Origin of the sequence: Promicromonospora sp. NPDC050262 (genome assembly GCF_040655935.1) — a bacterium.
Classification (GTDB): domain Bacteria; phylum Actinomycetota; class Actinomycetes; order Actinomycetales; family Cellulomonadaceae; genus Promicromonospora.
Window position 1 is genome coordinate 1 of sequence record NZ_JBFAKX010000003.1, and the last position, 112597, is coordinate 112597.

Genomic DNA, 112597 nt, shown 5'->3' on the forward strand with positions numbered 1-112597 from the left:
CTTCGCTGAGCGCTCGGCAGTTGGCATCGAGATCGGCACAGGCCTGTGCCGATCTCGATGCCAACTGCCGAGCCTGCGGGGCAAACTGCCGACTTCCGAGCCCGGCGTCAGGAGGCTGCCGACCTCGCAGCACCTTGACGGACGCCGCGGGGTCAGCCCTCTTCCGAGTTCCAGGGAAGGGCGTCCTCGAACGACTGCCAGAGCGAGTCGGTCACGTCCTCGGTCGTGTCCTGGACGCCCTGTTCGAGGTCGTCCTGGATCTGCTCGCGCTGCTCCTGCAACGAGTCGCGGGCGTCCTGCGTGACCTGCTGCGCGTAGCCGACCACGCCCTGCACCGCGATCACGATGACCCACACGACGACGACCAGCCAGAACGGCCACGTGCGGCCGCCGCGGCGCGAGCGCACCGCGCGCACGAGGTTGACGAGGGCGGCCGCGATGATGCCGAGCAGCGGGATCGACAGCTCCGCCATGCGCGGCGCCCATTCCGGGTCGAGGCCCAGCGTCGCCACCGTGATGTCGCCGAGCGCGGCGAACAGGGGCAGCTCGGCCGCGCTGGGCATCGCGTCGAAGCCCGGGATCAGGCGCACGAGCTGGTAGAGCGCGATGAGGAGCAGGACGCGCGGGATCCAGCCGAGGATCACCGCGACGGCGCGCAGGCCGCCGTCGGAGCTCCGGTCCCGGTCGGCGCGGGCGTCCCGTTCGTCACGGGCGTCCCGCCGCGAGAGCCCCGCCGCGGGCCCGGCCGGCTGCACCGGTCCCGTCGGCTGGACCGGCCGGGCGGGCTGCACCGGCCCCGTCGGCTGCTGCACAGGCGGCTGGGGCTGCACCGGCCCGGTCGGCCGCTGCACGGGCTGCGTGCCGGTCGTCCCGGGCTGCTGTGCCGGCGACGGCGCCGTCCGCGCGCCCGTCGCCGCAGACCCCGGGCGGAACGAGGGGGCAACCTGCGTGGCCTGCTGGTGGGCGGCCGGCGCCACCCGCGGCGCGCTGCTGGTGTGCCGGCGGGGCGTGGTCGCGCCGGGTGCGCCGGGCAGCGGCAGGCCGTGGCGCTGCCGGTAGGCCGCCCAGCCCTCGAACGTGTCGGAGTAGCCCTCGGGCGTGAACGCCGGTGCCCACCGCATCGCGGCCCACAGGTAGTCCTTGATCGCGGCGGGCGCGCGCCCGCCGGCCCGCTGCGGCCCGACGGCGGCCAGGTACGTCGAGATGACCTCCTCGGCCGCGCCGTCGAACCCGTCGCCGTGCACCTGGTGCAGGCGGCCCATGAGCTGCTGGTCGTAGACCAGGTTGGTCATGGGTTCGCCCGGCTGCACGGGGTTGCTCGCGAGCACGCTGGTGGGCGCCACGGTGGCCGCCGCCGCGCTGCCCGTGAGCACCTCGGTGACCAGGCCGCGCTCGATCGTGGTGGCGCCCGCCGCGGCGAGCAGCGCGGGGTCGAGCCGGGCGCTGTCGGTGGCGAGCTGGGCCACGGTGCGCGACAGGTTGTGCAGCGGCGGGCGGTCCTCGGGCCGGTGCCGCGTCATGGCCAGGATCAGGGGCAGCAGCCGCTGGTCCACGGGCCCGACGTCGGCCGCCGTCAGATCGCGCCCCGCGAAGTTGAGGTCGTTGGGAAGCTGGCCCGTGGCGAGGAAGATCAGCAGGAGGCCCAGGCTGTACACGTCGGAGCGGGCGTGCGGCTTGCGCACGAACAGCTCGGGCGCCATGTACGAGATGGTGCCCGCCGCATGCGTCGACGTGGTGGTGCCGTGTCCCTTGGCGATGCCGAGGTCGATGAGCACGTACCGGTCGGGCGCGGCGATGATGTTGGCCGGCTTCACGTCCCGGTGCAGGAAGTGCTCCTCCTGCAGCACGGCGAGGGCGTCGAGCACGTCGTCCGCCACGCGCAGCACCTCGTGCACCGGCAGGGGGCCCTCCGCGGCCAGGCGCTGGGACAGCGTGGGACCCGGCACGAGCTCCATCGCGAACCACGGCGTGGGGGAGTCCAGGCCTGCCGCGACGAGCTGCGGGAACCCGCGTCCGGCGAGCCGCTCCAGCAGGGCCGCCTCGCCGACGAACCGGTCCAGCGAACCCGACTCGGTGTTGGTCAGCACCTTGAGCGCCACCTCGCCGCCCTGGCCCGTGGCCCGGTACACGTGGGCGAACCCGCCGTGGCCGAGCGAGTCACCGAGCTGGAACGGCCCGAGCACCTCGCCCGTCGCAGGGATCCGCGGCACGCCTCCGGGCACCCCGGAGCCGGTGTACCCGCCACCGGTGTACCCGGCTCCCTGCCCGACGGCGCCCCCAGGTCCGGCCACGCTCGTGGGCGCCACGTTCGCGGGCACACCGTTCGCCGTCCCGGACGGCCCGGTGGGCAGCACCACCCGCGTGGGCGCGGTGGGCGGCGGGACGGTCCGCGTGGGCGCGGGCAGCGGCGGCACCGCCCGCGTGGGCGGCGTCGGCACGACGGCGGTCTGGTCGCCACCCCCGACCGGCTGTCCGGCAGGGCGTGCGGCCGTCATGCGGGTGGTCTCGTCGGACAAGCAAGGACTCCTCAGCAGCGCACCGGAACTACCGGTTGGACGTGAGAAACGCTATCAGCGTCCTGCCCCTGACCGCGGTCGAAGTGCCCGACCCGTGACCTGGCCCGCTCAGCCGTTCCCGCCGGGCAGCGCGTCCTCGAGCTGGTCGTTGATGCTTTCCTCGACGCTCTCGGTCGCGTTCTGCCGGGCGTCCTCGACGCCCTTGTCGATCTCCTGCTGCACCGAGTCCTTCGCGTCCTGCTTGGCGTCCTCGATCTCCTGGTCCACCGTGTCCTGGACGTTCTGCTTCACGTTCTCCGTGGCGTCCTGGGCGTAGCCGACGATGCCGCCGACGGCGAACACGACGATCCAGGCGACGATCGCCAGCCCGTACGGCCAGATCGCCAGCGACGTGTTCAGCGACCGGATCGTGTTGAACAGGCCCGCGAGCGCGATGCCGAGCACCGGGATGGTCATGTTCGCGGCCTGGTCCGACCACTCGGGGTTGAGGTTGAGCATGCCGAGCACGCCGTCGCCGATCCCGCGGAACAAGGGGAACTGCGAGACGTCGGGCATGACGTCGAACCCGGGGATCAGCCGGATCAGCTGGTACACGCTCAGCGCGAGCAGGATCCGCGGGATCCACGCCAGGACGGCGCCCGCCGTCGAGCCGCCCCCGCGGGAGTCGTCGTCCCGGTCGCGACGCTGCGGCGTCGGGTGGCCGGACTGCGGGCCGAAACCCTGCTCGAACGGGTTGGGCGGGCCCACCTGCTGGCCCTGCTGCTGCCCCGGCTGGGGGTAGCCGGCCTGCTGCCCGTAACCCTGGCCGTAGCCCTGCTGTCCGTAACCCTGCTGCCCGGCCTGGCCCGGCTGACCGTACGCCGCGGTCTGGCCGTAACCCTGCTGACCCTGCTGGCCGTACCCCTGCTGACCCTGCTGACCCGGCTGCCCGTAGCCGGCCTGCTGGCCGTACCCCTGCTGGCCCTGCCCGTAGCCGGGCTCCCCGGGAAAGGCGCCGGGGGCCTGGACCTGCGTGGGCTGCTCGGTCTCGTAGGGCCGGTACGGCCGCGCGGGCGGCGGCGTCGCCGACCGGTAGTCCCGCTGCGTGCCCGCCGGAGGCAGGAGCTGGGTGGACTCGTCGACGGCGGAGGCGCCGCGCGGCGGGGGCATCACCTGGGTCGACTCGTCGACGGGCGAGCCGCCGCGGGGCGGCGGCATCAGCTGCGTGGACTCATCGACGGGGGAGGCGCCGCGGGGTGGCGGCATGAGCTGCGTGGACTCATCGACCGGGGAGCCGCCCTGGTTCCCCGGGACCCGCTGTCCGGCGCCACCACCCGGTGCGAATGCGCTCATCCGCTGGGTCGCGTCATACGATGACGGGGCTCCCGGCTGCCCCGGACGAGCCGGTGGTCGCTGGATCTGCGTCGGGTCGGCCGCCGGAGGAATTCGGCGGGTGGGCTCGTCGGACACGCAAGGGCTCCTCGGTTGTGGTCCCGGTTTCGACACCTGTTTGCGCGAGAACCTACCAGGTGGGGTGAATGCCCCGTTGGGGTGGCCAGCGGGCCGATCATGGCCGACGCTTGCTCTCGGGGGCGAACCCACGCTATGCCGCCTGCCCAGGAACTTCGGAGGAAACGCATGAGCTCTGACACCGTGCCACGCTGGCCTCGGATCGACGCGATCGTCCGCGAGGACGGTTCCGGCGAGGTGACGATCGACGGGATGTTCCACCCGATCGCCGCCGGCAGCCTGGAAGAGGCACGGGTGGAGGTCCTGCGCCGGGTCACGGAGAACGCCGTGCAGATCGGCAGGCCCGTGCGGGCCTCCGCGACCGGCCCGGAGGGGCTCTGGAACCTGATCGTGCACCCGGACGGGACCGTGGTGCCGGAGGAGGACGAGCTCGCGCCGCCGTCGTCGCCGACGCCGCAGGCGCCGCCGGCCTCCCCGCTTCCCGAGCCGCAGCCGGAGCCCCTGCCCGAGCCGCTGCCTCAGCCCGGAGCGGGTCCGGGGACGTTCCCGGCCCCCGCGTTCGAGGGCGTGCCGGTCGCGGACCTGGCCCCGGGCGGCGACACCGCCGCCCCCGAGGCGACCGAGCCGATCGACACCGACACGGTGCGCCGCGCCCCGCGCGCGCCCGAGGGGTCGAACGGCGCCGGCACGCCGTCCGCCCCGGAAGGCGGCCCTGCGTTCGCGCCGGAAGCCCCGGCGTTCGCGCCCGACCCCGCGGAGAACCTGCCCGCCCCCGGCGTCGCGCCCACCATTCCTCTCCCGTCCGACGGCGCGCCCGCGGTCGGCGACCAGGGCGTCGCCGACTGGGTCCGCGAGAACGCGGCGCAGGACCTCCCGGGCAGCGTCCCGGGCGGGATCCACGGCGGCCTCGCGGGCCCCGTGCCCACGAACGGGGTACCCATGGCCGACCACGCCGGTCCGGACGGCGGACTCTCCACGCCGCCGTCGGGCCCCACGCGAGCGGTCGAGGGTGACACGCCGCGCTCGCGCCGCGAGGCGCGGCAGTCGTTCCTCACGCACCAGCAGGACGAGGACCCGGCCACGCAGGGCTTCCGCGGGATGCTGACCCGCATGGGCATCCGCGTGGGCCCGAGCGAGTCGGAACGGCTCGAGCGCGCCGACGAGCGCGCCGTGAGCCAGCACTGGCCCGGCCCGCGCACCATCTCGATGGTGAACGGCAAGGGCGGCGCGGGCAAGACGCCGTCGACGGTGCTGCTCGCGGCGGTCTTCGCGCAGTTCGGCGGCGCGGGCGTGGTCACGTGGGACAACAACCAGACCCGCGGCACCCTGGGCTGGCGCACCGAGCAGGGCCCGCACGAGTCCACCCTGCTGGACCTGCTGCCGCAGACCGACCGGCTCCTGGGCCCGTCGGCGCAGGCCGCCGACCTCGCGCGGTACGTGCACCACCAGACGCGCGACCGGTTCGACGTGCTGCGCTCCAAGCCGATCGCCATGGCCAACGAACAGCGGATCGAGCCGCAGGACGTCGACGCGATCCACTCCGTGCTCTCGAAGTACTACCGGATGATCCTCATCGACTCCGGCAACGACGAGTCCGACCCGATGTGGCAGCGGATGATCGACCTGACCGACCAGCTCGTGGTCGCCACCACGACGCGCGACGACCACGCGGAGGCCGGGGCCCTGCTGCTCGAGGCGCTCGGCACCCGCGACGGCCGGTCGGCGTACCTGGCGCAGCAGGCGGTCGTGGTCGTCAGCCAGGCCGACCCCAAGGAGTCCTCGGGCGAGCTGGAGAAGGTCGCCGACGGGTACCGGTCGCTGGCCCGTGAGGTCGTCACCATCCCGTTCGACCCGGCCATGGTCGACGGGCACCTGCGGTACGGCGCCCTGCGCCCGGAGACCCGGCGTGCCTGGCTCGCCGCCGGCGCTGCCGTGGCCGGCGGCCTCTGAACGAGGGTCGAGCGACGTCCGGCCCCCGCCCGGCAGCGGGCGGGGGCCGGACGACGTCGTCGTGCCGGGCGGCTCAGCCCGGGAAGAGCCCGAGGAACTGGTACCAGACCGCCATCGTGTCGTAGCCCATCTCGTTCAGCAGCGCCCACACGATGCCGACGACGGCGTACAGCGACACGGGGATGAGAAAGATCCACTCCCGGACCGACCCGGCGTCGCCCAGGATCGGCAGCGACAGGTTGCCGCCCGACCGCCAGATCATGTCGAGCTCCAGGCCGCGCCCGTCGCGCATCCAGCGAGGGCTGCGGAACTTCAGCGGCCAGAGCAGCGGCACGCCGTTGGTGGTGATCATGTCGCCCAGGATGTGCACGGTGCAGCCCAGCGCCACGCTGAACGGCATCCAGAACCATTCCTCGGGCGCGAAGATCGCGATGAGCACCGCCAGCGTGATCGACGTGGTCCAGGGCAACAGCTTGGTGTCGCGCGTGATCTTGAGCGCCTTGAGGGCGAACGCGACCAGCAGCACGCACATGATGCCCGGGCCGATCAGGATCGAGCCGAACTGCTCGTTGCCCGTGTCGATGCTCAGGAAGCTGAGGCCCCAGGCGATCGCCGTGAACACCGCGACGCCGAGGATCGAGTGAGTGCCCTTGCGGTGCCCGCCCGAGACGGCCTCGATGCCCTTGACCACGACGTTCGAGACCGGCTTGAGCGAGTTCGCGATGGTGCCCGAATGATGGTCGGCGTCCGGCAGGAGCGCGGCTCCCGCGCAGACGAGGGCTCCCGCGACGACGCCCGTGTCGGTCACCCCCGGATACCAGCCGAACGCGATCGGCGTCGACGCCGTGACCGCTACCCAGGCCGCGGCTCCCGTCGCGGCGTGGTTGCCTCCCATCATGGTGGTGTGCGCTCCAGTTCCCGGGGTCTCCCCGAATCGGCAGTTTGGCCTTCTGACCAGGTCCGTTCCTGGCCGGGGCACACCCTAGCGCGGGCTACCGACACAGAGCTGGAGGAGCACGCCGCGCGTCCTGCGACGCGGTCGGGTCAGGCGCCCGTCACGTACGCGTAGTGGTGGAAGTTCTGGTCGCGCACGAAGCCCTCGGACTCGTACAGCCCCTGTGCGGCGAGGTTGTCCCACGCGGTCGCCAGCGAGACCCGGATGGCGCCGGCCTCCTTGGCCAGGCGGCAGGTCTCCTGCACCAGGGCGCGCGCAGCGCCCGTCCCGCGCGATCCCGGGGCGACGAAGAGGTCGTTCAGCACCCACGACCGGCTCAGGCTCACCGACGACCAGGTCGGATAGCTCTGCGTGAACCCGACGATCCGGGCGTCCTCCGTGGGGTCCGCGCCCTCGACGGCCACCTCCGCGACGAGCAGCACGCTGTCGCCCGCGTCGCGACGGGCGGTCAGGTAGGCCCGCGCCTCGGCGTCGGGCACCTCCTGGTCGTAGAACCTCAGGTACTGGCGGAACAGGTCGACCACGGAGTCGACGTCTTCGTCGGTCGCGGGGCGCACATCAACAGACACGCACGTGATCATGTCAGGCCGACCGGGGTGGGCGCCATGACCTCCCGCGATACCGAAACCGGTACAGAACTGGTAAAGGGCGGCGGCCGAGGAACACGCCGGACCCCGCGACGGTTGACCAAGGCGATGAACACCCAGCCACGCTTGTCCGTCCTTGACCTCGTGCCCGTCCGCTCGGGCCAGACCAGCGCCCAGGCCCTGTCGGCCTCGCTCGACCTGGCGGCGCTCGCCGACCGGCTCGGCTACGAGCGCTACTGGTTCGCGGAGCACCACAACATGGCAGCGGTCGCGGCGTCGTCGCCGCCCGTGATGATCGCCGCCGCCGCGGCGCGGACCTCCCGCATCCGGGTGGGGTCGGGCGGCGTGATGCTGCCGAACCACGCCCCCCTCGTGGTCGCGGAGCAGTTCGCGGCACTGGAGGCCGTGGCCCCCGGCCGCATCGACCTCGGCATCGGCCGCGCCCCGGGCAGCGACCCCGTGGTCACCTCCCTGCTGCGCGCCACGGGTCCGACGGCGGACGTGGACCGCTTTCCGCAGCACGTCACCGACATCCTGAGCCTGATGGGGCCTGACGGCGCCCGGCTACGCCTGGTCTCGGGCGACATCTACGACGTGCGGGCCACCCCGGCCGCCGGCAGCGTGCCGACCGTGTGGCTGCTCGGCTCCAGCGACTACTCCGCGCGCCTGGCCGCCGAGCTCGGGCTGCCGTACGTGTTCGCGAACCACTTCTCCGGGCAGGGCATGGACCAGATCCTCGCCCTGTACCGGGACGGCTACCGGCCCTCGCCGGAGCACCCCGAGCCGCGCACGTTCGTGACCGTCAACGCGGTGGCCGCGCCGACGGCGGACGAGGCCCACGACCGCGCCCTGCCGCAGCTGCGGCAGATGGCCCGGCTGCGCTCCGGCCAGAAGCTGGGCCCGCTGGAGACCGTCGAGGAGGCGCTGCGCGCCACGGCCGACGAGCCCGCCGACGGCATGATCGCCCAGTCCATCGAGGCGATGCGGGCGCGCTGGCTGATCGGCGACGCCGAGCACGTCGCGGCCGAGGTGCGCGGCCTGGCCGATCGGCACGGCGTCGAGGAGGTCATGCTCGTGCCGGTGGCCGGCTCGCGCGACGACGAGCCGCTGGACGCGACGTTCGGGCGCTCGCAGACGCTGGAGCTGGTGGCGGGCGCGCTGAGCGACTGAGCGCCGCGACCGCGTCGCGCGGCACGGCCGCGACCGGCACGGCGGGCACCGCCGCGAACACGGGGTACCGGATCTGACCAGATCCGGTACCCCGTCGTCGTGCGCGGGGGTTGTGCGTGGGAGGCGCCGGGTGCATGTGGGGGTGCCAACCAACTTGTTGGTTGGCCACATCGAATCCCGTCAGAGGAGCGCCCATGTACACCGTCCCCGATCAGACCGGCCGCACCGTCGTCGTCACCGGTGCCAACAGCGGCACCGGCCGCGAGGCCGCCAAGCGCCTCGCCGCCGCCGGCGCTCACGTGGTCCTCGCCGTCCGCAACCCGGACAAGGGGGCGGACGCCCTCGCGGAGGTCCTCGCGACCCGGCCCGACGCGCGGGCGGAGGTGCGGCTCCTGGACCTCGCCGACCTGGCGTCGGTCCGCGCCTTCGCCGATGGGCTCGGGCGCGACCTCGACCGGCTCGACACCCTGGTGAACAACGCGGGCGTGATGGTCCCGCCGCAGCGGTACGAGACCGCCGACGGCCACGAGCTGCAGTGGGGCACCAACTTTCTCGGCCCGTTCGCCCTGACCAACCGGCTCCTGCCGATGCTGCTGGCGGCGCCCGCGCCACGCGTCGCCACCATGAGCTCCGGCGTGGCCAACCGGGGGCGGATCGACTTCGACGACCTCGACTGGGAGCGGCGCCCGTACCGGGCCTGGGCCGCGTACGGGCAGTCCAAGCTCGCCGACCTGCACCTGGCCCGGCACCTCGCGCACCTGGCCGCACGCCGCGGCTGGGCCCTGGTGAGCACGGCGGCACACCCCGGGTTCACCCGGACGAACCTCCAGATCACGGGACCGACCATGGGCCGGGAACGGCGGAACGGTTGGACCCCGCGGTCACCGCTGCCTTCCATGGCGCCGCCGGAGGGCGCCGGCTCGATCCTGCTCGCCGCCGCCGACCCCGGTGCGCCGTCCGGCGCCTACTACGGGCCCCGGTTCATGCTGGTGGGCGAACCCGTCCCGGCGCGGCTCAACCGGCGCATGCGCGACGACGCCACGGCAGCCCGCCTCTGGTCCGTCGCCGAGGAGACCACCTCGACCGCGGTGCCCGCGGGCTAGGCTGAGCCACATGCCCATCCCCGCCGCTGCCGACGTCGGACGCGCCTCGACACCCGAGCGCATCCTGGAGGCCGCGACCGAGGAGTTCGCGCGGTACGGGCTCGCCGGCGCGCGCGTGGACCGGATCGCCGAGGGCGCCTCGGCCAACAAGCAGCGCATCTACGCGTACTTCGGCGGCAAGGAGGCGCTGTTCGACCAGGTGGTGAGCGCGCGGATCCTCGACCTGCTCGACGCCGTGCCCTTCACCGCGGACGACCTGCCCGGCTACGCCGTGCGCCTGTTCGACTTCACGGTGGGCCACCCCGAGCTGGTGCGGCTCCTGCTCTGGCACACGCTGGAGCGGCCGGGCGTGCTCGGCGCCCTGGAGCGGTCGGTGACGTCGAGCGCGGCCAAGGTCGAGGCGCTGCGTGACGTCCAGGCGCGGCACCCGGAGCGGATCGACGCCACGGTGCCGGCCGACCGGCTGCTCGGCCAGGTGCTCGCCGTCGTGCACGGCTCGGTGCTCACCGTGGGCGGGATCCTCGCCGCCCCGGAGGGCACGGAGGCGGCGGACGACGTGCGCGCCGACGTCCGCCGCGCCGTCACCCGGATCGTCGCCCCGGCCGCCTCCGTGTGACCTCCCGGCCGGCGCGGCGTCAGAAGCCCCGGGCGAGCGCCGCGCCCGCGGCGAGCCACGCCCGGCGGGTCTGCGGGCGCAGGGCGCGGTAGACGAGCTGGCCGTCGACCATGGCGGGGTCGAACGGGACGGTGACCACCTCGCGCGCCAGCGACCGGTACCCCTGGGCGACGCGGCGCAGGTCGGCCGGCGTCGCCTTCGGGTCGGACTGGCTCACCACGACGACGGCCTTGCGGGCCAGGTCCGCCATGTGCTCCCCGCGGTTCGCCAGCGCCTCCAGCAGCAGCGCGCCCGCCTCGGCGTGGTCGTCGCGGGTGCTGGTGGCGACCACGAGCTGGTCGGTGTGGTCGATCATCCGTAGCCACATCGGGTCGGACTCGTCGTTGCCCGAGTCGATGAAGATCATCCGGTAGTACTTGGCCAGCACCGCGTGGATCGCGTCGACGTCCTCCGACGAGATGCGCTGCTCGTGCGCGAGCGCCATCGGCTTGGACCGCAGCACGTCGAACCGGTCGCGCGACTGGTGGTGCACGAACCAGGCGAGGTCGGCGAGCTGCGCCGTCGGGCCCAGGAAGTGCTCGGTCTGCGGGATCAGGTCGAGCAGGGTCGCCTCGTGCGGGCCCTGCTCGGTGCGCCAGCCCAGCGTGCCGCGCGTCTGGTTGTTGTCCCACGCGACGACGCCGGAGCCGCCGTGCGAGGAGAAGACCGCCGACAGCAGCACCGTGGCCGGCGTCTTGCCGGCACCGCCCTTGCCGTTCACGATCGAGATGGTGCGGGGGCCGGGCCAGTGCTGGCTCACCACCTGCTCGTCGGCGCGCTCGGCCCGCTCGGTCTCGCCGGGGCGCACCCGCAGCCCGACCCGCGCCAGCACGCCGCGCACACCCTGCGTGGCCGGCTCGTCGAGGCGGTCCTGCACGAGGAAGGAGCGGCGGTTGTCGCGGCGTCCGCCGTCGTGCCCGGGCCTGAACGGCGACTCGGTCTCGGGTGCCTGGGCACCGAACGAGGCGCCCGGACGCTGCGGGGCCCGGTCCTGCTGCGGCACGTTCTGCTGGGGCATGCCCTGCGGCGCGGGGCCCTGCGGGTCACGCGGGTCACGCGGGTCCTGCGGGGGAGCCTCCGGCGGGAGGCCGGGCTGGCCGACGCCGTGCGGGCTCACCCCGTGCTGCCCGACGCCGTTGGGAGCGGCGGCGTGCTGGCCGGCGCCCGGCTGGTCGGCATGGCCCATGACGCTCGTCCGCTGCGGCACCGCGGCCCCGGCGCCCGGAACGGCCGGCGGGGGCCCGGCGTGCGCGGGCCCGGCGTGCGCCGGCTGGGCGGGGGCGACGGGCTGGGCGAGGCTCTGGGGCAGGGCGGCCTGGGCCGCCTGCGCGGCCCCCGCGCCGCCGTCCTGCACCACCCTGCCGTCGGGGTGGACGGTCAGGCCGGTGGGTCCCTCGGGGCCCAGGGCCTGGACCTCCACCGCCAGCCCGACGCTCGCCGAGAACTCCATGACCAGGCGCATGACCTCGCTGCGGGCCTCGCCCAGGCTGTTCCGGTAGACGGGCACCGTCTGGCCGTTGATCGTCACCTGCCCTGAGCCGTCGTCACGCACGATCACATCGGCGCGCGGCCACCCCGCGGTTTCGACGCTCACTCGGGTGCTCCCCTTCTCCGGTCGCCGGACTTCGTCGTGGCGAGGTTCATGAACGCGCACAGAGTACCGGTGGCTTTCACCCGTCATGTTTCGGCGCCGAACCACCGGCGAACCTGGTCGAGCAGGTCCTGCTGGTCCGCGCCCACCCAGGCCACGTGGCCGTCCGGCCGCAGCAGGACGGCGGGCACGTCCAGCGCGGCGTCGGCGTCGACCACGTGGTCGACCCGGTCGGCCCATCCGTCCACCGTGAGCCGGCCGGTGCGGTCCAGCAGCAGGCCGCGGCCGGTGCGCAGGAGCTCGTAGAGCCGGCCCTGCCGCAGGCCGACGTCGGGCAGCCGCCGCCCGACCAGCTCGTGCTCCGCGCCGAGGTCGTAGCGGATGCCGGTCGCGGTGAGCTTCTCCACCAGGTGCCGGCGCACGTCCTCGAGGTCCATGAGCTCGGACAGCAGGCGGCGCACGGCCTGCGGGCCCGGCTCGGGGGAGAGCAGCACGTTCTGCGCGCGCGTGTTGTCCAGCACGTCGGCGGCCACGGGGCGGCGCTCGGCCGCGTAGGTGTCCAGCAGCCCGTCCGGGGCCTGGCCGGTGACCTCGGCGGCCAGCTTCCAGCCCAGGTTGAACGCGTCCTGGACCCCGAGGTTGAGGCCCTGCCCGCCGTACGGCGGGTGGATGTGCGCGGCGTCCCCGGCCAGCAGTACGCGGCCGGCGCGGTAGCGGTCGGCCAGCCGGGTGGCGTCGCCGAAGCGGGAGAGCCAGCGCGGCGAGTGCGCGCCGAAGTCGGTCCCCGCGAGCTTGCGCACCTGCCGGCGCAGCTCGTCCAGGGTGGGCGGGACGGCGCGGTCCTCGGCCACGCCGTCGGCGGGGGCGCCGAGCCGGTACAGGCCGTCGCCGAGCGGCATGGCGCCGAAGTTGTTGTGGGTCTTGCGTACCTCGGCCACCACCGCGTCGATCGTCTCGGCGGGCGCGGTCAGCTCCACCTCGCCCAGCAGGGTCTCCTGCGTGCTGGGCTCGCCGGGAAAGCCGATGCCGAGCAGCTTGCGCACGGTGCTGCGGCCGCCGTCGCACCCCGCGAGGTAGCGCGAGCGCAGCAGTGTGCCGTCGGCCAGTTCCGCGGTCACGCCGCCGTCGTCCTGGCGCAGCCCCGCCACCTCGTGGCCGTAGCGGATCTCGACGCCGAGCTCGGCGGCGCGCTCGCGCAGCAGACCCTCCGTCACGGGCTGCGGGATGCCGAGGACGTACGGGTACGTGGTGTCCAGCCCCGCGGGCGCCGGCTTGCTGATGCCCGCGAAGCCGCCGACGGGGTACTGCCTGCCCAGCGGCAGAAACCGGTCCAGCAGGCCGCGCTGGTCCAGGATCTCCAGGGTGCGTGCGTGCAGGCCGAGGCCGCGAACGACCTTGGTCGGCTCGGCGTCCTTCTCCAGCACGAGCACCCGCACGCCGCGCAGCCGCAGCTCGCAGGCCAGCATCACGCCGGTGGGCCCGCCCCCGGCCACGATCACGTCGGTCGTGTTCACGTCGGTCGCGTTCACCTCGGTCAAGAGAACCCCGTTTCGTCAGGCGCCGAAACCTGCGACGGCCAACGATTCTGCGCCCCCACGGGCCCCTTGCCGCAAGCCCCCCACTGCGTTATACGTTGAAACTGGCAGGAAGTGCGGCCCCCGCTCCCATCCTCACCGCGGAGACCCCAGGCTCTGGCCCCGGGCGGCCGCCGGCAAGTGAACGGTAAAAGGTCAGGTGATCGGCAACTCGAGTTGCCGATCACCTGACCTTTTACCGATCACCCTGCTCGAACCTGCTCGGCTCAGGCAGCGCGGGCCGCTCTGTGCCGGATGGCGCGGGCGTAGTCCGCGCGTGGGACGTGCGGCGTCACGTGGAGCACCATGCCGGCCTCGGCCGGGGTGCGGTCCGCCTTGTGCGAGTTGCACTCGTAGCAGGCGGCCACGAGGTTCATCCACGTCGAGGGCCCGCCGCGGGACCGCGGCAGGATGTGGTCCACGGTCTCGGCGGGGCCGCCGCAGTAGGCGCACAGGCCGTCGCGCCGCTTGACGCCCAGCTTGGTGCACGCGGGCGCCCCGCCCGACTTGTAGAGCCACCGCATCGTCACGTACCGGACCAGCCGCAGCACGCGCGGTAAGGGGAACGGCCCGAAGGAGCGGCCGTCGACCGCCTCCTCCACGACCGCGACCTCGCGCACGAGCATGTGGATGGCGTGCCGGACCGATACCCGGTGCAGCGGCTCGTAGCCGGCATTGAGGACTAGGACGTCGGCCACGGGCCTGCTCCTTCCGGTGAGCTTGTCGTCTCGGTTCTTGTCTTTCGAGTGGTACTGGCTGTGCTGCTGTTCAGCCCCGGGACGACAAGAGCCGCCCGGGAACAAGATGTCCCGAGGCGGCTCACGTTCACTGGTCCGGCCATTACCGGATCAGGAGCGTATGGCGCCCCGGATGGCCTCGCGGCCGTCCCAGAGGTGCTGCGCGGTGGTCGGGTAGGACGACTCGGTGGCAGCACTGGCCTTGCCCAGGCCTGCGGCCTGGTGCGCGATGCGGGTGCGAACCATCGTGTGTCTCGTCCTTTCCGGTGGTCTCGGATACGGCTGTCGGTCGTGCCGGCGTCGTGGAACAGGCGGTCACAGACACACAACCTGCCGCCACGGCACCAGTCCGTGTGTGAAGAAAGGTACAACGAGGACTTGGTAGCGTCTATGGCTTTTCCGGAACTGCAACCCAAGGATGCATCAAGTGCTCGGCGTGGCGCGGTCCCGCGGCGTGTCGCGCCGCGGGCAGGCTCAGGGGGCCGGCACCGTCTCGGGTTCCGCTGCGGCGGCCAGGCTCACCTGCGGGGCCGGCGACCCGGCGTCCACCAGCCCGTCTACCAGCTCACGGGCTCCCGGATGATCGGGCAGGTCATGCAGTGCCCGCCGCCGCGCCCGCGGCCCAGCTCGCCGCCCGCGATCTCGATCACGTCGATCCCGGCCTTGCGCAGCAGGTCGTTGGTGGTGGTGTTGCGGTCGTAGGTGAACACGACGCCCGGCTCGACGGCCACGGAGTTGTTGCCGCTGTCCCACTGCTGGCGCTCCGACTCGTAGACGTCGCCGCCGGTCTCGATGACCCGCAGCTGGCCCAGCCCGGAGACCTGCCCCACCACGTCGAGGAAGGACGAGCGGCCGGCGTCGGTCACCGAGACGCCGAGCGGACCGGAGTCGGGGCGCAGCACGAACGGGTGCACACGGTCCACGATCCGCGGGTAGACGGTGACGGTGTCGACGTCGACGAACGTCATGATCGTGTCCAGGTGCATGGCCGCACGCAGCCGCGGCATGCCCGCCACCACGATCTGCTCGGCCGCGCCCGCCTGGAACAGCGAGGCAGCGACCTGCGTGATCGCCTGGCGCGACGTGCGCTCGCTCATGCCCATCAGCACGGTCCCGTTGCCGATCGGCATGATGTCGCCGCCCTCGAAGGTGGCCTCGCCGTGGCTGCTCTCCGGGTCGCCCCACCACACGCGGCTGCCCACGAAGTCGGGGTGGTACGAGTAGATCGCCTTCATGAGCAGCGTCTCGTCCCGGCGCGCCTGCCAGTACAGCGGGTTCAGCGTGAGGCCGCCGTAGATCCAGCAGGTCGTGTCGCGCGTGAACAGCGTGTTCGGCAGTGGCGGCATGAGGTACTCGCGCGCGTCCGGGCTGAGGTCCGCCAGCGCGCGGAAGCCCGGCGGCAGCTCGGGCACGTCGGCCACGGCGAGGCCGCCGATCAGGTACCGGGCCAGCTCGTGCTCCGGCAGGGACTCCAGGTACTCGCGCGTCGCCTCGACCAGGCCGTTGCCCACGATCTCGGGCACGATCTTGCGGTCGAGGAGCCAGTCGCGCGCCCCCGGCACGCGGAGCGTCTCGGCGAGCAGGGCGTGCAGCTCGACGACGTCGACGTCGCGCTCGCGCAGCTCCGCCACGAAGTCGGCGTGGTCCTGCTGGGCACGCTCGACCCACAGGACGTCGTCGAACAGGAGGTCGGCGGAGTTGGACGGGGTGAGGCGCTGGTGGGCCAGCCCGGGGGCGCAGACCAGGACCTTGCGCAGGCGGCCCACCTCGGAGTGGACGCCGTACGCCGACGAGGGTGTGCCGGCCGGGGGCGGTGTGCTGTCGATGGTGTTCATCGGGCGATAACGGTACTCACCCGACCGCCGTCGTGCCGAGCAGGGAGCCGATCGCGAAGGTCGCGCCGAGCGCGAGCGCCCCGCCGACGACGACGCGCGCCGTGGCGCGCACCCGCGGCGCGCCGCCGATCCAGGCCGCGACCCAGCCGGTCCCGGCGAGCGCCGCCAGCACGACGACGAACGTGACGCCGACCCGCCAGGGCTCGGGGATCAGGAGCACGGCCGCGAGCGGCAGGACGGCGCCGAGCGTGAACGCGACGGCGGACGCGAGCGCGGCGTGCCAGGGACTGACGACGCCGTCCTCGTCGATGTTGAGCTCGGCCTCCAGGTGGGCGGCGAGCGCGTCGTGCTCCGTGAGCTCGACGGCGACCTGGCGGGCGGTGGCGGGGGACAGGCCCTTGCCCTCGTAGAGCTCGGCCAGCTCCGCGAGCTCCTCCTGCGGCATCGTGGCCAGCTCGGCCTTCTCCTTGGCGATGAGCGCCCGCTGGGTGTCGGACTGGCTGGAGACCGACACGTACTCGCCCAGCGCCATCGAGATCGCGCCGCCGACGAGGGCGGCGAGGCCGGCGGTGAGGATCGGTCCGGTCTGCGACGTCGCCGCCGCGACGCCGACGGCGACCGCGGCGACCGAGACGATGCCGTCGTTCGCGCCGAGCACGCCGGCGCGCAGCCAGTTCAGGCGCTCGGCGAGCCCGTTGGTGTGGGGTTCGTCGGGGTGGCCGACGGCGGCGCGGCCGGTGTCCGGCCGTTCCGCGCCGGACGGTGGTGTGGTCATGGGCTCAGGCAACCAGGACTCGGCGCGGAGGGCCAATGTCGGGGCCGAGGTTGGGCAGCCTCACCTTGCCGTGATGCCGCTCCGCTTCGAGGCCGGGGTTTCTCCGCTTTCAGCCGCCCCAAAGCGAAGAAACCCCGGTCTCGAAGGGGGCAGGACGATCGCAGACGGCTCGCGGCGGCGCGAAGGCTGACCACATGGCGCTCCCAACCGTTGCGTATACGCACTGATCTACCCCATTCCCTGCGAAGCGACGTCTTTCTTGGCACAGTCAGCCCATCAAGAGTGCTTGTCGGGGCTCAACGGCGTGGAGTGCTCATAACACGTGCATTATGGTGGAGGCATGGATGTGGAACGTCGTCCTGCTCGAGGAAGTTGATGCGTGGTTCCTCGACCTAGTCCGGGCGGAGGACCCGGTGGCAGAGCATGTCGCCGCCGCGATCGAGCTGCTCGCCCGGACCGGCCCGTCCCTCGGGAGACCCGCGGTCGACTCGATCAAGGGGTCGACGGTGCACAACCTGAAAGAGCTTCGCGCGACCACGGTCCGTGTCCTGTTCGCCTTCGACCCGGCCAGGAGAGCGGTGCTGCTGGTGGCGGGGGACAAGGCGGGACGATGGGACGAGTGGTACCGGGTGAACGTCCCAGTGGCCGAGCGTCGGTACGAGCGGTGGCTCAGCGGTGAGTACGACGAGGAGGTGTGACAGATGGCTCGTTCATGGAACGAAGTGAAGGCCGACGCGGTCGCGACCGGTCTGGACGAGGCGCGGACAGCCGAGATCATGGCCGAGATGCGCGAGCAGGTACGCGCATACAAGCTCGCTGACATCCGTCGGTCCCAGCACATGACCCAGGCCGTTCTGGCGCAGGGGATGGGCGTGGCGCAGCCCCGAGTGTCCGCGATCGAGCACGGCCGGCTCGACTCGACCGAGCTGGGCACGCTGCGGTCCTATGTCGAGGCGCTCGGCGGCCGGCTGCGTGTGATCGCGGACTTCGGCGACGAGTTCGTCGTGGTGCAGGGCTGACCGGCCCCTAGTACTGCGGGGTGCGTTCGCCCACCGGGACCTCGACCGCCAGCGTGTTGCCCTCCTGGGCGAGCGGGCACGTCCACGCCGGGTCGTAGGCGCAGGACGGGTTGTAGGCGAAGTTGAGGTCGAGCACCAGGTCGCCGACGCCGAAGTCGTCGGGACCGCCGCCCTCGCCGCCGTCGGACCCGCCGGTGTGCCCGAGCCAGGAGCCCTTGATCGTGTCGATGAGGTAGCGGCCACCGCCGTAGGTGCCGCCGGGCGGGCCGGCCAGCGCGTCCTTGATGGGCACAAACAGCCCGCCGCCGTAGGAGGCGAGGCGCCAGACGTCGAGGGTGCCGAGGTCGCCCAGGGCGTCGGACCCCAGGGCGACCGTGCCGAGCAGCTCGAACGGCACCACGCCGTCGGTCCCGGTGGGGACGTCGAGGCGGCGTGGCGCGCCGTCGGGGCCGGGCTCGGCGGGCACGATCGGGGCGCTCAGGCGCCAGGCCGGGTCGTAGGGGGTGACGGTCAGCCCGGTGAAGCCGGGCCGCTCCTCCGGGAGGATCGGGGAGACCGGGTGGGTCGCGAAGAGCTCGTCCCGGGCGGCGATCCAGCCCGCGTGCGCGGCGGCCGGGTTCACGACCGCGCGGGTGCGGGCCTCGGCGTACAACGCGAAGACGCGCCGCCGCCAGTCCGCGGTCTGGAGTGCTGTGGTGGCCGGGGAGGTGGTGGCGGCGTGCGTCATGCGTCCGACACTACCCACCGTGGGTGACAGCCGCGGGCGGTCGGACCAGTGGTCGCGCGGGCACCCGCGGCGTCGCGCCGCCCCGCCGGGTGGCTGGGGGTCAGCGACGTTCGAACAGCTCGTAGACCCGCTCCAGGCGGGCATAGGCCTCGTCGAACCACTCGTCGGACACGGGCACGGCGGTGGTCACGTCCGTCAGCAGGCCCATCCTGTCGCGGACCGTGACGACGAGGGCTTCGTCGTCCTCCCAGCGGACGTGTACCTCGGGGGCCCGCAGGTTCTCCCGCCAGGCGACGTCCTGCCCCAGGTCCAGCGCGTCGAGGACCTCCCGCCAGGCATCCAGGTCCACGTCGCCGACGAACGTCGGCTGTACGCCCTTGACACCGCGCCCGGCCGCGACGTCCCCGCAGTCGATCTCGATCGTGCCGCGCGCCTGACTCGCGCTCCCGTCGGGTCGGCGATCCAGCGAGTCGATGCGGAGCGCCACGACGTTCCCGTCGCCCCCGAAGCGGAAGAGCTCGCACGGCAGCCCTGCGGGTCGGCCCGCATCCTGTGATGTCACGGGCGCGAGTCAACCACGACCCACCGACACGAGGGTTCAGGCCTTCGGCGTCAGCCGGACGACGGGGATCTCCCGGTCCGTCGTCTGCTCGTACCGGCGGAAGTTCGCCGCCTCGGCGGTGATCTGCCGCCACGCCTCGGCACGTTCCTCCCCGTGCAGCTGCTCCGCGGTCACCGCGACCTTGCGCCCGCCCTGCTCGACGGTCACCTGGTCCGGGTGGGCGGCGAGGTTGAGGTACCACGCCGGGTTGGCGGGAGCCCCGCCGGCGGAGGCGACGATCAGCCAGCTCCCGTCGGGGCCGGGGAACCAGGCCAGCGGGTTCGAGCGGGGCTGTCCGCTCTTGCGCCCGACGGTGGTCAGGACCAGCAGGTTCATGCCCATCGTCGGGGTCTCGGCGCGCCGGGCGCGCCGCATGAGGAGCCGGTTCATCCAGCGGAAGCCGCGGCCGGGCTGCTTCGCACCGCGCGTGCCGGTGGGGTAGGTGAAGGTCACGTCAGTCCTTGGGCGTCAGGTGGATGACCGGGATCTCCCGGTCGGTGGTCTGCTCGTACTTGCGGAAGCCCGGGGCCTCGTCGGTGATCTGCTTCCAGACCTGCTCGCGCTCCGTGCCGTGCAGCTCGCGTGCGGTCACGGCGACCTTACGGCCCGCCAGCTCGACGGTCACCTGGTCCGGGTGCGCCGCGAGGTTGAGGTACCAGGCGGGGTTGGCCTGCGCCCCGGCCGCCGACGCCGCGATGAACCAGCCGCCGTCGGGCGCCGCGAAGTAGCCGACCGGGTTCTCGCGGGCCTGCCCGCTCTTGCGGCCGACGGTGGTCAGTACCAGCAGCGACATGCCCATCGTCTTGCCGTCCGCGCGCCGGGCGCGCCGCGCGATCAGCTTGTTGAAGAAGCGGGTGGACCGGCCCGGCTGCCGCGCACCGTGGGTGCCGGTCGGATGGGTGAAGCTCATGGTGCTGCCTTCCGGTCGGACGTCCGAGGAAAAGGTTCGTACTGTTGACTATACATGGCATGAACCATATTGGCTGTGTACCTTTGACGAGTGATGCCCGACGAGATCCCCGACGCCTCGCTGGGCTGCGCCGCACACGGCATCGGGGGCATGCCCGAGCTCGTGGAGCTCGCCGTGGTGCTGACCGCCACCGTCGCCCGCGTCGCCGAGGAGCACGAGCTCACGCCCATGCAGGGCCGTCTGCTCTGCGGTCTCGGCGACCAGCCCCAGCGCATGGTCGACCTGGCGCAGCTCCTGGGGATCGAGAAGGCGGCGCTCACCGGCCTCGTCGACCGGGCCGAGCGGCGCGGGCTGCTGGAGCGCGGCCCGGTCCCGGGCGACCGTCGGGCGGTCCAGGTGTCGCTGACCGACGCAGGGACCCAGGCGGTGGCCGCCTTCGAGGCCGGCGTCACGAGCGCGCTCGACGGCCTGCTGGCCACGCTGCCGGTGGAGGACCGGCCGGAGTTCCGGCGGCTGGCGTCGGCCGTCGTCGTGGCGGCCCGGGGTGCGCGCGCGGCCTAGGATCACGGGGTGCTGCGACTCTCCGACGTCACCTACCTCGTCCGCGACCACGACGAGGCGATCACCTTCTTCGTCGACGCCCTCGGGTTCGCCCTGCGGGAGGACGAGACCAACGCGGCCGGCCGCCGGCGCGTCGTCGTCGGCCCCGCGGACGGCGGCACCGGCCTCGTGCTCGCGCTGAGCGGGGCCGACGACGTCGTCGGGCGGCAGGCGGGCGGGAAGGTCGCGTTCTTCCTCGAGACCGACGACTTCGCCGCGCAGCACGCGCGGATGGTCGCGGCGGGCGTGCGGTTCCGGGAGGAGCCGCGGTACGAGGTCTACGGGACGGTCGCCGTCTTCGAGGACCTGTACGGCATGCCGTGGGACCTGATCGAGCCGCCGTCGGGCGCCTGAGGCTCAGGCCGCGACCGAAGGCCCCCGAGGCGTACCTCGGGGGCCTTCGGTGTGGCGGAGCGGGCGTCAGCCGCAGTGCTCGAACGGGCTGGTGTAGCTGGTGGAGCCCACCGAGCCGCCCCACTTGACGCAGGTGCCGGGTGCGGACCGCTTGACCGGGCCCGCGTAGTAGCCGTAGCTGCCGGAGTCGGTGGTGCGCGACGCGCCCTGCGGCTCCAGGAAGGCCGAGACGGCGGTCGGCGTGCCGAGGTTGGTCGACTTCAGGGTGACCACGCAGTTGTTGCCGGTGCCGGAGTTGTACAGCAGGTAGGTGCGGCCCACCGTGCCGAGCGCCGCCTGGTCGACCACCGTGAAGCCGCTGCCGCAGACCTCCGCCGGCGTGTACGGGTTGCTCGACCCGCAGGCGTTGGTGCTGGTGACGGCCTTCTTCTGGCCCACGGAGACGGTCACGCCGTCGACGGTCGGCGAGGTGTCCACGACGCCGGAGGAGCTGCGCTGCTCGTAGTGCAGGTGTGGTGCCTCGGAGCCGCCGGTGGAGCCGACGGTCCCGATGACGGTGCCCTGGCTGACCGACATGGTCTGGCCGGGGTTTCGCACCATCGTGGCCAGGTGGGCGTAGCGGGTCCGGGTGCCGTCGCTGTGCACGATCTGCACCCACTTGCCGTAGCTGGTGCTGCCCTCGTCGTCGAAGGTGGCGGTGCCGCCGGCCGTGGCCCGGACCGTCTCGCCGTTGATGGCGTCGCCGCCGTAGGTCTGCCAGTCGATGGAGCCGTTGGGGCTGTGGCCCCCGCTCCAGTTGTTGGCGTAGAACGTCTTGGAGCAGCTGAACGGCGACTTGTGGGAGATGGCCAGCACGCCGGCGCCGTCCGACGCGGTGGCCGAGGACGCCGTGGCCGACGCCGCGGGTGTGGCGACCAGGGCGAGTGCGGCCAGGGCCGCGAGCGCCCACTGCCTGGCGGTTCTTCTGCGGAACGGGGAGTTGACTGTCATTGGTGCTCTCCATCCTGAGGTCTGACTCTTGGCCTGACGCAGGAAGGCTGGCACGGGACCCCGGCCGGTGCCCATGGGGAGGACTGCCCGTGGACGGCTCGCGGGCTGGTCGGGTTCGGCTCGCCGGCCGGTCAGCCGGTGACCCGCCCGGCGCCGCCGTCGACGGTGACGGTCGCGCCGTCGCTCAGCGTGGTCGTCGCGCCGGGGACGGCGAGCACCGCGGGGATGCCGTGCTCGCGGGCCACGATCGCGGCGTGCGACAGGACGCCGCCGGTCTCGGTGACCACGGCGGACACCAGGCCGAACAGGGCGGTCCAGGCCGGCTCGGTGAAGCGGCAGACGAGCACGTCGCCGGGGCTCACGAGCATGAAGTCGTCCGGTCCGTGCACCACGCGCACGGGCCCGGACGCGAGGCCTGGGCTGCCGGGGATCCCGGCCAGCTCGACGACGGATCCGTCCGACATGATTTCTCCTTCGGCGACCTGTTCGCGTTGACACTCTCCACCGGACGATGCACGGTGCACCATGACCTCTGTCCCGGTGCCCGGCCGATCCTCTCAGCCGGAGCTGCTCGTGCTCCACTCCGTACGCATCCAGGGCATGGCCGACGACGACGCCGTCGCCGCGCGGTTCGGCCTCGATCCGGCGGACACCCGCGAGACGCTGCTCGACGACGAGGCGTACGGCTGGGTCCGGCGTGCGGCGTTCGGGAGTACGGCGGGCTGGTCGCTCACGGAGCGGGGCCGCGCCGAGGACGACCGGCTCCTCGCCCTGGAGCTGGCCGAGTCGGGGGCGCGGGCCGTCGTCGAGGAGGCGCACGAGGTCTTCGCGCCCCTGAACGCCCGCCTGCTGCAGGCGTGCACCGACTGGCAGCTGCTCCCCGCCGAGGACGACCGGCTCGCTCCCAACACGCACACCGACGTGGACTGGGACGCGCGCGTGCTGGACGAGCTCGCCGCGCTGGGCCTCGAGCTGACGCCGCTGGTCGCCTCGCTCGCCGGCGTGCTGGCCCGGTTCGACGGGTACGACACGCGGTTCGCCCGGGCGCTGGACCGGGCGCGGGCCGGGGAGGGCGAGTGGGTCGCGGGCACCGGCATCGGCTCGTGCCACGTGGTGTGGATGGAGCTGCACGAGGACCTGCTCTCGACCCTGGGGATCCCGCGCGGCGCGTAGCAGGCCGTCCGGTGCATAGCGCGCGGTCCGGCCGCTAGGTTCGTCGCATGGCGACCAGACACCTGTACCTGGCACGGCACGGAGCGGCGGACGCGTTCGGCGAGCTGACCGATGTCGGACGGCGGCAGGCGGACCTGCTGGGCGCCCGGCTCGCCGGGCTGCCGGTCGACGCGGTGTGGCACTCGCCCCTCCCGCGCGCGGTGGCGAGCGCGCGCGTGGTCGGCGAGCACCTGCCGGGGGTCCCGGTCGCGGAGGCGCCCGAGCTGATCGACCACGTGCCGTACGTGCCCGCGGCGCCGGACCTGCCGCCGGCCTGGGCCGGCTTCTTCGACGGGTTCGACGACGCCGAGCGCGCCCCGGGCGAACGCCTCGCGGCGGCGCTGGTCGACCGGTTCGCGCGGCCCGCCGACGCCGAGACGCACGAGGTGCTGGTCACCCACGCGTTCCAGGTCGCGTGGCTGCTGCGCCACGCGCTCGACGCGCCTCCGGCCCGCTGGCTCGGCCTGAACAGCGGGAACGCGGCGCTGACCGTGATCGAGTACCGCGACGGCCTGCCGCCCACGGTCGTGCTGTTCAACGACATGGGCCACCTGGCCGCCGACCTGCGCTGGACGGGCTTCCCGCCGTCGGCGCGGCCCTGACGGGCCTCGGCCTGCCCGTGCTCTAGGGGATCAGGCCCGCCCAGCGGCGGGACAGGTCCACCAGCGCGACCCGGTTCAGCGCGTCGATCTCCTCGGCGGTGTGCCACGCCACGCCGTCGGTGGAGCCGTCCTCCTCGACGCGCAGCTCGCCGCCGGTGATGTGCGCGCGGTAGACGATCCGGAGCGCCTGGCCCGGCCGGTCCGCCGCGTGCACGCGCTCGGCCGCCGGGAACACGATGCTGTCGACGCCGAGCAGCCCGTCCAGCTCCACGTGGTAGCCGGTCTCCTCGAGCACCTCCCGGACGGCGGCGTCGGCCGGATGCTCGCCCGGGTCGATGCCGCCGCCGGGCATCGTCCAGCCGTGGTGCCTGCCCTCGGACCAGTGGGGCAGGAGCATCCGGCCCGCCTCGTCGGTGATGACCGCGTACGCGGAGACCCGCAGGTCCATGGTGCCGTCGTCGCTGATGAACATGGTGCCCATGATGGCGGCAGCAGCGCGCAGGAGGCACCCGTGCACCGCGGACACACCTCGGTCCCCGTCAGCTGAAGAGCGCCGCCAGCTCCGCGGCCTGGGCGCGCCCCACCGCGCGTCCCGCGGCGGCCGACGGCGCCCGCGTCGCGGGGGAGAGCGGGTTGATGCCGAACGCTTCGATCGACGCGTCGTCCGCGCCGATCATGAGCACCTTCGCCGGCGCCAGGGCCGCGACCTGCTCGCTCGCGGAGGGGCCGAACGCCGACGGCGAACCCGGTCGCTGCGGTGTGACGACCAGCACGTGGTCGGCGCCCGCGGCCAGGTCGACGTTCGCCACGGACCGGATGCCGCCGTCCACGTAGCGCCGGTCGCTGATGGTCACCGGTGGCCACACACCGGGCACCGCGCAGCTCGCGGCGATGGCGTCCAGGAGTCGCACGCCCGAGTCGCGGCGGAAGACCCGCAGCTCGCCCGACTCGGCGTCGACCGCGGGGATGGTGAGGTCGGTGTCGGGCCATTCCGTGCTGAGCAGGTCCGCCTCGTGCTCCTTGAGCCGGGTCGCCTCGTCGGTGGTCGGGGCGGCGAGCGCCATCGCGCCGATGCGGCGCCGGATCACGAGCGGGTCGGGCGGGGAGCCGTCGGCCGACGGCTCCAGGGCGGCGACCCAGCCCGCGAGCATGGCCGGCCCGTCGAACTCGACCACGAAGTCGAGGCCGTCGTCGACGAGCTGCGCCTCGTACAGCTCCTCCAGCGGCGTGCCGCTCGTGACCTGCGCGGCCACGGCAGCCCCGGCGGACGTCCCGACCACCCGGCCGGCACTCACGAGACGGGCCGCGAGCGCCCGGTCCTTGTCGGCGATGCCCTGCAGCACGCCCAGCTCCCAGGCGACGCCGGCCACGCCGCCACCTCCGAGCACGAGTGCGTCAGTCATGCCTCGCACACTACGACCGGGCCTCGGGCCTGGCGCGGTCACGCCCGGGTGATCACGGGGTGATCGCGGGCCGTTCCCGCGGCCGCAGGACGGCCGTCGTGGGGCGGTCGGGAGCGGCAGTCCCGACCAGCCGGTCGACCGCGTCCTCCAGCGCATCCAGCACCTTCGGCAGGGCGGCGGCGACGTCGTCGGGGTCGGCGTCGGGCCGGTCGTAGGTGGACCCGATCAGGTGTTCGGCGGCGTCCAAGATCACCCGCTGGCGTCCGGGGTCGGCCAGGCCGATCAGCACCGAACCGGACATCACGGTCTGGAAGGCCGTGACGATCTCGGCGGTCGGGGTGTCGTGCACCAGTCCGTGCGCCTGCATGATCGAGATGATCCGGTGCAGCGCCGGGCCGGGGAAGTCGTCCGAGCCGGCCGGGCCGCCCGGCTCTCCCAGCCGCTGCGTCGCGAGCCCCGGGAAGTCCAGCACGGCGGCGATCTCGCGGCGCACGACGTGCGCGATCGTCAGGGGAGTGGTCCCGGCGCGCAGCTCGTCCGCGAGCGAGGTCAGGAGCCCGGCCGCCTCGAGCTGCAGCACGGCGTCGTGCAGCCGGGCCTTGGTGGGCCAGTAGAGGAAGACCGTGCCCTTGCCGACGCCTGCGCGTGCTGCGACGGAATCGACCGTCGTGCGCTCCGCGCCGTCCAGGAGGAACTGCTCCCGGGCCGCGGCCAGGATCGCCTCCGCGCGGTCCTGCACCGGACGTGCCATCGTCACCCCTTCCTCGCGCCCCGTTCATCCTAGTCGCGAGTTCTTGACTCACTAACGATTGTGAGTCAATAATCGAGTCACGTCATCCGGACGAGGAGAGGGAACGGCATGAGCAAGCCGCGCGCACTGGTGGTCGGGACGGGGATCGGGGGTCTGGCGACGGCCCTTCGTCTGCACGACGTGGGCTGGGAGTCGGTGCTGGTCGAGCGGGCGTCCGAGCGCCGCGGTGCCGGGTACTTCGTGGGGATGTTCGGCACCGGGCAGTCGGCCGCGGCTCGGCTCGGGGTGCTGGACGCCATCGGCAACCGCACCGACCCCGCGACGATCACGTACGACGTCGAGCGCGACGGCCGCCGTCGGCCTGGCATGGGCTACGGCGACCTGCCCGGCATGCCGCAGCTCGTGCTGCGCGGCGACATCGAGGGCGCCCTGTACGACGCCGTCGCCCAGCTCGCGCCGATCCGGTTCGGCACCACGCCGGTGGCCGTCGAGCAGACGGTGGACGGCGTGGATGTCACGCTGCGCGGTGCCGACGGCGCCGATACCACCGAGCGGTTCGACCTCGTGGTGGGCGCCGACGGCCTGCGCTCGACCGTGCGCCGGCTGGCCTTCGGCCCGGACGCCGACTACCTGCGGCCGTTCGACCACATCATCGGCGTCTCGGTGCTGAAGGAGGCCGTGCCCGGCTTCCGGCCGACCGACGGGATCGTCCTGGCGGAGCCGGGCCGCTCGGCGTGGGTGTTCCCGTTCACCGACCACGAGCCGACCGTGCTGTTCAGCTACCGCACGGACGACGAGGACGCGCAGTTCCGGCGTCCGCCCGCCGAGTCGCTGCGCCGGGCCTTCGGCCCGGAGCCCGCCGGACCCGTGCTGGGCAACCTCCTGGACCAGTTCGAGGCGGCCGACGACGTCCTGTTCGACTCCGTGCACCAGGTGGTGATGCCGAGCTGGCACACCGGCCGCGTGGTGCTGCTCGGCGACTCCGCCTGGTGCGTGACGCTCTACTCCGGCATGGGCGCCTCCAGCGCGATGGCCGGCGCGGACCTGCTCGGCACCGTGCTGCAGCGCAATCCCGGCAACCCCGCCCGGGCCCTGCGCGAGTGGGAGCTGCGCATGCGCCCGTTCATCGCGACCCACCAGCGCAACGGCCGCCGGGACCTGGTGATGTTCGTGCCGCAGACCCGCCAGGACAAGCGGGCGCGCACCCTCACGCAGACCCTGCTGGGCAACCCCACGGGCAAGCGCGTGATGCAGAGGGTCTTCGCCCCGCGCTTCGCGGAGAAGTCGCTGGACGTGGCGGCCGCCTGACCGGCCCGGTCAGCCGATCCGTTCGCCGGCCGTCGCCCGGGCGGCCAGGCGGTCGTCCTCGCTCGCCTCCCAGACCTCGTGGGCGGCGTGGACGGCCAGGAGGATGATGACGCAGCCCAGGACCAGGTCGGGCCAGCCGGAGCCCGTCCATGCGGTGAGCAGGCCCATGGCGATGATCGCGACGTTCACGAGCACGTCGTTGCGGGCCGACAGGAACGCCGCCCGGCCCAGCGCCCCGCCGTGGTGGTGGGTCCGGGCGAGCAGCCACGCACTGACCCCGTTGACGACGATCGCACCGAGCGAGGCGACGACCAGCGGGACGACGTCGGGCGCCGTCGGCCCGGCGAACCGGCCCACGGCCTGCCAGGCCGCCACCGCCGCGGGCCCCAGGATGATCAGGGCCATGACCTTGCCCATGACCGCCCGCCGGGCGAGCGGCCAGCTCAGCGCGACGAGGATCAGCACGTTGATCGCCGTGTCCTCGAGGAAGTCGACGCTGTCGGCGAGCAGCGCGACCGAGCCGGCGGCGAGCGCCACGGTGAGCTCGACGAAGAAGTAGGCGAGGTTGAGGGCCGCGACGACCAGCACGATCCGGCGCAGGGCTGCGGTGCGGTCGTCCGGTGTCGTGGGCACGGGGTCATTGTGCCGCGCGGGGCGGGTCCGGGTTGGCCCGATCCGCTTCGAGGCCCGAGTTTCTCCGCTTTGAGCGGCGTCAAAGCGGAGAAACTCGGGCCTCGAAGGAGATCCGGCAGCCGGGACGACGGCGGTCAGTCGGCCGAGCGGATCATGGCCCGGACCCCCACCGTGAGGCCCACGGCCGCCGTGACCACCGCCGCCACCCAGCCCCATGCGACGGCCGAGGAGGCCAGGTCGCCCGCGAAGGCGGCGCGGCCCGAGTCGACGACGTAGCGCAGCGGGTTGACCGTGGAGATGGCGCGCATCCACGCCGGCCCGGTCTCCAGCGGCAGCAGCATGCCCGAGAGCAGCATGACCGGGAACAGCACGGTCTGCTGCACCACCCAGAACATCCACTCCTGCTTGCGCACCGCGAGCGCCAGCGAGTACGACAGGGCGCCGACGCCGATGCCCAGCACGGCGAGCTGCAGCAGCGTGAGCACCGCGCCGAGCGGGTTCGGGCGCAGGCCGAACGGCAGCATCACGAGCAGCACCACCGCGGACTGGGCCAGGACCGGCACCATCTCCTTCAGGGCGCGGCCCACGAGCTGCGCCGGCCGGGACAGCGGGGTCACCAGCATCCGCTCGTGCACCCCGGAGGAGATGTCGAGCTGCAGGTTGGAGCCGGTCACCGAGCTGCCGAACAGCGTGGTCATCGCCAGCACGGCGGGTACGAACCACAGCCAGACGTCGGCGCCGAGGGTCGCGCCGGCCGAGCCGACCAGCAGCGGGCCGAACAGCCCGAGGAACACGAGCGGCTGGATGAGCCCGAACAGGAGCGAGAACGGGTCGCGCGCCACCGGGCGCAGCTCGCGGAGCAGCACGATCCGGGTGTCGCGCACGAAGCTGCGGTGCGCGAGCGGGCGCTCCGTGGAGGCCTGCGGGGCGGGGGTCAGGGTCGCGGCGCTCATGCCGGGACCTCCTTCTTGGTCGTCGCGGAGGTGGGGGCGTTCGTGGGCTCGTCCGGGTCGGGTGCGGCGCCGTCGACGCCGGTCTCCCGCAGGCTGCGGCCGGTGAGGCCGAGGAAGACGTCGTCGAGCGTGGGTCGCGCGACGTCGACGCGGCGCACGTCGACGCCGGCCGCGTCGGCGGCGCGCAGCAGGCCCGGCGCGGCGCCGGGCCCGTCCGCGGTGCGGATCTCGACGGTCTGCTCGACGCCGGGCGTGCGCCCGGCCGCCTGGGCTCGCACCCCGCCGTCGGCCACGCGGACCGACCGGGTGCCGGGCGCGCGCTCGGCGATCGTCGCGAGGGCCGCCGCGTGCTCGGCGGGGACCCGCAGGGTCACCAGGTCGCCCGCCAGCTCGGCCTTCAGGGCGTCGGCGGTGTCGTCGGCGATGACCTGCCCGTGGTCCACGACGATGACGCGCTCGGCGAACGTGTCCGCCTCGTCGAGGTAGTGGGTGGTCAGGACGATGGTCATCGGCTCGGGCGCCGCGGTGCGCATCCGCAGGATGTGGTCCCAGAGGTTGGCGCGGTTGTGCGGGTCCAGCCCGGTCGACGGCTCGTCGAGGAACAGCAGCGGCGGCCGGTGGACCAGGCCGACGGCCACGTCGAGGCGGCGCTTCTGCCCGCCCGAGAGGCTCTCGACCTTGCGGTCGGCCTGCTCGGTCAGGTCCAGGGCCTCCAGCAGCTCGGCCGCGCGGACCCGGGCCCTGCGGCGGTCCAGGCCGTAGATCTCGCCCTGCGTGACGAGCTCGTCGCGGACGTGCTGGGCGGCGCCGCCCGCGCCGCCCTGGCCCACGTAGCCGATGGCCGCGCGGACCCGGCCAGGGCGGTCGGTGACGTCGTACCCGGCGACCTCGGCGGTGCCGGACGTGGGCTGGATGAGGGTGGTCAGCATGCGCAGCGTCGTGGTCTTGCCGGCTCCGTTGGGGCCGAGCACGGCCACCAGCTCGCCCGGCTCGACGTCCAGCGAGATGCCACGCACGGCGTGGACGGTGCGGGTGCGGCTCACCACGAAGTCCTTGGTGAGTGCTCGGGTGCGGATCACGATGTCTCCTTCTTGCGGTCCGTGCGTTCGGTCGGTCCTGCTCTGCGGTACCCCCTCAGCCTTCCCGAGGTAGAGGTCAGATCCTGGCCTCTACCGCATGCGATCCTGGATTCGTGCTCGAGACCTCCGGACGCCTCCTCGCCCTCCTGTCGCTGCTCCAGGCCCGCCGGGACTGGCCCGGCGCGCTCCTCGCCGAGCGGCTGGGCGTCAGCCCGCGCACGGTGCGGCGCGACGTCGACCGGCTGCGCGAGCTGGGCTATCCCGTCAACGCCACCAAGGGGCCCGACGGCGGCTACCGCCTCGACGCCGGGGCCGAGCTGCCCCCGCTGCTGTTCGACGACGAGCAGGCGGTCGCCGTCGCCGTCGCGCTGCGCACCGGGGCCATCCCCGGGGCCGAGGAGGGTGCCCTGCGGGCGCTGGCGACCATCCGCCAGGTCATGCCGGCTCGCCTGCGTGCGCGCCTGGACGCGCTCGAGGTGACCACCGTGCGGCGCCGGCCGGGGCCCGAGGAACCGGCCGTGGACCCGGACCTGCTGCTGGCGCTCGGCTCGGCCTGCCAGGCCCGCGAGGTGGTGCGGTTCGACTACGCGGGCGGCACCATGGCCACCGTCGGGGAGGGCGACGCCGCGTTCCGGCCGCCGCGCCGCGTCGAGCCGCACCACCTCGTGACGTCGGAGGGTCGCTGGTACCTCGTCGCGTTCGACCTCGACCGCGACGACTGGCGGCTGTTCCGGGTGGACCGGGTGACGCTCCGATCCGGCACCGGGCCGCGGTTCGCGCCGCGGGAGGTGCCCGGCGGCGACGTGGCCGCGTTCGTCGGGCCGCGGATCACCGGGTCCCGCTCGCCGGTGCGCGGCGAGGTGGTGCTGCACGCGCGGGCCGCCGACATCGCGCCGTGGATCGGCGGCCACGGGCTGTGCGAGCCCCTGCCCGACGTGGACGGCGAGCCCCGGTGCCGCGCGGTGCTCGGCTCGTGGTCCTGGGCCGGCCTGGCCGGGCGGCTCAGCGTCTACGGCGTGCCGTTCGAGGTGGTGGGGCCGCCCGAGCTCGTGGCGGCGACCCGGGAGCTGGCGGGCCGGTACGCGGCGGCGGTGCGGGACTGAGGTGCCGCCCGGCGTGGGCCGGCCCCGCGGCTCGGCGCGGGGCCTGACCTGCGAGAAGGGGGCGCGCGGCACGGGAACCGCACAGTATGTTGATGCGTTGCCCGAGGACTCGACCCCAACAGAGAGCGTGCGCATGACGAACCTGTCCGACTTCAGTGACAACGAGCTCGCCCAGATCCTGGACGCGCCGGGTGCCGTGCTGAAGGGCGCGACCCTCGCCGACGGCCAGCCGGGGGCGATCCAGTTCTTCAAGGAGATGGCGTCGGGGGCCAAGGTGTTCCGGGAGGCGCAGGAGCACGAGAACGACTTCGTCCGCGAGGTGGCGGTCGCGATGCGCGCCCGCCTGGGGGAGCAGGACGCGGCCGAGGCGGAAGCCGCCCGGAACCCCGCGTCGCAGGTCGGGGTCGCCGCCGCTGCCGCCGCCACCGAGCGCGCGGCCACGGAGGGCACGCGCCCCGATCCCGAGGGCGAGACGGCCCGCGCGGTCGAGCTGACCGGTGCCTCCGTCAAGGTGCTCCGCGAGCGCGCCGACGCCGCCGACGTCGAGGCCTACGCCGACTGGATCCTGCGGATCGCGGAGGAGGTCGCCGAGGCCGCGGGCACCAAGGAGGGGGGCTTCTTCAGCAAGCGCGTGCTGGTCTCCGCCGGTGAGCGCGACTTCATCGACCGCCTCACGGCCGCCGTCGGGCGCTGACCTTCTCAGTCACCTTTGAGGCCCCGGGTTTCTCCGCTTTGACGCCCGTCAAAGCGGAGAAACCCGGGGCCTCAAAGGGAATCGGCACGCAGGCGCGCGTACTCCAGCTCCGGCCGCCCCCGGGTCCCGTACCGGGGCGCGCGGCTGGCGACGCCGCGGTCCGCGAGGAACTCCAGGTACCGGCGGGCCGTGATCCGTGCCAGGTGCAGCTCGTCGGCCACCTCGCTCGCCGACAGCGGGCCCGGCGCCCGGGCGAGCAGGTCGGACACCGCGTCCAACGTGTCCTGGGACAGCCCCTTGGGCAGCCCGGCGGCGTTCGACGTGCGCAGCGCCGCGAACGCGGTGTCCACCTCACGCTGGCTCATCGTCGAGACGGGCGAGCGCATCTGCTCGAAGTACTTGCGGTACGCCCCGAGCTTCTCGGCGAACAGCCCGAACGCGAACGGCTTAATGAGGTACTGCACCACGCCGACGGCCACCGCCTCGCGCACCACCTCCAGCTCGCGCGCCGCCGTCACGGCGATCACGTCCACCACCAGGCCCGCCGCGCGCAGCTGGCGGCACAGCACCAGACCGTGCCGGTCGGGCAGGTTCATGTCCAGCAGGAGCAGGTGCACCTCCTGCCCCGCGGCTTGCGCGTCGCGCAGCGCCCGGACGGTCTCGCCCGCCGTGTGCACCACCCCGGCCAGCTCGAACCCGTCCACGCGGCGCACGTACTCGCCGTGCGCGTCGGCGGTGCGGTGGTCGTCCTCCACGACCAGGACCCGGATCACCCGCGGCCGCCCGTGACAGGCGGCCCGGCGGGTCCAGCGCGTCCGGCCAGGGCGGGCGGTACGACGGCGGCGCCGTCGTCCGGCAGGCCGCCCGGCGCGGCCCCCTCGGGGCGGGGGAGCGTGACCGTGAAGACCGCGCCGGTGCCCGCGCCGCGGGTCAGCTCGATGTCGCCGCCGAGGCTCTCGACCACCTGGCGCACCAGCGCCAGGCCGTAGCCGCGCCCGCCCGCCGCGGCGTCCTTGGTGCTCCAGCCCTGGTCGAAGATGTGACCGAGGTCGTCGTCGGCGATGCCGGCCCCGCTGTCGGAGACCTGGAAGACGAGCGAGCCGTCGTCGCCGTTGGCGAGGTAGGTCTCGACCCACGCCTCGTCCGCCCCGTCGAGCGCGCGGGCCGCCGCGGCGTCGATCGCGTTGTCGATCAGGTTGCCCAGGATCGTCACCACGTCCACCGGCTCCAGCCAGTGCGTCCCCGGCGTCAGGTGCGTCTCGAAGTGCATCTCGACGGCGCGCTCGCGGGCCTGGGCGGCCTTGCCCAGCACGAGCGCGGCGATGACGGGCTCCTCGATCGCCTGGACCACGCGGTCGGTGAGCCGCTGGCCCAGGTCCTTCTCGCCGGCGATGAACCGCAGCGCCTCGTCGCTGCGGCCCAGCTCGATGAGGGTCGCGATGGTGTGCAGGCGGTTGCTGAAGTCGTGGGTCTGGGCGCGCAGCGCCTCCGAGATGGTGCGCACCGACGACAGCTCGCCGGTGACGCGTTGCAGCTCGGTGCGGTCGCGCAGGGACACGACCTCGCCGACGTTGCGCCCCGCGGCCGCCGCGGTGTCGCGGCCCACGAGCAGCACGCGGTCGCCCACGCGGACCGGGCCCTCCGGCGCGGTGCCGACCAGCACGTCGTGCACGGCGGGGGACAGGCGCGGATCGTCGACGGCGAACGGCGCCGTCAGGTCCGGGACGTCGAGCAGCCGCAGCGCCTCGTCGTTGGCCAGCACCACGGCGCCGTCCTCGACCAGCAGCATGCCCTCCTCGACGGAGTGCAGCACCGCCTCGTGCGCGGTGAACAGGTGCGCCAGCTCGTCCGGGCCCTTGCTCTCCGTGATCCGGTCCAGCCGGCGGGCCAGGATCGTCGCGGCGACGGCGCCCGTGCCGAACGCCAGGAGCGTGCCGACGCCGACCACCACCAGTCGCGGCACGATGCTGTCCCACAGCCGGTCGAGCGTGACCCCCGCGGAGACCATGCCCACCACCTCGCCGTCGTCCGTCACGACCGGAACCACCGCGCGCACCGACGGACCGAGGGTGCCGTCGTAGACCTCGGTGAACGTCTCGCCGCGCAGGGCCGGTGCGGTGGTGCCGACGAACGGGCGGCCGATCTGCCACGTGTTGCGGTGCGTGTAGCGGGTCCGGTCGGCGTCCATGACGGTCAGGTAGTCGATGTCGGTGGTGGCCATGACCCGCTCGGCGTACGGCTGCAGCAGTCCGGAGGCCTCGGCGACGGCGCCCGCGCGGTCCGTCCCCAGCGTCTCGTGCGCCCGCGCCACGGTGTCGATCACGAGCGACTCCGCCGCGACCGTGGCCGCCAGGTCGGTGCTCTCCTTCGCGGCGTGCGTCTCGGCCGAGGACCGGGCGTCCAGCGCCAGCAGCCCGAACACGATGACCGCCCCGGCGAACAGCAGCGCCGTGTGTACGGCGAGGAACCACCTCGCGATACTCGCACCCCGTCGCTGCGCCACGGGGTCCATTGTGGACCGCCCGCGCCGCTGCTCCGACCGCCGCGAGAACACTATGTACGCAATGGTGGGGTTCGCCGCCCTGGCCAGCACTCTTGTCGCTGACCACACAGCGTTGTGAGAGGAACACACCATGGCGGTAACGCAGCCCGCCGGCGCCGGGACCACCCCGCGCCGCCGGCTCGACAAGAGTCACTACCTGTACATCGCGGTGATCGTCGCCGTCGTCGCCGGCGTCATCGTGGGCCTGGCCTCCCCGGAGACTGGAGTGGCGCTGAAGCCGCTCGGCACCGGGTTCGTCGCCCTGATCAAGATGATGATCTCGCCCGTCATCTTCTGCACCATCGTGCTGGGCATCGGTTCGATCGCGAAGGCCGCCACCGTGGGCCGGGTGGGCGGTCTGGCGCTGCTCTACTTCCTTGTGATGTCCACGTTCGCGCTGTTCATCGGCCTGGTCGTCGGCAACGTGCTGCACCCGGGTGAGGGCCTCAACATCGCGGACGCGAGCTACGAGGCGGAGGGCGAGGCCGCCGGCCTGGTCGACTTCGTGCTCGGCATCATCCCCACCACGCTCGTCTCTCCGCTGACCGGTGAGTCCGTGCTGCAGACGCTGTTCGTGGCGCTGCTCGTCGGCTTCGCCATCCAGCAGCTCGGCGCCCGCGGCAAGCCCGCGCTCGACGCCGTCCGCATGGTCCAGGCGATCGTGTTCCGCGTGCTGACGATGATCCTGTGGGTGGCCCCCGTGGGCGCGTTCGGCGCCATCGCCGGCGTCGTCGGCGAGACCGGCTGGGGCGCCGTCGTCGCCCTGGGCACCCTGATGCTCGGCTTCTACCTGACCTGCATCGTGTTCATCGCGGTGGTGCTGGGCGCCGTGCTCTGGTTCGTGGCCCGCGTGAACATCTTCTCGCTCATGAAGTACCTGGCGCGGGAGTACCTGCTGATCGTCAGCACGTCGTCGTCCGAGGCGGCCCTGCCGCGCCTCATCGCCAAGATGGAGCACCTGGGCGTGTCCAAGCCGGTCGTCGGCATCACGGTGCCGACCGGGTACTCGTTCAACCTGGACGGCACGGCCATCTACCTGACCATGGCGTCGCTCTTCATCGCCTCCGCCATGGGCACGCCGCTGTCCGTGCCCGAGCAGATCGGCATGCTCGCCTTCATGATCATCGCCTCGAAGGGCGCCGCCGGGGTCACCGGCGCCGGCCTGGCGACGCTCGCGGGCGGCCTGCAGACCTACCGCCCCGACCTGGTCGACGGCGTGGGCATCGTGGTGGGTATCGACCGCTTCATGTCCGAGGCGCGGGCCCTGACCAACTTCACGGGCAACGCCGTGGCCACCGTCGTCATCGGCACCTGGACCAAGGAGATCGACCGCGACCGCGTGACCCAGGTGCTGTCCGGCTCGCTCCCGTTCGACGAGAGCGCGGCGGACGACCTGCACGCGCCGGACGACGCCCCGTCCGAGGCGTCGGAGACGGACGCCGGCGACGACGCCGACCGCACGGGCGGCTCGCGCCCGCGGGTGCCGGAGCCGACGGGCGTCTGAGGGCGCCCGACCAAGGACCGACGACGGCCGGGGAACTCTGGGGGTACCCCGGCCGCCGTCCGACCAGGTCCGCCTCCAGCAGGCGATCAGGCATGTTCTCCGACCTCGGAGCATGCGGGATCGCCAGCTGGAGGCGGACCTCTTGCCGTTCGCTCCGGGACCGGTGTGCGGGAATATATGGACGGCGCGTGCACTTCTGTGTTTATATGGACGCACAGTCCACATCGAGACCAGGGAGCACCCCATGAGCACCAGTACCGAGACCAGCAGCACCGGCACCACGCGTGTCGCGCTCGTCACCGGCGGGTCCGGCGGCATCGGCCGCGCCGTCGTCGGACGGCTCGCGGCGGACGGCTACGCCGTCGCCGTGCACTACGCGGGCAACCAGGCCCGGGCGGACGAGGTCGTCGCCGAGGTCCAGGCCGCCGGCGGCCAGGCCATCGCCGTCGGCGGGGACGTCGCGGACGAGGTCGCGATGGCCGCCGCGTTCGACGCGACCGAGGCGGCGTTCGGCGGCGTCGACGTCGTGGTCAACACGGCCGGCATCATGCTGCTCGGCCCGGTCGCGAGCTTCGACCTGGCCGACCTCGACCGCATGCACCGCACCAACATCCGCGGCACGTTCGTCGTGGCCCAGCTCGCCGCGAACCGGCTGCGCGCAGGCGGCGCCCTGATCAACTTCTCGACGTCGGTGGTGCGGGCCCAGTTCCCGGCCTACGCCGCGTACGTGGCCAGCAAGGCCGCCGTCGAGGGCATGACGCTGATCCTGGCCCGCGAGCTGCGCGGCAAGGACATCACGGTCAACGTGGTGGCGCCCGGCCCCACGGCCACCCCGCTCTTCCTGGACGGCAAGGACGAGCAGACCATCCAGAACCTGGCGAACGCCGTGCCCCTCGAGCGCCTCGGCCAGCCCGAGGACATCGCCGAGACGGTCGCCTTCCTGGCCGGCCCCGCACGGTGGGTCAACGGACAGGTCATCTACACCAACGGAGGCCTGGCATGAGCGCCGTCGTCGTCATCACCGGAGCGTCGAGCGGGTTCGGAGCCCTCACGGCGCGGGCCCTGGCCGCCGCGGGCCACACCGTCTACGCGGGCATGCGGCAGACCGAGGGGCGCAACGCGCCGCAGGTCGACGCCGCGCGGGAGTGGGCGGCCGCGCACGGGGCGGACCTGCGGCCGGTCGAGCTCGACGTGAGCTCGCAGGAGTCGGTCGACCGCGCGGTCGAGCAGATCGAGGCCGAGCACGGGCAGGTGGACGTGCTGATCCACAACGCCGGGCACATGGTCGTCGGCCCGGCCGAGGCGTTCACCCCGGAGCAGCTCGCGCAGCTCTACGACGTCAACGTGCTGTCCACCCAGCGCGTGAACCGGGCGGTCCTGCCCGGCATGCGCCGCCGCGGCGCGGGGCTCGTGATCTGGGTCTCCAGCTCCAGCGTCAAGGGCGGCACCCCGCCGTACCTGGCGCCCTACTTCGCGGCCAAGGCGGGCATGGACTCCCTCGCGGTGTCGTACGCCGCGGAGCTGGCCCGCTGGGGCGTGGAGACGTCGATCGTGGTGCCGGGCTCGTTCACGAGCGGCACCAACCACTTCGCGCACGCGGGCCACCCGGCCGACACCGCGGTGGAGGCCGACTACGAGACCCGGTACGCCGGGCTGATGGGTCAGGTCGCGGAGAAGCTCGCGGCCCTGGCGCCCGACGCCGACGTGTCGCTGGTCTCCGACGAGATCGCCCGCATCGTGGCCCTGCCCGCCGGGCAGCGGCCGTACCGGGTGCACATCGACCCGGCCGACGACGGCTCCGAGGCGGTCTCGGACCTCGCCGACCGGACCCGCCGCGAGTTCCTCGACCGGGTCGGCCTGCCGGACCTGCTCACGGTGCGGGGCGGGGACGGGGCTGAGCAGGGTGATCGGTAGCAGAGCAGGTCAGGTGATCGGCAGTCCGAGCTGCCGATCACCCGACACCCTGCCGATCGAGCAGGTCGGCGACGCGAGGCCACCTAGACTCGCGGGAGCTCAGGAGGAGGGGACATGACGAACCAGGCGACGGCGTCCGCCGCCGAGCGGCCCGAGGCGCGCAGCCGGGGGCGTGGGCGGCGGCCGGCCGACGAGGTGCGCGCCGACGTGCTGCGGGCCGTCGGCGAGGTGCTGCTGGCCGACGGCATCGCCGACCTGACGTTCGAGCGGGTCGCGCGCCTGTCCGGCGTCAGCAAGACGACGCTCTACAAGTGGTGGCCCTCCAGGGGGGCGCTCGCCCTGGACGGCTACTTCCACGCGGTGGAGCACACGCTCGCCTTCCCCGACACGGGTGACATCCGCACCGACCTGCGCGACCAGCTCCGCGCGTTCGTGCACCTGATGACCACCACGCCCGCGGGCCGGCTCCTCACGGAGCTGATCGGGCAGTCCCAGACCGACCAGGACCTTGCCGTGGCCTACCGGACGCTGTACTCCTCCGAGCGGCGGCGCCTCGCGGGGGACCGGCTGCGCGCGGCGCAGGAGCTGGGGCAGATCCGGGACGACGTCGACGTGCAGGTGGTGGTCGACCAGCTCTGGGGCGCCGTCTACCACCGGCTGCTGGTGCCCGACGAACCGGTCACCGAGGCCTTCGCCGACGCGCTGGTGGGCAACCTGCTGGGTGGGATCACCCGGGGCTGAATCCGGGCGATCCGTCTCGTAAGGTGTCCTGCGGCGAGAGAGAGCGCTCGCGGCTCCGGGGAGAGGCAGATCATGGGATCACCGTCCGAGCAGGACACGGCACCGACCCGTACCGAGGTGCGGTGGAGCATCGTGTTCGTGCCGATCCTGCTCGCGGGGATGATCGGCTTCGCCGTCATCCTGGTCACGGCCGTCGCTGCGGCCGGCGGGCCGTGGGACACGGTCGGTATCGCGCGCCCGTCGCCCCTCTGGGCTCTGGTCGTCGGAGTCTGCCTTGCCGAGGCGGTGATGTTCGGGGGCCTCCGTCAGCAGTTCTCGACCTTCTCGCGCGCGCGGCGGTTCGGCGTCCGGGACGATCGCAGGCCCCGCCGACGCCGGTCGTAGAACCTGCGTCGTCAGCCCAGCAGCACCGTGATCACCAGCGACACCGGCAGCGCCAGCAGCATGCTCACCAGCGTGATGTCGCGGACCGACGTCGTCGCCAGGCGGAAGTGACCCGCGAACAGGAACACGTTCTGCGCCGTGGGCAGCGCCGCCATCAGCACGACCCCCAGCAGGTCCAGGCCGTCCAGACCGAACAGGAACCGGCCGACCCCCCACGCGAGCGCCGGCATGGCCAGGGTCTTGAGCACGGTGCCCAGCACCACCTCGGCCCGCGCCTCGCGGCCCAGCGGCCGCTGCCCCCGCAGCGACATGCCGAACAGCAGCAGGAGCAGCGGCACCGAGGCGTGGCCGAGCATCTCGACCGGCTGCCCGAGTACCGCGGGCAGGTCCAGGGAGAACGCCGCGGCCAGCAGCCCGAGCCCCGTCGCGACCGTCACCGGGTTGGCGAGCGACCGGGCGAGGGTGGCGCCGAGCGAGCGGGCCTCGCCGGCGCTCTCGACGTCGGCGGCCTCGACCGCACCCGCGTCGCCCGCGCCGTCGGGGTCGACGAACCGGCCCGCCCGCCCCGCCCGGTGCCGGCACCACGCGAACACCGACAGGTACACCGGCGCGACCACGAGGAGCTGTGCGATGAGCACCGACACCACCGGGGCGGCGGTGCCCACCGCGTACAGCGCGATCGGCACGCCGATGTTGCCCGCGTTCACGTACGAGCTCGCCATCGCACCGGCCGCGACCGGCCCGGCGGGCCGCCGCAGCAGCCCGCCCGCGACCACCGCGTACAGCAGCCCCGTGGCCGCGGCGGTGATCAGCGCGATCGGCGTGTAGGTACGCAGCACGGCGCCCAGGTCGGCGTCGGACATGAGCAGGAACATCAGCGCCGGGTTGGTGATGTAGTACACCAGCGGTGCGATGCCGCGCTGCATGGCGCGCGCCTCGCCGGGCAGCGCCCAGGCGGCCACGAACCCCACACCCACCAGCACGAGCACGATCGCGAACCCGAGCAGCACCCCGCTCATCGCCGACCCCGTGGAGCACTCAGCGGACGAGGCACGGGCGCTTCGGGTCGAACGTCCAGTCCGGGATCAGGTACTGCATCGCCAGGGCGTCGTCGCGGGCGCCCAGCCCGTGCTTCAGGTACAGCTCGTGCGCGGCGGCCAGGCGCTCGCGGTCCAGCTCGACGCCGAGCCCCGGCGTCGTCGGCACCTGGATCGCGCCGCCTTCGATCCGCGGCGGGGCCGTGGTCAGGCCCTGTCCGTCCTGCCAGATCCAGTGCGTGTCGAGCGCCGTGATCTCCCCGGGGGCCGCCGCGCCGACGTGCGTGAACATGGCCAGCGAGATGTCGAAGTGGTTGTTGGAGTGCGATCCCCAGGTGAGCCCGAACTCGTGGCAGAGCTGGGCCACCCGCACGGAGCCGGCCATGGTCCAGAAGTGCGGGTCGGCCAGCGGGATGTCGACGGCGCCCGCGCGCACCGCGTGCGCCATCTCCCGCCAGTCGGTGGCGATCATGTTGGTCGCCGTCGGGAGCCCGGTGGCGCGCTTGAACTCGGCCATGACCTCGCGGCCGGAGAACCGGCCCTCCGCGCCACAGGGGTCCTCGGCGTAGGCGACCACGCCGCGCATCCGCCGGCCGAGCCGGATCGCGTCGTCCAGCAGCCAGCCGCCGTTGGGGTCGAGCGTGATCCGCGCGTCGGGGAAGCGCTCCTTGAGCGCGACGACGGTGTCGACCTCCAGGTCGCCGGCCTGTACGCCGCCCTTGAGCTTGAAGTCGGTGAAGCCGTACCGCTCGGCGGCGGCCTCGGCCAGCCGCACGACGGCGTCGGGCGTCATGGCCTCCTCGCGGCGCAGCCGCCCCCACGCGTCGGGCTCGTCGTCCCCGCGCAGGTACGGCAGGTCGGTCGCGTCCGGGTCGCCCACGTAGAAGAGGTAGCCGAGCATCGGCACGGCGTCGCGCTGGACGCCGTCGCCGAGGAGCTCCGCCACGGGCACACCCAGGTCCTGGCCGTGCAGGTCCAGCAGCGCGGACTCCAGGGCCGTGACCGCGTGCACCGCGGTGCGCAGGTCGAAGGTCTGCAGCCCGCGCCCGCCCGCGTCGCGGTCGGCGAAGGCCCGCGCGACGTCGCGCAGCAGGGAGCGGTACCGCGCCACCGGCTGCCCGACGACGATCGCGCCGGCCTCCTCGATCGTGGCCCGGATCTTCTCCCCACCGGGAACCTCGCCCAGCCCGGTGCGGCCGTCGGAGTCGGTGACGATCGCGACGTTGCGCGTGAAGAACGGGGCGTGCGCGCCGGACAGGTTCAGGAGCATCGAGTCGTGGCCCGCGACGGGCACGACCTCGACGCGGGCGATCGTGGGGTGCGCGCTCACCGGGCGGCCTCCGCGACGTCGGCGTCCGTGACGTCGCGGTCCGTGGCACCGAGGACGACGTCGAGCACGCCGTCCACCCGCCGCGTCAGGTGCCACGGGTTGTCCGACCGGATCGGCTCGGGCAGCAGGTACTCCGGCAGGTTCTGGTAGGCCACGGGCCGCAGGAACCGCTCGATCGCGAGCGTGCCCACCGAGGTGGTGCGCCCGTCCGACGTCGCGGGGAACGGGCCGCCGTGCACCATCGCGTGCCCCACCTCGACGCCGGTGGGCCAGCCGTTGGCCAGGATGCGACCGGCCTTGCGCTCCAGCACGGGCAGCAGGGCGGCAGCGGTCTCGCGGTCGTCCTCGGTCAGGTGCAGCGTCACGGTGAGCTGCCCCTCGAGGCGCTCGACGGCGGACAGCAGCTCGGCGGCGTCGGCGTACCGGACCACGAGCGAGGCCGCGCCGAAGATCTCGGCCTGCAGCACGGGGTTGCTCAGCAGGGTCGGCACCGCGCTGGCGAACACCGCGGGCGCGGGGGCGTTCCGTGTCGCGCCCGGCGATCCGGCCCCCACGAGCGAGACGCCGTCCTGCGCGGCCAGCGCGTCGACGCCGTCCTGCCACGCCTGCGCGATGCCGTCGGTGAGCATGGTCTGGCCGGCGGCCGCCGCGGCGGCGCGCCCGGCGGCGGCCACGAACGCGTCGCCGCGCTCGCCGTCCGGCACGAACACGAGGCCCGGGGCGGTGCAGAGCTGGCCCGACGAGCCGGTCACCGACGTGAGGTACGCGGCGGCCAGGGCGTCGACGTCGCCCGCGAGGGCGCCGTCGAGCAGTATCGTGGGGTTGATCGAGCTCATCTCGGCGTAGACGGGGATCGGCACGGGCCGGGCCGCGGCGGCCGCGACGAGCGCGAGGCCGCCGCCGCGGGAGCCGGTGAACCCGACGGCCTGGATCGCGGGGTCGGACACGAGGGTCTGGCCCACGACCTTGCCCGGCCCGTAGACCAGCGAGAACACGCCGGGGTGCAGGCCGGACGAGGCGACGGCGTCCGCCACCGCGCGGCCCACCAGCTCGGCCGTGCCGGGGTGCGCGTTGTGCGCCTTGACCACCACGGGGCAGCCCGCGGCCAGAGCGGAGGCGGTGTCGCCGCCCGCGGTGGAGAAGGCGAGGGGGAAGTTGCTGGCGCCGAACACGGCCACCGGACCGACGGGCACCTTGCGCTGCCGGATGTCGGCGCGCGGCAGGGGAGTGCGGTCGGGCAGCGCGGGGTCGATCCGCACGCCGCGGTGGTCACCCTGCCGCACGACCTGCGCGAACAGGCGGAGCTGGTTCGTGGTCCGGGCCACCTCGCCCGTCAGGCGGGCCGCCGGGAGGCCGGTCTCGCGCATGGCCCGTGCGACGACGTCGGGCGCGATCGCCTCGATGTTGGCCGCGACCTGCTCCAGGAAGCGGGCGTGCGGCTCGGGCGCGAGCGCGGAGAAGGAGGCGAACGCCTCCTGCGCGGCCGCGGTCGCCTGCGCGACCTGCGCCTCGTCGAGCAGGGAGTAGGCGGGTTTGAGCGCCTGGGCCGTGGCCGGGTCCTGCCCGGCGAAGGTGCCGGCGGTGCCCGCAAGGGGCGTGCCGGCGACGATCGAGTGGCCGGTGAGCTGGGTCATCGCATGTCTCCTTGGTGCGTTCGGGTCAGCCGGCCAGGGTGTCGACGGCGGCGTCGGCCGCGGCGGGGCGCACCCCGGCGGCGTCGATCAGGGCGGAGAGGTCGGCGAGGTCCTGGGCGGTGAGGTCCTGGAGGGGCGCGCGCACGCTGCCCATGTCGCGGCCGACGGCCTTCATGCCGCCCTTGACGATGGAGACGCCGTACCCCTTGGTGCGGTCGCGGATGTCGAGGTAGGGCAGCACGAACCGGCGCAGCTTCTCGGTGACCGACGCGTGGTCCAGGTTGCGGACGTCGCGGTAGAACTCGAGGGCGAACTCGGGCACGAAGTTGTACATGGCCGACGAGTAGGTGCTCATGCCGAGCTGCAGCAGCGGCAGGGCGTAGGTCTCGGCGGTGGGCAGGCCGCCCAGGTAGAAGAGCCGGTCGCCGTTGGTGGCGTAGACGCGCGTGAGGTGCTCGATGTCGCCGATCGCGTCCTTGAACCCGATGAAGTTGGGGTGGCGCTCGGCCAGCCGGGCGACCGTGGTCGCGGAGTAGATCGCGTTGCCGCGGTTGTAGACGATCACGCCGAGGTCGGTGGCGGCGCACACCGCCGAGGCGTGCTCCAGCAGCCCGTCCTGGTCGGCCTCGGTCAGGTACGGGGGCAGCAGCAGGAGGCCCTCGGCGCCGGCGTCCTGCGCGGCGCGGGCGTTGTCGATCGCCTGCGCGGTGTTGCCGCCCGCGCTGCCGAGCACCGGGGTGCGGCCCGCGGCGGTCTCGACGGCGAGGCGCACCACGCGGGCCGACTCCTGCGGCGTCAGGCTGAAGCCCTCGCCCGTACCGCCCGCGGCGAAGAGGCCGCCGATCCGGAAGCTCGACTGCCAGTCGATGTGGTCGCGGTACCGCTGCTCGTCGATCGCGCCGTCCGCGGTGAACGGCGTGACGGGGAACGACAGCAGCCCGTCCTTGAGGGCGACGGCGAGCTCCTGCGGTGCATACGTGGCCAAGGTGGCCCCCTCCTGTGACAGACGTCGACGATGGCGACTGGTCGGGCTAGGTCTCGGCGCCACGGTAGGAACGGTCCACGATGCCTGTCCAAGCCCAAAACGGCATCGACTCATGCTGGCCCTGCATCACACCTTCGTTGAGTGCTGGATTTTCGCCCTCTCGAACCGGTTCGACAGGGCGAAAATCCAGCACTCAACGGGAGGGATGGAGGAAGCGGAGGAACTCGTGGAGGGCCGGGTTCTTCGAGTCCCGGTTCCAGATGGCGTGCAGCTCGACGACGCCGTGCGGCACGTCCAGCTCCACGAACGTCACGCCCGGCAGCCCGAGCAGCCGGGCCGACTCCGGGACGAACGCCACGCCGCGGCCCGCGGCCACGAGCGAGCACATCGTCAGGATCTGGCTGACGACGTGCACCACGTTGTTGTGCTCGACGGCGATGTACCGCACGACCATGTCGTAGAAGTACCGGGCCTTGGTGGGGTGGTGCCCCACGACGGGCTGGTCGCGCAGGTCGGCGGCGGTCACGGGGCGGTCCAGCCGGGTCAGCGGGTGCGCGGGCGGCACGGCCAGCACCAGGTCCTCCGACAGCAGGAGCCGGGAGTCGAAGCTCTCCTGGTCGAACGGCGGCCGGCCGAGCGCCAGGTCGAGCTCGCCGCGACGGATCGCCTCGATCTGCTCGATCGTGACGAGCTCCTGGAGGTCGAGGTCGACGTCGGGCATGAACTCGGCGATCTCCTGCACGAGCGTGCCCAGCAGGCTGAACCCGGAGGCGGCGGTGAAGCCGAGACGCAGCACGCCGGCCCGGCCCGCGGCGATCTTCCGGGCGAGCGCGGGGGCGGCGTCGGCGGCGGTCAGGAGGCGGCGGGCCTCCTCGAGGAACACCGCGCCCGCCGTCGTCAGCTCGACGTGCCGGTTGTCGCGCTCCAGCAGGGGGACGCCGACGGCACGTTCCAGCTTCTGGACCTGCCGGCTCAGCGGCGGCTGGGTCATGTTGAGTCGCTCCGCGGCGCGGCCGAAGTGGAGCTCTTCCGCCACGGCGAGGAAGCAGCGGACCTGATCGAGGGTGTACACGATGGCCTTTCCGGGAATTGATGCATTCCGAGAATCAAGCAATGCAGTAAGAGGCTTAGACAGGCATCGTATGGGCTTCCTATGCTCAACGCCCGACCGGCACCTGCCCGTCGGAGATCTCAACGAGGAGAGCTGTGATGACAACTCCTACCCCCCGAAACCCGCGCCGCAGCCCGCGCACCAGCCCGCGCGCCGGCAAGGTCGCGCTGGGCGCCACCGCCGCGTTCGCCGCCCTGACGCTCGCCGCGTGCGGCGGCAACGTGGGTGCCGCCGGGGGCGGCGAGGGCGAAGACTTCCCGTCCGGCCCGGTGACGATCACCGTGGGGCAGGACGCCGGCGGGTCGACCGACCTCATCGCCCGGGCCGTGGCCGAGGGCATGGCCGAGGACCTCGGCGTGGCGGTCCCGGTGGTCAACCGTGCCGGGGCCAACGGCGCCGTGGCGACCGAGGAGGTGGCGGGCAAGCCCGCCGACGGGTACGAGCTGGTGCTGCTGAACGCCTCCCTCATCACGATCACGCCGCTGGCGGTGTCCGAGGACGAGGCCGTGGACCTGGGCAAGCTCGACGTCCTCAAGGGACTCTCGCAGGACGACTACGTGCTGCTGGCCAGCGTGGACTCCGGGTTCGAGAACCTGGACGACCTCAAGGGCGCGTCCGGCGAGATCAAGTACGGCACCACGGGCGTGGGCACCGGCTCGCAGCTCGCCCAGGCGGCGCTGTTCGCGCAGGCGGAGATCGACGGCACGGCCGTGCCGTTCGACTCGGGTTCGCCGGCGCTCACCGCCGTCGTCGGCGACCAGGTGCAGGTGGCCACCGTGCAGCTCGGCGAGGCCAAGCCGCAGATCGACGCCGGGAAGGTCGTGCCGCTGCTGGCCTTCTCGGCCGAGCGCAACCAGTTCCTGCCCGACGTGCCGACCGCCGTCGAGGAGGGCTACGACGTGCCCGTGTCGCAGTACCGCGCCCTGGCCGCCCCGAAGGGTCTGCCGGAGGACGTCAAGGCCCGGCTCGTCGAGTCGATCGACGCCGCCATCGCCTCGGACGCCTACACGTCGTTCAACGAGAACAACCTGCTGACCCCGCACGAGATCTCGGGCGAAGAGGTCACCACTCAGTGGTCCGAGCTCGCGGAGAAGTACCGGGCGCTCACCGAGGAGTACGACATCAGCCTCGCGGAGGGCTGATCCCTCGTGGCAACGGGAACCAAGGAGGCACGCGTGGACGGCAGCTCGAACGGCAAGCCGGACGGCGGGGCGGACGGCGGAGCCGCCGTCGCGCCCGCCGACCCGGCCCAGGCCCTCGCCGACGAGTGGGCCGAGGAGACGCCGCCGCCCGCCGGGCCGGTCGCCAACCTCGCGGCCAGCCTGGTCACGACGGCGATCGGCGTCGTGGGCGCCGTGACGGCGGTCGGGCTGGGGCTGGGCACGCCCACCCAGCCGGGTGCCGGCCTGTGGCCGCTCGCGATCAGCGTCGCCGTGGTGGTGCTGTCGCTCGCCCAGGTCGTCGTCGGACGGCGGGGCGGCGACGGGGAGAAGTTCTCCCGCTACTCGTGGCTCTCCCTGGTCGGCCTCGCGACCCTCCTGGGGCTCGTGGCGCTGCTGCCGGTGATCGGCTTCGAGATCCCCGCCCTGCTGTTGAGCCTGATCTGGATGAAGTTCCTGGGCGGCGAGTCCTGGCGCTCCGCCGTCCTGTACTCGGTGCTCGTCGTCGGGGTGCTCTACGGGGTCTTCGTCGGGGCGCTCGGCACCAACGTCCCGCACCTCTTCTGACCGCACCGCAGGTCTGATCCGCAAGGGAAACGCACGTGGAATCACTGCAGAACGTAGCCGCCGGCTTCGCCGTCGTGCTCGAACCGACGAACCTCCTGTACTGCCTGCTCGGGGTGGTCATCGGCATGCTCATCGGGGTGCTGCCGGGCCTCGGCCCGGCAGCCACCATCGCCATCCTGCTCCCGCTGACGTACGGCGTGGAGCCGGTCACCGCGATCATCATGCTTGCCGGCATCTTCTACGGCGCCCAGTACGGCGGCACCATCACGTCCGTGCTGCTCCGGCTGCCCGGCGAGGCCAGCTCGGTGGTCACGGTCCTGGACGGGCACGCGCTCGCCAGACAGGGCAGGGCGGGCACGGCGCTCGGCGTCGCTGCCGTCGGGTCGTTCATCGGTGGCACCGTCGCCATCGTCGGGCTGACCTTCCTCGCCCCGGTCGTGGCCGGCTTCGCCCTCGACTTCGGGCCGCCCGAGTACGCGGCCCTGGCCCTGCTGGGCATCCTCCTGGTCTCGACCATCGCGTCCGGCGCGCGGCTCAAGGCGCTGATCGCCGCGGCGATCGGGCTGCTGCTGGCCACCGTGGGGCGCGACGCCTTCACGGGTGCCGAACGCTTCACGTTCGACAACCTCAGCCTGGCCGACGGCATCGACTTCGTGCCCGTGGCCATGGGCCTGTTCGGGCTCGGCGAGATCCTCTACAACCTGGAGGAGCGGCACCGCGCGGTGCACGCGCCGGGCAAGGTGGCCAACGTCTGGCCGTCGCGCAAGGACCTCAAGGAGTCGTCGGGTGCCGTGACCCGCGGTTCGGTGCTCGGGTTCTTCCTCGGCATCCTGCCCGGCGGCGGCGCGACCATCGCCTCCATGGCCGCCTACGCGGCGGAGAAGAAGCGCGCCAAGGACCCGAGCCGGTTCGGCAAGGGCGCGATCGAGGGCGTGGCCGGGCCGGAGACGGCGAACAACGCCGCCGCGACCAGCTCGTTCATCCCGCTGCTCACGCTCGGCATCCCCGCCAACGCGACCATGGCACTCATGTTCGGCGCGCTCCTGATCCAGGGCATCACCCCGGGCCCGCAGCTCGTCACCGAGCACCCCGAGCTGTTCTGGGGCGTGGTCAACTCGATGTACATCGGCAACGTGCTGCTGCTCATCATGTCGATCCCGCTGGTGGGCGTGTTCGTGCGCATCCTGCGGGTGCGCGCGGCGATCCTGGCGCCCGTGACGGCCCTGATCACGATGGTCGGCGCCTACACCATCAACAACTCGGTGTTCGACGTGCTGCTGGTCGTCGTCTTCGGCGCCGTCGGGTACCTGATGAAGAAGTTCGGGTTCGAGCCGGGGCCGCTCGTGCTGGCGTTCGTGCTGGGCTCGCTGCTGGAGTCCAGCCTGCGGCGCTCGCTGCTGATGTTCGACGGGTCCGCCGCAGGCTTCTTCACGCGGCCCATCTCCGCGACGCTGCTGGTGGTGTTCGTGGTGGTGGCCGTGCTGCCGCTGATCCGTGCCGTCCGCGACCGGCGGGCGGGCGGGGATGTTGCTGGTGCGCCGGACGCCGGTGCGTCGGCGAAGAACCGAGAGGAAGAGTCCGTATGAGCATCGTCGTTGGCTACGTCCCCACGCCCGCGGGGGAGGCCGCCGTGCAGGCGGCGATCGTCGAGGCGGGGCTCCGGGACGAGGACCTGCTGGTCGTGAACTCGGCGCGGGAGGGCTCGCTGGTCGAGTCGACGGTCGCCGCCGACGAGGACCTCGACCGCGTGCTCGCGCAGGCGGAGCGGGCTGGGGTGCGGGCGGAGCTCGTGCGCGGCACCCACCGTGACGACTTCACGGACGAGATCCTCGACCTGGCCGAGAAGCACGACGCCTCGCTGATCGTGATCGGCCTGCGTCGCCGCAGCACGGTGGGCAAGTTCATCATGGGCTCGGTGGCGCAGCGCATCCTGCTCCAGGCCGAGCACCCGGTCCTGGCGGTCAAGCCCCCGCGCTGACCCGTCCGGCCACCGTCCGCCCAGCTCCGCCGGCGTCCGCCGGCCCGGCGTTGACCACAGTGGTTCCTGCCAGAGGGGTGGCCCTCCTGGCAGGAACCGCTGTGGTCAACGTGTTCCCGACTCCATCAGGAGGCGGCGGCGGGATGACGTCAGGTGGGTGCGGATCGCCGCCGCGGCGGCTTGCGGGTCCCGTGCGTCCAGGGCGTCGAGCACGGCGCGGTGCTCCTGGACGACGGCGGTGAAGCGGCCGCCGTCCTGCGCCGTGGCCTCGTGCGTGTCCAGCCGGCCGCGGGGCATCGCGATCATCTGCGGGCCCAGCCGGTCCAGGGCCTCCAGGAGGAACCTGTTGCCCGCGGCCTCGGCCACCAGGCGGTGGAACGCGAAGTCGTGCTGCATCGCGGTGGCGGGATGCCCGTCGGACGACGCCAGCGCGCCCAGCCGGTCGGCCAGCGCCGCGAGCTGCGCGGGCGTGCGCCGGACGGCGGCCAGCGCGGCGGCCTCGGTCTCCAGCGCGATGCGGTACTCGACCAGCGCGAGGCGGTCGGCCAGGGACCGGGCGACGGGCGCGCCGTCGTCGTCCTCGGTGGGTGGGGTGAGCGCGTAGCTGCCGCTGCCGCGGCGGGTGTGGACCAGGCCCTCCAGGTTCAGGCGCGCGATGGCCTCGCGGACCACCGTACGGCTGACCTGGTGCTCGACGGCGAGCCGCGGCTCGCTCGGCAGCTTCTCGCCGGGGGCGATGTCGCCGTTGACGATGCGCGTGCGCAGCGTCTCCACGAGGGTGCCGCTCAGGGTCTGGGCCATGGCCTCATGCTTCCATCTCGATCCCGCCGACCCCACCCGACGTGTCAGGCGGGGCCGAAGACCGCGGTCTCCGTGGTCCAGGCGCGGGCCTGCTCGCTGAAGGTCACGCCCAGGCCGGGGCGGTCCGGCACGAGCATGCGCCCGTCCTTGGTCTCGAGCCGCTCGTTGAACAGCGGGTCGAGCCAGTCGAAGTGCTCCACCCACGGCTCGCGCGGGTAGGTGGCGGCCAGGTGCAGGTGGATCTCCATCGCGAAGTGCGGCGCGAGGTCCAGCCCGGCCTGGTCGGCGAGCGTGAGCAGCCGCAGGAACTGCGTGATGCCGCCGACGCGCGGGGCGTCCGGCTGGATGATGTCGCACGCGCGGGTCGCGATGAGCCGCTCGTGCTCCGCCACGGAGGCGAGCATCTCGCCCGTGGCGATCGGGGTGTCCAGTGCGGCGGCCAGCGCCGCGTGGCCCTCGGCGTCGTAGGCGTCCAGCGGCTCCTCGATCCAGACGAGGTCGAACTCCTCCAGGCGCCGGCCCATGCGCAGGGCGGTGCCGCGGTCCCACTGCTGGTTGGCGTCGACCATGAGCGGCACGTCGGGTCCGATGTGCTCGCGGACGGCGGCGACGCGGGCGAGGTCCGTGCGCCCGTCGGGCAGGCCGACCTTGATCTTGATGCCGCCGATGCCCTCGGCGATCGACCTGCTCGCGCGCTCCTTGACCTCCTCGATGCTCGCGTTGAGGAACCCGCCCGAGGTGTTGTAGGTGCGCACGGAGTCGCGGTGCGCGCCGAGCAGCTTGGCCAGCGGCAGGCCGGCGCGCTTCGCCTTGAGGTCGTAGAGGGCGATGTCGACGGCGGCCAGCGCCTGGGTCGCCACTCCGGAACGGCCGACCGACGCGCCCGCCCAGAGCAGCTTCGTGTAGAGCTTGGCGATGTCGTTGGGGTCCTCCCCGATCGCGGACTGCGCCACCTCCTTGGCGTGCGCGTACTGGGCGGGTCCGCCGGCGCGCTTGGAGTAGGAGAAGCCGAGGCCTTCGAACCCCTGCTCGGTGGTGATCTCCGCGAACAGGAACACGACCTCGGTCATGGGCTTCTGCCGCCCGGTGAAGACCTTGGCGTCGGAGATGGCGGTGGCCAGCGGCAGCGTGACAGTCGAGAGCTGCACGGTCCGGATGGCGTCGGGCTGGTACGTCATGGCGCTCCTTTGCGGCGGGATGTTCTACCGATCATACAAGTCGCGAACCTGTCTGACCAATATGGATGGGACCCTGGGTCCATGACCTCCCACCTCGTCCTCGGCGCCGGGCCTGTCGGCACAGCGCTCGCCCTCCGGCTGGCGCGTGCCGGCCGCTCCGTCGGGGTCGTGACCCGCTCCGGCGGCGGCCCCGAGCACCCCCGCGTGGAGCGGATCGCCCTCGACGCCACGGACGCGACGGCGCTCGCGGCGGCCGCCCGGGGGGCGGACGTGCTCTACAACTGCGCGAACCCGGGCTCGTACCAGGCGTGGGAGCGCGGCTGGCCCCCGCTGGCGGGTGCGGTGCTGCACGCGGCCGAGGTCTCCGGCGCGGTGCTCGTGACGCTGAGCAACCTCTACGGCTACGGCCCCGTGGACGGGCTGATGACCCGCGGCCTGCCGCTCGCGGCGTCGGACCACAAGGGCCGGCTCCGGGCGCGGCTGTGGCAGGAAGCGCTCGTCGCCCATCGTGCCGGGCGGGTGCGGGCCACCGAGGCGCGCGCCTCCGACTACATCGGGCCGACCGTCCCCGCCTCCCACGGCCTGCTGCCCATGTACGCGGCGGCGACGCTCGCGGGCCGGCCCGCCTCGGTCATGGCCGACCCGGACCAGCCGCACACCTGGACGGCGGTCGACGACGTCGCCGCGACCCTCGTCGCGCTCGGCGCCGACGACCGGGCCTGGGGCTCGCCGTGGCTGGTGCCGTCCAACCCGCCCGCGACCGTCCGCGAGGTGCTGCGCGAGCTGGGTGCGCGGGCCGGGACCGGGGAGCCCCGGCTGCGCCGCGTGCCGCGCGCGGTGCTGCGGGCCGGGGGCCTGGTGGTGCCGCTGCTGCGCGAGGCGCTGGGCGTGCTCTACCAGTACGACCGGCCGTTCGTGGCGGACGCGGCCGAGACCACCGGGGTGTTCGGCGTCCGGCCGACGCCGTGGGACGACGTCCTGGACGCGACGGCAACGGCGTGGCGGGCGCGGGCGGTGGCCTGAGCCGACCCGAGCCTGAGCCGACCCGAAAGGGGAGACGAGCGGCTGGTAGCATCGTCGCATGGCGATGACAGAGGTTACGGGCGATGTCGCGGCCCGGGAGTCCGAGGCGATGGTCGTGGCGGCGTGCCTGTTCCACGGGTTCTCGGACCCGTCGCGGCTGGCGATCCTGCAGCACCTGGCCCTCGGCGAGCACCGCGTGGTGGACCTGACCGGCCACCTGGGCCTCGCGCAGTCCACGGTGTCGAAGCACCTGGCCTGCCTGCGGGACTGCGGGCTCGTCGAGTCCCGCCCGCAGGGCCGGGCGTCGGTGTTCTCGCTGACCCACCCGGAGGCGACGCTCGCGGTCCTCGCGTCCGCCGAGAAGCTCCTCGCGCTGACCGGCGACGCCGTGGCCCTGTGCCCGGTCTACGGCGTGGACGGCTCCGCGGTGCACCCGACGGGGGCGGCGGCGCAGGCTGCGACGACGGCGTCGGGGGCGGCGTCGTGAGCCACAGCCACCGTCCCGGGGGCCACACCCACGACCACGGCGCCCACGGCGACCCCGGCGGACGGCGCCGCCTGGCCGTCGCGTTCGGCATCACGGCGTCCGTCTTCGTGGCCCAGGCGGTCGGCGCCCTGCTCACCGGCAGCCTCGCGCTCCTGGTCGACACCGCGCACATGCTCACCGACGTGGCGGGCCTCGCCATCGCGCTCGGGGCGGCGTCGCTCGCGCTGCGGCCGCCGTCGTCCCGCCGGACCTGGGGGTTCCGGCGCGCCGAGATCCTGGCCGCGCTGGCGCAGGCCGCGGTGCTGCTCGCCGTCGGCGTCTACGCCCTGGTCGAGGGCGTGAGCCGCCTGGTCGGACCGGCAGAGGCGCCCGGTCCGGGCCTGCTCGTCTTCGGCGTCGTCGGCCTGGTGGGCAACGTGGTGGCGCTGCTCGTGCTCGCGGGCGGCCGCTCGGCGTCGTTCAACCTGCGCGCCGCGTTCCTGGAGGTGGTCAACGACGCGCTCGGCTCGGTGGCGGTGATCGTGGCCGCGGTCGTGATCGCGACGACGGGCTGGGAGCGGGCCGACGCCGTCGCGGGGCTCGTCATCGCCGTCCTCATCCTGCCGCGCGCCGCCCGGCTGCTGGCCGACTCCGCGAGCGTGCTGCTGGAGTCGACCCCGCCCGGCATGGACCTCGACGAGGTGCGGGCCCGGCTGCTGGAGGTCGAGCACGTCGAGGAGGTGCACGACCTGCACGCCTCGCTCGTCGCGACCGGCCTGCCGACCATCAGCGCCCACGTCGTCGTGCGCGACGTGTGCTTCCGGGACGGGCAGGCGCCGCCTGTGCTCGACGCGCTGCAGAGATGCGTCGCCACGCAGTTCGACGTGCGCGTGGAGCACTCGACCTTCCAGCTCGAACCCGCCGAGCACGCCCGGCACGAGGCACCGACGCACGCCTGACGTGTCCGGTGCCCGGCCGGGACTTGCCTACGCCCCCGACACCCCGCACACCCGCTCGACCAGGTCGCGCCAGCCCGCCTCGAAGCGGGCCGTCGGCTTCGGCCCCTCCAGCTCCGGGCCGGCGAAGAGCTGGAGCAGCAGCGGGCCGTCCAGCGCGTACGCGAGCTGGCCCGCGAGTACCTCGATGTCGGCGCCCGGCAGGTGGACCTCGCGCAGCAGCACCCGCAGGTGGATCTCGGACAGGGGCCGACGCCGGCCGGCCGCGTGCCGGCCGTCGATCGTGGCGCGCGCGACGGCGTGGTGGTCGGCGAGGAAGCGGACCCGCGCCGTGCCGTAGGCGATGAGCCGGTCGATCGCGGGTGCCCCCGGGCCGAGCGGCGGCGGGCCGCTGAGCACCCGTTCCTGCAGCTCGCGCTCGCTGTCGTCGAGCAGGGCCTGGAAGATGCCGGCCCGGGAGCCGAACCGGCGGAAAACCGTGCCCTTGCCGAGCCCGGAGCGTTCGGCCAGGAGGTCCATCGTGAGACAGTCCGGCCCCGCCTCGGCCAGGAGCTCGCGGGCGGCGGCGAGCAGCACCTGACGGTTGCGGGCGGCGTCGGCCCGCTCGGGCTGCGGTGTGCCCCACGTCATCGGCGTGCTCATGCTCCGGATGCTATCGGGAACGGCATAAGCGGGGTAAAGTCCGGTTAGGTCGGCCGGGGGGCCGACGGAGGTCCGAGGAGGACAAGATGACTGACATGAACACCGAGATCATCGAGGCGTTCAGGGCGAACGCGGGCGTCGTGAACGCGCCCGTCGCGGGTGGGCACTTCGACGGCAAGCGGCTGCTGCTCCTGCACCACGTCGGACGGGTCAGCGGCAAGCAGTACGTGACGCCGCTGGTGGCCGCGACGGACGGCGACGCCTACCTCGTCGTGGGCTCGATGGGTGGCGCGCCCAAGGACCCGACGTGGGTGGCCAACGTGGAGGACGGCGCCGCGGAGACGACCATCGAGGTGGGCGGCCAGACCCTGCGGGCGACCGCCACCGTGGTGCGCCCGACGGCGCCCGAGTGGGAGCGGCTCTACGGGATCTGGGCCGAGTACTGGCCGGACGCCAAGGTGTACGAGACCCACACCGACCGCAAGTTCCCGGTGATCCGGCTGGAGCCGACGGCCTGAGCCCCACGGCCTGAGCCCGGCAGCCCCGCGCCCGGCGCGTGGCTCACCCCGCGCCGACCGAGCGGACGAACTCCCGCACGCGCGCCGCCATCTCCTCGGGCACCTCGCCGACGGTGAAGTGCCCGCCCTGCGTCAGGCGGTCGAACACCCGCAGGTCGAGGTAGTGGCGGCGCGCGAGCGACTCGGGGTACGTGCCCTCGTGCCGCTGGACGAGGACGGCCGCGGGCACCGTCGTGGGCGGGATCGGTCCGGGCTGGTCGGCGCCCTCGTAGTAGGGGCGGAACGACGACGCAATGGTCTGGGTGGCCCAGTAGATCGTCGCCTCGGTGAGGATCCGGTCCCGGGAGATGCGCCGTTCCACCGCGCGCGGGTCGCCGGGCGGGGTGTCGCTCCACTCGACGAGCTTCTCCGTCAGCCAGGCCAGCAGGCCGGCGGGGGAGTCGTTGAGGGCGGTCGCGAGCGTGTCCGGCCGGGTGGCCTGGACGTGGCCGTAGGCGCCGTCGGTCCCGTGCCGGGCGGTGATGCCGTCGAAGAACTCCTTGACCTCCGGGTCGTCGAGGGTCGTGCGCTCCTCGGTGGTGGGGAAGTGGGCGTGGGTGGCGACGATGCCCGCCACGTGCTCGGGATACCGGGCGGCGATGAGATCGCTGACGTTCGCGGTCACGTCCTCGCCGTAGGTGAAGTACCGCTGGTAGCCGAGCACGTCGGTCATCAGCGCGTGCATGGTGGCGGCCAGGCGCGTCTCCGACATCTCGCCGTCCGCGTACGGCGTCGAGAACGCGAAGCCGGGCAGGCTCGCGACCACCACGTCGAACTCCGGAAGCAGGTCGGCGAAGTCGAGCTGCAGCGCAAACGTGTGCGGCCACCCGTGCAGCACGAGCAGCGCCGGCGCACCGGCCTCCTGCGACCGGAGGTGCGCGAAGTGCACGTCCGCGCCGCCGATCTCGGCGAGGAACTGCGGGTGCCCGTTCAGCCAGGCCTCACGCGCCCGCCAGTCCCAGCCGATCCAGTGGTCGACGAGCTCGCGCAGGTAGCCGGACGTCATGCCCGACGGCGGACGCCGGGGCGAGTCCTCGGGGATCCTGCTGCGCGCCAGGCGATCGCGCAGGTCGGTCAGGACCTGGTCGGGGACATGGATGGTGAAGGGCCGAGGGTCGCTCATGACCCGACGTTATGCGGTGCCACTGACATCGGCCGGGCCCGGCCGTGTCAGACGTACAGGTCACCCGGGTGACCTGTACGTCTGACACGTGCGTCAGGGCGTGACCGTGACGCGCAGCGTGCCCGCCGGGCCGGCGCGGAAGGTGAGCACCGCGCCCGTCGTCGGCTCGGTCCAGGACGAGCCCGCCGCGAACGGGGCGTCGTCCAGGCCGCCCGCCGAACCCGGCGTCGCGTCCACCACCCGGACCGGGCCCTCGCCCGACCGCACGGACGTGTCGACCGTGTAGACCAGCGCGCCTCGCGCGCCGATGCCCTCGTCGTAACCCACGGGCTGCCGGTTCTCGACGACGACGGCGCGCGTCGCCGACAGCGGGTACACCACCATCGCGTCCTGCCCCGGGCTCGCGTCACCCGAGCGTGCCACCGGCGCCAGCCGCGCGGACGTCGTCCGCCCCTGGCCGGCGCAGACCACCTGGTCGTCGTCCAGCCAGCCGAGCTGCCACCGGTGCCAGGCGAAGTACTCCGGCCCCGCACCCGAGATCAGGCCCATGAGGTCCCAGCCGCCGACCGCGGCGTGGTAGTTGCCCGGGTCCTCCGGCGGCGCCTCGAACAGGTAGAGGTCCGGCAGGCCGAGCGTGTGCCCCGACTCGTGGGCCAGCACGAGCCCGCCCCAGCGCCACTGGTCGTAGCCGAACGTCACGGCGTGCGTGAGGTGGTTGCCGTCGGCGGTGACGTCCAGGAAGTTCGTCGTGGGCGAGTAGGTGATGTTCGGCGCCTCCTTGGTGGCCGTCACCCAGACCACGTCGACGTCGGTGAAGTCGAACGTGTCGTCCGCCGCGGCGATCGCGTCGCCGATGTAGCGGACGTGGCCCTCGTAGCTCAGGCCCCGCTCGAACGGGTACGACGTGGACGGCTCGGGCATCCGCACCCAGCCGTCCGACGTCGTCGTGGTGACGTCCAGCCTGCCGCCCGAGACCCGCTCCAGGTACTCGACGCCCGAGGCCAGGTTGGCCTGCGCCTCCTGGGCCGAGCCCGCGGACGCCGGATGGTCGTCGAAGTCCACGAGCAGCAGCGCGGCCTTGAGCGTGCCGACGGCCGGGAGCGCCTGGTCGTCCACCGGGAACCCGGAGCCGAGCCCGCCGACGGCGGCGGGCAGGCGGCAGTCGGCGGCGCCGTGCACCGCGGTCGGGGCGACGGACGATGCCGCCGACGGCGCGGCGGACGGCGGCGGGGAGGCCGCCGCGCTCGCCGGCACGGCGCCGAGGGCGAGGGCGCTCGCGGCGACCGCCGCGAGCGGTAGGGCCAGGGACGGTCGGGCGGCTCGCTGCTGCTTCATGCGTGCTCTCCAGTTCGCTGGTCGGACATCACTCGAACCTTGCCTGCACCGCCGGGTCCGCGCTCGCGCGCCGGCCGGCGGAGCTGTCAGACGTACAGGTCACCCGGGTGACCTGTACGTCTGACACGTTCATCGGTCGGCGTCCGCCGGAGGGAGCACCAGGGTGCGGACCGGCTCCTGGTTGCCCGCCCGGTCGGTCGCGGCGAACTCGATGACCTGGGGCACGTCGGACAGCGCCCGGCTGAACGGCTCGGCGAACGTGGCCCAGAACGTGTCCGGCCCCTTCCACCGGATGCTGTCCACGCCCGAGACGTCGTCGGCGGCGGCGAGGTTGATCTCGACGCCCCGCGGGCCCAGGCGCTTGGTCGTCACGGTGGTCCGCGGCGGCCTGGTGTCGACGCTGACCTCGCGGACGACGCGGCGTTCCCGCCCCGCCTCGTCGACGGCGCGCGCGGTGACCGTGTGCACGCCGTCGGACAGGACCAGGGGCGCCTGACCGGCCGGCCGCCACGGCTCGTCACCGACGCGGACCTCGACGGCCGGCTCGCCGACGTCGGCCCGCGCGGAGACGGTGAGCTCCGCCGGCCGGAGGTACCAGCCGGTGACGCCGGGCGCGGCGGCCGCGACGATCTCGACGCGCGGGGCGGAGCCCTCGTGCGTCGGGGTCGGCGCCCGGGACAGGAGCGCCGCCTCGTCCGCGCTTCGCGGATCGCCGTCGGCGCCCGGCCCGCCGTCGCCGTCGGACAACCGCCCGCCAGCGCCGTCTGCCCCGCGTCCGACGTCGGACCGGGCGGCCGCCATCAGCACCTGCCGTGCCTCCGTGGCGCTCAGGAGCCCGAGGTCCACGAACTCGTGCGTCGCGGACAGCACGGCCTCGACGAACGCCGAGCGGTCGGCGAAGCCGCCGTCCGACCACAGGACGTCGAGGAACGTGCGGCCGTCCTGCCGCGCGGGGTTCGGTACGCCCGAGTCCGCGGCGGGATCCGTCCCGGCGAACGCGATCCGCGCGTCGGCCCGGCGCAGGTACATGTGGTACCGGGCGTCCGACCCGGACCACGTCGGCTCCAGCACGAGGTCGCCCAGCCGCCACGTGCCGTCGTCGGCCGAGGTCAGCGGGGCGTCGAGCGTGCCGTCCAGCCGCCGCCAGGTCGCGGCCTCGACCGGCAGCCAGGTGGTGGCGGCGCTGCGGGCCAGCAGCACCGTCGGCCCGAGCTCCAGGGAGACCACCGACGTGTCGTCGGGGGCCGGGACCTCGCGCAGCGTCAGCGGCATGTCGATCTCGACCACCGTCCCGGGCCGCCAGTCGCGACGCAGGGACACGTACCCGCCGTCGGCCCGGACGGACTGCACCTCGCCGTCCACCCGCACGCTGAAGCCCGGAACGCCCGTGTCAGACCTGTGGTTCCTTCCGGTGACCTGTGGGTCTGACACGGGGGAGCTCCCGACCCAGCCCGGCACCCGGAGGCGCAGCTCCAGGTCACCGGTCGCGTCGACCCGGATCCGGCTGGCGCCCTCCAGCGGGTACGCGGTCTCCTGGACCAGCCGGACGCCGGCCTCCGGCCAGCTCGCCGTCGAGGCCACGTAGAGGTTGACCCAGACGGTCCGGACGTCGCCGTCGGCCGCCCCGGCCGGAGCACCCCCGGCGGACCCAGGCGAACCGGCCGACCCGGACACACCGGCAGGCGACCGGAAGTACACCGAGTCCTGGTACTTGACGTGGTTCTCCAGCCCGGTGCCGCCGCAGCACGTGCCCACGTTGTCGTACTCGCGCAGCGCCCCCGGGTGCACGGGGAACATGTACGTCACCTCGGGCGAGTCGTCCGAGCCGACGTCGCGCCGCGAGCCCAGGACCTGGTTCGTCACCGCCCGCTCGTAGTAGTCGGCGAACCGGGCCTCGCCGGTGCGCTCGAACAGGGCCCGGGCGATCTTGAGCATGTTGTAGGTCACGCACGTCTCGGCGTTCCGGTTGCCGATGTCGCCCGCGACGGCGCCCGCCGGCCCCCAGAGCTCGTTCTCGCCCGAGCCCCCGTGGGCGTAGGTGCGGCCGGGCACGAGCATGTCCCAGAGGTTGACGACGGCGTCCAGGTACCGGTTCTCGCCGGTCAGGTCGGCCAGAGCGAGGTAGCCCAGGAGCGTCGCGGCGTGCTGGTTGGCGTGCATGCCGTCCAGCTCGTCCCGCCCCGCCGCCGCGAGGTCCAGCAGCGTGTCGAGGTCGAAGAGGCGGGCCGCCTCGACGAAGACCTCGTCGCCGGTCAGCACGGCGAGGTCGCACAGCACCTCGTTCATGCCGCCGGCCTCGCCCGCGATGTAGAGGGCCCACATCTGCGCGCGGTGCTCGGCGGGCAGCACGGACAGCCGCCCGTGCACCCAGCGCCCCATCGCGGCGGCGACGTCCAGCGCCGTCGCCGACCCCGTGTGCCGGTGCGCGTCGAGCAGCCCCGCCATGATCTTGTGGCACGTGTAGTACGGCGCCCAGATCTCGCCGTAGGGCGCCAGGCCCTCCAGGCGCGAGAACTGCCACTCGCCATACGCCGCCAGGAAACCGGGGTGGCTGTACCGGCCGGTCGCCGCCAGCGTCTCCTGGACCTCCCGCAGCCCCTCGACCAGGTCGTCGACCTTGGCCCGCAGCTCGGCGCGCACCACGGCGTCGTCCGCGCCGCCCGCCGCGAGGGAGAGCATGGACAGGAAGTGGCCCGCGTAGTGCCCGCGGAGCAGGTTCGCGGTGGGCGCGGCCTCGCGGCCCGGGTAGTCGTCGGGGCCCCAGGCGTCCTCGTCGGGATGGCCGAAGTCCTCCCAGCCGCCCGGCGGCAGCGCCCCGCGCGTGTCCAGCCCCGCGTTCGCGCGGAACACGGCCAGCAGCCGGTCGACCGGGTAGTCGCGGGCCAGGTGCAGCATCTGGTCGCGGGCCCGCGTGAAGACGCCGCCCGTCAGGACGACGTCGGCGAGCGGGAACGGCTCGGCCACGCGGGTCCCGGGAGCGAGAAGACCCCCGACGGCGCGGCCCGCCGCGAGCACCGCCTCAGGCATCGCCGATCCGTTCCGTGGTCCACCGCTCGATGCCGGCGGCGTCGATCGGCAGGGCGTCCGACAGCACCTCGGCGCCGTCGGCCGTGACCAGCAGGTCGTCCTCCAGCCGCACGCCGACGCCGCGCAGCTCGGGCGGCACGGTCTCGTCGTGGGCGTGGAAGTACAGCCCGGGCTCGACGGTCATGACCACGCCCGGCGCCAGGGGAGCGGCCTGGTAGGTGGGGTAGTCGGAGTGGGCGCAGTCGTGCACGTCCAGCCCGAGGTGGTGGCCGATGCCGCAGACCAGCCAGCGCCGGTGCTGCTGCCCGCCCGGCGACAGCGCCTCGTCGACGGAGACGTCCAGCAGCCCCCAGTCGTGCAGCCCCTGGGCGATGACCTCCATGGAGGCGAAGTGGAAGTCCAGATACTCCACGCCCGGCCGGACCTGCGCCATGCCGGCGCGGTGCGCCTTCTCCACCAGGTCGTGCACCTGGCGCTGGACCGCGCTGAAGGTGCCCGACGGCGGGATCGTACGGGTCACGTCGGCCGTGTACAGGGAGTTCGCCTCGACGCCCATGTCGAGCAGCAGCGGGACGTCGGGCAGCACGGGGCCGTCGCAGCGCACCCAGTGCAGGGTGGGCGCGTGCGGGCCGGAGCCGACGATCGTCGAGTACCCCGGCCCGTTGCCGAACGTACGGGCGTGCCGGTCGAACGTGCCCTGCAGCCAGCGCTCGCCCAGGCCGCCGACGGCGCGCGGCACCTCGCGCGCGACCGCGTCGAACCCGGTCACGGTGTGGTCGATCGCCTCGCGGAGCTGCGCGATCTCCCAGTCGTCCTTGATCATGCGCAGGTCCGACAGCGCCCGCGCCAGGTCCTCGGACGGCTTCAGGCCGAACCGGCGCACCAGGTCGTCGTCCACCGACGGCGAGGCGAGCGCGCCGTCCAGCGTGTCGAGCACGCCGTCGAGCGCGGACCGCGGCTCCACCGCGATGCCCAGCGCCCCGGCCCACGCGGCCAGGTCGGGCGACGGCCCCACCCAGAGCTCGCCGTAGGCCGCGTTCGCGAAGAACTCGCTCTCGCCGGGCCGCGCGGGCGGAGGCAGGTACAGCGTCGCGTCGTGCCCGCCGTCGCTCGCCCGCAGCACGAGGACGCCGTCCTCGGGCTGCACGCCCGTGAGCCATACGAAGTCGCTGTCCGCGCGGAACCCGTACATCGCGTCGCCGTTGCGCAGCGGCGCGCGTCCGGCGCTGACGACGGCGTCGCGTGCACCGATGCGCTCCGACAGGCGGCGACGGTGGTCCGCGGCCGCCTCCGGCGCCCCGGGGATCACCGGGACGACGACGTCCGGCGCGCCCCAGCCGCGCGCCATGTGGGCGTTGAACGCCGGGCTGTCGGCGAGCCGGGGCGCGCGCGTGCCCGCGTACGGGGGCCGGCCAGTGGTGTCGTGCGTGCTCATCGGATCTCTCCTCCTCGGTCGCGGACCAGCTCACGCAGGCGCTCCAGCACGCGTGCGTCGCCGATCCCGTCGTGCTCGTACTCGTTGGTGACCCACGCCTGCGCCGACCCGACCCGCGAGAGCGTGTCGAGCTGCAGGCCGGAGTCCACGAACATGTCGTCGTGGTAGACGATGGCCGCCACCGGCACCTCGTTGGCGGCCAGGCGGTCCAGGTCGTACAGCGGCGACCACTCCTGGCGCGCCGCCAGCTCGTGCACCGCGCCCGCGAAGGGGCGCAGCAGCCGGATCTCGTCGAACATCCACGGGAACGCCATCTCGCCCGTGAACAGCAGCGGACGGCGGTCCGGGTCGAACTCCGGGCGCCGGTCCCGCTCCGCCTGCGCGGCCCAGCCCGTGGGGCCGTTGGCGCCGTGCCCGTAGATCGACTCCTGCAGCGTCCAGAACAGCGGGCCGTCCGCCTGCGCCGTGCGGACCATCGCCTCCTGCAGGAACCCGGCCGACAGCCGGCCCGGCGCGGCGAACGCCTTCTCGACGAACCAGTGCAGCCGCTCCGGCCCCGGCTTCATGCCCAGGTCGATGCCCATGGACTGGAACCGGCGCACCGTCAGCGCGTCGCCGTCCGGCAGCCGGACGTCGCCCTCGGCGAGCCGGTCGGCGATCGCCGCGACCGCGTCGACGTCGGCCGGGTAGCGCCGGTAGAACTCCGCCGTCTTGCCGGCCACCCGGCCGAACGTGCGGCGGTAGACCTCCGCGGCGTCCGGCGGCGTGCCCGGGATCCCGCCCGCCACGTAGCAGGCGCGCAGCGCCTCGGGTGCCACGGACAGGTAGGTCAGGGTGATCCAGCCGCCGAAGCTCTGCGCGAGCGTGGCCCACCGGCGCCCGCCGTAGACGGCCCGGCGCACGTCCTCCAGGTCCGCGACGATCGAGTCGGCCCGGTAGCACGCCAGCAGGTCGGCACCCGCACGGGCGTCCAGCCCGGCCAGCGCCTCGCCGTCCAGCGGCGAGCTGCCGCCCGTGCCGCGCTGGTCCACCAGCACCACGCGGTGGTCGCGCAGCGCCACGTCCAGCCAGCCGTCCCGGCGCAGCGGCCGCGGGTTCGCCCCGCCCGGCCCGCCCTGCAGGTACACCAGCAGCGGCAGGTCCTCGTCGCCCCGGGTCGGGTCCACGAGCTCGCGGACCAGCAGCTCCACCTCGCCCGTCAGCCGGCCCGTCCGGTCCAGCGGCACCGCCAGGCGGCGCTCGCGGACGCCGATGCCCGGCAGCCGGTAGGTGGTCCAGTTCGCGCTCATCGTGCTCCCTCCGCCGCGAGCGCCGCGTTGCGCCGCCGCTCTGCCTCCCACTCGGGCCGGATGCGGGGCACCGCGTCGAGCAGCTTGCGGGTGTACTCGTGCTGCGGAGCGTCGAAGACGGCGTCCCGGTCGCCCTCCTCGACGATCCGGCCCTGCGTCATCACCGCGACCCGGGTGGCGATCTGCCGGACCACGGCCAGGTCGTGCGCGATGAACAGGTACGTCAGGCCCTCCTCCCGCTGCAGGTCGCGCAGCAGGTTGATCACCTGTGCCTGCACGGAGACGTCCAGGGCCGAGACGGCCTCGTCGCACACGACGACGCGCGGCCCGACCGCGAGCGCGCGGGCGATGCCGATGCGCTGCGCCTGCCCGCCGGAGAACTGCGCCGGGTACTTCTGCGAGTGGTCGGGGTCCAGCCCGACCCGCTCCATGAGCGAGCGCGTGAACGCCCGGGCGCCGCCGGGGATGCCGCGCTGCTGGTAGAGCAGGGGAGCGGTGACGATGCGCTCCACGGTGTGCCGCGGGTTGAGCGAGGAGTACGGGTCCTGGAAGACCACCTGCACGTCGCTGCGGAACCGGCGCAGGTCGGCGCGGCCCAGCCGGGTCACGTCCTCGCCGTCGAGCTCGACGGTGCCGGAGGTGACGTCGAGCAGCCGGGCGGCCAGCCGCGCCGTCGTCGACTTGCCCGAGCCGGACTCGCCCACCAGGGCGAGCGTGTCGCCCGCGTTGATCTCGAAGCTCACGTCGTCCACGGCCCGGAAGGTGTCCGGACGGCGCACGATGCCGCCGGTGCCCAGGACCGGGAACTCCTTGACGAGGTGCGTGGCTCTCAGGAGCGGCGCGCTCATGCGGGGCCTCCGTTCTTCTCGTTGGCGACCGCGCGCAGCTCGCCGATCTCGTCGTCGATGCGCGGGACGGCGTCGAGCAGCGCCCGGGTGTAGGGGTGCTGCGGCCGCGTGAAGATCTGCTCCACGGCGCCGCGCTCGACGCACACGCCGTCCTTCATGACCACGATGTGGTCGGTGACCTCGCTGACCACGGCCAGGTCGTGCGTGATCAGCACGAGGCCCGTGCCGGTCTCCCGCCGGATCTCCTGCAGCAGGTCGAGGATCTGCGCCTGCACGGTGACGTCGAGCGCCGTGGTGGGCTCGTCGGCGATGAGCAGCTCGGGCTCGGTGCTCAGCGCCATGGCGATCATGACGCGCTGGCGCATGCCGCCCGAGAACTGGTGGGGGTAGTGGTCCACGCGCCGTGCGGCGTCGCGGATGTGCACCCGCTCCAGCGCCTCGACCGCGACCCGCCGGGCCACGCGCCGGGTCGTGCCGGGCCGGTGGGCCCGGTACGCCTCCTCGATCTGCAGCCCGACGGTGTAGTACGGGTTCAGGGAGGAGAGCGGGTCCTGGAAGACCATCGCGATGCGGTCGCCGCGCACGCGGCGCAGCTCGGCCTCGGACATCCCGACGAGCTCCTGGTCCAGCAGCCGCACGCTGCCGGTGCGCTTGGCGGCCCGCGGCTGCAGGCCCATGATCGCCAGGCTGGTCATGGACTTGCCGGAGCCCGACTCGCCCACGATGCCCAGCGCGCCGCCGGGCTCCAGGTCGAGGTCGAGCGAGCGGACGGCGTCGAGCGGCCCGCGCGGGGTGGGGAAGGTGACCGTGAGGTCACGCACCGTCAGCAGGCTCATGCGTTCACCCGCACTCTCGGGTCGATGGCGGTGTAGACGACGTCGACCACGATGTTGCCGACGACGACGAGGAATCCGGCGAGCAGGGTGACGCCCATGATCACCGGCTGGTCGTTGCGTGCGATCGAGTCGGCGGCCATCTTGCCCACGCCGTTGATCCCGAAGACCGTCTCGGTGATGAGCGCCCCGCCGAGCAGGCCGGCGAAGTCCATGCCGAAGATGGTCACGATGGGTGTCAGGGCCGGCCGCAGGGCGTGCCGGCGCCAGACCAGCGGCTGGGCCAGGCCCTTCGCGTAGGCCGTGCGCACGTAGTTCTCCCGCAGCACGTCCAGCACGTTGGCGCGGGTCAGGCGCGTGTAGGCGGCCGCGTAGCCGACGGCGAGCACGATCCACGGCATGACGAAGTTGGCGAACCACTGTCCGGGGTCGTCGGCGAAGGCGACGGCCTGCGGGAACGGCAACCACTGCAGCTTGACCACCAGCACGTACTGCAGCACGAGCGCGAGCACGTAGTTGGGGATCGACATGCTGGTCAGCGTCAGGCCGGTGGTGAACCGGTCGAGGAACGTGCCCTCCTTGACGGCGCTGAGCAGGCCGCCGGCCAGCCCGGCGAGCAGCCACAGCACGGCGGCGCCTACGGCGATGGTCGCCGAGACGGGCAGCCGCTGCACGATCATGTCCCACACGGCCTGGCTCGACTGGAACGAGTAGCCCAGGCAGGGCGCGGCGCACTCCACGGCGCCGGCGCCCTCGCCGTAGGTGCGGCCCGCGAAGATGCCGACGACGAAGTGGAAGAACTGGGTCCAGAACGGCTGGTCCAGCCCGAGGTTGCCGCGGATCTGGTCGATGACCTCGGGCGTGCAGTTCTTGCCGCAGATCTGCACCGCCGGGTCGGGCGAGAGCGCGAAGAAGACCACGAACGTGAACAGGCACACCAGCAGCAGCACGCCGAGCCCCGAGGTGACTCGGGTCAGTAGGAACCGGGGCATCAGCGACCCTCCTGGGCGTCGACGACGGCGCGCAGGCGGTCGCCGAGCACGGTGAACGAGAGCACGAGCAGGAACAGGCACGCGCCGGGGAACACGAAGTACGCGGGGTCGACGGCGTACCACTTCACGGACGCGGCGATCATCTGGCCCCAGCTCGGCGCGGGGGGTACGACGCCGACGCCGAGGAAGGACAGGCCGGCCTCGGTGCCGATGTAGCCGGGCACGGCCAGCGTGGCCATCACGATGATGGTGGAGCGCAGGTTGGGCAGGATCTCGCGGAACACGATGCGGGTGCCGCTCGCCCCGGCGGCGCGTGCCGCCTCGACGAACTCCCGCTGCGCGAGCGACATGGTCTGCCCGCGCACGATGCGCGCCAGGTAGGGCCAGCCGAAGACCGAGATCACGACCACCAGCAGCGTGGACCGGTTGCTGGCCGGCAGGGCGGAGAGCACGGCGATCATGAAGATGAGCGCCGGGAAGGCCATGAGGAAGTCCATGACGCGCGAGATCACCAGGTCGACGCGGCCGCCGAAGTACCCGGCGACCAGCCCGAGCGAGACGCCCAGCACGGTGGTCAGCGCGGTGGCGGACAGGGCGATGCTCATGGACACCCGGGCGCCGTAGACGATGCGGGCGAAGATGTCGCGGCCGCTGCCGGGTTCGACGCCGAACCAGTGCTCGGCGCTGACGCCGCCCCACGGGCCGATCGGCATGCCGCCGAGGTTGGGGTCGATCGCCGTCTGGTCGAACTCGTACGGGGTCCAGCCGCTGATCGAGGTGAGCACGGGCGCGAGGACCGCGACGAGGGTGACGAGCACGATGTAGCCGAGGCCGAGCATCGCGCCGACGTCGCGGCGCAGCGCCTGCCAGGGACCGCCGGCACCCGCCCGGACGGCGCCGGCGGCTGCTGCCGCCGGCGCCTCGGGGGTGTCGTCGGTCCCGGCCTCGACGGGCTGCGCCGTCGTGAGATCGGTCGGGAAGGACGTCATGGATCAGCCCTTCTCGGGGTCCTTGAGACCGACGCCGACGTAGTCGATGCCGCCGGTCGCGGCGTTCGCCGACGAGTAGAGGCCGGTGACGTTCTCGCCGGGCAGGGACACCGTCTTGGCGACCATGAGCGGCACGATCGGGGCCAGCTCCAGGATCTCCTCGTCCAGGTCGCCCCACTGCACGTTCGCCGCGTCGATGTCGGTCATCGCCTTGATCTCGTCGATCCGGGCGTTGACGTCGGCGTCGTCGAGCTGCGCGAGGTTCGAGTTGCCCTTCTCGTAGATGTTGCGGCCGTCGAACAGCGGCGGGATGAACGTGGCCGCCGACGAGGCCCAGTCCGGGCACCAGCCGGTGATGGCGGCGTCGTGCTGCTGCGACGGGGTGCCGATGGTCTCGTAGTAGGTGGCGGTGTCGATCAGGTTGAGCTCGACCTTGATGCCGATCCGCTCCAGCGCCTGCTGGACGGCCTCGCCCTGGGCCTGCATGGACTCCTGGGCGCGGATGTCGAGCGTGAGGGTGAACCCGTCGGACAGGCCGGCCTCGTCGAGCAGCTTCTGCGCGGCCTCGACGTCACCCGTGCCGTCCGCCGAGGGGTACAGGTCGAAGTCCTTGTGACCGGCGACGGACTTGGGGAGGATCGTCGTGGAGGGCTCGCCGAGCTGCGTGCCGCCGCTCGCGTTGACGATCGCGTTGCGGTCGATGGCGTAGCTGATGGCCTGGCGCACGCGGACGTCGTCGAGCGGCTTCTTGGTGGTGTTCAGGCCGATGTACGTCGTGCAGATGCCCGGGAGCTGCAGCGTGCGCTCCTGGAGCTGCGGCGTCTGGAGGCGGGGGAGCGTGGCCGGCTGGACGGTGCCCGAGATCGCGTTGACGTCGGCCCCCTGCCCCGCGATGAGGCGCTCGTCGATGGTGGCCGGGTCCAGGCCGATGGTGAACTCCCAGGCGTCCGGCTTGGCGGCGCGCACCTCGTCGGTCGCGGCGTCCCAGTTCTCGTTGCGCTCGAGCTTGATGGTGCTGCCCGGTACGTACTCGGCCAGCTTGTACGGGCCCGAGGCGATGATCTGGTGGATGAACTCGTCGCCCGCACCGCTGCCCTCGGGGAACGGGGTCGCGTTCACCTGGGAGAGCACGGCGTCGAACTCGGGGAACGGCTCCTTGAGGTGGAAGACGATCGTCTTCTCGTCCGGCGTCTCGACGGTCGGCAGGTCACCGGTCTTGTACGGGCCCTCGTAGCCCTCGGGGGCGTCGATGACCTGCTTGAGGTACGGGGAGCCGATGCCGATCTCCGGGTCCCAGGCGCGGGAGATGCCGAACTTGACCTCGGCCGAGGTGATCGGGTCGCCGTTGTCGAACTTGAGCCCGTCCTTGAGTGTGTACGTCCAGGTCAGGCCGTCGTCGGACACCTCACCGAGGCTCTCGGCGAGGTCCGGGACGATCTCGGTCGGGTCCTCCGCCGAGCCCGGCGCGGACGTGGTGAGCTGGCGGTAGACCAGCCGGTAGAAGTTGTTCACGCCCCCGTCCCAGCCGCGTGCCGGGTCGAGGTAGGAGAAGTCGGCGTTCTGCAGCACCTGCACGGTGCCGCCCTCGGCCGGCTCGGCCTCGAACCCGCCGCCGCCCGCGGAGGAGGCGTCCTGGGTGCCGCCGCCGCACGCGGCGAGCGCGAGCGTCGCGGCGACCGCGACGGCTGCTGTCGTTATCCGATGGAGCTTCACGATGTGGCCCTTCGATCAGTGACGCGGGTGCGTCGGGTGGTCTGCGGTACGGCCCCGGCGCGGCCACGGTCGTCGTCGACGCGGCCAGCCTTCGATATGTGATGCGTGATATGTTACTGAGACGGTACAGGGATGTCGATGGGGTGATTGTAAACGTCGCGTTTCGGCGGGATGACGCCAGTTTTGGCGGGCGAAAGACCGGCGAGCCGGCCCTTGCTCAGGTACCCTCTGGCGGCATTGACGACGGGTTTCCTGTCGTGTGTAATATTCTACTGTCGAAGCCTGACACCCCTGGAGAGCACCATGAGCTCAGCATCACCGACCCCGTCGGTCCGTCGTCTACCTCCGGTCGCGAGCCTGCGCGAGCAGGTTCACCGCGCCCTCGTGGCGGCGATCGTCGCGGGCGAGCTGGAGCCCGGCGAGCTGGTCTCCGTGCCCACGCTGGCCGCGCGCTTCGACGTGTCCGCGACCCCCGTGCGGGAAGCGGTGCTGGACCTGGAGCGGCGCGGCTTCCTGGAGGCGGTGCGCAACAAGGGCTTCCGCGTCACCCGCGTGAGCGACCAGACCCTGCGGCACGTCGCCGCCGTCCGGCTCGTGATCGAGCCGGTGTGGATGGAACGCCTGGCGAGGTCCTTCCCCGTGGGGCAGCTCGGGGAGTTCCGGGCGCTCGCCGACGAGATCGTCGAGGGCGCGCGCACGGGGGACCTCATCGCGTACCTCCAGGCGGACCAGGCGTTCCACCTGCGGCTCATGGGGCTGCTGGGCAATCCGGTGGCCGGCGAGATCGTGGCCGACCTGCGCGACCGCGCGCGGCTGCTCGGGCTCTCGACGATGGTCGCGGGCGGCACGCTGGCCGCCTCCGCCCAGGAGCACCACGAGCTGCTCGACCTGCTCGCGGCCGGCGACGGCCCTGGCGCAAAGGCGCTGATGGAGCGGCACATCGGGCACTCGCTGGGCACGTGGGCGGGCAAGCCCGAGGACTGAGCGGGCAGTGACAGCAGGGCAGTGACAGCAAGGCAGGCACAGCACAGGACGGCGGAGCGATGAAGGGGTGGACGTGGCAGCGGACGTGGTGATCGTGGGCGCCGGGGTCGTGGGCGCCGCGTGCGCGCGCTCCCTGGCGCTGGCCGGAGCGAGCGTCGTGGTGCTCGACCGCGGGGCCGCGGCCGCCGGCACCAGCGCGCACGGCGAGGGCAACCTGCTGGTCTCGGACAAGGGCCCGGGGCCGGAGCTGGTGCTCGCCCAGGAGTCGCTGCGCCGGTGGACGGCGCTCGCGGGCGAGCTGGCCGACGAGCTCGGCCCGCGGTTCCCGTCGATCGAGCACGACGCCAAGGGCGGTGTGGTCGTGGTGGCCTCGGACGCCGGCCTCACGGGCCTGCGCGAGTTCGCCGCGGCGCAGCGGGCCGCGGGCGTCGAGGCCGTCGAGGTGAGCGGCGACCAGGCCCGCGAGCTCGAGCCCGACCTCGCGCCCGGCGTCCTGGGCGCCATCCACTACCCGCAGGACGCGCAGGTGCAGCCGGTCGCCGCCGCCGAGGCATTGCTGGCGTCGGCGCGCCGGGCCGGCGCCGTCGTCCGGACGGGGGTCGAGGTGACCGGGCCGCTGCTGGGGGCCGACGGGCGCCTGACCGGCGTCACCACCACCCAGGGTGACGTCGCCGCGGGAGCCGTGGTCGTGGCGGCCGGCCCGTGGTCGGCGGACGTCGCGGAGCGGCTCGGCTCGTGGGTGCCGGTGCGGCCGCGCCGCGGGACGGTGCTCGTGACCACGCCGATGCCGCAGCGCATCCACCACAAGGTGTACGACGGCGACTACTTCGCGGCCACCCAGTCCGCGGGCGCGGAGCTGCAGACGTCCGCCGTCATCGAGTCGACGCGGGGCGGGACCGTGCTGATCGGGTCGAGCCGGGAGCAGGTGGGGTTCGACGAGCGGTTCAGCGCCGAGGTGCTCGCCCAGATGGCGCGCCGTGCCGTGACGGTGTTCCCGTTCCTCGCCGAGACCCACGTGATGCGCTCCTACCTGGGCTTCCGCCCGTACATGCCGGACCACCTGCCCGTGATCGGCGCCGACCCGGCGCTGCCCGGGCTGTGGTTCGCGACCGGCCACGAGGGTGCGGGCGTGGGCCTGGCACCCGCGACCGGGGACCTGGTCGCGGCGGCACTGCTGGGCTCCGCGCCCGCCGTCGACCCGGCCCCGTACGCCGCCGACCGCCCGACGCTCCAGGCCCTGCGCCCCACCCCTGACGTGTCAGACGTACAGGCCCCCCGGGGGACCTGTACGTCTGACACGACGGAGAGCGACCCCGAGGGAGCACGATCATGACGTCGCGCCGCATCCCGGCCGCCGCGGACCCGGTGCGGCCGGGTCCCGACCGGCCCCTGACGATCTGGGTCGACGGCGAGCCCGTCACCGGCACGGCCGGGCAGACCATCGCGGGCGTCCTGCTGGGTGCCGGACGGCGCCAGTGGCGCTCGACCGGCCAGAGCGGCGCGCCGCGCGGCGTGTTCTGCGGCATCGGCGTGTGCTTCGACTGCGTCGTCGAGGTCAACGGCCTGCGCGACGTGCGGGCCTGCCTGCGCCGCGCGCAGGACGGCGACGTCGTGGCGCGGCAGGGCGGGCCGTTCGGCGAGCCCGGCGCAGGGCGTTCGGACGAGCACGACGGACCGGAGGTGGCCCGATGAGCGGCCAGGAGCGGCACGTCGTCGTGGTGGGCGCGGGCCCGGCGGGCCTCGCCGCCGCGCGCGCCGCCGCCGACGCCGGGGCGCGGGTCACGGTGCTCGACGCCGCGGACGTGCTCGGCGGCCAGTACTGGCGCCACCTGCCCGACGAACGTCCGGCCGGGCGCGAGCACCTGCTGCACCACAAGTGGGACACGTACCGCGCGCTGAGCGACGCCCTGCGGGCGCACCCCGCGGTCACGGTGGTCCCGACGGCGCAGGTGTGGTCGCTGGAGCAGCTGTCGTCGCCGGGGCTGGTGTCGTCCTCGGGACGGCGCGACGGCGTCCGCCTGAACGTGCTCGTGGGGGAGCCCGACGGCGCAGGGCGCGCGGCCCGTACGTTCGAGCCGGACGCCCTCGTGCTCGCGACCGGCGCCCACGACCGGACCCTCCCGTTCCCCGGCTGGCAGCTCCCCGGGGTGTACTCGGCCGGGGCGGCGCAGGCGCTGGCGAAGGGGGAGCGGGTGGCCGTCGGGCGCCGCGTCGTCGTCGCCGGGGCCGGACCGTTCCTGCTGCCCGTCGCCTCCTCGCTGCTGCGGACCGGCGCCTCCGTGCTCGGCGTGCACGAGGCGAGCCGGACCGGCTCGCTGGCGCGCGGCTGGCTGGACCGGCCCTGGGAGCTGGCCGGCGCCGTCGGCAAGGCCGGCGAGCTCGCGGGGTACGTCGGCGAGCTCGTGCGCCACCGCGTCCCGTGGCGCCCCGGCGAGGCCGTGGTCGCCGCGCACGGCGACGGCCAGGTCGAGGCGGTCACCATCGCGCGCCTCGACGCGCGCTGGGCGCCCGTGCCGGGCACGGAGCGCCAGGTCGAGGCCGACGCGGTCGCGGTGAGCCACGGGTTCACACCGCGCCTGGAGCTGGCGATCGCCGCCGGGTGCGCCCTCACGGCGAGCAGGTTCGTGATCGTGGACGACACGCAGGCCACGTCCGTGCCGGGCGTGTGGGCCGCCGGCGAGATCACCGGGATCGGCGGGGCCGACGCGGCCCTGGCCGAGGGCGCCGTCGCGGGCGCGGCGGCGGCCGGGGGCGACCTCGGTGCCGGTGCCGCCTCTCGCGCGGTCCGTTCCCGGGACCGCGCCCGCGGCTTCGCCGCCCGGATCGAGGCCGCCCACGGCATCCGCGGCGGGTGGGTGCGCTGGCTGCGCGACGACACCGTCGTGTGCCGCTGCGAGGAGACCACCTACGGCCGCGTGCGCGAGGTCGTCGAGCTGACCGGTTCGCACGAGACCCGCTCCGTGAAGCTCACCAGCCGCGCCGGGCTCGGCCCGTGCCAGGCCCGCATGTGCGGCCGGACGCTCCAGGACCTGCTCGACGACGGGGGGACCGGCGTCGACCGCCGTCCGATCGTCGTGCCCGTGCGGCTCGGCGACCTCGCCGCCACACCGACTTCCTCTACCCACACAGCATCGCAACCACAGGAGACCTGACATGAACCAGCGATTCGACCTCGGCGGCGTCATCGTCGCCACCACGCTCGCCTTCACGCCCGACGAGTCCGCGCCGGCCGGCCTGGCCGTCGACTACGACAAGTTCGCCGCTCATTGCGAGTTCCTGATCGACAACGGCTGCCGCGGCGTGGGCCCGAACGGCTCCCTGGGCGAGTACTCCTCGCTGACCGACGACGAGCGCCGCAAGGTGATCCAGACCGCCGTGCAGGCCGTGGGCGGCCGGGGTCTGGTCGTCGCCGGCGTGCACGGCGTGGGCTCGCACCAGGCCAAGCACTGGGCCGAGCTCGCCGCGGAGGACGGGGCCGACGGCGTCCTGCTGCTGCCGCCGACCATCTACCGCGCCAACCGGTCCGAGGTGATCGCGCACTACGCCGCGGTCAACGAGGTGGGCCTGCCGATCATGATCTACAACAACCCGATCGACACCAAGGTCGACCTCACGCCGAGCATCCTGGCCGAGCTGGCCCAGCTCGAGAACGTCGTGGCCGTCAAGGAGTTCTCCGGCGACGTGCGGCGCGTGCTGGAGATCAAGGAGCTCGCCCCGGACCTCGACGTCATCGCGGGCGCCGACGACCTGCTGTTCGAGTCGCTCGTGGCCGGCGCCGTCGGCTGGTTCGCCGGGTACCCCAACGCGTTCCCGCGCGAGGCCGTCGAGATCTACACGCTGGTCACCGAGGGGAAGATCGACGAGGCGCGTGAGCTGTACCGCCACCTCGTGCCGGTCTTCCGCTGGGACTCGCGCACCGAGTTCGTGCAGGCCATCAAGCTCTCGATCGACATGGCCGGGCAGAGCTACGGTGGGCCCACCCGCCCGCCGCGCGGCCCGCTGTCCGCGGAGCACGAGGCGCAGGTGCGCAAGGACACCGAGGCGGCGCTCAGCTACATCGCCTCGCGCTGACCCACTCGCACCGGACCAGCCAGCACCGGACCAGCCCGCACCGGCACCCACGCATCGAGCACAGGAGCGACCATGCGCAGCAGCAGGACCATCACCGCCGTCGACTCGCACACGGAGGGCATGCCGACGCGCGTCGTCACCGGCGGCGTCGGCCCCATCCCGGGCGAGACGATGAACGACAAGCGGCTGTACTTCATGGAGCACATGGACGAGCTGCGGCACTTCCTGATGGACGAGCCGCGGGGGCACTCCGCGATGAGCGGCGCCATCCTGCAGCCGCCCACGCGGCCCGACTGCGACTGGGGCGTCGTCTACATCGAGGTGTCCGGCTGCCTGCCGATGTGCGGCCACGGCACCATCGGCGTGGCCACGGTGCTGGTCGAGACGGGCATGGTGGACGTGGTCGAGCCGGTCACCGAGATCCGGCTCGACACGCCCGCCGGGCTCGTCGTCGCCAAGGTCGCCGTCAGCGACGGCCACGCCGACGCCGTGACCATCGAGAACGTGCCCAGCTTCGTCACCGCCCTCGACCAGGAGGTCGAGGTGCCGGGCTACGGCACCGTGCCCTACTCCATGGCGTTCGGCGGCAACTTCTACGCCCTGGTCGACCTCGACGACCTCAAGCTGCCGTTCGACCGCGAGCGTCAGCAGGACCTGCTGTCCGCCGGGCTCGCGATCATGGACGCGATCAACGAGACGGCGAAGCCGAGGCACCCCGAGCTCGACGGCGTCGAGGGCTGCCACCACGTCGAGCTGATCGCCCCCGGCTCGGACGCCCGGCACTCCCGCCACGCCATGGCCATCTACCCGGGCTGGTTCGACCGGTCGCCGTGCGGCACGGGGACGTCCGCCCGGATGGCCGAGCTCTGGGCGCGCGGCGAGCTGGCCCTGCACACCGACTTCGTCAACGAGTCGTTCATCGGCAGCCGGTTCGTCGGACGCCTGGTGGGGGAGACGACGGTCGCGGGCGTGCCCGCCGTCCTGCCGACCATCACCGGGCGCGCCTGGGTGATCGGCACCGCCAACTACCTGCTCGACCCGAGCGACCCGTTCCCCACGGGTTTCGTGTTCTGAGCCCACCGAATCTAAGCCTGCCTGATGAGGAGCCCCATGACCGCCACCGCGGCGTCCGACCTTGACCGCACCGTCGACGACGTGGCCCGCCGGGCCGCGGAGGCGTTCGCCGGACTGTCCCGGGCCACTCCCGCGACCCGCGCCGACGGCCTGCGCCGCGCCGCCGCCGCCCTCGGCGACCATGCCGACGAGCTCGTCGCCACCGCCCACGTCGAGACCGGCCTCGCCGAGGCGCGGCTGCGCGGCGAGCTCAAGCGCACGCAGGTGCAGCTCCGGCTCTTCGCGCACGTCGTGGAGGACGGCGCCTACCTCGACGTCCGCATCGACGAGGCCGACCCCGACTTCGTGCTCGGTCCCCGCCCCGACCTGCGCCGCGCCCTGTGGCCCGTCGGACCCGTGCTCAACTTCGCGGCCAGCAACTTCCCCTTCGCGTTCTCGGTGGCGGGCGGCGACACCGCGGCGGCGCTCGCGGCGGGCTGCCCGGTGATCGTCAAGGCGCACCCGGGGCACCCCTGGCTCTCCGAGCGCACGGCCCGGATCGTGGCCGCCGCGCTCGTCGAGGCGGGGCTGCCGGAGGACACGCTCCAGCTCGTGACGGGGCAGGACGCCGGTGTGGCCCTGCTGGAGCACCCGGCCGTGCGGTCCGCGGCGTTCACCGGGTCGCCGCACGTGGGGCAGCTCCTGGCCGCCCGGGCCGCCGCGCGGCCCGACCCGATCCCGTTCTTCGGCGAGCTGGGCAGCGTCAACCCCGTTCTGGTCTCGCCGGCGGCCCTGGCGGAGCGCGCGGACGCGCTGCTGGCCGGGTACGTGGCGAGCGTCTCCGGCTCGGCCGGCCAGCTCTGCACCAAGCCGGGCTTCCTGCTCGTCCCGCAGGGCACGGTGTACGACGACGCCGTGGTCGCCGCCACGGCCGACGTTCCCGAGCACCGGCTGCTCAACCCGTCGATCGCCGACGGCTACGAGCGGCGCGTGGCCCAGGTGCTGGCGGTGGACGGGGTGCGCGTGGTGCGCTCAGGCGGCTTCCGCCGCGACGGCGACGGGCAGGCCTGGGTGACGCCGACGTTCGTCGCCGTGCCGCTGGACGTGCTCCGGACCGCCGGGCCCGCGCTGCTCGACGAGGTGTTCGGGCCGTTCTCCGTGATCGTGGAGTACCCGGCCGGGACCGACCTGTCCGCCGTCGTCGGCGAGCTGTTCCCCGGGAACCTCACACTGACCCTGCACCTGGGGTCGGGGGAGACCGGCGCGGAGCAGGGCGCGCTCGTGGCGGCCCTGGGCCGGTACGCGGGGCGGGTGCTGCTCGGCGGCTGGCCCACGGGTGTGGCGGTGACCCCCGCGATGCAGCACGGCGGGCCGTCGCCGGCGACGACGACGGACGGCACGTCGGTGGGCACCGCCGCGATCGGCCGGTTCACGCGCGGTATCACCTACCAGGACGCCCCGCAGGACCTGCTGCCGGCACCGCTGCGGGACGACAACCCGTGGGGCGTGCCCCGCACGGTGTCGCCGCGGGGTGCGTCCCTGAACTGGTAGCTGCCGAGTTCGTGCGACAAGCTGCGGACCTGGAGGGGACTGTCAGCCGGCCCGCTGGCTGATCAGAGCCGCCACGCCGTCCAGGATGCGGTCCAGGCCGAACGAGTGGTCGAGCCGGCGGTCCTCCTCGGCGGCGTCGGCGGGGTAGTCGTAGGCGCCCGCGTCGACGGCGCGGCGCAGGGCGGGGAACCGCTCGGCGTCGGCGAGCCGGCCGAGCAGCGTGCTGTACGCGGCCACCGACTCGCCGGAGGCCGCCTCTCCGAGCCCCGCGCTCAGCCGCGCGCTGCTGTGCAGGTAGGTGGCCACGAGCAGCACCACGCCGGCCTTCTCACTCTCGGTGAGCCCGGTGTCCCGGAGCGTGGCCAGGGCGCGGTCGGTCCAGGTGAGCTGGTTGGGCGTCACCGGCGGGCCGCTGATGGGCACGTCCACGATCCAGGCGTGCGCCCGCAGCATCGTCCACTGCGCCAGGCTCCAGCGCTGCAGCCCGAGGCGCCAGTCGGACGGCGGCTCGTCGAGCTCCGCCGGTACCGCGGCGACGGCGTCCAGCATCAGCAGGAAGATCTCCTCCTTGCCCTGGACGTGCCGGTAGAGCGACATCGTCGTGAAGCCGAGGCGCTCGGCGATCCGGGCCATCGACACGGCGTCCAGGCCGCCCGCGTCGGCGAGCTCCACCGCCGCCTGCGTGATGCGCGCGGCGTTCAGGCCGGGCCGGGCGGCGGGCGCGGCCGCGTCCCGCCCCCAGAGCAGGTCGAGGCCGGTCGGGGCCTTGGCGTCCATGGTGCAGCGCTCACTCTCGTGTCGTCGGGAAGAAGGGCTGGCTCGATCCCGAGTGTATGCCATACGCTCGTGTGTATGACATACACAGCGATGGTGGTCGGCGGCGGGATCGCCGGGACGACGTGCGCGATCGCCCTGCACGAGGCAGGCATGGAAGCGACCGTCCACGAGGCCTACGACCGGACGGCGGACGGCGCGGGCGTCTACCTGACGCTCGCCGTGAACGCGCTCGACGCGCTGCGCGCGGTGGACGTGGACCTCCACGGGCTTGGGTTCGACACGCCCCGGATCACGATGCGGAGTGGTTCCGGCCGGACGCTGGGCGAGCTGCCCTACGGCACCGGCCTGGAGGCGGCGGGCGACGGTCTGACCAGCCGCACGGTCAAGCGCGCGGACCTCTACCGCAGGCTCCGTGAGGAGGCGCTGCGGCGCGGCGTGCGCTTCGAGCACGGCAGGCGCCTGGTCGGCGCCTCGCCGTCCGACGACGGTGTGGTTGCCTCGTTCGCGGACGGCACCACGGCCGAGGGAGACCTGCTGATCGGCGCCGACGGGCTGCGGTCACGGACCCGCGAGATCATCGCACCGGACGCGCCGGGTGCGCGCTACAACGGGCTGCTCAACACGGGCGGCTACGCCTCCGGCGTACCGGTCGACAGCGAGCCGGGCATGATGAACGCGATCTTCGGCCGGCGCTGCTTCTTCGCGTTCACGCCGCACCCGGACGGCGAGGTGTGGTGGGTGGCGAACCCGCCGAGCCCGGTCGAGCCCACCCCGGCGGAGCTGGCGGCGATCAGCCCGGAGGAGTGGCGACGTCGGCTGATCGACCTCTTCCGGGACGACAAGGGACCCGCCTCGGACATCATCGGCGCCACCGAGAAGATCTTCGCGGGCTGGAACACGTACGACGTGCCGTCGGTCCCGGTCTGGCACAGCAACCGCATGATCATCATCGGGGACGCCGCCCACGCCACGGCCCCGTCGATCGGGCAGGGCGCGGCCATGGCGATCGAGGACGCCGTGGTGCTGGCGAAGTGCCTGCGGGACCGGCCGACCGTCGCGTCGGCGTTCGCGGCCTACGAGGGGCTGCGGCGCGAGCGCGTCGAGCGCGTCGTCGAGCAGGGGCGGCGTACCGGCGGGTGGAAGTCGCTTCATCCGCTGGCCGCGGTGCCACGGGATCTGGTCATGCGGCTCGGGATGGCGCACATGGCCCGCACGGGCAACGACCCGAGCCGCTGGATCTACGAGCACCACATCGACTGGGCCGAACGGGTCCCGGCCTGACGGCCGTGGCCGGCTGGGCCGGCGGTCCCGACAGGTGGGTCAGGTGCGGTACGGGCGGAAGAAGTCGCGGAGCTCCTGCGCGTAGAGCTCCGGCTCCTCGAACGCCGCGAAGTGCCCGCCGCGCTCCGGTTCGGTCACGCGCACGGTGTTGGCGGTCCGCTCCAGCCAGGCCCGGGGCGGGCGCACGATGTCGCCCGGGAACAGCGAGAACCCGGACGGCACCTCGACACGACGCGTGAGCTGCCGGGCCGGGATCGCGCCGTTGGCGTGGTACATCCGCATCGACGAGCCGATGGTGCCCGTGAGCCAGTAGATCGTGATGTTGGTGAGGATCTCGTCCCGCGTGTAGGCGTCCTCCAGGTCGCCGAAGCTCCAGGCCCGGAGCTTCTCGACGATCCACGCGGCGAGCCCCGCGGGCGAGTCGTTGAGCCCGGCGGCCACGGTCTGGGGCTTGGTGCGGTGCATGGCGCCGTACGCGCCCTCGGTCGCGCTCCACGTCGCGGTCTCGGCGAACCAGGCGCGCTCCTCGGCCCGGAGCGTCGCCGGGTCGCCGGCGAAGACCGGCAGCCCACCGTCCGTTCGGTGCACGGCGACGACGCGGTCCGGGTGGTCCAGCGCCAGGTAGCGGCTCACGTGGCTGCCGATGTCGCCGCCCGCCGCGCCGAACCGCTCGTGGCCCAGCACGGTCATGAGCCCGGCCCACAGCCCCGCGACGGCGATCGAGCTCAGCGGCGCGCCCGTCGGCCGGTCCGAGTACCCGAAGCCCGGCATGTCCGGGACCACGACGTCGAACGCGTCGGCCGGGTCGGCGCCGTGCGCGCCCGGGTCCGTCAGGAGCGGCACGACCTTCGAGTACCGCCAGAACGAGTCGGGCCAGCCGTGGCTGAGCACCAGGGGGAGCACGGGCCCGGACGGCGCGACGGCGCGGGCGTGCACGAAGTGGATCCCCAGCCCGCCGACCGACGCCCGGAAGCGGGGGAGCCGGGCCAGCGCCGCCTCCTGGGCGCGCCAGTCGAAACCGTCCGCCCAGTACGCGACGAGCTCGCGGAGGTAGCCGAGATCCGTGCCCAGCGACCACCCGACGTCCTCCGGGGCGTCGGGCCAGCGGGTAGCCCGCAGTCGCGCGCGCAGGTCCTCGATCGCCTCCGACGAGGCCTGCGGGGCGAACGGCTCAGGGGCGGTGGTGTCCGGCACGGCACACACCCTACGTGCGGCCCGGGCGCGCGGCGCGCCGCCGTCGTGAGGTCATCACGACGGCGGCGCGGCACCGCCGACCGGTCAGTCGGTGGGCGAGACGCGGATCAGGTTGCCGTCCGGGTCGGCGACCACGAACGTGCGCCCGAAGACCTCGTCGTGCGGCTCCTCGACCACGGTGACGCCCTTCGCGACCCACGTCGCGAAGACGTCGTCGACGGCGGCCGCGGACCGGGACACCATCAGGCCCACCTCGAACGACCGCGGCGTCCGCGCGGAGAGCCCGTCGGTGTGGCCGCTCCACAGCGCGAACAGCACACCGGGCGCGATCTCGAACGGTACGTAGCGCGGGGCGCGCACGACCGGCTCGATCTCGAACAGGTCGGCGTAGAACGACGTGGCGCGCTCGACGTCGGTCACGTAGACGAGGAAGAGGTTGGGTGCGGGCATGGGTAGCTCCTTCCAAGGGTGCCGCCGGCGTTCGGCGACGGACCCACGCTCGCGCGGTAATGTGACAGAACCTGTCATGTTTGGCCGGAGGCGACGGAACTCGCAAAGACGGAACTCGGAAAGACGGAACCGGAGAGAAGGAATGGGTTCGGCACAGCGCCTCATCGGCCTGCTCGGTGCGCTCCAGGCGCGGCGGCACACCACCGCGGAGGCGCTCGCGGAGGAGTTCGGCGTGTCCACCCGCACGGTGCTGCGCGACATCCAGAAGCTCGTCGACGCCGACATCCCGGTGCTCACCGAGCGTGGGAGGTACGGCGGCATCAGCCTGCTCCCGGGGCAGCAGGTGGACCTCACCCGGCTGACCACGTCGGAGGCCGACGTGCTCCGCGCCGTCGGCGTCGACCTGGAGCGAGCCCGGGCGCTCGGCGCGGAGACGGCCGCCCGCGCCGCCGTCGGCAAGTTCGCGACCCGGCCCGGCGCGCCCCCGGCGCGGCCCGGGGCCGCGCCGCTGTCCCTGGCCGACGTCGTCACGGTCGAGAACCGGGCCTGGTTCGCGCCGCAGGAGCCGCGCGAGGCGCCCGACGTCGCCGCACTCGCGCGCGACCTGCGCCAGGCCCGCCGGCTGCACGTCACCTACCGGCGCAGCGGCCAGAGCGCGGCCGCGGACCTGGTGGTCGACCCGTACGGGCTGCTGCTGCGGGTCGACCGCTGGTACCTCGTCGCCGACGTCGACGCGGCGCCCCGGCTGTTCGCGCTGACCCGGCTCGACGGCTGGACGCTGCTCGACGAGCCGCGCCGGGTCCGGGACGTCGCCCTGGAGGACGTCGCGCGCGGGCTCGGGCAGGCGCTGGAGACCCGGCGCGGCATGACGGTCGAGGCGGTCCTGGACGCTGGCGCCGTGGACCTGGCGTACCGCATCCTCGGCTCCCGGCTCCGCACGGTCGGGCCGCCGGACGCGTCCGGCCGGGTGCCGATCACCATCGGCTACGCGCAGGTCGAGGCCGCGCGGCAGCTGCTCCAGTTCGCCGACCACATCGAGGTCACGGGCCCGCCCGAGGCGCGGGCGCTGCTCCACCGCCTGGCCGAGGAGACCGCGCGCCGGCACGCCTGACGACCCCACCCGCCTTCGTGTCAGACGTACAGGTCACCCGCGGGACCTGTACGTCTGACGCGTCGCGGGGGTCAGGGCGTCAGGCGGCGGGTCGCCTCCAGCAGGGCGCGGGTGCCCTGGGTGAGCGCGCGCAGGTCGTCCACGTCGAGCAGGTCCAGCAGGTCGGGCGGCAGGTCGTCCTCGTGGGCGACGATACGCCGGATCGCCTCGCTGCCCTTCTCCGTGCTGGTCACGCGGCGCACCCGGCCGTCGGCCGGGTCGGGCGTGCGCACCGTCATCCCGGCCGCGGTCAGCCGGTCGAGGATCCCGGAGACCGTGGCGGCGGACACGCCGAGCGCCTCGGCGAGCCGCTGCGGTGTCGAGTCGCGGTCCACCTGCACCAGGGCCAGCGCTCTGAGCTGCTGCACCGTGAGGTCCGTCTCCAGCAGGGGCCGGAGCCGGGAGGCGAAGAACGCCTCACCCAGCTGGTGGTGCAGGTCGGCGAGCTCGGCGGCGAGCTGCGCGCGGGTCTGGTCGGTCACGGGGTGATTTTAGTGGCCCCGGAGCCGCACGAGAACCGGACTTGCGTGCCGGGAACCCGGGCGTGATCCTTTGCGTTAGGCAAAATACTGCGCCGACGGAGTCGTGGGACCCCGGCGTGAACCCCAGATCTGGAGGCAGTGTGTTTCGTCTTGCCCGAATGTCGCTCGCGAACCGTGCCCTCGTGGCACTCGCGACGATCGCCGTCTTCGTCGTCGGCATCTTCAGCATGGGGCAGCTCCGCCAGGAACTCATACCCTCCCTGAACGTGCCCGTGGTGGCGGTCACCGCGGTCTACCCGGGCACGGCGCCGGAGCTCGTCGCGGAGCGCGTCACGGACCCGATCGAGACCGCCGTCGAGGCGATCGACGGCGTCACGGGCGTGACCTCGACGGTCTCCACCGGCGTCTCGATGACCACCGTCGAGCTCGAGTACGGCACCGACATCGACGCGGCCAGCCAGGAGATGACCTCCGCCGTCGGGGGTCTCCAGGACCTGCCGGACGACGTCGAGCCCGACGTCATGGCCGGCTCGTTCGACGACCTGCCGGTGGTGCAGCTCGCGGTGTCCGGCGACGGCACCGAGCGGGAGCTGACCGAGACGATCGACTCCGTGCTGGTGCCCGAGCTGTCGGGCATCGCGGAGGTCCGCGACGTCACGGTGACCGGCACCACCGAGCGCCAGGTCGTGATCGAGCCCGACGACGAGAAGCTGGCCGCCGCGGGTCTCACCGCCGCCCAGCTCTCGTCGCTGCTGCAGGACAACGGCACGGTCATGCCGGTCGGCTCGGTCACCGAGGACGGCCGCACGAGCAGCGTCCAGGTGGGCACCACCGTGAGCACCGTCGAGGAGCTCGAGAAGCTGCCGATCGTCCCGTCCGCCGGCTCCGCGGGAGCCGGTGCCGGAGCATCCGGCGCCGCCGGGGCCGGTGCGGCCGCGGGCGTCCCGGGCGCCACCGGGGAGGCGCCGGCCGCCGAGGCCGGCCCCGCCGCCGTCGTGCACCTGGGCGACGTCGCGAAGGTGAGCGTGCAGGACGTCGAGCCCACCTCCTTCTCGCGGCTGGACGGCGAGCCGTCGCTGGCCATCGCGCTGACCAAGACGCCCGACGGCAACACGGTCGACGTGTCGCACGCCGTGCAGGACGTGCTGGCCGACGTCGAGGACGAGCTCGACGACGCGGGCGTGAGCACCGCCGTCACGTTCGACCAGGCGCCGTTCATCGAGGAGTCGATCGAGGGCCTGACCACGGAGGGCGGGCTCGGCCTGCTGTTCGCGGTGCTCGTGATCCTGGTGTTCCTGGCCTCCCTGCGGGCCACGCTGGTCGCGGCGGTCTCGATCCCGCTGTCGCTGGCCGTGACGTTCGCGGCGATGAACCTGACCGGCTACACGCTGAACATCCTCACGCTCGCGGCCATGACCATCTCGATCGGGCGCATCGTGGACGACTCGATCGTGGTGATCGAGAACATCAAGCGGCACCTGTCCTACGGCGAGGACCGCGTCGACGCCATCGTCACCGCCGTCCGCGAGGTGGGTGCGGCCATCACCGCGTCCACGGTCTGCACCATCGCGGTGTTCGCCCCGATCGCACTCGTGGGCGGCATGGCGGGCGAGCTGTTCCAGCCGTTCGCCGTCACCGTGGCGATCGCCATGGGCGCCTCGCTGGTCGTGGCGCTGGTCGTGGTGCCGGTGCTCGCGTACTGGTTCATCAAGGTTCCGGTCTCGGCCGACGGCGGGGCCGCGATGCGGGAGGCCGCCGAGCTCAAGGAGCGCCGCGGCGTCTGGCAGCGCGCCTACGTGCCGTCGCTGGCGGCGGCGCTGCGCCACCCGGCGGTCACGCTGACGGTCGCGGTGGCGCTGCTGGGCGGCACGCTCGCGCTGGTGCCGCGCATGGAGACCAACTTCATCGGCGCCGCCGGCCAGGACACGCTGTCGGTGACCCAGGAGTTCGAGCCGGGCACGTCGCTGGAGGACCAGGACGCGGGGGCCAAGGAGGTCGAGGACGTCCTCGCGGGCATCGACGGCATCGCGACCGTGCAGACCACCGTCGGGTCGGCCGACGGGATGGCCGCCGCCTTCGGCATGGGCGGCGGCGGGAGCAGCGCGTCGTTCGCGATGACGCTGGACGAGGACGCCGACGGCGAGGCGGTGCAGGACGACGTCCGCGAGGCGCTCGACGCCGCCACCCTGGACGGCGAGGTCACCGTCGCCGCGGGCGACTCCGGCTTCTCCAGCACCACCGTGGACCTGGTGGTCACCGCGCCCGACGCCGACGACCTGGCCGACGCCGCGAGCGCCGTCGAGGACGCCGTCACGGACCTCGACGGCGTCGAGAGCGTGACCAACAACCTGGCCGCCGAGCAGTCGACGGTGCAGGTGACGGTCGACCGGGACGCGGCGGCCGAGGCCGGGCTGACGGAGGCGGCGGTCTCCGGCCTGGTGGCCGGCGCGATGAACGAGGCGAGCATCGGCACCGTGGACCTCGACGGCGCGTCGCTCGACGTCGTCGTCGCCGGCGACGTGCCGGGCACGACGGCCGAGATCGAGAAGATCGACGTGCCGACGGCGGCGGGCGTGGTCCCGCTGAGCGACCTGGTGACGGTCGAGGAGGTGTCGGCCCCGGCGTCGGTCACGCGGGTGGACGGCGAGCGCAGCGCGACCGTCGCGGTGACCCCGGCGGGGCAGGACCTGGGCACGCTGACCACGGCCCTGACCGAGGAGATCGACGGGCTGGACCTGCCGAACGGCGCGGACGTGAGCGTGGGCGGTGTGGCGGCCGACCAGGCCGACGCGTTCGCCGACCTGGGCCTCGCCCTGCTGGCGGCGATCCTCATCGTGTACCTGGTGATGGTGGCGACGTTCCGGAGCATCGGGCAGCCGCTGATCCTGCTGGTCTCGGTGCCGTTCGCGGCGACGGGCGCCCTGCTGGCGCTGCTGCTGACCGGCACGCCGCTCGACGTCGCGGCCCTGATCGGCGTGCTGATGCTGGTGGGCATCGTGGTGTCCAACGCGATCGTGCTGATCGACCTGATCAACCAGTACCGGGCCGACGGGCAGCCGCTCGACGAGGCGGTCCGGGAGGGCGCGCGTCAGCGCCTGCGGCCGATCGTGATGACGGCGGCGGCGACGATCCTGGCGCTGACCCCGATGGCGTTCGGCATGACCGGCGGCGGGGCGTTCATCTCGCAGCCGCTGGCGCTCGTGGTGATCGGCGGGCTCGTGTCCTCGACGCTGCTGACGCTGTACGTGGTGCCGGTGATCTACACGCTGTTCGAGCGGCGCTCGGAGGGCACCACGCCCAAGCGGGCCGCCAAGGCCGCGCGGCGGGCGGAGAAGGCGCAGGTCAAGGCCGCCGAGGCCGCAGCGGTCGCGCAGCGGCTGGCGGCGGACGCGGGGTAGCCGACGCCGGGTCGGCGGGGCCCGCGCGCTGCGGGCGGGGTTCGCGAAGGACTGCTCGGTACGTCCTACGCGGCGAGGGAGGTCGCGAACTGCGCGAAGAACTCGTCGATCTCGGCCGGCTCGTAGACCTGGCGGCCGAGCACGAGCGCCAGCTCGTCGCAGCAGTGCTCCGTGCACCAGGACCGCACCTCGGCGGCCTCGAAGAGGTCCCACGACGGGCTCAGGTTGGACAGCAGGCCCGCACGGACGAAGCAGGCCGCCGGGGCGAGGCTGTCGAAGAAGGCCCACCCGTCGCCGATGTCGACGGCCGCCCCGCGGTGCACGCTCAGCTCGTCGTCCTCGGACGCCGGCGGAAGCGGCGCGTGGTCGACGACGGCGCAGTACCCGCCGTGCTCCGTGGTCGGTGTCCGGACCCCTGGATGGCTCCCGTAGCTCCGGCAGATCGACGTCGTCGGTTCGCTGTCGACGGCCGACTGGCCGTCCATCAGGCTGGCGGTGAAGGCCTGAACGAGCATCGTGGTCCTTACGTTCGAGATCCAGGTTGTGGACACGACTCTGGGCAGAGCGGACCAATTGGTCGAACCCGGCGTCGGCGGCAGCGTAGCGACAAGTGGTGCATTTCGCCTGCGGAAGCGGATTTCGCCCGGTCAGGAGGCGGTCGGCCGGACGGGTCCGGGAACGACAGCGCGGGGCGCACGGTCACCCGTGCGCCCCGCGAGGACTGACGTCAGCCGTGCACGGCCGGCGTCAGCTGTTCCAGTTCGAGACCTGGTACCGCTTCCCGTCGACCATGAAGGCGACCTCCGCTCCGTTGTACTTGGCACTCATGAAGCACGAGAGCGTCCGGTTGCCGCTGGCCCCGTTCATCGGGTACGTGGTGCTGCCGCCCCAGGTGGTGGCGTGCGGCGGGTGGATGTCGTGCCAGACGGTCGGGCTGTCCTGGTCGTACTGCCGGGTGTTGCCCGCCCAGCAGGCCGCCTGGTGGTTGCCCGTGTCGAAGCCCGACCAGTTCAGCACCCAGTTGCGGCAGCTCGCGCAGTCGCCGCTGTTGCCGCCCACGGTCACCCAGGCCCGCGGCTGCAGGGCCGCCTTCGAGGCGCAGGCCCGGGCCGTGCGGTTCTGGGAGTCGGTGACCGTGACGCAGGCGTCCTTGGTCTGACCCTCGCCGGCAGTGGCAGACGCGGTGCCGTTCTTGGCCGTGCTGGTGATCGCGCCGGTCACCCGCGCGGTGGTGGGCAGGCCGTTCTCCGGTCGCGCGTCCCACGTGAAGGTGACCTTGCCGATCCCGGCGGTCGCCGTGATCGTCGGGGTCTTCGGCGGGCCGTACGGGGTCACCGCGTTCGAGGCGGTGGACCAGTCCGAGCAGGCGTCGGCGTTGCACGCCCGCACCCGGAACGCGTACGCCGTGCCGTTGGTCAGGCCCTTGTAGGTGTACGCCGTCGTGTTGCCCGCGCTGGGGTGGTCCGTGCCGTTGTTGTGCGTGACCTCGTACCGCGGGCTCTTGCCGCGGAAGTTCGAGCTCGGGATCGCGGTCCAGCTCACGTCCGCCTGGTTGCTCGTGTTCGACCCGAGCTTCGCCGTTGGCCGGCTGGGGTCATCCGGCACGCCGTACGGCACCACCGCGTTCGACGGCGGGCTGGCCTTGGACCTGCCCGCCTTGTTCTCGGCCTGGACCGTGAACGTGTAGGTCGAGCTGGTGCTCAGCTTCTGGACCGGCGCCGACGTACCCGTGGCGGGGATGGTGTTGACCTTCGCGCCGTCCTTGTACACGGCCAGGTAGTACCGCTTCACGGCGTCGCCGTTGTTGGCCGGGGCCGTCCACGACACGGTGATCTGGCCGCCCACGCCCGTGTCCACGCGCTGCGCGGCCGGTGCGGCCGGCTGCGCCGGGGGCGCGGCGGGGGTCTCCGGCGCGGAGGGGTCGCTCCAGTCCGACGGGCTGTCCGCCTCGTTCTTGGCCTGCACCCGCACCGTGTACGCCGTGCCGTTCTCCAGCCCCGACCACTTGACCGAGGTGTTCTCGACGCACGCCTTCTGGGTCACGTTGTTCGCCGGCGCGGGGCTGATCTCGAGGTTGACGCACTCGATCGGCGAGCGGTCCGTGTAGGCCTTGTTCTTCCAGCTCACCATCAGGCTCTGGTCGTCGAAGTCGAGCGTGGGGGGCTCCGGCTTGTCCGGCTTCTCGTCCGGGCGGACCTCGCGCGATGCCGGTGACGGGTCGGACTCTGCCACCTCGTTGGTCGCGGTGACCGTGAACCGGTACTTCACGTTGTTCTTGAGCCCGTCGAACGTGCAGGTGGTCGTGGCACAGGCGTGCTCCTGACCGGTCTGCGTCCGCAGCGTGTACCCGGTGATCTCCGCGCCGTTGTTGTTCGGCTGGTCCCAGCTCAGCACCACCGTCTCCGAACGGACCTCCTCGACGCGCGGCGCGCGGGGCGCCTCGGGGCGGCCCAGTACCGTCAGCTTCGCGATGCCGTCCACCTCGCGGTCGGGGTCACCGGTCGCGTCCTGCACGCGGTAGCGCACGGTCATGACGCCGGTGAAGTCGGCGCCCGGGGTGACGATCACCTCGGAGCCGTTGTGCGAGACCTCGCCCTGGCCCGTCTCGCGCGTCGCGTCGACGACCTCGAGGGGCTTGTTCGGGAACGGGTTGGTGTCGTTGGCCAGCACCGGGATGGTGGTGGCCTCGCCCTGGTGGGCGTCGAGCACCACATCCGGCGTCGTCTTGGCCTTCTCCCGGGTCGACGGCACCACCTCGACGGTCAGCTCGGCCTCGACGGGCGGGTTCTTGCCGTCCGAGACCGTCATGGGGATCTCCTGGAACGTGCCCTTCGGCACCGACGCGTCGACCTCGCCCCGCACGGTCGTGCCCGTCACGGACGTGATGATCTTCTCGGTGCCCTTGACCTCGAAGGTCAGCGGGTCCTTGTCCGGGTCCCTGGCGTACCGCGACAGGTCCACCTCGGCCGTCTCGGCCGGGGCGACCCTGAGCACCGGCGTCCCGGTGATCCTGGGCGGCATGTTCTTGGCCGGGGTCACGTCGATCGGCAGCGTCAGCACCGCCGTCAGGCCCTCGGTGTCGTCCGGCCCGTCGCCGTCGGTCACCTCGAAGCTGACCGACGCGGCCCCGGCGTAGTCCGCCGTCGAGGTGTAGACGATCGTGTCGTGGTCCTCGACCGTGACCGTGCCCTCCAGCGCCTTGACCGTCCGGTCCTCCGTGATCCGCGGCTCGGTGCCGTCGCGCACCACCACGTAGTCCGCGATGTCGATCGTCAGCGGCTCGCCGCTGGTCGCCTTGAGCGGCTCCAGGCCCGGCTTGACGTGCGGCCGTGCCTGGTCGCCCGGCACGCGGACGAACGCCTTGGCCTCCTGGCCGTCGACGTCGGTCACGGTGTAGGTGATGACCTGGGCGTCCTGCGTCAGCTCCACCCTGACGGCGCCGGACTCGGTGACGGTCACGCCCGCGAGGTCCGCGTCCACGGCGACCTCGAGGTCCGCGGCCACGCCGTCCGGGTCCACGTCGTTGGCCAGCACGTCGAGCGTGACGCTGCTCGAACCCTCCACGTCGTCGACCGTCACGACGTCGTCGTGGGCGACGGGACGCAGCAGCGGCGCGTTGGCGTCCACGTTCACCGTGATGGCGCCGCTGGCCCGCGCCTTGTAGGTGTCCTGGATGCCGTAGTAGAAGGAGTAGGGGCCCTCCTTGTCGGGTGCGGTGACCACGACGTCGTCGTCCACCGCCTTGGGCTCCAGGTCGCCCGTGCCCTCGAAGCCGTTGCCCACCAGCCCGATCTGGTTGCCGTCGGGGTCCGAGTCGTTGTCCAGGGCCGCGACCGCGACGGTCCGGCCGGGCCGCACCGTCGTCACGTCGTCGACCGCCTGCGGGTCCTGGTTGGACGCCGGAGCCATCGCGATGCCGACCCGGACGACGCCCTCGGCGGGGGCGCCGCGCGTGTCGGTGACCTGGTAGGTGAAGGTGTCCAGGCCCGCCGATCCCGCCGCGGCCGTGTAGTCGATGAACCCGTCCACGATGGTGGCCGTGCCCTGCGACGGCGCCGCGGAGATCGAGCTCAGGGAGACGTAGTCACCGTCGGGGTCCGTGCCGTCCAGCGGCAGCGGGATGCGGACGATGCCCTCGCTGAGCACGCGGGCCTCGATGTCGGGCAGCTGCGGGGCGGAGTTCTCGGGTGCGTCGAGCACGTTGATCGTGACCTGGGCGGAGTCCTTCTGCCCGTTGGCGTCCCTCACCTCGTAGACCGCGTGGTACGTCCCGGCCTCCTGGCCGGCCCGGAACCGCACCGTGTCCTCCGAGACGAACGCCTCGCCTGCCGAGTCCGGCGGCGACTCCTGCAGCTTGTCCGTGAGCGTCAGATCGAGGCCGTCCGGGTGCGTGTCGTTCTTCAGCACCGGGATCGTCACCACGTCACCCACGTGCACGGTCGCCTCGTCCGGACCCGCCTCCGGCGGGCGCAGCTGGGCCGGCGCCGGGATCGGCACCACACGCACCTGGCCGGTGGCCGTGCTCGTGCCGTTGGCCACCTTGTAGCTCAGGGTCACGGGACCTTCCAGGCGCTTGACCTCCGAGACCTTCAGGATCTGGTGGTTGAGCACCGACACGGTCACCGGCGCGTCGCCGGGCACGCTGACGCCCTGCACCACGAGCACGCCGCCCGCGGGGTCGGTGTCGTTGGCGAGCACGTCGACCAGTGCCGTGCCACCGGCCGGCAGCAGCACCTGGTCCGAGACCGCGACCGGTGCGCCGGTCTCGTCCGGCGGCTCCAGCACGTCCACGCGCACCAGGCCCATCGTCGGTTCGGGGCCGTCGCTGATGTGGTAGGTCACGTCGTACGCGCCGGGCGTGTCCGACTCGAACTTGAACGTCTCGGCCGTCGCGTTGGTCGTGATCGTCGCGCCCTGCTTGTCGTCGACCCGGATCAGCCGGAAGTCGTCGCCGTTGGGGTCGAAGTCGTTGGCCACCGGGTCCACCGTCACCGGCTCGCCGGCCAGCACGGCCACGTGGTCCTGCACCGCGACCGGCGGCACGTTGGTGGCGACCACGTTGACGATCAGCGTGCCGGGGAAGGACTGGCCCATGGCGTCCGACACCAGGACGTCGACGATCTTGTTGCCCGTCACGGTGCCGCCGTCCCGGAACTCGACGGTGCCGTCCGGCCGGAACCGCACCTCGTCCAGGGGGTCGGCCGTGCTCGCGCTCGACAGGAACATGTCGTCGCCGTCGGGGTCCTTGAAGTAGGGCAGCACCTTGATGGTGCCCAGGCCGCCCTGGCCCACCACCAGTACCGGCTTGCCCGGCTGCTCGGGCGCGTTGTTCTCCTCCGGCGGCACCACCTTGACGTCCACGGAGCCCTCGTCGGTGCCGCCCCGGCCGTCGTTCACCTCGTACGTGAAGCTGGTGGTCCCGGCCGCGCCGTCGGGCACGTTCGCCTGCAGCGCGGTGCCGTCGAGCACGCGGTCCACCGCGATGTCGCCCTCGACCTCACCCTTGACCGACGCCACCATCACGTCGCCGTCCTGGTCCGAGTCGTTGCCCAGCACGTTGAGCACCGTGGTGCGGCCGGGCCGCACGCCGAACGTGTCGTCCACCGCCTCGGGCGCGCGGTTGGGCTTGCTGCGGTCGGCAACGGCCTGGTCGACCTGCTCCGGTGTGGCCTCCTCGGTCTCGGTCTTGTCGCCCTTGCCGTCCTTCGGGATCGTGAGCTTCCAGGTGTCGACCACCTCGAACTTCTCGGCGGCCATCCACAGCAACCCGCCCGCCATGTCGTTGAGCACGATGACGTTCCGGTTGACCCGGTAGACCAGGTTCATCCCGGCGCTCACGCCCTCGAGCACCTCGTTGACGTCGTTGTCCGAGCCCTCGCAGTCCCGGAGCACCTGGCCGCCGGCCCACGCCCCGTAGAGGCAGCCCCCGAGCTGCACCGGGGCGGACGGCGTGCCGCCGCCCGCGCCCTGGAAGCCGAACGTGGTCGGCTTCCCGCCGCCGACCGGCACCGTCACCAGCGCCTCCGGGGTGGCCAGCACCACGTTCTCCGCCTCGTCGGAGGGCTGTTGCAGCACGCTCTGCGAACCCTCCTCGATCGTGACGGTGTCGCCGCCCGGCAGCACGAGGTTGCCGGTGGACTGGTCGAGCACCACGGGCTCGTCGCCCACCGCGGAAACCAGCACCGTGGCGTCGGCGGCCACGGGGAGCGACGACTCGTCGACGTCCTCGGCGACGCCCTGCGAGCCGGTGGGGATCGAGTAGAGCTTGCCGTCGGCCGGCACGGCCAGGAACACGGTGCCGTCCTTGCCCACCGCGAGCCTGCCGCCCTGGCCCGCCTCGACCGTGGGCTTGAGCTCCTTCTCGTCGAACGCCGCCGAGTCGAACGGCAGCACCCACGCCCGGCCGGTGTCGCCGTCGTACACCGCGGTGGTGGCGCCGCCCGAGGCGACCTGTGCGCCGGCGGGGAAGTTCATGGTGGTGTCGAACGCGAGCTGCGCCGGGTTCACCGGGCTCGCGGACGAGTCGCCCGTGCGGTCCAGGAGCACGCGCTGGGCGTCCTGCTCCACGTCGAAGCTCCCCGCGCCCGCCACGAGCACGCCGTCGATGGTCTTGGCCTCGTAGTTGAACCGGCCGAGGTTGCCCTTCGCCGTCTGGGTCACCCAGACGCCCGAGTCGTTCAGGTCGACGTCGGCGGTGGCCTCACCGTCGTAGAGGAGCGCGAAGCCGACCAGACCCGCGCCGAAGAGCGCCACCACCCCCACCGAGACGACCGACCGACGGTTCTCAAATACGCGTGAGGCAAAGCTCATGCGTCCTCCTGATCATCACTCCACAAAAAGAAAGGCCCGCCCGGACACCTCACAGGCGTGACGTCGGCAACCCTACCGATCGGGGAGGTGAATTGTCGCCGAAATGAGGTTTTGCGCGAGTTTCCGCGCAGGTCAGGAGAGGGGCGGCGGTCGTGGGTCCCGAGGGGTGCGGTCAGGAGCTGCGGTCGGCGGGACCCTGCTCCGCCCGCCGGTCGACCCATTGCTTCGCCTCGACGAGCCCGAGGCCGGTGGCGTCCCGGTACAGCTTGATCGCCTCGATCCGGCGGTCGGACCAGATGTTCCGGTCGATCTCGGCCAGGGCTTCCGGCGAGATCCCGTCGGCGGTCGGCCATTCGACATCGAGGTGATCGAGGATCAGGTCCAGCTTTCGCTCGACCCGTTCGATCGCTTTGCCGCTCTCGCGCAGGTGCCCGCTGACGGTGATGTACAGAAGCAGCAGGACGACGAATATCGCGACGGGAATGATCTCCAGCATGTCCCGAACCGTAACGGCTCAGCCCCGGCACGCGAGCATGCTGAACGTGTTGGGCACGCGCCCGTCCCAGGCGGCGGCGGTGACGCCGCCCGGGTACCAGAACGGCTCGGGGTGCTCGTGCAGCTCCTCGATCTCGAACCCCGCCCGCAGGCAGGCCGTGACGATGCCCGCGAGCGTGTGCTGCCGCTCCACGGCGCCGTTGCCGGGGTAGGTGTCGTTGACGTGCGCGGGGGCGAAGTACCCGCGGTCGGGGCGCACCCGGATCTCGTCGGGGTCCCAGTCCCACAGCGGCACCAAGGGGTGCGCCTCGTACACGTACAGCCGGCCGCCCGGCCGCAGCAGGCGGTGCGCCTCCGCGAAGAACGCGCCCAGGTCGGCGAGCCAGATCAGGGCGCCCTTGCCGGTGTAGACCAGGTCGGCGCACGCCGCCTCCAGCCCGCTCGCGGGCAGGGTCGCCCGGGTGTACCGGCACGGCAGGCCGAGCTCGTCCGCGCGGCGCCGCGCGCTGGAGACGGCGGCCTCGCTGTAGTCGAGGCCGTGCACGGAGCGCGCCCCCAGGCGTGCGAGCGCGATGTCGTCGAGCCCGTGGCCGCTCATCGGGTGCACCACGTCGGCGCCGGCGACGAGATCGCCGAGGGCGTCGACCTCGGCGGGCAGGAGCTCCGCGGTGCGGGCCAGGGCGAGGTGCTCGGCGTACTCGTCCTCGTACTTGCGCGATGCGACGGCCCAGGCGGCCCGTGTCTCGTTCCCGGTGGCGTCCATCGCGCCACCCTGCCAGGGGCGCCGGGGCCGGCGCAGCACTTTTCTGGCGTGCGCGACGTTGCGCGCGATACCCCTCAGGGGTATATGGTGAGCGACATACGGTTACCCCCTAGGGGTAGCAAGGTATCAACACCGAGAGGCGAGACGATGACGACGAGCGAGTACCAGGTGACGGGGATGACCTGCGGCCACTGCGAGATGTCGGTGCGCGGCGAGGTGAGCCGCCTCCCGGGGGTGGAGCAGGTCGACGTGAGCGCGGCGACCGGCCGGCTCGTGGTCCGCAGCGCCGCGGCGCTGGACGAGGCCGCGGTCCTGGCCGCCGTGGACGAGGCGGGATACGAGGCGGCGCGTCTCTCATGAACGCGCCCCAGCGGCTGGGCCTGTACGGCGGGGGGCTCGCGGCACTGTTCGCCGCGTCCTTCGCCGTCGCGGGCGCGGTCGTCCCGGAGGCCTCGGTCGTCGCCTGGTCGGCGGCGGCCGGGGCCGACGGTCCGGACGGCATGGAGATGGCCGGCGGCGACGCGGGACACGGTGACACGGGCGGCGAGGCGCCGGCCGGCGCCCACGGGCCCGACGGCGCCGGCCCGGCGCCGGTGCGCGGGCTGTCGCTGGAGCAGGACGGCCTGCTCCTGAGCCCGGTGACGGTCCCGGACGAGGTGGGCGAGCGGGGCACGCTCTCGTTCGTGATCACGCGGGCCGACGGCGCCGCGGTGACCGAGTTCGCCACGGAGCACGACAAGGAGCTGCACCTGGTCGTGGTGCGGTCCGACGGCGAGCGGTTCCGGCACGTGCACCCGACGATGTCGCCCGACGGCGTCTGGTCGATGCCGTGGACCTGGGACGAGGCGGGCACCTACCGCGTGCTCGCGGACTTCGTCCCCGAGGCGACCGGCGAGAACCTGACGCTGGGCCGGACGGTCGATGTCGCGGGCCGGTTCGACGTGCGGCCGGCCACGGCGGTGTCGGCGTCCGACACGACCGACGGGTACACCGCGACTCTCACGGGGGACCTGAGCGCGAGCGGGGAGTCGACGCTGACGGCGACCGTCACGCGCGACGGCGAGCCGGTCACGGACCTGGAGCCGTATCTCGGCGCCTTCGGGCACCTCGTCGCCCTGCGCGCGGGCGACCTGGCCTACCTGCACGTGCACCCCGAGGGCCACGAGCCCGAGCCGGGAGCGGTGTCCGGGCCGGACGTCACGTTCCGGACCGAGGCGCCCACCCCGGGCCGCTACCTGCTGTACCTGGACTTCAAGGTGGACGGGGACGTGCACACCGCGCGCTTCGTCCTGGACACGGAGGGGAGGGGCTGATGTCCGGCACCACGTCCCGCACGGACGAGCCGACGACCACGGTCGACCTGGAGATCGGGGGCATGACCTGCGCGTCGTGCGCCATGCGGATCGAGAAGAAGCTCAACCGCCTCGACGGCGTGACCGCGAGCGTCAACTACGCCACCGAGAAGGCGAAGGTCACCGCGCCCGCCGGGTACGACCTCGGCGCGCTGGTGGCCGAGGTCGAGAAGACCGGCTACACCGCCGTCCTGCCCGCGCCTCCCGAGGTGGCGGTGGACGACGACGGCGCGGCCGGCGCGCAGGACCGCGAGCTGTCCGCGCTGCGCGACCGGCTGATCACCACGGTGGTGCTCACCGTCCCGGTGATCGCGCTCGCGATGGTCCCGGCCTGGCAGTTCACCTACTGGCAGTGGGCGTCGCTCGTGCTCGCGGCCCCCGTCGCGCTGTGGGGGGCCTGGCCGTTCCACCGGGCGGCGTGGACCAACCTGCGGCACGGCGCAGCCACCATGGACACCCTCGTCTCGCTGGGCGTGCTGGCCGGTTTCGGCTGGTCCCTGTACGCGCTCTTCCTCGGCACGGCAGGCGAGCCCGGCATGACGCACGGGTTCGAGCTGACGGTCGCGCCGTCCGACGGCGCCGCCAACATCTACCTCGAGGTGGCCACCGGCGTCACGATGTTCGTGCTGGCCGGCCGCTACTTCGAGAAGCGGTCCAAGCGCCGGGCGGGCGCCGCGCTGCGCGCGCTGCTGGAGCTGGGTGCGAAGGACGTCGCGGTGCTGCGCGACGGGGTCGAGGCGCGCGTGCCGGTCGAGAGCCTGGGCGTGGGCGACGAGTTCGTGGTGCGGCCGGGGGAGAAGGTCGCCACCGACGGCGTGGTCGTCGCCGGCTCGTCCGCGATCGACGCGTCGCTGCTCACGGGGGAGTCCGTCCCGGTCGAGGTCGGCGTCGGCGACACCGTGGCGGGGGCGACCGTGAACTCGGGCGGCCGCCTGGTCGTGCGGGCCACGGAGGTCGGGTCGGGCACCCAGCTCGCGCGGATCGCGCGCCTGGTCGAGGACGCGCAGTCCGGCAAGGCGGAGATCCAGCGTCTGGCCGACCGGGTCTCCGGGATCTTCGTCCCGGTGGTCATCGCGATCGCGGTGGCGACCCTGGGCTTCTGGTTCGGCGCCGGGTCCCCGGCCGCGGCCGGGCTGACCGCCGCCGTCGCGGTGCTGATCATCGCGTGCCCCTGCGCCCTCGGGCTGGCCACGCCCACCGCGCTGCTGGTGGGTACCGGCCGCGGGGCCCAGCTCGGCATCCTCATCAAGGGGCCGGAGGTGCTGGAGTCCACGCGCAAGGTGGACACCGTGGTGCTCGACAAGACCGGCACCGTCACCACCGGCCGGATGACGCTCCAGGAGGCGGTCCCCGCCGACGGCACCTCGCGCGAGGAGCTGCTGCGGCTCGCGGGCGCCCTGGAGGACGCCTCCGAGCACCCCGTGGCGCAGGCCGTCGCCAAGGGCGCCACCCAGGAGGTGGGTGACCTGCCGGTCCCGGAGTCGTTCGAGAGCGTCCAGGGCAAGGGTGTGCAGGGTGTCGTCGACGGGCACGCCGTCGTCGTCGGGCGCGAGAGCCTGCTCGCCGACTGGTCGCAGTACCTGCCGGAGGACCTGGCGCGGGCCAAGGCTCGCGCGGAGGGCGAGGGCAGGACCGTGGTCGCCGTCGGCTGGGACGGGGAGGCACGCGGCATCCTCGTCGTGGCCGACCAGGTGAAGCCCACCAGCGCCGACGCCGTCGGGCAGCTCGTGGCGCTCGGGCTCACGCCCGTGCTGCTCACCGGTGACAACCGGGCGGTGGCCGAGCAGGTCGCGGCCGCGGTGGGGATCACCGAGGTGATCGCCGAGGTCATGCCGCAGGACAAGGCCGACGTCGTGGCGAAGCTGCAGGCCGAGGGCAGGATCGTGGCGATGGTCGGGGACGGCGTGAACGACGCACCCGCGCTGGCGCAGGCCGACCTGGGCCTGGCGATGGGCACGGGCACGGACGCCGCCATCGAGGCGGCGGACATCACGCTCGTGCGTGGCGACCTCACCTCTGCCGCCGACGCGATCCGGCTGTCGCGCCGGACGCTCGGCACCATCCGGACCAACCTGTTCTGGGCGTTCGGGTACAACGTCGCCGCGATCCCGCTGGCGGCCCTCGGCCTGCTCAACCCCATGCTGGCCGGCGCCGCGATGGCGTTCTCCAGCGTCTTCGTGGTGGGCAACAGCCTGCGGCTGCGCACCTTCCGCCGCTGACCCCTCGTTGAGTGCGGGATATTCGCCCTTCTGCCCTGCTCAGAAGGGCGAATATCCCGCACTCAACGAGGTGGGTGGGGCTCGGGTCAGGCGTGCAGCGGCTCAAGGGCGCCCGACCAGGCGACCGTCTGGTCCAGGAGCGTGTCCAGGGCCGGGGTCAGGTGCTCGCCCGGCTTGAACACCGAGTAGTTCTCGAACTCGGTGATCAGCGACAGCGCCACCTGCTGGCGCACCGTCGCGACCTGCAGCTCCGCGAGGATGAGGCGGAGGTGCTCCGCGGCGCGGGCGCCGCCCACGCCGCCGTAGGAGACGATGCCGGCCGCCTTGTTGTTCCACTCGCCGTAGACGAAGTCGAGGGCGTTCTTGAGCACGCCCGAGGTGGAGTGGTTGTACTCCGGCGTCACGAACACGTAGCCGTCGAACTCGGCCACCTTGGCGGCCCACTCCTTGGTGTGGTCGTGGGCGTACTGGCCCATGGCCGGGGACATGGGCTCGTCGAGGTGGGGCAGGGGGTAGTCCGCCAGGTCGACGAGCTCGAACTCGGCGTCCGTGCGCTGCGACGCGATCTCGTAGACCCACTTGGCCACGGCCTCGCCGTTCCTGCCGGGGCGGGTGCTGCCGAGGATGATTCCGATCTTGAGCATTGCTCGTCCTTCGCTTCCGTGAGTGCTGTCGGTGGACCCGCCCGGGCGCGGGAACGAACACGGGGCCGGGGTGGTTGGTCCACGTGACACAACAGTGCGGAGACGCGGGTAATCCAGCTTTCAAATACGCACTTTGCAGTTCGTCGGTAACCGGAGAGGAAGCAATGCGGCATGGTGCGGATCTCGCGTGACACGCGTCTGGACAGCCTGGCGGCGAGGATGCCCGGGGGCTCCGACTCGCCGTGCGACAGCGAGACGCACGAGCTGACCCGGGACCTCATGGGCCAGGTGGCCGACCGGTGGACGTTGCTGGTCGTGGCGTCCCTCTCCGACGGCCCGCAACGCTTCTCCGCCATCCAGGCGGTCGTGTCCGGGGTCTCGCACCGGATGCTCAGCAAGACCCTCCGGGGCCTTCTGCGGGACGGGATGGTGACCCGCACCGCCTACGCCGAGGTGCCGCCCCGCGTCGAGTACGAGCTGACCCCGCTCGGCTGGAAGCTCATGGACCTGGCGCACGGCTTCGTGGACTGGGCGCAGGACCACGGGCAGCAGCTGAGGGAGAGCCGCGCCCGGTTCGACCGGGGGAGCGAGGCGGTCTGACGGCGTGGCGGTCTGCTGCCCGCGCGGCCTGACGGCGTCAGCCGTCCAGCACCGTCAGCGCCAGCAGCCGCTCACGCAGGCGGGCCAGCTCCTCCGGCGTCGGCTCGCCGCCCCAGGCGGGCTGCGCGCTGGCGCCGTCAGCCGCCGCCACCACGAGCGACAGGACGTCCTCGGGCAGGCCGTCGGCCCGCAGGTCGTCCTGCCAGCGGCGCGCGTCGGCCCCGGCCAGGTCGATGACGGCGTCCACGCTCGCCAGGTGCGCGATCACCACCAGCGCGTCGCGCGAGGCGGCGGCGTCCAGGGCGCCGTCGATCGAGACGCGCACGTAGGCGCGCGTGAGACGGCCGGGGGCGCCGTCGTCGGCCGGGATCGCGGCGAGTACCGCCGTCCGGAACCGCTCCAGCCAGTCGGTCGCCAGCGCGAGGTGCAGGTCGTGCTTGTTCGCGAAGTGGTACAGCAAACCGCCCTTGGACACGCCCGCCCGGCGCGCGACGTCGTCGAGGCTGGCCGACACCCCGCGCTCGCGGACCAGCCGGCTCGCCGCGTCCAGGATCGCCGCGCGCGTCTGCTCCGGGCTCCTGCCCGCCGTCCTACCCATGGCCACCCCTCGTGTCCGACGCACTGCCCGGCACGCACTATAGGCCGCGTCACAGGCACCGTCCTAGAAAACTGTACCGGCTAGACGGTACAGTTACGCGGGTGACAGCTCTTGCTCCCCTCCTCTCCGTGCGCCGCCGGTGGGCCGCGCTCGCCGTCCTCGTGCTGGCGGTCGGGCTGCTGGCGATCGACGGCACCGTGCTCTACCTGGCCGTCCCGTCGCTCACCCGCGACCTCGCGCCCACCGCCACCCAGGTCCTGTGGATCGGCGACATCTACTCGCTGGCCATCGCCGGGCTGCTGGTCACCATGGGCACCCTGGCCGACCGGATCGGTCGCAAGCGACTCCTGCTGATCGGCGCGACGGCGTTCGGCGCGGCCTCGGCGCTGGCCGCCTTCGCGCCCGACGCGGAGACCCTCATCGCCGCCCGCCTGCTGCTCGGCGTGGCCGGCGCCACGATCATGCCCTCGACGCTCTCCCTCATCCGCACGCTGTTCCCCGACGCCGCCGAGCGCAGCCGCGCCATCGCCGTGTGGTCCGCCGCGGCGGGCGGCGGGGCCGCCGTCGGGCCGCTGGTCGGCGGGCTGCTGCTGGAGCACTTCTGGTGGGGCGCGGTCTTCCTCGTCAACGTGCCGGTCGTGCTGGTCCTGGTGGTCGCCGGCGCTGTGCTGCTGCCCGAGGCGAAGGACCCGAACCCCGGCCGCCTCGACCTGCTGTCCGTGCTCCTGTCGTTCGCCGCGGTGATGCCGCTGGTCTGGGCCATCAAGCACGCCGCGTCCGAGGGCGTCGACGCGCTCGCGACCGGCGTGCTGGCGCTCGCGGTGGCCTCCGGCGTCTGGTTCGTGCGGCGCCAGAACCGGCTCGCGGCGGACGGCCGCGGCCCGCTGCTCGACGTCGGCCTGTTCAGGGTCCCGGCGTTCAGCGGCGCGGTGGCGGCCAACCTCATCGCGATCTTCGCGCTGACCGGCATGCTGTTCTTCTTCTCGCAGTACCTCCAGCTCGTGCGCGGGTTCTCCCCGCTGGTCGCGGGCGTCGCGGAGCTGCCCGCCACCCTCGCGTCCATCGCGGTGGTGGTCGTGGTGGGCTGGTCGCTCCGGAAGTTCGGCCGGGGCCGCGCCATCGCGCTCGGGCTGGCGGTCACCGCGCTGGGCATGGTCGCCATCGCCGTGGCGGAGGGCGCCGACCACTACGCGTGGCTCGCGCTCGCCCTGGTCCCGGCCGGCCTCGGCGTGGGGCTGGCGATGACGCTGACCACGGATGCCGTGGTCTCCGCCGTCCCGCCGGCCAAGGCGGGCGGCGCCTCGGCGATCTCCGAGACGGCGTACGAGCTCGGCGTCGCGCTGGGTGTCGCCGTGCTCGGCTCGCTGGTCACCCTGGGCTACCAGGGCCGGGTCACCCTGCCCGCGGGCCTGTCGCCCGACGCCGCGGCCCAGGCCGGCGACTCGCTCGCCGCGGCGGTCAGCGTGGCGAGCGAGCAGGCGGCCGGCCTGGAGGCCGCCGTGCTGGACGCGGCGCGGGAGGCGTTCGTCGCGTCGCTGCAGACCACCTGCGTGGTGGCGGCGGTGCTGGTCGCGGTGGCCGCCGTCGTCGCCTGGCGGCTGATCCCGAACGAGCGGTGACGCGGACCTGCACCCGCGCGCAGAAGGGCGCTTCTCGCCGCGGCGCCGACGCAGCGCGCCGTGCTGGTGGCGAGCGTGCAGGCCTACGCGCAGGCCGAGTTCGCCCCGGACGTGCGCGAGCAGCTCCTGCGGATCTACGAGCGGCCCGGGCGATCGGAGCGCTGGTCCCGGACCGCACCCGCCGTGCCGGCGGGCGTGCCGACGCCGGCCGCGAACCGGCGGCCTGACACGAGGGTGTCCTCCTCGGACCGGGGAGGGGTGTTCTCCTGGGGATCTGTGCGGTACTTTACCGAACATTGGTAACTTATTAACCTTTACCAGTCGCGTGTACCGCTGGTGCGGCATGCAGGATCAAGGAGTGACCTCACTCGATTGCCAGTGGACCCTGACCAACGAGGAGATCCGCCACGTCAGGCTGCGGCGCTCGCCCGCGCCCACGAGCTCGGCCTGCTCGGCACATCCGGGCGGCGCGCGGGATCGGTTGACGAATGACCTGATGACCCGCGCCAACTGCAGTCCGCCCGGAGCTCCAGACGTTCCTTGGGAGGAAGTCGTGTCACCTGACAGCGCGAACAGAAGGACCGCCGGCCCTGAGCTCACGGCGGGACGACGAGGATGACCCGGGTCGCGGTGACCGGGTTCGGTGCCCTGACGCCACTCGGTCTCGGGGCCGAGCCGACCTGGTCGGCACTACGAGCCGGACGATCGGGGATCCGGCAGATCGGTGCCGAGATCGCCGACAACGCCCCCGTCAGGATCGCCGGCATGGTCGATCCCGCCTACGTCGAGGCGCTGCCGGTCCGGGAACGGCGCAGGCTCGACCGGGCAGAGCAGTTCACGCTGCTCGCGGGCCGCGAGGCATGGGCGATGGCCGGCCGGCCGGCGGTCGACCCCGACCGGCTGGCGACGGCCATCGGTACCGCGTACGGCGGCATCGGATCGATCGTGGCGAACGAGCACATCAGGGTGACGAAGGGTGCGCGGCAGGTGTCACCTCACCTGGTGACGATGCTGCTCCCGAACGGGCCCGCGGCATGGCTGTCCATCGAGCTCGGGGCGCGTGCCGGTGCGCACGCACCGACCACGGCGTGCGCGGCAGGTGCCGAGGCGCTCGCGACCGGCGTCAACCTCATCCGCTCGGGCACGGCGGACGTCGTCGTCGCCGGAGGCGCGGACGCAGGTGTCACGCCGCTGTCCCTGACCGGGTTCGCCCAGATGCGAGCCCTGTCGACCAACCCGGACCCGGCCTCCGCGTCACGCCCCTTCGACCAGGACCGTGACGGCTTCGTCCTCGCCGAGGGAGCAGTCGTGCTCGTGCTCGAGCGTGAGGACCATGCCCGAGCGCGTGGCGCGGCCGTCCACGGCTACATCGACGGCACCGCCGTGACGTCCGACGGCAGGGACATCGTCAACGCCGACCCCGCGAACCAGGCCCGGACCATCACTCGTGCGTTGCGCGACGCCGAGGCCGAGCCGGCCGACGTCGGGCTGGTCCACGCACACGCCACCTCGACTCCCGCGGGCGACCGGAACGAGTCCGATGCGCTGACCGCCGCCGGGATCGCGGCGCCGGTCACCGCCACGAAATCCATGACGGGACACATGCTCGGGGCAGCCGGAGCGGCCGGGACGTTCGCCGCGCTGCAGGCTCTCCGCCATCAGGTCATCCCGCCCACCGTGAACACCGAGTCCGTCGATCCGGAGATCCCGCACGACATCGTCACCACCGTGCGCGGAGCCGACATGGGCGTCGCTTTGGTGAACTCCTTCGGGTTCGGAGGGCACAACGTCGCACTCGTCGTCAGAAGCCGGTGAGCGGCACGCCTCCCACCGGTTCGTGCGGGACCGGTCCGGGTGTTAAGAAACCGTCAATGCCGCGCGTCGCACGCGTGTTGCGCCTTAGGTTCCACAGGTGACTACTGCAATCCGCCCGCCCGGCCTGGTCCCGCGACCCGCGGAGGCCCTGCGGCTCGCCGTCGTGGTCGGCGCCCTCGGCGTCGTGTTCGGCGACATCGGCACCAGCCCGATCTACACCCTCCAGACGGTCTTCAACCCGGCGGACCCGCACCCGGTGCCGGCCACCACGGAGAACGTCTACGGCGTCGTCTCGCTGATCTTCTGGTCGGTGATGCTCATCGTCACCATCACGTACGTGCTGCTGGCGATGCGGGTCGACAACGACGGCGAGGGCGGCATCATGGCCCTGATCACGCTGCTGCGCCGGTGGGCGAGGAACGGGTCGACGCGGACCACTCTCACGCTGGCCGGGCTCGGCCTGTTCGGCGCCGCGCTGTTCCTCGGGGACAGCATGATCACGCCGGCCATCTCCGTGCTCTCGGCGGTCGAGGGCCTCAAGATCATCAACCCCGAGTTCGAGGGCTGGATCGTCCCGGTCACCGCCGTGATCATCGTGATCCTCTTCGCCGCGCAGAAGTTCGGTACCGCGGCCGTCGGCCGGCTGTTCGGCCCCGTGATGATCACGTGGTTCGTCGCTATCGGCGCGTGCGGCATCTGGGGCGTGGCCAGCGAGCCCGGCATCCTCAAGGCGCTCTCGCCGACGTACGCGCTCGGTTTCCTGGCCGGCCGGTTCGACCTGGCGTTCTTCGCGCTCGCCGCGATCGTGCTGTCCGTGACGGGCGCCGAGGCCCTGTACGCCGACATGGGCCACTTCGGCCGCCGGCCGATCTCGGTCGGGTGGATCTTCCTGGTGCTCCCGGCGTGCACCCTGAGCTACATGGGCCAGGGCGCGCTGATCCTCCAGGACCGTGCCAACCTGTCGGCCCCGTTCTTCCTGCTGACGCCGGACTGGGCGCTGATCCCGATGGTGGTCCTGGCCACCGCCGCGACCGTCATCGCGTCCCAGGCCGTCATCACCGGCGCGTTCTCGGTGACGGCCCAGGCCGCGCAGCTCGGCTACCTGCCCCGGCTGCGGATCCTGCACACCTCCCGGTCCGAGCGCGGCCAGATCTACGTGCCGTGGATCAACTGGCTGCTCATGGTCTCGGTGCTCACGCTGGTCTTCGCGTTCCGCAACTCGGCCTCGCTGGCCTACGCCTTCGGCATGGCCGTGACCGGCACCATCACGATCACGACCACCCTCTTCTTCTATGTGGCCTGGAAGACGTGGAACGTGCCCAAGTGGGTGCTGGCGTCGATGGCCGCCGTGCTGCTGACGATCGACCTGCTGTTCCTCGCGGCGAACCTGACCAAGCTCGTGCACGGCGCGTGGCTGCCCCTCGTCATCGCGGTGACCGCGTTCACCGTCATGACCACCTGGCAGCGCGGGCGCGAGGTCGTCACCGCCAAGCGCGAGGCCATGGAGGGGTCGCTGCGCGCCTTCGTGGACGAGCTGCGGACCCGCAGGGCGCCGGTGCAGGTGGTCAGCGGCACGGCCATCTTCCTCAACCGCGGGAGCGAGACGGCGCCGCTCGCGCTGCGCGCGAACGTCGAGCACAACCACGTGCGCCACGAGCAGGTGGCGGTCGTGGCGGTCGACGTCGCCATCGTGCCGCGCCTGACCGACGAGGAGCGCGTGGTCGTCGAGCACCTCGGCGAGGGCCGGGACGGCATCACGCACCTCACCGTGCGGTTCGGGTACGACGAGCGGCCGGACGTGCCCGCGGCGCTGGCCCAGCTCGGGCCGGAGGACACCGAGGGCCGGCTCGACCTGGACAACGCGACGTACTTCCTGTCCCGCATCCAGCTCCGGCTCGGCAAGGAGCCGGGGATGCCGGCCTGGCGCAAGCGGCTGTTCATCGCGACGTCGTACATCACGGCGGACGCCGCCGAGCACTTCAACCTGCCCCGCGACCGCACGGTGCTGCTCGGCTCCCATGTGGACGTCTAGGCGCGTCCCGGCGCTGCCGGTCCGGACTCTCAACCTCGACCTGAGGCCGAGTCCGGGCGAACTTTCAACCTCAACCTGAGGCTGAGCCTGGGGCGAGGTGGTCGAGAACCGCTCCGGGTGACTGTTCGAACTCGGGGTGTGTTGCTCTGTGTGGACGATGTCGACGCAGAGCAACACACCCCGAATTTGCATGCGCCCCCAGCGGGGCGTCGGTGGCCTCCGATGTAGCTCGCCCGGTTGACGGAGATACCCCCTAGGGGTATATATGGAGTACGCAGCCCCATCGGGCATGCACTGCTCAACCCAGGAGCGACCCATGAACGAGCCACACCAGCACTCCACCGCGCAGCCAGTAGCACCCGCCCCGGCCGTGCCCGACGAGCACGCGCACCACGACCACATGTCGCACGAGGGCGCCCACACCGAAGTGCACGCCGGCCACGACCAGCACTCCGGCCACGACGAGCACTCCGGCCACATGGGCCACGCCGGTCACGGCGACCACGTCGGCCAGTTCCGGCGGCTGTTCTGGATCATGCTCGTGCTGGCGGTGCCGGTCGTCGCGTTCTCCGGCATGTTCGCGATGATCCTGGGCTACGAGCTGCCCGACGCCGCCTGGGTCACGGCGATCCCGCCGGTGCTCGGCACCGTCATGTACGTCTGGGGCGGCTCGCCGTTCCTCACCGGCGCCGTCTCCGAGCTGCGCTCCCGCAAGCCTGGGATGATGCTGCTGATCGGCCTCGCGATCACGGTCGCGTTCGTCGCGTCGCTGGGCGCCAGCCTGGGGCTGCTCGACCACCAGCTCGACTTCTGGTGGGAGCTGGCGCTCCTCATCGTGATCATGCTGCTGGGCCACTGGATCGAGATGCGCTCGCTCGCGCAGACGACGTCGGCCCTGGACTCGCTGGCGGCGCTGCTGCCGGACGAGGCCGAGCGGGTCGACGGTGACCAGGTCGTCAAGGTCGCGCCGGGCGACCTGGTGGTCGGCGACGTCGTCGTGGTGCGGCCGGGCGGGAGCGTCCCCGCCGACGGCCGCGTCGTCGACGGTCGGGCGGAGATGGACGAGTCCATGGTGACGGGGGAGTCACGCACCGTCCCGCGCGGCCCCGGCGAGCCGGTGACCGCCGGCACGGTCGCCACCGACTCCGGCCTGCGCATCGAGGTGACCGCCACCGGCGACGACACAGCCCTGGCCGGCATCCAGCGGCTGGTCGCCGAGGCCCAGGCCTCGTCCTCGCGCGCGCAGCGCCTCGCCGACACCGCCGCGGGCTGGCTGTTCTGGTTCGCGCTGGGCGCCGCGGCGGTCACCGCCGTCGTCTGGTCGCTCGCCGGGCTGCCCGACGACGCCGTGATCCGCACCGTGACCGTGCTCGTCATCGCCTGCCCCCACGCCCTGGGCCTCGCGATCCCGCTCGTGGTCTCCATCGCCACCGAGCGCGCAGCCCGCGGCGGCGTGCTCGTCAAGGACCGACTGGCGCTGGAGAGCATGCGTACCGTCGACACCGTGCTGTTCGACAAGACCGGCACGCTGACCAAGGGCGAGCCCACGGTCGCCGACGTCCAGCCGGCCGACGTCCAGCCCGCCGGTGAGCCCGGCGGGGCCGGTGAGCCCGGCGAGGGCAGCCTCGACGCCGGCACGCTGCTGGCGCTCGCAGCGGCCGCCGAGTCGGACAGCGAGCACCCGCTGGCCCGGGCGATCGTGCGGGCGGCGCAGGAGCGGGGTCTCACGGTCCCGCGTGCCACCGGGTTCGCGTCGTCGCCCGCCGTGGGCGTGACGGCGACCGTGGACGGCCACGAGGTCCGCGTCGGCGGGCCGCGCCTGCTGGAGGAGAACCGGCAGGACGAGCTGGCGGTGGCGCACGCCTGGCGCAAGGACGGCGCGATCATCCTGCACGTGCTGCGCGACGGCGTGGTGGCCGGCGCCATCAAGCTCGCCGACGAGGTGCGGGCCGAGTCCGCGGACGCCGTCCGTGCCCTGCACGACCGGGGCGTCCAGGTGGTCATGATCACCGGCGACGCCGAGGCCGTGGCCCGTTCGGTGGCCGACGAGCTCGGTGTGGACCGGTACTTCGCCGGCGTCCGGCCGGAGGACAAGTCCGCCAAGGTGGCGCAGCTCCAGGCCGAGGGCCGCAAGGTCGCGATGGTCGGCGACGGCGTGAACGACGCCCCGGCGCTCGCCCAGGCCGACGTCGGCATCGCGATCGGTGCCGGCACCGACGTGGCCATCGCGTCCGCGGGCGTGATCCTCGCCAGCGACGACCCCCGGTCCGTGCTGTCCGTGATCGAGCTGTCGCGGGCCAGCTACCGCAAGATGAAGCAGAACCTGTGGTGGGCGGCCGGGTACAACCTGATCTCGGTGCCCCTGGCCGCGGGCGTGCTGGCGCCGATCGGCTTCGTGATGCCGATGTCCGCGGGCGCCGTGCTGATGTCGCTGTCGACCGTGGTCGTGGCGCTCAACGCCCAGCTCCTGCGCCGCCTCGACCTCCGTCCGGGACGGCAGTAGCAGCGGCGGGAGCTGCGAGAACGCCTGTTGACCTGGTCCGGTGCGCCGCCTAGCCTTCTGGGCGGCGCACCGGACCGACGTCGGCACCGGGCCGGACCCGGCACCGGATCGACGTCGGCACCCGATCGAAGTCAAGGGAGACCTCGTGAAGCTCGTACCAGCGTTCCGTCCTGCTCTCCATCTGGTGACAGCGGTGTCAGCCGTTGCCCTCGTCGCGAGCGGCCTCGTCGTCGCCGGCAGCGCGACCGCCGCCCCGGCGGGCGGTACCGGCCCGGACCCGACGGGCGGGACGGCGTCGAGCTGGCGGGTGGAGGGCCCGCGCGGCTCGCACCTGGACGGGCTGCTGCGCCTGGACGCCGCCGGGCAGGTGGCGCTCGACGTGCTCGCCGACGGCGACACGGTGCTCTCGGCCACGCGGCTGGGCCTGCGGGGCAGCGACGGCGACCTGACCACCGGCCTGACGTTCGCCGGTCGGCAGGACCGCACGGTCTCGGACACCTACTCCATGAGCACCGGCAAGCGCGAGCGCCGCGGCTACACCCACCGGGAGTCGGTCTTCACGTTCGCCGACCCGGTGGGCGCACGGCTGCGGATCGCGGTCCGCGTGTCCGACGACGGCGTCGCCTACCGCTACCTGCTGGACGGGCCGGGCGAGCACCGGGTCGACGACGAGTCCGGCGCGTGGGAGCCGGCCGCGGACGGCCCGGCGTGGATGCAGCGCTCCTACGCCGTCAACTACGAGGCGGAGTGGAGCACCACGACCGCCGCGGCGGGCAACGGTTCCGGCAGCGTCGGGTACCCGGTGCTGTTCGGGCAGGGCGACCGGTACGTGCTGGTCACGGAGGCCGACCTGCACGGCGACTACTCGGGCTCGCATCTGACGCACGAGGCCGGCTCGCTGCGCTACGGCGTCGACCTCTTCGAGGGGCGCCCCGTCACCACGACCGGCGACCTGTCCACCCCGTGGCGGGTCGCGATCGTCGGTGACCTGGCCGGCGTCGTCGGCTCCACGCTGGTGGACGACCTCGCCACACCCGCCGCCCTGGACCCGGGCGCGGACTGGATCCGGCCCGGCCGGTCGAGCTGGAGCTGGCTGACCGATGGGAGCAGCCCGCGCGACGAGGCGCGCCAGCGGGACTTCGTCGACCTGTCCGCGCGCAACGGCTGGGAGTACGTGCTGCTCGACGAGGGCTGGGACGCGAGCTGGGTGCCGCGCACGGTCCGCTACGCGCACACCCGCGGCGTCGACGTGATCGTCTGGTTCCACAGCCGGGACCTGCGTACGCAGGAGCAGCGCGACGAGTGGCTGCCGCGGCTGAGGTCGTGGGGCGTGAGCGGCATCAAGGTGGACTTCATGGACTCCGACTCGCAGGAGATCCACCAGTGGTACGACGACGTGGCGCGCGACACCGCCCGGTACGAGCTGATGGTCAACTTCCACGGCGCCGCGCTGCCCACCGGCATGCAGCGCACCTGGCCGCACATCATGAGCTACGAGGCCGTGCGCGGCATGGAGAACGGGATCAGCCCCGAGCGCAGCCTCATCGTGCCGTTCACGCGCAACGTGCTGGGGTCGATGGACTTCACGCCCGTGGTGTTCTCCCGCGACAACGACAGGACGTCCAAGGCGCAGCAGGCCGCGATGGCGGTCGTCTACGAGTCGGGCTGGCAGCACATCTCGGACAAGCCCGAGGGGTACGACGACGAGCCGAACGCGCTGCCGTTCCTGCGGGACCTCCCCACGACCTGGGACGAGGTGCGGCTGCTCAGCGGCACGCCCGGGCGGGACGCGGTGCTCGCACGCCGCTCCGGGGACCGGTGGTTCGTGGGCGGCATGCGCGCGGGCTCCGGCGACCCGCTGCTGCTCCCGCTGGCGGGCCTGGCGCGGGGGTCCAAGGTGGTCGTCGACCTGCTGACGGACGACAGCGCGAACGGGTCGGCCACCGTGCACTCCACGGTGCGCACCACGGCCGCGGACACGCTGCGGATCCCGACGGCGGACAACGGCGGCTTCGTCGCCGTCGTGTGCGCGGCGACCGGGGGCCGGGAGTCGTGCCTGGACCCGGTCGAGGCGCGGCCGGACGCCACGATCACGGTCGACCCGGAGCAGGCCGACGTCGAGCCCGGCAGCACCGTGGCCGTGACGGCCGCGTTCGCGGTGGCGGACCGCGACGTCACGCGCGTGCGCCTGACGCCCGACCTGCCCACGGGCTGGTCCGCGGACCAGGGCACCCGCACCGTGGCGCGGCTCGCCGCCGGGCAGACCGCGCGCTTCACCTGGCAGGTCCGGGTGCCCGCCGACGGCGCGACGGGCACGTTCGAGGTGCCGGTCGACGTCGACTACCGGGCCGGCGGCGGCGACCACGTCGCCGCGAACCAGGCCACGCTGTGGGTCACGCCGCCCGTCCCGGCGGGGAACCCTTACGTCTCCGACCTCGACTGGACCGAGCAGAGCAACGGCTACGGCCCGGTCGAGCGCGATCGGTCCAATGGCGAGGCCGCAGGCGGTGACGGCGCGCCGCTGCGGATAGCGGGCACCACCTACGCCAAGGGCATCGGCATGCACGCGACCGGGTCGGTGACCGCGTGGCTCGGCGGCGCCTGCACGGCGTTGACGGCCGTGGTCGGGATCGACGACGAGGTGCTCGACAAGCCCGGCGACACCGGCGTCGGCTCCGTGCGGTTCGCCGTCTACGGCGACGGTGTGCTGCTCACCGAGACGCCGGTCCTGTCCAACGACGACGGCGGTGTGCCGCTCGACGTCGACGTCACCGGTGTGCGCCGCCTGCGCCTGGTCGCCGACGAGGGGCCGGACGGCAAGAACTTCGACCACGCCGACTGGGCCGACGCCCGCGTCGAGTGCGGGCAGGGCTGACGTTCAGCGAGTGTTCAGCCGGCCGCCGTGTGCGCTTCGCCCCAGCGGCCGGCCGCACCACCAGAGTCAGCCCCATGAACTCACGCATCCGTACCCGCGTCGGGGCCGTCGTCACCACGGCCGCGCTGGTGCTGTCCGGGGCCGTCGCCGTGGCCGGCGCGCAGGCCGAGTCCCAGGCCGAGTCCCAGGCCGACCTCCAGTCGGGCTCCGTTGCGGCGTCGGCCGCTCCGGCCGCGTTCGGCGGCGCGGGCAACGGCGGCGGCACCCCCGCCGAACGCGCCTACCGCGACCTGCTGGACCACGGCCCGGACGCCAAGATCCTCACCGCGGCCCACCGCGCGCAGTGGCGGGCGGCCCCCGAGAACAGCGCCCCCGCGATCCTGGCCGCGTTCGCGGACGGCGCGGAGATCGTCGAGCTGGACGTCCAGCTCACCGCCGACGGCGTCCCCGTGCTCATGCACGACACGACCGTGGACCGCACCACGAACGGGACCGGCCGCGTGGACAGCCTCACGCTGGAGCAGATCGAGGGCCTGCGGCTGCGCGAGGGCCTCGGCGGCGCGCAGGCCGCGCTCACCGACGAGCGGGTCCCCACGCTGGAGCAGGCGATGCGGCTCGCGAAGGACCGCGGCCTGGTCAACCTCGACAAGGGCTGGCCGTTCCGCGCGGAGATCTGGGACGTGCTGGTCGAGACGGGCACGGTCCGCAACGGCCTGTTCAAGTCGGACGCGCCCGTGGACCAGGTCCAGGAGTTCCGGGCCACGCACCGCGGCGCCGTCTACATGCACATGGTCACGGACGCGAACCTTGCGGACGTCGAGAAGTTCGGCGACGACCAGCCCGTGGCCTACGAGGTCAACTTCGACAGCACGGCCGACGCCGTCGCCCGCCGCCCGTTCCTGGACCGCGTCGCGAGCGGGAGCCGCGTCTGGAGCAACACGATGTGGAACGGGCTGTCCGAGCGGATGACCGACGAGGCGTCGCTGATCGACCCGCTGCGCGGCTGGCAGGCGCTGGTCAAGGGTTACCACACGACGATCTTCCAGACGGACGACGTCGAGAAGCTGGAGCGCTGGCTGCGCACGGGCGAGGGCGACCCGCTGCCGCGCGGCGCCGTCCGCGTCCAGGCGGAGGACTTCCTGCCCGGCGAGGGCGTCGGCTACCACGACCTGGAGCCCGCCAACCGCAGCAACCTGCAGATGCGCCCGGGCGAGGGTGTGGACATCCAGGACCTGGACGGGGCCGTCAGCCTCGGCTGGATGCGCGGCGGCGAGTGGCTCACCTACTCCGTCGAGGTGCCGAGGACCGGCGAGTACGAGGTCGCGGTGCGCGCGTCGTCGCCGTACTCGCCCGCCGGGACGTACACCGTGTCGTTCGACGACGGCGCGCCGAGCGCCCGGGTCGACGTCCGGAACACGACCAGCCACGCGAAGCAGGTGCTCCAGCCCAGCGGCGTCACGCAGCGCCTCACGAGGGGCACGCACACGCTGCGCATCGCCCTGCCCGAGGACGCGTACCAGAACTGGAACCTGGACCGCATCGAGCTCACCCCGGTCTCGCGCTGACGCGAAACCCCCGCACGTGTCAGACGTACAGGTCACCAGAGGGACCTGTACGTCTGACACGTGCGGCGCGGTGCTCGGGCGGGCCGTCGGATTGCATAGGCTTCGGACATGACGACACATCGACCGGAGCGGGGTGCGCCGTGGGTGGCCTGATGGGACTGCTGGACGACATCGCCGCGCTGGCAAAGCTCGCGGCGGCGTCCATCGACGACGTCGGCGCAGCCACGGGCCGTGCGACCGCCAAGGCGGCGGGCGTCGTCGTGGACGACACCGCCGTGACCCCGCAGTACCTGCGCAGCGTCGCGGCGCAGCGCGAGCTGCCGATCGTGAAGAAGATCGCGATCGGCTCGATCCGCAACAAGCTGATCTTCATCCTCCCGGCCGCGCTGCTGCTCAGCCAGTTCCTGCCGTGGCTGCTGCCGATCGTGCTGATGATCGGCGGCACGTACCTCGCCTACGAGGGCGCCGAGAAGATCTGGCACAAGATCTCCGGCCACAGCAAGGAGACGGTGCTCGCCACGGAGGTCAGCCCGGAGGCCGAGAAGAAGCTGGTTGCCGGCGCCATCCGCACCGACCTGATCCTGTCGGCCGAGATCATGGTGATCGCCCTGGACGAGGTGGCCGACGAGACCTTCTGGTCCCGGCTCCTCATCCTCGTCGTGGTCGCGTTCGTCATCACGATCATCGTCTACGGCGTCGTCGCGGCGATCGTGAAGATGGACGACGTCGGGCTGCGGCTCGCCGAGCGCGACTCCGGGTTCTCCCAGTCCCTGGGCCGCGGCCTGGTCAAGGCGATGCCGCGCGTGCTCGCCGTCATCTCCGTGGTCGGCACCGTCGCGATGCTCTGGGTGGGCGGGCACATCCTGCTCGTCAACCTCGGTGCGGACGGCACGGGCTGGATCCCCTGGCCCTACGAGTGGGTGCACCACCTCGAGGTGGTCATCCACGACGGCGCCGGGGCGCTCGGCGGCACCCTCGGCTGGCTGTTCAACACCCTCTGCTCGGCCGTGGTCGGCCTCGTGGTCGGCGCCGTCGTGGTGGCCGTGCTGCACCTGCTGCCGTCCCGGAAGAAGACGGCGGACGCCCCGGCGGCGCACTGACGTCAGGGGCGCACCGGGCTCAGGCGGCCGGGGTGCGTACCATCCCGAACTCGTTGCGGCGACGCAGCACGAACCCGAGGCTCTCGTAGAGCCGGATCGCGTTCGTGTTGCCCGCCGCGGCGTGCAGCATGGCCCGCGCGCCGCGCTCGCGGACGGCGTGCACGACGTCGAGCACCAGCCGCGTGGCCAGACCCTGGCCGCGGAACCGCTCGTCCGTGGCGACCGCGCTGATCTCGGTCCAGCCGGCGGGCCGCAGCCGCTCGCCGGCCATGGCCGCGAGCTCGCCGTCACGCCGGATGCCGACGTACCGGCCCATCTCGTGGGTGCGGGGCAGGAACGGCCCGGGCTTCGCACGGGACACGAGGTCCATCATCTCGGGGACGTCGGCGGCGCCCAGGACCACGGCCTCGGCGTCGGGCCTGCCCTGGACGCGCTCGGTCTCGACGAGCTGCACGCCGCCGAACACGTCGCCGCGCACCCAGCCGGCCGGCAGGGCGACGGACTCGGGCGGGGCGGGGAAGTCGGCGTCATACCCGACCAGGTCGACGATCGCGGCCCAGACGTCCGGGTCGTCCCAGGTGCGGACGGCGGCGAACGGCGAGACGTCCACGGGGTAGCGGCGGACGAGGTCCCCGCCCTCGGCGAGGTGGGCGTGCTCCCCGGCGAGCGACGACCAGGCGGCGTTGTCGAGCGCGGAGTAGTCGGGTGCCGAGGGGTCGGGTGCGGTGCCGCCGGAGGCGGCGTCGGTCAGGAGGCTCACGTCAATCACCAACTGGTGTCCGGCCGTGCGCATTCCGGCCCGACGCCGACCGCGGCCGCCCTCCCCTTCGAGGCCCGAGTTTCTCCTCTTTGACGCCGCTCAAAGCGGAGAAAACGTGGGTCTCGAAGGGGCGACGGGGGTGCCGCGGCGGGGCGGCTCAGCGTGCGGCGGACGCGGACGGCGCGGACGGCGTGGCCGGTTCGGCCGGCTGGGCCGGCGCGGCTGAACGGGCCGGCTCGGTCTGTGCGGAGCGGGACGGCGCCGGACCCCGGAAGATCGCGACGAGGTTGATCGTGAGCGCGACCGTGACCAGCCCGATCACGGGGACCAGCAGGTCGGCGTCCAGGTGCGGCCCGGTGGCCAGGAGACCCCAGCGGCCGACGGCGACGGCCCCGGCGAGCGCCGCCCACAGCGCCGTCTCCAGGGCGGGCAGCCACTCGCCGGCCCGGACATGGAACCCGCTGGCCATGAGCGTGACGACGGCGAGCCCGGCCGCGGCCAGCGGCGTCGTCCACTCGAAGGCGCC

At 73.2% G+C, this 112597-nt stretch carries 101 protein-coding genes (1 of these 101 cut by a window edge); 47 read left to right on the forward strand and 54 right to left on the reverse strand.

Annotated elements, in window-relative coordinates; all coding sequences use genetic code 11:
• Positions 1-152 precede the first annotated feature (152 nt).
• Positions 153-2516 (reverse strand): protein kinase, encoded by a 2364-nt coding sequence (locus tag AB0I29_RS05445; RefSeq protein WP_357479007.1) that lies wholly within the window; start codon positions 2514-2516, stop codon positions 153-155.
• Between the two features lie 108 nt (positions 2517-2624).
• A complete protein-coding gene (locus AB0I29_RS05450; protein WP_357479010.1) occupies positions 2625-3848 on the reverse strand; it encodes a hypothetical protein in 1224 nt (407 codons plus the stop codon).
• A gap of 285 nt (positions 3849-4133) precedes the next feature.
• On the opposite strand from AB0I29_RS05450, the gene AB0I29_RS05455 reads away from it, so the two are divergent.
• The gene (locus AB0I29_RS05455) at positions 4134-5915 is read left to right on the forward strand and encodes a hypothetical protein (protein ID WP_357479014.1); all 1782 of its coding nucleotides are present in this window, start codon (positions 4134-4136) and stop codon (positions 5913-5915) included.
• Between the two features lie 73 nt (positions 5916-5988).
• On the opposite strand, the gene AB0I29_RS05460 is transcribed toward AB0I29_RS05455, so the two are convergent.
• Together AB0I29_RS05460 and AB0I29_RS05465 are read right to left on the reverse strand one after the other, a co-directional pair.
• Complete coding sequence (locus AB0I29_RS05460; RefSeq protein ID WP_285106897.1) at positions 5989-6810, reverse strand: metal-dependent hydrolase; 822 nt, start codon at positions 6808-6810, stop codon at positions 5989-5991.
• Between the two features lie 149 nt (positions 6811-6959).
• A complete protein-coding gene (locus AB0I29_RS05465; protein WP_285106899.1) occupies positions 6960-7439 on the reverse strand; it encodes a GNAT family N-acetyltransferase in 480 nt (159 codons plus the stop codon).
• 126 nt (positions 7440-7565) lie between these two features.
• Between AB0I29_RS05465 and AB0I29_RS05470 the strand changes: the two genes are divergently transcribed.
• From AB0I29_RS05470 to AB0I29_RS05480, 3 genes are all read left to right on the forward strand, one after another.
• Positions 7566-8627 (forward strand): LLM class flavin-dependent oxidoreductase, encoded by a 1062-nt coding sequence (locus AB0I29_RS05470; RefSeq protein ID WP_357479019.1) that lies wholly within the window; start codon positions 7566-7568, stop codon positions 8625-8627.
• Positions 8628-8821: 194 nt separating this feature from the next.
• Positions 8822-9730: an SDR family oxidoreductase gene (locus AB0I29_RS05475; RefSeq protein ID WP_285106903.1), complete on the forward strand. Its 909-nt coding sequence runs from the start codon at positions 8822-8824 to the stop codon at positions 9728-9730.
• Positions 9731-9740: 10 nt separating this feature from the next.
• Complete coding sequence (locus AB0I29_RS05480) at positions 9741-10346, forward strand: TetR family transcriptional regulator (RefSeq protein WP_357479023.1); 606 nt, start codon at positions 9741-9743, stop codon at positions 10344-10346.
• A 19-nt stretch (positions 10347-10365) separates the two neighbouring features.
• On the opposite strand, the gene AB0I29_RS05485 is transcribed toward AB0I29_RS05480, so the two are convergent.
• The 6 genes from AB0I29_RS05485 to AB0I29_RS05510 form a co-directional block, all read right to left on the reverse strand.
• Entirely contained in the window at positions 10366-11979 is a 1614-nt protein-coding gene (locus tag AB0I29_RS05485; RefSeq protein ID WP_357479026.1) for an ATPase, read from the reverse strand.
• Between the two features lie 83 nt (positions 11980-12062).
• Complete coding sequence (gene rox, locus AB0I29_RS05490) at positions 12063-13514, reverse strand: rifampin monooxygenase (RefSeq protein ID WP_357479029.1); 1452 nt, start codon at positions 13512-13514, stop codon at positions 12063-12065.
• A 263-nt stretch (positions 13515-13777) separates the two neighbouring features.
• Positions 13778-14248: an HNH endonuclease gene (locus AB0I29_RS05495; protein ID WP_020018328.1), complete on the reverse strand. Its 471-nt coding sequence runs from the start codon at positions 14246-14248 to the stop codon at positions 13778-13780.
• A gap of 150 nt (positions 14249-14398) precedes the next feature.
• The gene (locus AB0I29_RS05500; RefSeq protein ID WP_285106910.1) at positions 14399-14533 is read right to left on the reverse strand and encodes a hypothetical protein; all 135 of its coding nucleotides are present in this window, start codon (positions 14531-14533) and stop codon (positions 14399-14401) included.
• Between the two features lie 311 nt (positions 14534-14844).
• On the reverse strand, positions 14845-16122 hold the full coding sequence (locus AB0I29_RS05505) for an arginine deiminase (protein WP_285106911.1): 1278 nt from the start codon (positions 16120-16122) through the stop codon (positions 14845-14847).
• Between the two features lie 16 nt (positions 16123-16138).
• Positions 16139-16897: a VIT family protein gene (locus tag AB0I29_RS05510; protein ID WP_285106913.1), complete on the reverse strand. Its 759-nt coding sequence runs from the start codon at positions 16895-16897 to the stop codon at positions 16139-16141.
• A 344-nt stretch (positions 16898-17241) separates the two neighbouring features.
• On the opposite strand from AB0I29_RS05510, the gene AB0I29_RS05515 reads away from it, so the two are divergent.
• Positions 17242-17595, forward strand: coding sequence for a type II toxin-antitoxin system RelE/ParE family toxin (locus AB0I29_RS05515; RefSeq protein WP_285106915.1), 354 nt, complete (start codon positions 17242-17244; stop codon positions 17593-17595).
• Positions 17596-17598: 3 nt separating this feature from the next.
• Positions 17599-17916, forward strand: coding sequence for an XRE family transcriptional regulator (locus AB0I29_RS05520; protein WP_285106916.1), 318 nt, complete (start codon positions 17599-17601; stop codon positions 17914-17916).
• A 7-nt stretch (positions 17917-17923) separates the two neighbouring features.
• Here the strand turns inward: AB0I29_RS05520 and AB0I29_RS05525 are convergent, their stop codons facing one another.
• The 4 genes from AB0I29_RS05525 to AB0I29_RS05540 form a co-directional block, all read right to left on the reverse strand.
• On the reverse strand, positions 17924-18643 hold the full coding sequence (locus AB0I29_RS05525) for a DUF1684 domain-containing protein (RefSeq protein ID WP_285106917.1): 720 nt from the start codon (positions 18641-18643) through the stop codon (positions 17924-17926).
• Between the two features lie 100 nt (positions 18644-18743).
• Entirely contained in the window at positions 18744-19205 is a 462-nt protein-coding gene (locus AB0I29_RS05530) for a DUF5959 family protein (RefSeq protein ID WP_357479037.1), read from the reverse strand.
• Between the two features lie 36 nt (positions 19206-19241).
• Positions 19242-19697 (reverse strand): nitroreductase/quinone reductase family protein, encoded by a 456-nt coding sequence (locus AB0I29_RS05535; protein WP_285106920.1) that lies wholly within the window; start codon positions 19695-19697, stop codon positions 19242-19244.
• 1 nt (position 19698) lies between these two features.
• Entirely contained in the window at positions 19699-20154 is a 456-nt protein-coding gene (locus AB0I29_RS05540; protein WP_285106922.1) for a nitroreductase/quinone reductase family protein, read from the reverse strand.
• 93 nt (positions 20155-20247) lie between these two features.
• Between AB0I29_RS05540 and AB0I29_RS05545 the strand changes: the two genes are divergently transcribed.
• Complete coding sequence (locus AB0I29_RS05545; RefSeq protein WP_357479042.1) at positions 20248-20715, forward strand: MarR family transcriptional regulator; 468 nt, start codon at positions 20248-20250, stop codon at positions 20713-20715.
• Positions 20716-20724: 9 nt separating this feature from the next.
• A complete protein-coding gene (locus tag AB0I29_RS05550; protein ID WP_285106926.1) occupies positions 20725-21108 on the forward strand; it encodes a VOC family protein in 384 nt (127 codons plus the stop codon).
• Between the two features lie 66 nt (positions 21109-21174).
• Here AB0I29_RS05550 and AB0I29_RS05555 read toward each other — a convergent pair whose 3' ends face one another.
• Both AB0I29_RS05555 and AB0I29_RS05560 read right to left on the reverse strand, forming a co-directional pair.
• The gene (locus AB0I29_RS05555; RefSeq protein ID WP_285106928.1) at positions 21175-22098 is read right to left on the reverse strand and encodes a M23 family metallopeptidase; all 924 of its coding nucleotides are present in this window, start codon (positions 22096-22098) and stop codon (positions 21175-21177) included.
• A gap of 131 nt (positions 22099-22229) precedes the next feature.
• Positions 22230-22562, reverse strand: a complete 333-nt coding sequence (locus tag AB0I29_RS05560) for a PEP-utilizing enzyme (RefSeq protein ID WP_285106930.1) — start codon at positions 22560-22562, stop codon at positions 22230-22232.
• Between the two features lie 61 nt (positions 22563-22623).
• Between AB0I29_RS05560 and AB0I29_RS05565 the strand changes: the two genes are divergently transcribed.
• Positions 22624-23271 carry a transcriptional regulator gene (locus AB0I29_RS05565; RefSeq protein WP_357479046.1) on the forward strand — a complete coding sequence of 216 codons (648 nt, stop codon included), beginning with the start codon at positions 22624-22626 and terminating at the stop codon, positions 23269-23271.
• Between the two features lie 47 nt (positions 23272-23318).
• On the forward strand, positions 23319-23912 hold the full coding sequence (locus tag AB0I29_RS05570; protein ID WP_285106934.1) for a histidine phosphatase family protein: 594 nt from the start codon (positions 23319-23321) through the stop codon (positions 23910-23912).
• Between the two features lie 22 nt (positions 23913-23934).
• Here AB0I29_RS05570 and AB0I29_RS05575 read toward each other — a convergent pair whose 3' ends face one another.
• The 3 genes from AB0I29_RS05575 to AB0I29_RS05585 all read right to left on the reverse strand — a co-directional run bounded on the left by AB0I29_RS05575 (position 23935) and on the right by AB0I29_RS05585 (position 26066).
• Entirely contained in the window at positions 23935-24360 is a 426-nt protein-coding gene (locus tag AB0I29_RS05575) for an NUDIX domain-containing protein (RefSeq protein ID WP_357479864.1), read from the reverse strand.
• Positions 24361-24451: 91 nt separating this feature from the next.
• Positions 24452-25315, reverse strand: a complete 864-nt coding sequence (locus AB0I29_RS05580; RefSeq protein ID WP_285106936.1) for a patatin-like phospholipase family protein — start codon at positions 25313-25315, stop codon at positions 24452-24454.
• Between the two features lie 52 nt (positions 25316-25367).
• Complete coding sequence (locus AB0I29_RS05585) at positions 25368-26066, reverse strand: TetR/AcrR family transcriptional regulator (protein WP_285106938.1); 699 nt, start codon at positions 26064-26066, stop codon at positions 25368-25370.
• Positions 26067-26174: 108 nt separating this feature from the next.
• Here AB0I29_RS05585 and AB0I29_RS05590 point away from each other — a divergent pair, with 108 nt between their 5' ends.
• Positions 26175-27374, forward strand: a complete 1200-nt coding sequence (locus AB0I29_RS05590) for an FAD-dependent monooxygenase (protein WP_357479050.1) — start codon at positions 26175-26177, stop codon at positions 27372-27374.
• Between the two features lie 9 nt (positions 27375-27383).
• Here AB0I29_RS05590 and AB0I29_RS05595 read toward each other — a convergent pair whose 3' ends face one another.
• From AB0I29_RS05595 to AB0I29_RS05605, 3 genes are all read right to left on the reverse strand, one after another.
• On the reverse strand, positions 27384-28007 hold the full coding sequence (locus tag AB0I29_RS05595; protein WP_357479053.1) for a cation diffusion facilitator family transporter: 624 nt from the start codon (positions 28005-28007) through the stop codon (positions 27384-27386).
• Between the two features lie 134 nt (positions 28008-28141).
• A complete protein-coding gene (locus AB0I29_RS05600; protein ID WP_285106944.1) occupies positions 28142-28960 on the reverse strand; it encodes an ABC transporter permease in 819 nt (272 codons plus the stop codon).
• Positions 28957-30039 carry an ATP-binding cassette domain-containing protein gene (locus AB0I29_RS05605; RefSeq protein ID WP_357479057.1) on the reverse strand — a complete coding sequence of 361 codons (1083 nt, stop codon included), beginning with the start codon at positions 30037-30039 and terminating at the stop codon, positions 28957-28959. The genes AB0I29_RS05600 and AB0I29_RS05605 overlap by 4 nt, the downstream gene beginning before the upstream one ends.
• A gap of 113 nt (positions 30040-30152) precedes the next feature.
• On the opposite strand from AB0I29_RS05605, the gene AB0I29_RS05610 reads away from it, so the two are divergent.
• Positions 30153-31142: a WYL domain-containing protein gene (locus AB0I29_RS05610; RefSeq protein ID WP_357479060.1), complete on the forward strand. Its 990-nt coding sequence runs from the start codon at positions 30153-30155 to the stop codon at positions 31140-31142.
• Positions 31143-31275: 133 nt separating this feature from the next.
• Positions 31276-31836: a hypothetical protein gene (locus tag AB0I29_RS05615; RefSeq protein WP_357479063.1), complete on the forward strand. Its 561-nt coding sequence runs from the start codon at positions 31276-31278 to the stop codon at positions 31834-31836.
• Positions 31837-31907: 71 nt separating this feature from the next.
• Here the strand turns inward: AB0I29_RS05615 and AB0I29_RS05620 are convergent, their stop codons facing one another.
• The gene (locus AB0I29_RS05620) at positions 31908-32609 is read right to left on the reverse strand and encodes a response regulator (RefSeq protein ID WP_285106952.1); all 702 of its coding nucleotides are present in this window, start codon (positions 32607-32609) and stop codon (positions 31908-31910) included.
• Positions 32606-34339 carry a sensor histidine kinase gene (locus AB0I29_RS05625; protein WP_357479067.1) on the reverse strand — a complete coding sequence of 578 codons (1734 nt, stop codon included), beginning with the start codon at positions 34337-34339 and terminating at the stop codon, positions 32606-32608. Before AB0I29_RS05625 ends, AB0I29_RS05620 begins: the two co-directional genes overlap by 4 nt.
• Positions 34340-34469: 130 nt before the next feature.
• Here AB0I29_RS05625 and AB0I29_RS05630 point away from each other — a divergent pair, with 130 nt between their 5' ends.
• The 5 genes from AB0I29_RS05630 to AB0I29_RS05650 all read left to right on the forward strand — a co-directional run bounded on the left by AB0I29_RS05630 (position 34470) and on the right by AB0I29_RS05650 (position 38921).
• Positions 34470-35882: a cation:dicarboxylase symporter family transporter gene (locus tag AB0I29_RS05630; RefSeq protein ID WP_357479070.1), complete on the forward strand. Its 1413-nt coding sequence runs from the start codon at positions 34470-34472 to the stop codon at positions 35880-35882.
• Between the two features lie 244 nt (positions 35883-36126).
• The gene (locus AB0I29_RS05635; protein ID WP_357479073.1) at positions 36127-36885 is read left to right on the forward strand and encodes an SDR family oxidoreductase; all 759 of its coding nucleotides are present in this window, start codon (positions 36127-36129) and stop codon (positions 36883-36885) included.
• Positions 36882-37796, forward strand: coding sequence for an SDR family oxidoreductase (locus AB0I29_RS05640; RefSeq protein ID WP_357479077.1), 915 nt, complete (start codon positions 36882-36884; stop codon positions 37794-37796). The genes AB0I29_RS05635 and AB0I29_RS05640 overlap by 4 nt, the downstream gene beginning before the upstream one ends.
• Positions 37797-37910: 114 nt before the next feature.
• Positions 37911-38537: a TetR-like C-terminal domain-containing protein gene (locus tag AB0I29_RS05645; RefSeq protein WP_121381955.1), complete on the forward strand. Its 627-nt coding sequence runs from the start codon at positions 37911-37913 to the stop codon at positions 38535-38537.
• A 72-nt stretch (positions 38538-38609) separates the two neighbouring features.
• A complete protein-coding gene (locus tag AB0I29_RS05650) occupies positions 38610-38921 on the forward strand; it encodes a hypothetical protein (RefSeq protein ID WP_285106961.1) in 312 nt (103 codons plus the stop codon).
• Between the two features lie 11 nt (positions 38922-38932).
• Here AB0I29_RS05650 and AB0I29_RS05655 read toward each other — a convergent pair whose 3' ends face one another.
• The 5 genes from AB0I29_RS05655 to AB0I29_RS05675 all read right to left on the reverse strand — a co-directional run bounded on the left by AB0I29_RS05655 (position 38933) and on the right by AB0I29_RS05675 (position 44979).
• The gene (locus tag AB0I29_RS05655; RefSeq protein ID WP_357479082.1) at positions 38933-39940 is read right to left on the reverse strand and encodes an AEC family transporter; all 1008 of its coding nucleotides are present in this window, start codon (positions 39938-39940) and stop codon (positions 38933-38935) included.
• Between the two features lie 19 nt (positions 39941-39959).
• Positions 39960-41288: an enolase C-terminal domain-like protein gene (locus tag AB0I29_RS05660; RefSeq protein WP_357479085.1), complete on the reverse strand. Its 1329-nt coding sequence runs from the start codon at positions 41286-41288 to the stop codon at positions 39960-39962.
• Positions 41285-42922 (reverse strand): aldehyde dehydrogenase (NADP(+)), encoded by a 1638-nt coding sequence (locus AB0I29_RS05665; RefSeq protein WP_357479088.1) that lies wholly within the window; start codon positions 42920-42922, stop codon positions 41285-41287. The genes AB0I29_RS05660 and AB0I29_RS05665 overlap by 4 nt, the downstream gene beginning before the upstream one ends.
• A gap of 25 nt (positions 42923-42947) precedes the next feature.
• Positions 42948-43907 (reverse strand): 5-dehydro-4-deoxyglucarate dehydratase, encoded by a 960-nt coding sequence (kdgD, locus tag AB0I29_RS05670; protein ID WP_357479091.1) that lies wholly within the window; start codon positions 43905-43907, stop codon positions 42948-42950.
• Positions 43908-44100: 193 nt separating this feature from the next.
• Positions 44101-44979, reverse strand: a complete 879-nt coding sequence (locus tag AB0I29_RS05675) for a LysR family transcriptional regulator (RefSeq protein ID WP_285106970.1) — start codon at positions 44977-44979, stop codon at positions 44101-44103.
• 137 nt (positions 44980-45116) lie between these two features.
• On the opposite strand from AB0I29_RS05675, the gene AB0I29_RS05680 reads away from it, so the two are divergent.
• The 4 genes from AB0I29_RS05680 to AB0I29_RS05695 are packed head-to-tail and all read left to right on the forward strand — an operon-like array spanning position 45117 to position 48723.
• Positions 45117-46160 carry a tripartite tricarboxylate transporter substrate binding protein gene (locus AB0I29_RS05680; protein ID WP_285106972.1) on the forward strand — a complete coding sequence of 348 codons (1044 nt, stop codon included), beginning with the start codon at positions 45117-45119 and terminating at the stop codon, positions 46158-46160.
• Positions 46161-46193: 33 nt separating this feature from the next.
• A complete protein-coding gene (locus AB0I29_RS05685) occupies positions 46194-46745 on the forward strand; it encodes a tripartite tricarboxylate transporter TctB family protein (RefSeq protein ID WP_357479095.1) in 552 nt (183 codons plus the stop codon).
• Between the two features lie 35 nt (positions 46746-46780).
• Entirely contained in the window at positions 46781-48331 is a 1551-nt protein-coding gene (locus AB0I29_RS05690; RefSeq protein ID WP_285106976.1) for a tripartite tricarboxylate transporter permease, read from the forward strand.
• Positions 48328-48723 carry a universal stress protein gene (locus tag AB0I29_RS05695; protein ID WP_285106978.1) on the forward strand — a complete coding sequence of 132 codons (396 nt, stop codon included), beginning with the start codon at positions 48328-48330 and terminating at the stop codon, positions 48721-48723. Before AB0I29_RS05690 ends, AB0I29_RS05695 begins: the two co-directional genes overlap by 4 nt.
• Positions 48724-48828: 105 nt before the next feature.
• On the opposite strand, the gene AB0I29_RS05700 is transcribed toward AB0I29_RS05695, so the two are convergent.
• Positions 48829-49524 (reverse strand): FCD domain-containing protein, encoded by a 696-nt coding sequence (locus AB0I29_RS05700; protein ID WP_285106980.1) that lies wholly within the window; start codon positions 49522-49524, stop codon positions 48829-48831.
• Positions 49525-49568: 44 nt separating this feature from the next.
• Positions 49569-50702: a mandelate racemase/muconate lactonizing enzyme family protein gene (locus AB0I29_RS05705; RefSeq protein ID WP_285106982.1), complete on the reverse strand. Its 1134-nt coding sequence runs from the start codon at positions 50700-50702 to the stop codon at positions 49569-49571.
• Positions 50703-50783: 81 nt separating this feature from the next.
• Here AB0I29_RS05705 and AB0I29_RS05710 point away from each other — a divergent pair, with 81 nt between their 5' ends.
• The 3 genes from AB0I29_RS05710 to AB0I29_RS05720 are packed head-to-tail and all read left to right on the forward strand — an operon-like array spanning position 50784 to position 53150.
• The gene (locus tag AB0I29_RS05710; RefSeq protein WP_357479100.1) at positions 50784-51725 is read left to right on the forward strand and encodes an NAD-dependent epimerase/dehydratase family protein; all 942 of its coding nucleotides are present in this window, start codon (positions 50784-50786) and stop codon (positions 51723-51725) included.
• A 58-nt stretch (positions 51726-51783) separates the two neighbouring features.
• The gene (locus tag AB0I29_RS05715; protein WP_357479103.1) at positions 51784-52212 is read left to right on the forward strand and encodes a metalloregulator ArsR/SmtB family transcription factor; all 429 of its coding nucleotides are present in this window, start codon (positions 51784-51786) and stop codon (positions 52210-52212) included.
• On the forward strand, positions 52209-53150 hold the full coding sequence (locus AB0I29_RS05720; protein ID WP_357479106.1) for a cation diffusion facilitator family transporter: 942 nt from the start codon (positions 52209-52211) through the stop codon (positions 53148-53150). Before AB0I29_RS05715 ends, AB0I29_RS05720 begins: the two co-directional genes overlap by 4 nt.
• A gap of 27 nt (positions 53151-53177) precedes the next feature.
• On the opposite strand, the gene AB0I29_RS05725 is transcribed toward AB0I29_RS05720, so the two are convergent.
• The gene (locus AB0I29_RS05725) at positions 53178-53789 is read right to left on the reverse strand and encodes a TetR/AcrR family transcriptional regulator (protein WP_357479109.1); all 612 of its coding nucleotides are present in this window, start codon (positions 53787-53789) and stop codon (positions 53178-53180) included.
• A gap of 86 nt (positions 53790-53875) precedes the next feature.
• On the opposite strand from AB0I29_RS05725, the gene AB0I29_RS05730 reads away from it, so the two are divergent.
• A complete protein-coding gene (locus AB0I29_RS05730; RefSeq protein WP_285106991.1) occupies positions 53876-54307 on the forward strand; it encodes a nitroreductase/quinone reductase family protein in 432 nt (143 codons plus the stop codon).
• Between the two features lie 43 nt (positions 54308-54350).
• On the opposite strand, the gene AB0I29_RS05735 is transcribed toward AB0I29_RS05730, so the two are convergent.
• The 10 genes from AB0I29_RS05735 to AB0I29_RS05780 form a co-directional block, all read right to left on the reverse strand.
• A complete protein-coding gene (locus tag AB0I29_RS05735; protein ID WP_357479112.1) occupies positions 54351-55469 on the reverse strand; it encodes an epoxide hydrolase family protein in 1119 nt (372 codons plus the stop codon).
• Positions 55470-55562: 93 nt separating this feature from the next.
• Complete coding sequence (locus AB0I29_RS05740) at positions 55563-56804, reverse strand: M6 family metalloprotease domain-containing protein (RefSeq protein WP_357479115.1); 1242 nt, start codon at positions 56802-56804, stop codon at positions 55563-55565.
• A gap of 129 nt (positions 56805-56933) precedes the next feature.
• The gene (locus AB0I29_RS05745; RefSeq protein ID WP_357479118.1) at positions 56934-59831 is read right to left on the reverse strand and encodes a beta-L-arabinofuranosidase domain-containing protein; all 2898 of its coding nucleotides are present in this window, start codon (positions 59829-59831) and stop codon (positions 56934-56936) included.
• Positions 59824-61266: an aminopeptidase P family protein gene (locus AB0I29_RS05750; RefSeq protein ID WP_357479120.1), complete on the reverse strand. Its 1443-nt coding sequence runs from the start codon at positions 61264-61266 to the stop codon at positions 59824-59826. Before AB0I29_RS05750 ends, AB0I29_RS05745 begins: the two co-directional genes overlap by 8 nt.
• A complete protein-coding gene (locus tag AB0I29_RS05755) occupies positions 61263-62555 on the reverse strand; it encodes an alpha/beta fold hydrolase (protein WP_357479123.1) in 1293 nt (430 codons plus the stop codon). The genes AB0I29_RS05750 and AB0I29_RS05755 overlap by 4 nt, the downstream gene beginning before the upstream one ends.
• Positions 62552-63403, reverse strand: coding sequence for an ATP-binding cassette domain-containing protein (locus AB0I29_RS05760; protein ID WP_285106998.1), 852 nt, complete (start codon positions 63401-63403; stop codon positions 62552-62554). The genes AB0I29_RS05755 and AB0I29_RS05760 overlap by 4 nt, the downstream gene beginning before the upstream one ends.
• Positions 63400-64239 (reverse strand): ABC transporter ATP-binding protein, encoded by an 840-nt coding sequence (locus tag AB0I29_RS05765; RefSeq protein ID WP_357479127.1) that lies wholly within the window; start codon positions 64237-64239, stop codon positions 63400-63402. Before AB0I29_RS05765 ends, AB0I29_RS05760 begins: the two co-directional genes overlap by 4 nt.
• Complete coding sequence (locus AB0I29_RS05770) at positions 64236-65228, reverse strand: ABC transporter permease (RefSeq protein WP_357479130.1); 993 nt, start codon at positions 65226-65228, stop codon at positions 64236-64238. The genes AB0I29_RS05765 and AB0I29_RS05770 overlap by 4 nt, the downstream gene beginning before the upstream one ends.
• Positions 65228-66217, reverse strand: coding sequence for an ABC transporter permease (locus AB0I29_RS05775; RefSeq protein WP_357479133.1), 990 nt, complete (start codon positions 66215-66217; stop codon positions 65228-65230). Before AB0I29_RS05775 ends, AB0I29_RS05770 begins: the two co-directional genes overlap by 1 nt.
• Before the next feature lie 3 nt (positions 66218-66220).
• The gene (locus AB0I29_RS05780) at positions 66221-67930 is read right to left on the reverse strand and encodes an ABC transporter substrate-binding protein (RefSeq protein WP_285107006.1); all 1710 of its coding nucleotides are present in this window, start codon (positions 67928-67930) and stop codon (positions 66221-66223) included.
• A 303-nt stretch (positions 67931-68233) separates the two neighbouring features.
• Here AB0I29_RS05780 and AB0I29_RS05785 point away from each other — a divergent pair, with 303 nt between their 5' ends.
• The 7 genes from AB0I29_RS05785 (at position 68234) to AB0I29_RS05815 (ending at position 75589) form a co-directional block, all read left to right on the forward strand.
• Complete coding sequence (locus AB0I29_RS05785; protein ID WP_285107008.1) at positions 68234-68914, forward strand: GntR family transcriptional regulator; 681 nt, start codon at positions 68234-68236, stop codon at positions 68912-68914.
• A 73-nt stretch (positions 68915-68987) separates the two neighbouring features.
• Complete coding sequence (locus AB0I29_RS05790) at positions 68988-70247, forward strand: FAD-dependent oxidoreductase (RefSeq protein ID WP_357479138.1); 1260 nt, start codon at positions 68988-68990, stop codon at positions 70245-70247.
• Positions 70244-70606, forward strand: a complete 363-nt coding sequence (locus tag AB0I29_RS05795) for a (2Fe-2S)-binding protein (protein WP_357479141.1) — start codon at positions 70244-70246, stop codon at positions 70604-70606. Before AB0I29_RS05790 ends, AB0I29_RS05795 begins: the two co-directional genes overlap by 4 nt.
• Positions 70603-72066, forward strand: a complete 1464-nt coding sequence (locus AB0I29_RS05800) for an FAD-dependent oxidoreductase (RefSeq protein WP_357479144.1) — start codon at positions 70603-70605, stop codon at positions 72064-72066. The genes AB0I29_RS05795 and AB0I29_RS05800 overlap by 4 nt, the downstream gene beginning before the upstream one ends.
• Before the next feature lies 1 nt (position 72067).
• Positions 72068-72985 (forward strand): dihydrodipicolinate synthase family protein, encoded by a 918-nt coding sequence (locus AB0I29_RS05805; RefSeq protein ID WP_357479147.1) that lies wholly within the window; start codon positions 72068-72070, stop codon positions 72983-72985.
• Between the two features lie 72 nt (positions 72986-73057).
• Positions 73058-74059, forward strand: a complete 1002-nt coding sequence (locus tag AB0I29_RS05810) for a proline racemase family protein (protein WP_357479150.1) — start codon at positions 73058-73060, stop codon at positions 74057-74059.
• Positions 74060-74095: 36 nt separating this feature from the next.
• Positions 74096-75589 (forward strand): aldehyde dehydrogenase (NADP(+)), encoded by a 1494-nt coding sequence (locus AB0I29_RS05815; protein ID WP_357479153.1) that lies wholly within the window; start codon positions 74096-74098, stop codon positions 75587-75589.
• Positions 75590-75631: 42 nt separating this feature from the next.
• Here AB0I29_RS05815 and AB0I29_RS05820 read toward each other — a convergent pair whose 3' ends face one another.
• Positions 75632-76366: a TetR/AcrR family transcriptional regulator gene (locus tag AB0I29_RS05820; RefSeq protein ID WP_357479156.1), complete on the reverse strand. Its 735-nt coding sequence runs from the start codon at positions 76364-76366 to the stop codon at positions 75632-75634.
• A gap of 75 nt (positions 76367-76441) precedes the next feature.
• Between AB0I29_RS05820 and AB0I29_RS05825 the strand changes: the two genes are divergently transcribed.
• Positions 76442-77647: an FAD-dependent monooxygenase gene (locus AB0I29_RS05825; RefSeq protein WP_357479159.1), complete on the forward strand. Its 1206-nt coding sequence runs from the start codon at positions 76442-76444 to the stop codon at positions 77645-77647.
• A 39-nt stretch (positions 77648-77686) separates the two neighbouring features.
• Here AB0I29_RS05825 and AB0I29_RS05830 read toward each other — a convergent pair whose 3' ends face one another.
• Positions 77687-78841 (reverse strand): epoxide hydrolase family protein, encoded by a 1155-nt coding sequence (locus AB0I29_RS05830; RefSeq protein WP_357479162.1) that lies wholly within the window; start codon positions 78839-78841, stop codon positions 77687-77689.
• 84 nt (positions 78842-78925) lie between these two features.
• Entirely contained in the window at positions 78926-79291 is a 366-nt protein-coding gene (locus tag AB0I29_RS05835; protein ID WP_357479165.1) for a VOC family protein, read from the reverse strand.
• 142 nt (positions 79292-79433) lie between these two features.
• Between AB0I29_RS05835 and AB0I29_RS05840 the strand changes: the two genes are divergently transcribed.
• Positions 79434-80402, forward strand: coding sequence for a WYL domain-containing protein (locus AB0I29_RS05840; protein WP_285107032.1), 969 nt, complete (start codon positions 79434-79436; stop codon positions 80400-80402).
• A 71-nt stretch (positions 80403-80473) separates the two neighbouring features.
• On the opposite strand, the gene AB0I29_RS05845 is transcribed toward AB0I29_RS05840, so the two are convergent.
• Positions 80474-80923 carry a MarR family transcriptional regulator gene (locus AB0I29_RS05845; protein WP_285107034.1) on the reverse strand — a complete coding sequence of 150 codons (450 nt, stop codon included), beginning with the start codon at positions 80921-80923 and terminating at the stop codon, positions 80474-80476.
• Between the two features lie 158 nt (positions 80924-81081).
• Here AB0I29_RS05845 and AB0I29_RS05850 point away from each other — a divergent pair, with 158 nt between their 5' ends.
• Positions 81082-84321, forward strand: a complete 3240-nt coding sequence (locus AB0I29_RS05850; RefSeq protein ID WP_357479170.1) for an efflux RND transporter permease subunit — start codon at positions 81082-81084, stop codon at positions 84319-84321.
• A 65-nt stretch (positions 84322-84386) separates the two neighbouring features.
• On the opposite strand, the gene AB0I29_RS05855 is transcribed toward AB0I29_RS05850, so the two are convergent.
• The 4 genes from AB0I29_RS05855 to AB0I29_RS05870 form a co-directional block, all read right to left on the reverse strand.
• The gene (locus AB0I29_RS05855; protein ID WP_357479174.1) at positions 84387-84836 is read right to left on the reverse strand and encodes a hypothetical protein; all 450 of its coding nucleotides are present in this window, start codon (positions 84834-84836) and stop codon (positions 84387-84389) included.
• Positions 84837-85068: 232 nt separating this feature from the next.
• Positions 85069-91131 carry an Ig-like domain-containing protein gene (locus AB0I29_RS05860; RefSeq protein WP_357479177.1) on the reverse strand — a complete coding sequence of 2021 codons (6063 nt, stop codon included), beginning with the start codon at positions 91129-91131 and terminating at the stop codon, positions 85069-85071.
• A gap of 172 nt (positions 91132-91303) precedes the next feature.
• A complete protein-coding gene (locus AB0I29_RS05865) occupies positions 91304-91627 on the reverse strand; it encodes a ribosomal protein L7/L12 (RefSeq protein WP_285107043.1) in 324 nt (107 codons plus the stop codon).
• An 18-nt stretch (positions 91628-91645) separates the two neighbouring features.
• On the reverse strand, positions 91646-92389 hold the full coding sequence (locus tag AB0I29_RS05870; protein ID WP_285107044.1) for a class I SAM-dependent methyltransferase: 744 nt from the start codon (positions 92387-92389) through the stop codon (positions 91646-91648).
• A gap of 147 nt (positions 92390-92536) precedes the next feature.
• Here AB0I29_RS05870 and AB0I29_RS05875 point away from each other — a divergent pair, with 147 nt between their 5' ends.
• From AB0I29_RS05875 to AB0I29_RS05885, 3 genes are read left to right on the forward strand one after another with little or no spacing between them, the layout of a single operon-like run.
• Positions 92537-92749, forward strand: a complete 213-nt coding sequence (locus tag AB0I29_RS05875) for a heavy metal-associated domain-containing protein (protein WP_285107046.1) — start codon at positions 92537-92539, stop codon at positions 92747-92749.
• Entirely contained in the window at positions 92746-93702 is a 957-nt protein-coding gene (locus AB0I29_RS05880; protein ID WP_357479182.1) for a heavy-metal-associated domain-containing protein, read from the forward strand. The genes AB0I29_RS05875 and AB0I29_RS05880 overlap by 4 nt, the downstream gene beginning before the upstream one ends.
• Entirely contained in the window at positions 93702-95960 is a 2259-nt protein-coding gene (locus tag AB0I29_RS05885; RefSeq protein WP_357479185.1) for a heavy metal translocating P-type ATPase, read from the forward strand. Before AB0I29_RS05880 ends, AB0I29_RS05885 begins: the two co-directional genes overlap by 1 nt.
• Positions 95961-96046: 86 nt before the next feature.
• On the opposite strand, the gene AB0I29_RS05890 is transcribed toward AB0I29_RS05885, so the two are convergent.
• A complete protein-coding gene (locus AB0I29_RS05890) occupies positions 96047-96604 on the reverse strand; it encodes an NAD(P)H-dependent oxidoreductase (protein WP_285107052.1) in 558 nt (185 codons plus the stop codon).
• A gap of 171 nt (positions 96605-96775) precedes the next feature.
• On the opposite strand from AB0I29_RS05890, the gene AB0I29_RS05895 reads away from it, so the two are divergent.
• Entirely contained in the window at positions 96776-97204 is a 429-nt protein-coding gene (locus AB0I29_RS05895) for a helix-turn-helix domain-containing protein (protein WP_285107054.1), read from the forward strand.
• A 37-nt stretch (positions 97205-97241) separates the two neighbouring features.
• Here AB0I29_RS05895 and AB0I29_RS05900 read toward each other — a convergent pair whose 3' ends face one another.
• Positions 97242-97802, reverse strand: a complete 561-nt coding sequence (locus tag AB0I29_RS05900; protein ID WP_357479190.1) for a TetR family transcriptional regulator — start codon at positions 97800-97802, stop codon at positions 97242-97244.
• A gap of 101 nt (positions 97803-97903) precedes the next feature.
• On the opposite strand from AB0I29_RS05900, the gene AB0I29_RS05905 reads away from it, so the two are divergent.
• From AB0I29_RS05905 to AB0I29_RS05935, 7 genes are all read left to right on the forward strand, one after another.
• The gene (locus AB0I29_RS05905; RefSeq protein ID WP_357479193.1) at positions 97904-99421 is read left to right on the forward strand and encodes an MFS transporter; all 1518 of its coding nucleotides are present in this window, start codon (positions 97904-97906) and stop codon (positions 99419-99421) included.
• Positions 99422-100036: 615 nt separating this feature from the next.
• Complete coding sequence (locus tag AB0I29_RS05910; protein ID WP_357479196.1) at positions 100037-101236, forward strand: beta-ketoacyl-[acyl-carrier-protein] synthase family protein; 1200 nt, start codon at positions 100037-100039, stop codon at positions 101234-101236.
• Positions 101237-101333: 97 nt separating this feature from the next.
• Positions 101334-103268: a KUP/HAK/KT family potassium transporter gene (locus AB0I29_RS05915; RefSeq protein WP_285107061.1), complete on the forward strand. Its 1935-nt coding sequence runs from the start codon at positions 101334-101336 to the stop codon at positions 103266-103268.
• 400 nt (positions 103269-103668) lie between these two features.
• Positions 103669-105771, forward strand: coding sequence for a heavy metal translocating P-type ATPase (locus AB0I29_RS05920; RefSeq protein ID WP_357479866.1), 2103 nt, complete (start codon positions 103669-103671; stop codon positions 105769-105771).
• 193 nt (positions 105772-105964) lie between these two features.
• Positions 105965-108646 carry a glycoside hydrolase family 97 catalytic domain-containing protein gene (locus tag AB0I29_RS05925; protein ID WP_357479200.1) on the forward strand — a complete coding sequence of 894 codons (2682 nt, stop codon included), beginning with the start codon at positions 105965-105967 and terminating at the stop codon, positions 108644-108646.
• Between the two features lie 74 nt (positions 108647-108720).
• Entirely contained in the window at positions 108721-110211 is a 1491-nt protein-coding gene (locus AB0I29_RS05930) for a glycerophosphodiester phosphodiesterase family protein (protein ID WP_357479203.1), read from the forward strand.
• A 152-nt stretch (positions 110212-110363) separates the two neighbouring features.
• Positions 110364-111311, forward strand: coding sequence for a DUF808 domain-containing protein (locus tag AB0I29_RS05935; RefSeq protein ID WP_285104415.1), 948 nt, complete (start codon positions 110364-110366; stop codon positions 111309-111311).
• 19 nt (positions 111312-111330) lie between these two features.
• On the opposite strand, the gene AB0I29_RS05940 is transcribed toward AB0I29_RS05935, so the two are convergent.
• Positions 111331-112062, reverse strand: a complete 732-nt coding sequence (locus AB0I29_RS05940; RefSeq protein WP_285104853.1) for a GNAT family N-acetyltransferase — start codon at positions 112060-112062, stop codon at positions 111331-111333.
• A 166-nt stretch (positions 112063-112228) separates the two neighbouring features.
• Positions 112229-112597, reverse strand: the 3' portion of a protein-coding gene (locus tag AB0I29_RS05945) for a DoxX family protein (RefSeq protein WP_357479206.1). 192 nt of this gene lie beyond the right edge of the window; only the last 369 of its 561 coding nucleotides appear in the window; its start codon lies off the right edge, out of view; the stop codon is at positions 112229-112231.

Excerpts from the sequence above, each read along its gene's own strand:
- AB0I29_RS05450 (WP_357479010.1), bottom strand. The coding sequence starts at position 3,848 with ATGAGCGCATTCGCACCGGGTGGTGGCGCCGGACAGCGGGTCCCGGGG.
- AB0I29_RS05455 (WP_357479014.1), top strand. The coding sequence starts at position 4,134 with ATGAGCTCTGACACCGTGCCACGCTGGCCTCGGATCGACGCGATCGTC.
- AB0I29_RS05460 (WP_285106897.1), bottom strand. The coding sequence starts at position 6,810 with ATGGGAGGCAACCACGCCGCGACGGGAGCCGCGGCCTGGGTAGCGGTC.
- AB0I29_RS05470 (WP_357479019.1), top strand. The coding sequence starts at position 7,566 with ATGAACACCCAGCCACGCTTGTCCGTCCTTGACCTCGTGCCCGTCCGC.
- AB0I29_RS05475 (WP_285106903.1), top strand. The coding sequence starts at position 8,822 with ATGTACACCGTCCCCGATCAGACCGGCCGCACCGTCGTCGTCACCGGT.
- AB0I29_RS05480 (WP_357479023.1), top strand. The coding sequence starts at position 9,741 with ATGCCCATCCCCGCCGCTGCCGACGTCGGACGCGCCTCGACACCCGAG.
- AB0I29_RS05500 (WP_285106910.1), bottom strand. The coding sequence starts at position 14,533 with ATGGTTCGCACCCGCATCGCGCACCAGGCCGCAGGCCTGGGCAAGGCC.
- AB0I29_RS05505 (WP_285106911.1), bottom strand. The coding sequence starts at position 16,122 with ATGAACACCATCGACAGCACACCGCCCCCGGCCGGCACACCCTCGTCG.
- AB0I29_RS05510 (WP_285106913.1), bottom strand. The coding sequence starts at position 16,897 with ATGACCACACCACCGTCCGGCGCGGAACGGCCGGACACCGGCCGCGCC.
- AB0I29_RS05515 (WP_285106915.1), top strand. The coding sequence starts at position 17,242 with ATGTGGAACGTCGTCCTGCTCGAGGAAGTTGATGCGTGGTTCCTCGAC.
- AB0I29_RS05520 (WP_285106916.1), top strand. The coding sequence starts at position 17,599 with ATGGCTCGTTCATGGAACGAAGTGAAGGCCGACGCGGTCGCGACCGGT.
- AB0I29_RS05525 (WP_285106917.1), bottom strand. The coding sequence starts at position 18,643 with ATGACGCACGCCGCCACCACCTCCCCGGCCACCACAGCACTCCAGACC.
- AB0I29_RS05540 (WP_285106922.1), bottom strand. The coding sequence starts at position 20,154 with ATGAGCTTCACCCATCCGACCGGCACCCACGGTGCGCGGCAGCCGGGC.
- AB0I29_RS05545 (WP_357479042.1), top strand. The coding sequence starts at position 20,248 with ATGCCCGACGAGATCCCCGACGCCTCGCTGGGCTGCGCCGCACACGGC.
- AB0I29_RS05555 (WP_285106928.1), bottom strand. The coding sequence starts at position 22,098 with ATGACAGTCAACTCCCCGTTCCGCAGAAGAACCGCCAGGCAGTGGGCG.
- AB0I29_RS05560 (WP_285106930.1), bottom strand. The coding sequence starts at position 22,562 with ATGTCGGACGGATCCGTCGTCGAGCTGGCCGGGATCCCCGGCAGCCCA.
- AB0I29_RS05565 (WP_357479046.1), top strand. The coding sequence starts at position 22,624 with ATGACCTCTGTCCCGGTGCCCGGCCGATCCTCTCAGCCGGAGCTGCTC.
- AB0I29_RS05570 (WP_285106934.1), top strand. The coding sequence starts at position 23,319 with ATGGCGACCAGACACCTGTACCTGGCACGGCACGGAGCGGCGGACGCG.
- AB0I29_RS05575 (WP_357479864.1), bottom strand. The coding sequence starts at position 24,360 with ATGGACCTGCGGGTCTCCGCGTACGCGGTCATCACCGACGAGGCGGGC.
- AB0I29_RS05580 (WP_285106936.1), bottom strand. The coding sequence starts at position 25,315 with ATGACTGACGCACTCGTGCTCGGAGGTGGCGGCGTGGCCGGCGTCGCC.
- AB0I29_RS05585 (WP_285106938.1), bottom strand. The coding sequence starts at position 26,066 with ATGGCACGTCCGGTGCAGGACCGCGCGGAGGCGATCCTGGCCGCGGCC.
- AB0I29_RS05590 (WP_357479050.1), top strand. The coding sequence starts at position 26,175 with ATGAGCAAGCCGCGCGCACTGGTGGTCGGGACGGGGATCGGGGGTCTG.
- AB0I29_RS05600 (WP_285106944.1), bottom strand. The coding sequence starts at position 28,960 with ATGAGCGCCGCGACCCTGACCCCCGCCCCGCAGGCCTCCACGGAGCGC.
- AB0I29_RS05615 (WP_357479063.1), top strand. The coding sequence starts at position 31,276 with ATGACGAACCTGTCCGACTTCAGTGACAACGAGCTCGCCCAGATCCTG.
- AB0I29_RS05630 (WP_357479070.1), top strand. The coding sequence starts at position 34,470 with ATGGCGGTAACGCAGCCCGCCGGCGCCGGGACCACCCCGCGCCGCCGG.
- AB0I29_RS05635 (WP_357479073.1), top strand. The coding sequence starts at position 36,127 with ATGAGCACCAGTACCGAGACCAGCAGCACCGGCACCACGCGTGTCGCG.
- AB0I29_RS05640 (WP_357479077.1), top strand. The coding sequence starts at position 36,882 with ATGAGCGCCGTCGTCGTCATCACCGGAGCGTCGAGCGGGTTCGGAGCC.
- AB0I29_RS05645 (WP_121381955.1), top strand. The coding sequence starts at position 37,911 with ATGACGAACCAGGCGACGGCGTCCGCCGCCGAGCGGCCCGAGGCGCGC.
- AB0I29_RS05650 (WP_285106961.1), top strand. The coding sequence starts at position 38,610 with ATGGGATCACCGTCCGAGCAGGACACGGCACCGACCCGTACCGAGGTG.
- AB0I29_RS05655 (WP_357479082.1), bottom strand. The coding sequence starts at position 39,940 with ATGAGCGGGGTGCTGCTCGGGTTCGCGATCGTGCTCGTGCTGGTGGGT.
- AB0I29_RS05665 (WP_357479088.1), bottom strand. The coding sequence starts at position 42,922 with ATGACCCAGCTCACCGGCCACTCGATCGTCGCCGGCACGCCCCTTGCG.
- AB0I29_RS05680 (WP_285106972.1), top strand. The coding sequence starts at position 45,117 with ATGACAACTCCTACCCCCCGAAACCCGCGCCGCAGCCCGCGCACCAGC.
- AB0I29_RS05695 (WP_285106978.1), top strand. The coding sequence starts at position 48,328 with ATGAGCATCGTCGTTGGCTACGTCCCCACGCCCGCGGGGGAGGCCGCC.
- AB0I29_RS05700 (WP_285106980.1), bottom strand. The coding sequence starts at position 49,524 with ATGGCCCAGACCCTGAGCGGCACCCTCGTGGAGACGCTGCGCACGCGC.
- AB0I29_RS05705 (WP_285106982.1), bottom strand. The coding sequence starts at position 50,702 with ATGACGTACCAGCCCGACGCCATCCGGACCGTGCAGCTCTCGACTGTC.
- AB0I29_RS05710 (WP_357479100.1), top strand. The coding sequence starts at position 50,784 with ATGACCTCCCACCTCGTCCTCGGCGCCGGGCCTGTCGGCACAGCGCTC.
- AB0I29_RS05715 (WP_357479103.1), top strand. The coding sequence starts at position 51,784 with ATGGCGATGACAGAGGTTACGGGCGATGTCGCGGCCCGGGAGTCCGAG.
- AB0I29_RS05725 (WP_357479109.1), bottom strand. The coding sequence starts at position 53,789 with ATGAGCACGCCGATGACGTGGGGCACACCGCAGCCCGAGCGGGCCGAC.
- AB0I29_RS05730 (WP_285106991.1), top strand. The coding sequence starts at position 53,876 with ATGACTGACATGAACACCGAGATCATCGAGGCGTTCAGGGCGAACGCG.
- AB0I29_RS05735 (WP_357479112.1), bottom strand. The coding sequence starts at position 55,469 with ATGAGCGACCCTCGGCCCTTCACCATCCATGTCCCCGACCAGGTCCTG.
- AB0I29_RS05740 (WP_357479115.1), bottom strand. The coding sequence starts at position 56,804 with ATGAAGCAGCAGCGAGCCGCCCGACCGTCCCTGGCCCTACCGCTCGCG.
- AB0I29_RS05745 (WP_357479118.1), bottom strand. The coding sequence starts at position 59,831 with ATGCCTGAGGCGGTGCTCGCGGCGGGCCGCGCCGTCGGGGGTCTTCTC.
- AB0I29_RS05750 (WP_357479120.1), bottom strand. The coding sequence starts at position 61,266 with ATGAGCACGCACGACACCACTGGCCGGCCCCCGTACGCGGGCACGCGC.
- AB0I29_RS05755 (WP_357479123.1), bottom strand. The coding sequence starts at position 62,555 with ATGAGCGCGAACTGGACCACCTACCGGCTGCCGGGCATCGGCGTCCGC.
- AB0I29_RS05760 (WP_285106998.1), bottom strand. The coding sequence starts at position 63,403 with ATGAGCGCGCCGCTCCTGAGAGCCACGCACCTCGTCAAGGAGTTCCCG.
- AB0I29_RS05765 (WP_357479127.1), bottom strand. The coding sequence starts at position 64,239 with ATGAGCCTGCTGACGGTGCGTGACCTCACGGTCACCTTCCCCACCCCG.
- AB0I29_RS05770 (WP_357479130.1), bottom strand. The coding sequence starts at position 65,228 with ATGCCCCGGTTCCTACTGACCCGAGTCACCTCGGGGCTCGGCGTGCTG.
- AB0I29_RS05775 (WP_357479133.1), bottom strand. The coding sequence starts at position 66,217 with ATGACGTCCTTCCCGACCGATCTCACGACGGCGCAGCCCGTCGAGGCC.
- AB0I29_RS05785 (WP_285107008.1), top strand. The coding sequence starts at position 68,234 with ATGAGCTCAGCATCACCGACCCCGTCGGTCCGTCGTCTACCTCCGGTC.
- AB0I29_RS05795 (WP_357479141.1), top strand. The coding sequence starts at position 70,244 with ATGACGTCGCGCCGCATCCCGGCCGCCGCGGACCCGGTGCGGCCGGGT.
- AB0I29_RS05800 (WP_357479144.1), top strand. The coding sequence starts at position 70,603 with ATGAGCGGCCAGGAGCGGCACGTCGTCGTGGTGGGCGCGGGCCCGGCG.
- AB0I29_RS05805 (WP_357479147.1), top strand. The coding sequence starts at position 72,068 with ATGAACCAGCGATTCGACCTCGGCGGCGTCATCGTCGCCACCACGCTC.
- AB0I29_RS05810 (WP_357479150.1), top strand. The coding sequence starts at position 73,058 with ATGCGCAGCAGCAGGACCATCACCGCCGTCGACTCGCACACGGAGGGC.
- AB0I29_RS05815 (WP_357479153.1), top strand. The coding sequence starts at position 74,096 with ATGACCGCCACCGCGGCGTCCGACCTTGACCGCACCGTCGACGACGTG.
- AB0I29_RS05820 (WP_357479156.1), bottom strand. The coding sequence starts at position 76,366 with ATGGACGCCAAGGCCCCGACCGGCCTCGACCTGCTCTGGGGGCGGGAC.
- AB0I29_RS05825 (WP_357479159.1), top strand. The coding sequence starts at position 76,442 with ATGACATACACAGCGATGGTGGTCGGCGGCGGGATCGCCGGGACGACG.
- AB0I29_RS05835 (WP_357479165.1), bottom strand. The coding sequence starts at position 79,291 with ATGCCCGCACCCAACCTCTTCCTCGTCTACGTGACCGACGTCGAGCGC.
- AB0I29_RS05840 (WP_285107032.1), top strand. The coding sequence starts at position 79,434 with ATGGGTTCGGCACAGCGCCTCATCGGCCTGCTCGGTGCGCTCCAGGCG.
- AB0I29_RS05850 (WP_357479170.1), top strand. The coding sequence starts at position 81,082 with ATGTCGCTCGCGAACCGTGCCCTCGTGGCACTCGCGACGATCGCCGTC.
- AB0I29_RS05855 (WP_357479174.1), bottom strand. The coding sequence starts at position 84,836 with ATGCTCGTTCAGGCCTTCACCGCCAGCCTGATGGACGGCCAGTCGGCC.
- AB0I29_RS05860 (WP_357479177.1), bottom strand. The coding sequence starts at position 91,131 with ATGAGCTTTGCCTCACGCGTATTTGAGAACCGTCGGTCGGTCGTCTCG.
- AB0I29_RS05865 (WP_285107043.1), bottom strand. The coding sequence starts at position 91,627 with ATGCTGGAGATCATTCCCGTCGCGATATTCGTCGTCCTGCTGCTTCTG.
- AB0I29_RS05870 (WP_285107044.1), bottom strand. The coding sequence starts at position 92,389 with ATGGACGCCACCGGGAACGAGACACGGGCCGCCTGGGCCGTCGCATCG.
- AB0I29_RS05875 (WP_285107046.1), top strand. The coding sequence starts at position 92,537 with ATGACGACGAGCGAGTACCAGGTGACGGGGATGACCTGCGGCCACTGC.
- AB0I29_RS05880 (WP_357479182.1), top strand. The coding sequence starts at position 92,746 with ATGAACGCGCCCCAGCGGCTGGGCCTGTACGGCGGGGGGCTCGCGGCA.
- AB0I29_RS05885 (WP_357479185.1), top strand. The coding sequence starts at position 93,702 with ATGTCCGGCACCACGTCCCGCACGGACGAGCCGACGACCACGGTCGAC.
- AB0I29_RS05890 (WP_285107052.1), bottom strand. The coding sequence starts at position 96,604 with ATGCTCAAGATCGGAATCATCCTCGGCAGCACCCGCCCCGGCAGGAAC.
- AB0I29_RS05895 (WP_285107054.1), top strand. The coding sequence starts at position 96,776 with ATGGTGCGGATCTCGCGTGACACGCGTCTGGACAGCCTGGCGGCGAGG.
- AB0I29_RS05900 (WP_357479190.1), bottom strand. The coding sequence starts at position 97,802 with ATGGGTAGGACGGCGGGCAGGAGCCCGGAGCAGACGCGCGCGGCGATC.
- AB0I29_RS05910 (WP_357479196.1), top strand. The coding sequence starts at position 100,037 with ATGACCCGGGTCGCGGTGACCGGGTTCGGTGCCCTGACGCCACTCGGT.
- AB0I29_RS05920 (WP_357479866.1), top strand. The coding sequence starts at position 103,669 with ATGTCGCACGAGGGCGCCCACACCGAAGTGCACGCCGGCCACGACCAG.
- AB0I29_RS05930 (WP_357479203.1), top strand. The coding sequence starts at position 108,721 with ATGAACTCACGCATCCGTACCCGCGTCGGGGCCGTCGTCACCACGGCC.
- AB0I29_RS05935 (WP_285104415.1), top strand. The coding sequence starts at position 110,364 with ATGGGACTGCTGGACGACATCGCCGCGCTGGCAAAGCTCGCGGCGGCG.